The following is a 114,065-nucleotide window of genomic DNA, read 5'->3' as shown; positions in this document are numbered from 1 at the left end:
CCCTTGTAGGTGGACATGATGCCTTGCGCGGCGTCTTCCACCACTGCCAGGCCGTGGCGTGCCGCAATGTCCAGAATTGCATCCATTTCGCATGAGACGCCGGCGTAGTGCACTACGCAGATGGCCTTGGTGCGAGGCGTGATTGCCGCTTCGATCAGGGTCTCGTCGATGTTCAGCGTGTCGGCGCGGATGTCCACGAACACCGGCACCGCGCCACGAAGCACGAATGCGTTGGAGGTGGAAACGAACGTGTAGGACGGCATGATCACTTCGTCGCCCGGAACCAGGTCCAGCAGCAGGGCCGCCATTTCCAGCGCAGCAGTGCACGAGTGCGTCAGCAGCGAAGCCTGCGCGCCGGTACGCTCGTTCAACCAGGCGTGGCACTGCTTGGTGAACGGGCCGTCGCCACTGAGATGACCATTGGCATGGGCGTGGGTGATGTTGACCAGCTCCTGGCCGGTCATGTACGGCTTGTTGAACGGAATCACTGCTGCTCCTGAACGTGACTGGGCCGCAGCTCAGCGCACGCATTCCATGATGTAGTGGGTGTAGGGTACGTAAAGCATATCGCCCCTGACCCGGCCCGATACCGCCGAGAATTCGGCTTCGGCCAAGGCCCGATAGGCGTCGGGGGTGCGGATGCTCTGCCCGCGGTCACGGGCGATCAACGCGTGCGCGATGGCTGATTGGCCTTCGACATAGGCACCGTCAAGGGAGATGAAGCGGCCGCCTGGCTTGAGCGCCGCGCGCGCGGTACGCATCAGCGCACGGGCGCGGTCGTCGTCGAGGTGGTGGAGGATGCCGATGGCCAGTACCAGATCGGCCTGCTGCTGCTCGCCCCCGGCCAGCTGGTAGTCGGCCACGTCCATGCACTCAAAGCGTGCACGTCCATCAAAGCGCCGGCGGGCTGCCTGGATGTAGGCTTCGGAGAGATCGAAGCCGACGTAGTGCAGGCCATCGGGCATCTGGCTGAAAAGCTCACCCGTGCCGCAGCCGATGTCCAGGATCCGGTCACCGGCACGGGGCCGTATGTGATCGCGGATCAGCCGGGCGCGGGAGCGGCGGGCCCCCAGCAGGTTCTGCAGCAGGTCGTAGACCGCTGGGTGTGATAGCACTGCGTGCAACCCATCGGTCTTCTGCGACATGGTTCAGGCTCCGGAGCGAGACAGGACGATGACGCCCAGGATGATCAAGGCGGTGCCGGCGATCTTATGCGAGTCGAAGGACTCGCGGAAGAGCCATACCGCAAGGGTTGCCACCAGTGGGAAACTCAATGCGGTGAAGGGATAGGCCTTGCTCAGCGGCATCCGGCCGATGGCCGCCATCCAGCACAGTGAAGCGCCGAAAGCCGCCGCGAAGGCGCTGATCACCCAGGGATTGAGCAGCAGGGTGATGACCGCGCGCGGGTTCAGGCCGTCGATGGTCGCCCCGGGATTGAGGCTGACCTGCCACTTCAGCATGAGCTGGCCGTAGACGGTCAGCAGGATGGTCAGGGCAATGAAAACGTAGCTCATCGGATCAGGTCGCAGGCAGGGTGATCTTGCGGGTAAGGACATCGAGCAGGTCGGTGCCGTCCCAGACCGGATGGAAGTCCAGGGCGCGGCCGAAGGGTACGACGCGGTCGATGGCACGATTGCGGAGGCCGCACAGGAAGCCGCGCAGGTCCGACGCCGTGAAGCCATGCTGGACAAGCGTCTGGTCGCGGTCGTCGAGCTGTGGCGCCAACGCATCCAGCGTAGGCAGCTCGATCTCCACCACCAGGCCGTGGCCAGACTGGATCTCGCGGATCCCGCCATCGGCACGCGAGGCCTCCAGGCGCAGCGGATACAGGCCGATGGCATCGGCGGAATGCACGCCATGCCCGGTGGCCGCCAGCAGGTTGGCATCGGTCACCCGGGCCATCAGCGCTGCGGGTTCGTCGTCCAGGCTGGCGGCCTGGGTGCGTACCGCCGGCCAGAAACGTGCCTTGGCCGCTGCGGTCTCTGCCTCGTCACCAACCCAGTACAGGGTGCGCGGCGAAGAGCAGGCCTGCTGGCCGAACCAGAGCACGTCGTTGCAGAAGCGATGGGCGAGTTCCTGCAGATCGGCATCGTTGGCTTCGACCAGCGTGCCTGCGCGCATGACCGCCACGCCGAACCGGTCCGGGAAGGCCAGCTCGAGAGCCAGTGGCGCGATCGGCAATGAACGGATCTTGGCGACCGTGGCGTCGCCGCCCCAGATGATGCGCGCATGGCAGTGACGGGAGATCGCCGTGGTGATCGCATCGTCATGCGGATACGTCAACAGTACCGCACGTTCCAGCACCTGCGGATGCAGGCCTTCATGCTGCATGTCATGCAGGATCGAGACCAGCGCATCGCGCTGGGTGCTCTGCTTCTGCGACAGGCGGGCCACATTGGTGTTGCCTGACAGCACCGACATCAGCCAGGCGTACGCGAACAGGACGTCCACGTTGGCCGGAGCAAGATGGAAGACCAGTCCGCGGGCCAGATCCAGCTCGGTCGGGCGCGTTCCGATGCGCTGCGAAAGCTGGTTGACCGCGGCGCCGCGGAACCAGTGGGCAAGGGTGGCCAGCTCGGGATGCTGGCGCAGCTGCGGCAGCGTGAATACGCGGCGGGAGAAATCTGCAACGAACTCGCGCAGTGGCGCGCTGAACGGCAGCAGCGGTGGCAGTGCCGACAGGCGCGCCAGTTCCGCATCCAGCGTGGCGTCCGGGTGGATCGAGAAGAGCAGTCTGGTCATGCGTTGGGTACCGTGCGGGTATCGCTGCAGCCGCGGATTTCCACGTTCTTGATGCGGCCCAGCACGGCGAAGTGCTTGCCGGGGCGGCCGCAGGCGCAGTCGTCCTCGCCATGAATCACGCCAAGATCTTCGGTCAGCAGGCTGTGGCCGGGGTAGCTTTCGGGCAGCAGGCTCAGTACCTGGATCGCACCGGTGGTGCCATGTGGCACCGGATGCAGGTCCTGCAGGTCGCGAACGATCACGTCGGCGTAGGCCGGCGCGTGCAGGTGTCCATGTTCACATTCGAAGAAGATCGAGCCGACCTGCTCGACCATGCCGTAGTAGTTGTGAACGCGTTCGATGCCAAAGGTCTGCGACAGTGCGGCCTTGTAGGCAATATTGTCGACCTTCTGCTCGTCCATTTTCTTCCAGCCGCCGCCGTGCACCAGCATGCTGCCGGCCGGGAAGCGGATCTGTCGGCCATCACGGCGTGCTGCCAGCAGGAACGACTGCCAGACGATGAAAGTGAAGCCGAACAGCAGCACCGGCTCATCTGGATGTGCCTGCAGCCATTGCTCCAGTGCAGTCCAGTCCGGTTGCAGGTCTTCGTCCAGCAGATACAGATGGTCACGGCCGAAATTGGAGAAGCCGAGGATGCCTGCGGCGCGCGCGTTGAAGCGGCTGCGATCACGCAGGAAGCTGGAGTCGTCGACCACCAGCATGCGCAGGCGCCTGCTGCCCGCGAAATGAGAGAAGATGCGGGTCAGTGCGCGGGTCTGCGCGCGCGCGGTGTCGGCATCGAGGAAGATGCGGGAAACCGCAGCGCCGGTGGTGCCACTGGACACCAGTGTGCGCGACACCTTGTCGTCGTCGATGCTCTTGAGGTCCAGCAGCTTGAACATGCGGACCGGTAACCACGGCACCTGCTCCAGACTGGCCGCATCGTCGGCCGGCCACAGGCCGTCGAGGATGCGTGCATACGGCGCGCACTGCGCTTGATGGTGGCGGGTCAGGCGATTGAGGCCTTCCAGCAGCCAGGAACGCTTCTGGCTGCGGTCCAGGCCGAAGACATCGACTTCCAGGGCAGCGGCCGCGTTGGCAGCCGGCGTGGCAGGCAGGGTCACCTTGCAGCTCCTTGTCCGGCCATCTGCCGGAGACTCTGGTAATCCACCTTGCCGCTGGCCATCAGGGGCAGCGCATCCAGATGGAGGGTACGGACGTGGCCACCGAACAGCTTGTAGCGTTCCTGCACCAGCTGGCGTACCTGCGCCTGCTCGGCGACCTGGGCACCGTGGCTGAAGGCCACCAGATCGTCATCGCTGCCCGAGCAGACGATCTGCTGGCTCAGCACTGCCGACAGCATGGCCTCGACTTCGTCGAGGTTGACCCGGTTGCCGGAGATCTTCAGGAAGCGCTTGGCGCGTCCGGTGATGTAATGGAAACCGTCCTCGTCGACGCGGGCCAGGTCACCGGTGTGCAGCACTCCCTTCAGCTCGTCACCCTTGGCCAGGTCGGCACGCGTGGTGGCATAGCCCATCATCACGTTGGGGCCGGAATAGACCAGTTCGCCGCTCGCTGCATCCACTTCCATGCGGCCTCCAGGAACCGGTACACCGATGCTGCCGACCTTGTCGATGATGCGTGCAGCCGGAACATAGCTGATGCGCGGAGAGGCCTCTGTCTGTCCGTACATCACGAAGAACTCCAGGCCATGGGCCTGGCTGGATTCGGCGAAATGGGCGACCAGTTCATCGCGCAGGCGGCCGCCGGCCTGGGTCAGCATGCGCAGGCTGGGCAGCTGCAGGCGAGCCAGACCCATGCGCCGCAGGATCTCGAAGGTGGCCGGAACGCCGGACAACGAAGTGATGCCGTGGCGACGGGCGCTGTCCCAGAACTCCCGGGTCATCAGGCTGTCCTCGCTCAGCACCACCGAGCCGCCAGCGGCGAGGTGGCTGTTGAGGATGGACATGCCGAAAGAATAAGCCAGTGGTAGCGTAGTGATCGCACGATCATCGGCACGCAGGCCCAGGTACTGGACAATGGCGTTGGCATTGGTGTCCAGACCCGCCGCGGACAATCGCACCAGCTTTGACGAGCCGGTACTGCCGGACGTACTCAGCAGTAGCGCCAGATCGGCGTGTGGTACTTCGTTGACCGGGCCCGCGCCGCGCAGATGCAAGGCCAGCGCCTGGCCCTGATGCACGGTCTGGTAGCCATCCGGCGCAGGACCCGTGGCGGCGACCCAGTCAGGCTGGTAATGCACCACCAGCGCTGCCAGCAGTTCCGGATCGGTGTCGGGTTGCAGTAGTAATGGAACCTGGCGCCCGCTGCGCAGAGCGCCCAGGTAAAGCGCCACGGCCTCGGTATGGCTGGGCATGCACAGCAGGCCCATGCCGCGTCCTTCGGGCAGCCGCGCGGCGTACTGGTCGGAAAGGTGGGCCAGCGACGCGAAGTCCAGCGTCTGCCCGCCATCGATCAGCGCGATCTGCGACCCGTGTTGTTCAAGGTTCCAGAACGGCATTCAGACCACCATTTGTCCGTCGATGCCAATTACCTGCCCGGTGACATAGGCGGAGGCATCACTGAGCAGGAAGCCGACCAGTTCGGCCACCTCTGCAGGGGTGCCGGCGCGTCCCATCGCAATCGACGCGACACGCTTGGCGTGCGCGGCCTCCGGCATGCCGCGCGTCATGTCGGTATCGATGAAGCCCGGCGAGACCGCGTTGACGCGGATGCCACGTGGGGCCAGTTCCTTGGAGGCCGAGCGGGTGGCGCCGACCAGTGCGGCCTTGCTGGCGGCGTACAGGCTGAGCCCGGCGGCACCGTTGACGCCCATGATCGAGACCAGATTGACGATGCTGCCCTTGCCGGCACGCGCCATCAGCCGCGAGGCGTACTGCATTGCCATCAGCGGTGCTTTGACGTTGACAGCCAGGACCTGGTCGATGTCCTCGGCACGGATCATGCCGAGCAGGCCTTCGTGCAGCACACCTGCATTGTTGACCAGCCCATCCAGCCGGCCGAAGCGGGCGAAGATCTGCTTGAACAGCCCCGCGATGGCATCGGCATCGGTCAGGTCGAGCGCGGCACAGAGCGCAGCCGGCGCACCCAGCGCCTGGATCTGTGCATCCAGCCCGGCCAGTGCCTCTCCATCGCGGGCCACCAGTACCAGCTGCGCCTGCCGCGAGGCCTGCTGCAAGGCGATCTCGCGACCGATGCCGCGCGATGATCCGGTGACCAGGATGACGGGTGCGGCGCCGGCCATGCTCAAACGGCTGCGCCGTGCTTGCGCAGGATTTCGCGCGCTTTGCCCACCGAGCTCATGTCGATCACTTCATCCATGTCGATCATCACGCCAAAGGCTTCTTCCAGTGCGGCGACCACCGACATATGGGCGATCGAATCCCACTGCGGGATGGTGTTGTAACGCAGATCGTCGCTCACGCTGTCGGCGGCGATGCCCAGCACGCGGGCGAATACGGCAACGACCTGATCTTCGGTAACGGTATCGTTCATAGGAATTTCCTGAACCCAAACAGGGTGCTGTTGAAGTGGAAGCCAAGCCGGGCATACAGATTGATGATGCCCGTATTCGCGGCGGAAACGAGGGTCGTGCAGTGCGGGATGCCACGCGCGCCCAACGACTCGAGCGCGGTGATCCACAACGGGAGGGCCAGCATGGCGTAAGGGCCTGAAGCGCCGGTCAACAGCAGTTCGCAGTTGCTGCGGTCTGCAGCAACCCGTTCGGCATGGAAGCCGATGACGCGGCCGCGCGATTCGGCCACGTAGGCCAGGCCCCCGGTAACCATGTCTTCGATCCAGTTGGCGGTGCGTAACGCGGCCCGCTGAGGATCGATGGCGGGATCTTCCAGGAAGCGGCCGTGCGCGAAGTCGCTGGCGGCAATCTGCCGCAGCTCGGTCACATCGCCAGCGGTCGCGGGACGCAGCGTCGGCAGCATGCCGCGCGGAACCTGAGGCAGGTTGGCGAAGCCGCTGCGCGAAACGGTCAATGAGGTCTCAACGAAGGCGAATCCGTGCTGGAGCAGGACCGCCTTGGCCACCGGTTGTGTGGCATCGATGCGGCCGAACAGGTAGTGCACCGAGTGGGTGGCGCACCAACGCTCGAGTTCGACCAGCAATGGCGCTGCATGTGCCGCGGTGACGACGTCCAGTGCGGTCACCTCTGCGGTGACGAAGCCCAGGGCGCGCTCGTCCCAGGGGGTCAGGCGCGCGGTGATCCGTCCTTCGCCGTTGTCGATGTGCAGGTTCATCGGGCTTCCTGTGCATCGTTCACCGCGTCGGCGACGATGTAGTACGGGCGCTTCTGCACATTGCGGAACACCTGGCCGACATACAGGCCGACGACGCCCAGGCAGAACATCACCAGGCCGCCGATCAGCCACACCGAGCCGATGATGGATGTGTAACCGGCCACTTCGATATCACCGTCCCACCAGCGCAGTAGGCTCAGCGCCACCAGCACGAAGGCGACCAGCGAACAGGCAATCCCGGTGCCGGCCACCATGCGCAGCGGCTTTTCCGAGTAGCCCAGCGCAATGTTGGTCGACAGGGTGAGCAGCTTGCGCAGGGTGTACGAGGTTTCGCCCACGGTACGGGCCTGGTGCTGGACCGGCAGCTTGCCGGTACGGAAGCCGGCCCACTTGACCATCAACGGGAACGAACGGTCGCGTTCGGGCATCCTGCATACCGCATTGATGACCTTGCGATGGTAGATGCCGAAGTTGGCCGTGCTGGGGTCCTGCGGTACGCCGGTGAGCCAACCCAGCAGACCGAAAAAGGCCCACGAAGACAACCGCTTGAGCGCTTTGTCCTGACGTTCCAGGCGTTGTGCGAACACAACATCGAGTTGTTCTTCGTTGGCCTTGCGGTACAACGCGGGAATTTCGCGGGGAACGTCCTGCAGGTCGCAGTCCATCACTACCGTCCAACGACCACGTGTGTGTTCTATGCCGGCCGAAATGGCCGAATGCTGGCCAAAGTTGCGCGACAGGCGCAGGCCGCGCAGCCAGGGCCGGGTAGCGGCCAGTTCGGCGATCCGGGCCCAGGCGCCGTCGGGGCTGGCGTCGTCGACCAGGATCATTTCAAAGCTGACGCCCAGTGCTGCGATCGCGGCCTCGACCTGGTCCACGAGATCTTCCAGGCATCCCTGGCAGCCATAGACAGGCGCCACGACCGAGATTTCCAGTGGGAGTTCTCCACCACACGGCGGAGAGGGCGTCGCTTCTGTCATGGCGTAGAGGGATCCTTGGGCGCCCTGCCTCGGCACGTGAATGTCCCCATCTCGGCCGCTGACGCGATGCACGGGCATTGGCGTGCCCCGGCATCCGCCCGCGCGACGATCAGTGGCGGCAGTCGCCGATTATAGCTTTACCGGCTGTCCCACACCGTTGACGCCTCATCTTTGCCCGACAGGCGCCGGGGCCGCGCGTTCAGGTACCGCACAGCTGTGTCAGTGGTTGGCCTCAAGCTGGATGGTGCCCAGTTTCACGGCGGTCTGCCCCGGGCAGGCGATCGATACCTGCAATGCGGCTGGCTTGGCGAACAGCGCGGGATCGCTGAAGGCCGCAGTGACCAGCAGATTCCCATACGCGCTGGCACCGGTGGCGGTGCCGATACGCACCTGCGGCTGACCCTGCAGCTGCTTCATGGTGATCCACACACCGCTGCTGCCGTCGGGCTGCAGATTGAAGCCCTGTGCTGCGGTGCCCGTACGCGGGCCCCATTGGTCAACGCTGAAGCTGCACGCGTCGGCGGCCGTAGGCGGAGCCGGTTGCGGGCCGGGGGAAACGTCGAACATGCCCACCTGCACCGGCGGCTGGCCGGGGCAGGTCAGGGTGACCGGCGTCGGGCCGGCAAGGCCGGCGATGGCGGCGGGGGCGAAGGCGGCTGTCAGCAGCTGTTCGCCCGCGTTGGCCTCACCGACGACAGTGCCCAGTTTCACCTGGGGCGTGCCGCGCAGATGCTTCATCGCAAACCACATGGCGCTGGAGCCGTCGGGCTGCAGGTTGAATCCCTGTCCCGGCATGGCCTGCTGCGGGCCCCACTGTTCGACCTCGAACTCACAGTCGGCATGCCGTGCTTCCAGCGCCATCGGAACCAGGCGGGGTACGCTCAACGCCTCGGCATGCTGCGCGCGCAGGTAGTGGCCATTACCGAGGACGATGTCCTGGCGCAGGGCGCGCAACTGGTCGAACTGCTTCCAGGCGGCATTGCAGGTAGGGGTGCGCGGTGCACTGTCGCGGCCGGCGCAGTCGGTCCAGCTGCCGTCGTTGCCGGCAAGCAGGTGCCCACGGAACGGGCGCAGTGTCATCGGGCCACGCTGGGCCGACTGTGGCAGCAGGGCCGCGTTGCCCAGCAGCTGGCCGATCAGGCCGGGCAGTTCGTACATCGGTATGTCAGTGCCCGTGCGCAGGGCACCGCGGCTGCCGTCGAGGATCAACAGCGGTGTGCGGCTGATGCCGACCCGGCGCCGGGTTGCCGGGTTGTCGAAGGCTGACTTGTCAGCACTGTTCACGGCGGTGTAGGGGTCCGGATCAACGTCGAGCGATGGCGAGTGATCGCCGAAGGCAATGATCAGCGCGTCCGGATCGCGGGCCAGGATGGCTTCGGCCCAGTCCATGAACGCCTTGGTGGTGTAGGCCACTGCATTGGCGTAGGCCTGCAGCACCGGCGCATCGGCCGGGCTGATCGTCACCAGATCGGGGCGGCGTTCGGTATTGCGCACAAACCCCCAGTGCGAGGACAGAGACACCAGGTAATTGAACAGCGGGCCCTCGGCCCGATTCTCATCCAGATACTGCAGGTTCTGCCGGAAGAACGAACCATCGGCCAGCAGCCCACCTTCCAGATCATCCAGTTCGAAAGCGCTGATCGGTCGATACAGATCGAAGCCGGCATTGTCGTAGGCGCGTACCCGGTTCCAGTTGCTGGCGAGGTTGGCGTGGCTGGCCACCGTGCGGTAACCCAAGCGCGCCAGCATTGCAGGCAGGCACGGCGAGGGATTGCGCATCAGATTGACGAACGCGACCGAGTTGCGCGGGGCGGGCAGGCCACACAGCGCTTCGAATTCGGCGTTGGCGGTCGCGCCGCCCATTTCCGGGGACAGCACGTACGGCCGCCCGGCGCTTTCCCACAATTCCAGGAAGCGTGGGTCGAGCGGGCTGCGGGAGCTGCGGTAGCGGTCCAGGAGGGTGATGTCCCAGACGCTTTCGAGCAGCACGACGTGTACGTTGCGATGCACGTCGATACTGCCCGGGCGCCATGCCTGCAGCGCCAGCGCATCGATCTCGGCGGCGCTGGGAACCTTGCGGATGTCCTCGCGCATCACCCGCCAGTCTTCAAGCAGGTACAGCAGCGGCCCGCGTATCTGCAGCAGACTGATCTGATCTTCGCGGCCCGGCAGTTCCACGATCTCGCCATTGGGCATCTTCAGTTCTTCGATTCCCACCGGCAGCAGGGTCTGGGAAATCGGGCGCAGCAGGTCGGCCGTGGTGGCCAGCAGGGCGACAAAGGCGGTTGTCGCGGCCAGCGTCAGCAGGCTGCGCCAGCGCGGACGGAGGCTGGCCAGCGGCAGCAGGACAGCCACGGCAATGAGGACCGTCGCCAGCAGCAGGGGGCGACCAGACAGGGTGGCAAGCAGGGTTGGTAGCGCCTGGGCATCTGCAATGGACAGCGGGACGTGCAGCATTGCCACCTTGGCGGCGTTGCCGACCAGCAGCAGGCTGGCCAGCCCGGCCGCCAGCGCCGCACCCCACCAGCGGTTGCGCAGGCCAGGGCCCAGCAACCACAGCGCACACCCCAGAAGCAGCCCGGTGGCAGTGATCGCTCTGGCGCCGTAGGTGAATCCGAAGCCGATCCACGCCACCGCGGCCATTATCCCACAGGCCAACAGCGCAATCGGCAGGTACGTCCACGAGGCCGCCAGGTCCTTGGCAAACAAACGGGCAGCCGCCCCTGCTCCTGATTTCATCAAATATGACAAGCGCGTGAAAACGCACACATTCTGGTCAGCAACGCAGCGCTGGGTAACCCCACGCGCGTACCGCTATGTACCAAACCTTGTCGCGCGCGGTGCGGCACAGGCACAACAACGCCGCCGGCGCGAGTGCAACGCCGGCCAGGGAATGCATGGAATACCTGCAGGCCTTGCAACCTGCAGGTATCAGGCGCGGATCAGCCCAGCGCGGCTTCCAGTTCCGGCAGGATCGCAAACAGATCCCCCACCAGGCCGATATCCGCAATTTCGAAGATCGGCGCATCGCCGTCCTTGTTGATTGCGACAATCGTGCCGGCATCCTTGATGCCGGTCAGATGCTGGATGGCACCACTGATGCCAACGGCCACATACAGCTCCGGCGCGATGATCTTGCCCGTCTGGCCGACCTGCAGGTCGCTGGGCACGTAACCGGCATCGACCGCCGCACGCGAGGCACCGACGGCGGCACCCAGCTTGTCGGCCAGCTGGAAGATGACCTTGAAGTTCTCTTCCGAACCGACACCACGGCCACCGGAGACCACGCGCTTGGCGCTCTGCAGGTCCGGGCGGTCGCTGGCACCTGCGGCCAGGCCGACGAAGCGGGTGTGGGTCGGCAGGGCAGCGTCAACGCTGGCTGCTTCAACGGCGGCATTGCCATCCTGGGCGGCTTCCGGCCACGAGGCGGCACGCACGGTGGCGACCACGATCTGGTCGGCCGGGGCTTCCACGGTGATGATCGCGTTGCCGGCGTAGATCGGGCGCTTGAAGGTGTGGCTGCCTTCAACGCTCATCAGGTCGGAGACCTGGTTGACGCCGAGCAGGGCGGCCACGCACGGCATCAGGTCCTTGCCGAAGGTGGTCGACGGGCCGAACACGTGGGTGTAGCCCGTGGCCAGCTGCGCGATCTGCGGCGCCAGCACCTGGGCGATGGCCTGCGCGTTGGCAGCGTTGGCGACGGTCAGGACCTTGGCGACGCCAGCGATCTTCGCGGCCTCAGCGGCAACGGCGGCCGGATCGGCGGCCAGCACCACCACGTCGATGCTGGCACCGCTGATGGCGGCAGCGGCACTGACGGTCTTGGCGGTGGCGGCGTTGAGCTTGCCGTCGTGGTGCTCGGCGATGACGAGAATCTTGCTCATTACAGCAGCCCCTTCTGCTTGAGTGCGGCAACCAGTTCGGCCGCGTCCTTGACCATCACACCCTTGCTGCGCTTGGACGGCGCGGCGTACTGGGTGGTCTTGAAGGTGTCGGCAGCTTCAACGCCGAGGTCGGCCAGCTGCAGGGTCTCCAGCGGCTTGGCCTTGGCCTTCATGATGTCCGGCAGCTTGATGAAGCGCGGCTCGTTCAGGCGCAGGTCGGTGGTGACCACCGCCGGCAGGTCCACTTCCAGCGTTTCCAGGCCGGCGTCGACCTCGCGGGTCACTGTGGCCTTGCCATCGGCAATCTCGAGCTTGCTGGCGAAGGTGGCCTGCGGGCGGCCCCAGATCGTGGCCAGCATCTGGCCGGTCTGGTTGGCGTCGTCGTCAATGGCCTGCTTGCCGAGGATCACCAGGTCCGGCTGTTCCTTCTCGATCAGCTTGAGCAGGGTGCGCGACGCGGTCAGCGGCTGGATGGCCTGGTCGGTTACGACATGGATGGCGCGGTTGGCGCCCATGGCCAGGCCGTTACGCAGGTGCGCCTGGGCGTCGGCCGGGGCGATGGTGGCAACCACGACTTCGCTGGCGATGCCCTTGTCGCGCAGGCGCAGGGCTTCTTCCAGGGCGATTTCATCGAAGGGGTTGGGGGACAGCTTGACGCCGTCGGTGACCACGCCGGAACCGTCCGGCTTGACCTGAATGCGGACGTTGTAGTCCACCACGCGCTTGTACGCGACGAGGATTTTCATCTGGTACGGGGTCCTTCAGTAACAGGGAGAACGTCCGGTCCTGGAACAGCAACCGGTTCGGGGGTGGGACCCCGATTCTAGCTGGCTTGATGGGACCATGCGAATGCGTATGGTCCTTCGCATCACCTGCTGCGCCGCAGCAATCCAGTCGAGCGGGGTTCACCTGCGTGATCGCCCGATGCGGGAAGCCCGTTGTATCCTTCAACGTTGCATTGTCGCGGCCATGAAGGCCCGACCCACGAATCACCATCAGGAGAACAGGTAGTGCCCACATGGCTTGTCACCGGCGGCGCCGGATTCATTGGCGGTAACTTCGTTCTTGAAGCCGTCGCCCGCGGCATCAAGGTCGTCAACCTCGACGTGCTGACCTACGCCGGCAACCTGAAGACCCTGTCCAGCCTGGACGGCAACCCGGATCACGTATTCGTGCAGGGCGACATCGGCGACCGTGATCTGGTCACCCGCCTGCTGGCCGAGCATCAGCCTGACGCTGTGCTGAATTTCGCCGCCGAGAGCCACGTGGACCGCTCCATCGACGGCCCGGGCGCTTTCATCCAGACCAACGTGGTGGGCACTCTGGGCCTGCTGGAAGCGGTCCGTGACTACTGGAAGGCGCTGCCGGCAGAACAGGGCGCGGCCTTCCGCTTCCTGCACGTGTCCACCGACGAGGTGTACGGCACCCTGGGCGAGACCGGCAAGTTCAGCGAAACCACTCCGTATGCGCCCAATTCGCCGTACTCGGCGTCGAAGGCCGCGTCGGACCATCTGGTGCGTGCGTTCCACCACACCTACGGGTTGCCGGTGCTGACCACCAACTGCTCCAACAACTACGGCCCGTACCACTTCCCCGAGAAGCTGATCCCGCTGGTGATCGCCAAGGCGCTGGCCGGCGAGCCGCTGCCGGTGTATGGCGACGGCAAGCAGGTGCGCGACTGGCTGTTCGTGTCCGATCACTGCGAGGCGATCCGCACCGTGCTGGCCAAGGGCCAAGTGGGCGAGACCTACAACGTGGGCGGCAACTCGGAAAAGCAGAACATCGAAGTGGTGCAGGCGATCTGTGCACTGCTGGACCAGCGCCGCCCACGTGCGGATGGCCAGCCGCGCAGCAGTCAGATCACCTACGTCACCGATCGCCCCGGCCACGACCGCCGCTACGCGATCGATGCCTCCAAGCTGAAGAACGACCTGGGCTGGGAGCCGGCCTACACCTTTGAGCAGGGCATCACCTTCACCGTCGACTGGTACCTGGACAACCAGGAGTGGGTCAATGGCGTGCTCGACGGCAGCTACCGCCTGCAGCGCATCGGCACTGCCGCCTGAAGCCGGGAGAGAACATGACGCAACGTAAGGGCATCATCCTCGCCGGCGGTTCCGGCACCCGCCTGTATCCGATCACCAAGGGCGTCAGCAAGCAGCTGCTGCCGGTGTACGACAAGCCGATGATCTACTACCCGCTCAGCGTGCTGATGCTGGCGGGCATCCGTGAAGTGCTGATCATCAACACCCCGCACGAGCAGGCGCTGTTCCAGCAGTTGCTGGGCGACGGTTCGCAGTGGGGCATGGACATCCAGTATGCGGTGCAGCCGAGCCCGGATGGGCTGGCCCAGGCCTACCTGATCGGCCGCGACTTCGTGGCCGGCAAGCCGAGCTGCCTGGTGCTGGGTGACAACATCTTCCATGGCCATGGCCTGCGCGAGGTGCTCAAGCGCGCGGACGAGCGCGTGGACGGCGCCACTGTGTTCGGTTATTGGGTGAATGACCCGGAGCGTTACGGCGTGGCCGAGTTCGACAAGACCGGCAAGGTGATCGACCTGGTCGAGAAGCCGGAGAAACCGCGTTCCAACTACGCGGTGACCGGCCTGTATTTCTACGACGGCAAGGCCAGCGATTACGCGGCCGAGCTGAAGCCGTCGCCGCGCGGCGAGCTGGAGATCACCGATCTCAACAAGCGCTACCTGGCCGAGGGCAACCTGCACCTGGAAGCGCTCGGCCGCGGCTATGCCTGGCTCGATACCGGTACCCACCAGTCGCTGCTGGAAGCGTCCAACTTCATCGAGACCATCCAGACCCGGCAGGGGCTGCAGGTTTGCTGCCCGGAGGAAATCGCCTTCGGCAAGGGCTGGATCAACGCCGAGCAGCTGGAAGCGCTGGCCGCACCGCTGATCAAGAATGGCTACGGCCAGTACCTGCACACGCTCGCACTGCGTGGAGTCGTTCCGTGAAAGTGATTGAAACCAAGTTGCCCGGCTGCGTGGTGATCGAGCCGGCCGTGTTCGGCGATGCCCGCGGTTACTTCTTTGAAACCTGGAATGCTGAGCGCTTCGCCGCGCTGGGCCTGCCGGACCGTTTCGTGCAGAGCAACGTATCGACGTCGGCGCAGGGCGTGCTGCGCGGCCTGCATTACCAGTGGCCGCGCCCGCAGGGCAAGCTGGTCAGCGTGCTGGAAGGTGAGGTGTACGACGTTGCGGTCGACATCCGCCGTGGCTCGCCGACCTTCGGCCAGTGGGAGGCGGTGGTGCTGAGCGCTGAAAACCGGAAGCAGTTCTGGATTCCGGAAGGCTTCGCCCATGGCTTTGCCGTACTCTCCGAGCGCGCGTTGTTCAGTTATCTGTGCACGGATGTCTACGTCAAGGAAGCCGATGCAGGTATCCGCTGGAACGATGCCGACATCGCCGTGGATTGGCCGATCAGCGCGCCGATGCTGTCGTCCAAGGACGAGAACGCTCCCTTCCTGAAGGACATTGCTGAAGACCGCCTGCCGGTCTACGTGCCATGACCGTTCTGGTGTTCGGCGGCAACGGCCAGGTCGGCCAGGAGCTGCTGCGCGCGCTGGCGCCGCTGGGCAAGGTGGTCGCGACCACCCGCAGCGGGCAACTGCCCGACGGAAGTGCCTGCGAGGTGGCTGATTTCGGCCAACCCGACGGCCTGCCGGCATTGCTGGATCGCCTGCAGCCATCGGTGGTGGTGAACGCCGCTGCGTACACGGCAGTCGATCGCGCCGAGCAGGATGCCGATGCGGCCTTCGCCGCCAATGCGCAGGCGCCGGGCGTGATCGCGCGCTGGTGCGCGGCCCATGGCGTGCCGTTCGTGCATTACTCCACCGACTACGTGTTCGATGGCCAGGGCAGTGCGCCCTACCGCGAGGACGAGCCGACCGCGCCGCTGGGTGTGTACGGCACCAGCAAGCGTGATGGCGAAGAGGCCGTGCGCGCTGCCGGCGGTCGTCATCTGATCTTCCGGACGGCGTGGGTGTACGCCTCGCATGGCGCCAATTTCCTGCGCACGATGCTGCGGGTGGGCGCCGAGCGCGACCAGTTGCGTGTGGTAGCCGATCAGGTCGGCACGCCGACACCGGCCGCGTTGATCGCGGATGTCACCGCGCAGGTGCTGCAGCATCCGGGCCACTTGTCTGGAACGTGGCATCTGACGGCCAGTGGCCAGACCAGCTGGCATGGGTTTGCCGAGGCGATCTTCGCCGAAGCGCTGGCTACCGGGGTGTTGGCGAAGGCGCCGGCCGTCGAGGCGATTCCCAGTTCCGAGTATCCGACGCCGGCCAAGCGCCCGGCCTGGTCGGTGCTGGACAACCGCAGGCTGCAGCAGGATTTCAACATCGTCCTGCCGGCATGGCAGGACGGGTTGAAGCGGGTGATGGCGGAGTTTGCCTGACCCGGTAGGCGACGTGCCGACCAACGGTCGGCACCCACCCCGACCAACGGTCGGCACCCACCCCGACCACCGGTCGGCATCCGCCGCAGGGCGTCGGATCAACTACGCCCGTACGTGTCCTCGAACCGCACGATGTCATCCTCGCCGAGGTAGCTGCCGGACTGCACTTCGATCAGTTCCAGCGGCAGCTTCCCCGGGTTGCGCAGGCGGTGGGTCACGCCCAGCGGAATGTAGGTGCTCTGGTTCTCGCTGAGCAGGATCACTTCGTCGCCGCGGGTCACCTCGGCGGTGCCGCTGACCACGATCCAGTGCTCGGCGCGATGGTGATGCATCTGCAGGCTGAGCGTGCCGCCGGGCTTGACCGTGATGCGCTTGACCTGGAAACGCTCGCCGTTGTCGATCGAATCGTACGCGCCCCACGGGCGGTAGACCTTGCGATGCCAGGTGGCCTCGCTGCGGCCTTCGGCTTTCAGCTGCGCCACCACGGTCTTGACCTCCTGCATGCGGTCGGCCTTGCCGACCAGCACGGCATCGTCCGTCTCGACCACGATCACATCGTCCAGGCCGACCAGTGCCACCAGGCGCTGTGCATAGGCATAGGTGTTGCGGCAGTCGATGGCAATCACATCACCCTGGTGGGCGTTGCCGTCGCCGTCCTGCTGCGAGACATCGCGCAGCGCTGTCCACGAGCCGACATCGTTCCAGCCCGCGTCCAGCGGAATCACCACGGCGTCCGCGGTCTTTTCCATCACCGCGTAGTCGATGGAGTCGGAAGGAACCGCTGCGAAGGCGTCCTTGTCCAGACGGGTAAAATCCGAATCGCGACGGGCCTGCTGCCAGGCCTGGCGGCTGCCGGCCAGCATGTCGGGCTGGAAGCGCTCCAGCTCCTGCAGGTAGCGCGAGGCCTTGAACAGGAACATGCCGCTGTTCCAGTAGTACTGGCCGCTGCTGACGTAACCGCTGGCCGTCTCCAGGTCGGGCTTTTCGACAAAGCGCTCGACCGCACGCAGGCCCTGCCCATTGGCGGCCTTGATATAGCCGTAGCCGGTTTCCGGTCCGGTCGGCACGATGCCGAAGGTCACCAGCTTGCCGGCTTCGGCAGCACTGGCCGCAGCCTGCACGGCCGCGCGGAAGGCCGCCTCATCGGTGATCACATGGTCTGAGGGCAGCACCAGCAGCAGCGCATCGGCGCCCGCGCGGGTGGCTTCCAGTGCTGCAACCGCGATGGCCGGAGCGGTGTTCCGACCGACTGGTTCCAGGATGATCGCTGCCGCCGCTGCACCGACCTGCTGCAGCTGTTCGGCGGCCACGAACCGGTGCTCTTCATTGGCGATCACCAGTGGGCCGTGCGCGGCAATAGGGGCGACACGCTGCCAGGTGGCCTGCAGCATCGTCAGGTCCCCGGCCAGCGGCAGGAACTGTTTTGGATACGCCTCGCGCGACAGTGGCCACAGGCGGGTGCCGGAACCACCGGAGAGGATGACGGGCTGGATGTTGCTCATGGTCGTCCTCGCTTACTGCTGCAGAAGAGTGGAGATTTCGTCGGTGCGCGCCTGCATCAGCGATGCATCGCCGCGGGCTTCGACGTTCAGTCGCAGCAGCGGCTCGGTGTTGGAGCTGCGCAGGTTGAAGCGCCAGTCGCCGAAGTCGGCGCTGATGCCATCGGTATGGTCCAGCGCCGGCGACTGCGCGGCGAAGTGCTCCATCACGCGTGCTACCGCAGCCTTGGCATCGGCCACCTTGAAGTTGATCTCGCCACTGCATGGATAGGCCGCCATGCGGTCTTCGACCCAGTCGGCCAGCGAGCGGCCACTCTCGGAGATCAGCTGCGCGATCAGCAGCCACGGAATCATGCCGGAGTCGGCATAGGCGAATTCGCGGAAGTAGTGGTGGGCGCTCATCTCGCCGCCATACACCGCATCCTCGGCGCGCATCTTTTCCTTGATGAAGGCATGGCCGCTCTTGCACAGCACCGGTACGCCGCCCGCCTGCTCCACCATCTCCACGGTGTTCCAGACCAGGCGCGGGTCATGCACGACCTTGCCGCCGGGATTGCGTGCCAGGATGGCCTTGGCCAGCAGGCCGACCAGGTAATAGCCCTCGATAAAACGGCCGGTATGGTCGAAGAAGAAGCAGCGATCGAAGTCACCGTCCCAGGCAATGCCGAAGTCCGCACCGTGCTCGCGGACGGCGTCGGCGGTAGCCGCGCGGTTCTCCGGCAGCAGCGGATTGGGGATGCCGTTGGGGAAGTTGCCATCGGGTTCGTGGCAGATGCGGATGAACTCGAACGGCAGGTGCGGTGCCAGCAGGTCGACGATGGCGCCCGCACCGCCGTTGCCGGCATTCACCACCAGCTTCAGCGGTGTGAGCTTGCTGGCATCGACATAGCTGAGCAGGTGCTGGATGTAGGCGCTCTTGTCATGCTGGGCGGTCTGCCCGGCGCGTGGCGGCTGGGCCTCGGACGTATCGACGGCGACGGCGTCGGAGATTGCGAACAGGCCGGTATCGGAACTGATCGGTCGAGCATTCTCCTTGACCAGCTTCATCCCGTTGTAGTCCATCGGGTTGTGGCTGGCGGTCACCATCACGCCGCCGGCTGCGCCGAGGTGATCGGTCTGGAAGTAGACCTCTTCGGTACCGCACAGGCCGATGTCGATCACCTCGCGGCCGGTGCCACGCAGGCCTGCGGCCAGCGCATCCTGCAGCGCCGGGCTGGTCAGGCGCACATCGTGGCCGAGGACCACCGGACCGGGAGCGAGCTGCGCGGCCAGGGCGACGCCGATGCGACGGGCCAGGTCTTCGTTCAGTTCTTCCGGCACGCGGCCGCGGATATCGTAGGCCTTGAAGGCGGGCAGGGGCATCGATCAGATCCTTTGTGAGCTCAGCCCTCAATTGTAGTCCCAGTCCCGTATGGGAATCGTTTCCATCGGGGAACGCCACCTGACTGGCGTTCGCGGGTCAGGTTCGCGTCGACCGTTTGCCCGCTTTACGGGAACGTTTGCCGGGCAGGCCCGGCAACGGCGCCAGCAGCGCCTGCACGTCCTCCTCGCTGAAACGTGGCCCCGTAGCGCCGCCCCCTCCCAGAATCGAGTCGGCCAGCGTGGCCTTGCGTTCCTGCAGCTCGGCGATCCGTTCTTCGATGCTGCCTGCGGCGATCAGCCGGTAGACGAACACCGGCTGCTGCTGGCCGATGCGATGGGCACGGTCACTGGCCTGGTTTTCGGCCGCCGGGTTCCACCAGGGGTCGAAGTGGATGACGGTGTCGGCGGCGGTCAGGTTCAACCCGACGCCACCTGCCTTCAGGCTGATCAGGAACACCGGTACCTCGCCCTGCATGAAGCGCTGCACCGGCGTGACCCGGTCCTGGGTGTCGCCGGTCAGGGTCACATAGGCCAGCCCCAGGTCCTCAAGCGCCTGCGCGATCAGTGCCAGCATGCCGGTGAACTGCGAGAACACCAGGATCCGCCGGCCTTCCTCGACCATTGACGGCAGCATGTCGCGCAGCAGCTCCAGCTTGGCCGAGCCGGCATTGCGTGCCGGGGCGTCGCCCGGCAGCAGGCGCGGATCACAGCAGACCTGGCGCAGCTTCAGCAAGGCATCCAGCACCACGATATGGCTGCGCGCCAGCCCGCTGCCGCTGATCGCCTCGCGCACCTGCTTTTCCATCGCTGCACGCACGGCTTCATAGAGATCACGCTGCCCGCCCTCCATTTCCACCGCGCGGGTAATGAGGGTCTTGGGCGGAAGCTCTGACGCGACCTGGTCCTTGCGACGGCGCAGGATGAAGGGACGCAGACGCTGCGCCAGCAACGTGGCGCGACGGTGGTCGCTGCCACGTTCGATCGGATGGCGCCAATGCTGGTTGAACTGCTTCTCGCTGCCGAGCAGGCCGGGCAGCAGGAAATCGAATTGCGTCCACAGCTCGCCCAGATGGTTTTCCAGCGGCGTACCGGTCAGGCACAGGCGATGGCGGGCCTGCAGCGTGCGCAGGGTGATGGCCGCGCGAGACTTCGGATTCTTCACCTGCTGGGCTTCATCCAGAATCAGCAGATGGTAGGCATGTGCCTGCAGCGCCTGCTCGTCGCGCCACAGCAGTGGGTACGTGGTCAGCACAAGATCGTGCTCGGGGATGGCCTCGAACAGTGCTTCGCGCGCCGGTCCGTGCAGGATCAGCACGCGCAGGCCCGGAGCGAAGCGTGCGGCTTCGCTCTGCCAGTTGTGCAGCAGCGAGGTCGGCACCACCAGCAGCGCCGGCCGGTCCAGGCGGTCACTTTCCTTCTCGAGCAGCAGATGCGCCAGTGTCTGCAGGGTCTTGCCCAGCCCCATGTCATCGGCCAGCACCCCGCCCAGACCCTGCTGGCGCAGGTACTGCAGCCATGACAGGCCTTCACGCTGATAGGGACGCAGTGTCGCCACCAGCCCCGCCGGTGGCGGCACTTCGCCCAGTGCGGGTGCCTGCATCAGGCGCTGCACCAGCGCCTGGGTATCCTTGCGCCCCCGGAACTGCAGGCGCGCCGTGTCCCGCAGCGCCTGCAGGCGGCCACGGTCAAGCGCTGACAAGCGCAGCGGCGCGCCGCGCTGGGCGAACAGGTCCGCCAGCAGGGCCATGATCGGCTTCAGTCGTGCGGCCCGCAGTGCCAGGCGGGTGTTGTCGCCTGCCATCAACAGGATGTTCTCGTCATCGCCGATGGCGTCCAGCTGGCCACGCATCCAGCGGGGATCGGACTGCAGCACCTGCTGCAGCAGCGGAACCATCGACACGTTGCGGCCTTCCACCTGGATGTCCAGGCCCAGGTTGAACCAGCCCGCATCCGCCGGGTCGGCCTGGATGTCCAGGCCAATCTCATCCACCCGGGTGATGCGATGGCGGAAATCGTCGTCCGTCTCCACCTTCCAGCCCAGGGCTTCCAGGCGCGGCACGTCATCCAGCAGGAACCGTGTCCAGTCATGGGTACGCAGCTGGAACTGCGGGCCAGCGCCGTCCAATGGCGCCCGCGGGTCAGTGTCGCGATGCAGTCCCACCGTGCGCAGCTCGGCCTCACGTCGTGATTCCTCACCCAGGTCACGGGGCAGCAGGGCGAGCTGGCCCTCCGGATCGTGGGCGAACAGGCTCGGATCATCCAGGAACCGCACGTGCTCGTCGTATTCGAAGGCCACGGTCGCGATATCGGCCCATTGCGAAGGGTCGCGGGGGCCGAGCCACGGCGGACGGAACTCGACCGTGTGCAGGCGCAGGACGGGCGTCATCGAACGGATCTGCAGCGTTGGCAGCGTGCTGCTGTCGTCGGGCATGGGGGGCGTATGGTCGATCTGCTGCAGCATCTGCGCCAGCACGGCCGCCACGTGCATGCAGTCGTGGCCGAGCGGGCAGGAACACCGGTTCCGCAGCAGGCTGTGCGGAGGGCGGAGGCTGGCGGCCAGGTCGATCTCCACCCGGTAGGAGTACTTGGCCGAGATCTTTACCTCAGCGACCAGCATGTCACCGAACAGACGCATGCTGTGGACTTCCGACAGGCAATGATCGCTCATTTCCAGCGTCCGGCCGTCCATCCAGCGGAGCAGGTCTTCTTCGGTGTAGGTATGGGCCATCAACGAGGGTGGACCGGGCACGGGGCCGGCCATTGGCAGGGGAACCGGGCATTCTACGGAACCTCGTGCGATGCCCGTGCAATGCTGCGGCGCATCCAGGCCCTTCGCCGCCCTCCAGCTAGAATGCGGTCATCCTCAACGTGCAGGGTAGTACAGCAATGCAGCAATCGACTTCCACCGGCAAGCGCAGCAAGCGCTTCGCCAGTGCGGCGGAGGCCCTGCAAGGGGTGGTCGCCGATGGCCAGACGCTGGCCGTGGGCGGCTTCGGCCTGTGTGGCATTCCCGAGGCATTGATCGCCGCGTTGCGCGACAGTGGTGCCAAGGGCCTGACCGTGATCTCCAACAATGCCGGCGTTGATGGTTTCGGCCTGGGCCAGCTGCTGGAAACCCGGCAGATCAAGAAGATGATTTCGTCCTACGTGGGCGAGAACAAGGAGTTCGAGCGGCAGTTCCTGGCCGGCGAGCTCGAGCTGGAATTCAACCCGCAGGGCACCCTGGCCGAGCGCCTGCGTGCCGGCGGCGCGGGCATCCCGGCGTTCTTCACTGCCACCGGCTACGGCACTGTGGTGGCCGAGGGCAAGGAAACCCGCGAGTTCGATGGCAAGCACTACGTGATGGAGACCGCGCTGCGCGCCGACGTGGCGCTGGTCAAGGCGTGGAAGGCCGACGAAGCGGGCAACCTGGTGTTCCGCAAGACCGCGCGCAACTTCAATCCGGCCTGCGCGATGGCCGGCAAGGTCTGCATCGTGGAAGTGGAGGAGGTGGTGCCGGTCGGCGCGATTGATCCGGACCAGGTGCACCTGCCGGGCATCTACGTGCACCGCATCGTGCACAACGCGCATCCTGAAAAGCGCATCGAACAGCGCACCATCCGCGCGGAGGGCAACTGACATGGCGTGGACCCGCGATGAGATGGCGGCACGTGCCGCTCAGGAACTGACCGATGGCGCCTATGTGAACCTGGGCATCGGCCTGCCGACCCTGGTCGCCAACCATATCCCCGAGGGCGTGGACGTGTGGCTGCAGTCGGAAAATGGCCTGCTCGGCATCGGCCCGTTCCCGACCGAAGCCGAAGTCGATGCCGACCTGATCAATGCCGGCAAGCAGACCGTCACCGCGCGTGCCGGTGCCAGCTACTTCGGCAGCCACGACAGCTTCGCGATGATCCGCGGCGGCCATGTGAACCTGGCCATCCTCGGCGCCATGCAGGTCACCGACAAGGGCGACCTGGCCAACTGGATGGTGCCCGGCAAGATGGTCAAGGGCATGGGCGGCGCGATGGATCTGGTCGCCGGCGTGCAGCGTGTGGTGGTGTTGATGGAGCACACCGCCAAGAACGGCGAGCACAAGATCCTGGCCGAATGCACGCTGCCGCTGACCGGCGTGGGCGTGGTCGATCGCATCATCACCGACCTCGCTGTGTTCGACGTCACCGATGCCGGTCTGCAGCTGGTGGAGGCGGCGCCGGGTGTCAGTGATGAAGAGCTGAAGGAAAAGACCGGCGTGGTGTTCGTTCGCGGTTGAAGGCCCGGGGCGGCCCGGCTCAGGGACGCCCCATTTTCAGGGAGCACCATGCTTTTCCCCCACGATCTGCCCGACGCCGATGTCCAGCAGGTGCCGGGCTGGTTGCCGGCGGGCGCCGCGGATGCATTGCTGCTGACCTTGCAGGCCGAAGTCCCCTGGGAGGTCCATCGCATCCGCATGTTCGGCAACTGGGTGGATTCGCCGCGACTGAGCTGCTGGATCGGCGATCCGCAGGCGCGCTACCGCTATTCCGGGGCTGAATTCGTGCCGCACCCCTGGCCACCCGCGTTGCAGGCCATGCGTGAGCGCCAGCAGGCGGAGGGCCTCGGCCGCTTCAACAGCGTGCTGCTGAACCGCTATCGCGGCGGCGGTGATTACATGGGCTGGCACAGCGATGACGAGCCGGAGCTGGGGGCGGCCCCGGTGATTGCTTCGCTGAGCCTGGGCGCGGCGCGCCGCTTCCTGCTGCGCCGGCGCGATGACCCGGCGCGGAAGGCCGAATACCTGCTCGGCCATGGCGATCTGCTGGTGATGGCGGGGCAGACGCAGCAGTTCTATCAGCACGCGCTGCCAAAGATGGCGCGGGTGCAGGACGAACGGATCAACCTGACGTTCCGCTGGATTACACCGCGCTGATCGGTCAGCGCGCGATGGTCGGCTGGTCGGCCTGCCCGCTTGCCAGCGTCCAGCCCACCATCTCCTGTGCCAGCTGCTGCAGGCCACGTTCGAAGGCGGCGGTCACCGCCGGCACGTCGGTACTGCCGACCGGCTGCGCCTGGCGGAACGTGCGGTCGGCCACCACGCGCTGGTCGGCGACATGGATCAGCTTGGCGTTGACCTCGATCACCACCGTTGGCGTGGCCTGGCCCTGGTAGTCCGATTCGAAGCGGCGCACGTCGGTGGACAGCTTGTAGTCAGCGCGGATGCCAGCGGTGCTGCGGGCCACGCCGCGGATGCGGCCGGAATCCTCGAAGCCGCGCAGCAGGGTGTCCTCGATCATGTCGGTGGCCGGCTGTGCCCAGCTGGCCCCCTTGTAGATCTCCAGCTGCGACGGCGTCGGCCGCACGTTGATGCGCGGGCTGTCGACCATGCGCGCGGCGCTGGGCTTGGCCAGTACCAGCTGCCAGCTGGCCTGCGGCCACGCCGGGTCGGCCTTCACCTGCACCGAGGGCGAGTACAGCGTCACTGCGGTTTTCTCGCTGCTGCCAAGGATGGAGCAGCCGCCCAGCAGGGTGACCATCGAAGCGGCCAGCAGCAGGCGCGGAAGGGTGGTCGGGCTCATTTGGGTTCGAACTCCTTCGGTGCGTCGCGGCCCAGCAGGTAGCGCGCGGGGTTGTTCTCGAGGCGGTCGCTGACCCGGCGCAGGTCGCGGATCAGGCCGCGCAGCTCGGTCAGCGTCGGGCCCAGCTGGCCAAGGCCATCGTTGGCGAAGCTGTTGATCGCGGCACGGTTCTCGCCAAGGATCGAATCGGCGTTGCCGGCGGCCGAATCCAGCTTGGCCAGGGTGCCGTCGAGCTTGTCGATGATGCCCGGCAGCTGCTGCACCAGATTCTTGTCCAGGCGCTCGATGGTGCCGTTGGTGGTCTTCAGCGTGGTGTCCAGGCTGCGGGCGGCATCGCGTGCGCTGAGCAGCAGCGCCTGGGTACCCTGGTCACGGTCGGCCAGGCCGCCGCTGATGGTCTCCAGGTTGGCCAGTGTCGCGTTGATCGAGGCCACGTTGCGGTCGCTGAGGATCTGATCCATGCGCTCGACGATGCGGTTGGCGACGTCGGTGATGTTCTGCAGCGCCGACGGCGTGGTCGGAATGATCGGCGCCGGGTCCTTGTTGACCGTGGTCAGTGCCGGCGACTGCGGCGTGCCGCCGCTGAGCTGGATGATCGACGGGCCGGTCAGGCTGGTGATCGCCAGCTTGGCACGGGTATCGGTCTTGACCGGGGTGGTCGAGTTCAGGCGGATGCGTGCGACCACCTGGCGCGGGTCGTCCGGCACCAGGTTCAGTTCGATGATCGAACCCACCGCGATGCCGTTGTACTGCACCGGGCTGCCCACCGACAGGCCGGTCACCGCCTCGCGGAACACCACGCGGTATTCCTGCCAGGTGCGGTCGGAGGAATACTTGGCCGCCCACAGGCCGAAGGCCAGCAGGGCCAGGCCGGTGATCAGGGTGAACGCGCCGATCAGCACGTAGTTGGCTTTGGTTTCCATGGCTCAGGCACTCTCGATCTGTTCGCCGCGCGCGGCTCGCGCACGCGGTCCGTGGAAGTATTCCTGGATCCACGGATGATCCAGTTTCTCGATGTCCGGCAGCGGCGCGTTGGCCACCACTTTGCGGTCGGCGATCACCGCGACCCGGTCGCAGATGGCGTACAGCGTGTCCAGGTCGTGGGTGATCAGGAACACGGTCAGGCCCAGCGCTTCCTGCAGGGTCTTGATCAGGCGGTCGAACGCGGCCGCGCCGATCGGGTCGAGGCCAGCGGTCGGTTCGTCCAGGAACAGCAGCGGCGGGTCCAGCGCCAGCGCGCGGGCCAGGCCGGCACGCTTGCGCATGCCGCCGGACAGCTGCGAGGGCAGTTTGTTGATCGCATCGGCGGGCAGGCCGGCCAGCTTCACCTTCAGCAGTGCCAGTTCGTAATGCCAGCGCTCGGGCAGTTCGCGGTGGTGCTCCTTCAGTGGCACCTGCACGTTTTCGCCCACGGTCAGCGACGAAAACAGCGCGCCGTCCTGGAACAGCACGCCGGTGTTGCGCTCGATGTGCAGGCGGCTCTCGGTGTCATCGGCACGCGCGTCGCGGCCCAGCACCTCGATCTGGCCTTCGTCGGGTGTGCGCAGGCCGAGGATGGAGCGCATCAGCACCGATTTGCCGGTACCCGAACCACCGACCACGCCGAGGATTTCGCCCCGGCGCACGTCCAGGTCCAGGTCTTCGTGCACGGTCTGGCTGCCGAAGCGGTTGACCAGCCCGCGAACGCGGATGGCCAGGTCATGGCCGTCGTCGTCCTGCATGGGAATGTCTTCGGGGGTCGGATGCGTGCTCATGTCACCAGTCCATGTGCATGAACCACAACGCCGCGAAGGCGTCGATGATGATCACCAGCGAGATCGTCTGCACCACGCTGGAGGTGGTGCGTTCGCCCACCGACTGCGCCGTGCCTTCCACCTTCAGCCCTTCCAGGCAGCCGATCAGGCCGATCACCAGCGCGAACACCGGCGCCTTCGACAGGCCGACCAGCATGTGCCGCACTTCCATCGTCTCGTGCATGCGCGCGATGTACATCTGCGGCGGGATGTCGAGGTCGAACGCACCGACGGTGATGCCGCCGGCCAGGCCGGCGACCATTGCAATGAAGGTCAGCAGCGGCAGAGTGACCAGCAGGGCCATCAACCGTGGCAGCACCAGCAGGTCGATCGGATCCAGGCCCAGGGTGCGCATCGCATCGATTTCCTCGCGCGCCTTCATCGCACCGATCTGCGCTGTGAAGGCGCTGGCGGTGCGGCCGGCCAGCACGATCGCGGTCAGTAGCACCGCAAACTCACGCAGGAAGGCGATGTTGACCAGCTCGACCACGTAGATCTCGGCGCCGAAGTCGCGCAGGATGGTCGAGCCGAGGAAGGCGATCACTGCGCCAACCAGGTAGGACAACAGCGCTACCAGTGGTACCGCGTCCAGCCCGACCTGCTCCATCTGGTGCACGGTGGCCGTCATCCGGAAGCGGCGGGGTTCCTTGACCAGGCGCGCCGCCTTGACCAGGTTCTCGCCGAGGAAACTGCACAGCGCCTTGATGTTGTGGCCGGTGGCATGGACGCTGACACCCAGCCGTTCCAGGGCCGCCAGCACGCCGAAGTCGCGCTTGGGCTTGGGCCGGTCGTCGGCCACTTCCTCGATGGTGCACACCAGCGCCTGGTGATCCGGGCGGAACTTCAGTGCGTCCTCGCCGAGGTTGGCGCGATGGGCCACGCGCAGCACCTGCAGCACGCCGGCCGAATCCATCTTCTCGATGGCGGTGGCATCGATGCCGGTCAGCGTGTCGGGAACGCCGCGCAGGACTTCGGCCGCGGCCAGCGCGGTCTTCAAGGTCCAGGTGCCGGACAGGCGGATCACGCCCGGGTCATGGGCATCCTGTTCGAGCTGGGGGGCGTGGTTCGGGGTCACTTGGGCCATTCGGGTCGCAGCATAACCGTTCTGTATTGGGCTTCGCGTCGAACTCGGATGAATTTCTCCGGTAAGGCCCAGCCTAGGTAATACTACGGCGCATGTCCGCAGACGCTCACACGATCCCCACGCCCCAGGCCACCTACGCGCAGCGCGTGGCCTTCGTTTCCGAGATCGCCGGACGCCTGCACAGCTATGGCACAACGGCCCAGCGCCTGGAAACGGCGGTGGTGGCACTGGCCCGCCAGCTCGATCTGGATTGTGAACCGTGGTCGAATCCCACCGGTATCATCCTCAGCTTCAGCGACCCGGCGCAGGCGATCGGCTCCAGTGACATCACCCGGGTGATCCGCCTGGCCCCCGGCGAGAACGATCTGCACAAGCTCAGCGTGGCCGACCATATCGCCGAGGAAGTGGCCAACGGGCGGATGAGCATCGCCCAGGGCCACACCGCGCTGCGCCAGCTGGACAAGGATCCGGGCCGGCGCGGCAAGCTGCGCACCATTCTCTCGTTCACCCTCGGCGCGGCCGGCGTGGCCGGCATGTGGAAGCTGCCGTGGCTGGACATCGCGACTGCCGGTGTCATCGGCCTGATGATCGGCCTGCTCGGCATGGTCACCGACCGTCGCCCGGCCACCCGCGAAGCCGCCGAGGCGCTGGCCGCACTGCTGGCCGGCCTGGTCGCCACGCTGGTCGCATCCTTCATCGGCGCGCTCAACCTCAACACGGTGATCATCGCCTCGCTGGTGGTGCTGCTGCCCGGCATGTCGCTGACCAATGCGGTCAATGAACTGGCCAGCCAGCACTGGGTATCGGGTACCGCGCGCTTCGCCGGCGCGCTGACCACCATCATGAAGCTCAGCGTCGGCGCGATGATCGCGGTGACCCTGGCCGATGTGCTCGGCCTCGATCCGGTGATCCGCGCCACGCGGCCGCAGGGGCCGTGGGTGGAGTGGGGTTCGCTGCTGACCGCGGCGTTCGCCTTCGCGATGCTGTTCAAGGCCAACCGCCGCGATTATCCGTGGGTGATTGCGGCCTCGGTGGCTGGTTATGCGATCTCCAAGTTCGGTGGCCACGCCTGGGGCGCGCCGGCCGGCATTTTCCTGTCGGCGATGCTGCTGACCGCCGGTGGCAATCTGTTCGGCCGCCTCGTCGGCCGCCCGGGCGCAATCATCCGCCTGCCCGGCATCATCATGATGGTGCCCGGCAGCACCAGCCTGCGCGGCGTGCTGACCCTGGTCCAGCAGCAGGATGTGGGTGCTGGCCAGAGCGTGTTCCTCACCGTGCTCAACGTGGTGATGGCGCTGGTGGCCGGCCTGCTGTTCGGCAACCTGCTGATGCCCGCTCGCAAAACCCTGTGATGATGTCGGTGGGTGTGGACCGTTGGTCCACACGCCGGAGAATGAAAAACGCCGGCTTTCGCCGGCGTTTTTCATTGCATTCCAATTCGGCCTCAGGCTTTCTTGATCAGGAAATCTTCCGGCTTCTTGTTGCCCTTGGCGGTCAGCTCGGCCATCCAGCGCGGCTGCTTGCCACGACCGGTCCAGGTTTCCTTGGGGTTGGCCGGGTTGCGGTACTTCGGTGCAACCTTGCCCAGCTTGCGGCCAGCGGTCTTCGACGGTGCCTTGGCGACCTTGGCCACCTTGCGCGCGCGCGGGGCCGGGGCGTCGCCGAACAGTTCCTCGATGGTGTAACCCTCGGTCTTGGCCAGCTTGGTCAGCTGTGCCCGGACCTTGGTGATCGGCCGGCGCTTGGCGACGATGGTCTGCTGTTTCTTGGCGGTACGGATCAGGGCGCCCAGCTCGCGTGCCGACAGGCCGGTCAGGTCAATGCTCATTTACGGTTACTCCGGAAACTAATAAGTGGACGGGACGAGCCAGTCCATGGCGTCGCGGGACAGAATAAAGATGAATTAATCCCAGCACAAATGCAGACGGGTCATGGCCTGGCAGCATCCCGGCTGCATTGCGTCGATTTTGACCGGATTATGTCCGCTGCAATATTGCTCAAATGGGCGTCAGGTAAAAAAAGACCGGGGCATGCCCCGGTCTTTTCCTGATCAGTCCTGCAGGCGCTGCAGCAGGGTGGCCTTGTCCAGGCTTTCCGCTTCGCTGGCGCGGCGCGAGCGGTACTCGTAGGTACCGGCGGCCAGGCCGCGTTCGCTGACCACCACGCGGTGCGGAATGCCGATCAGTTCCATGTCAGCGAACATCGCGCCCGGGCGCAGGCCACGGTCGTCGAGTGCCGCGTCCAGGCCCGCATCGCGCAGCTCCTGCAGCAGGTTGGCTGCGGCGTCGGCCACAGCGGCGTCGCCCTTCGGGTTGATCACGCACACCACCACCTGCCACGGCGCCATCGCGTCCGGCCAGATGATGCCGGCATCGTCATGGTTCTGTTCGATCGCGGCAGCCACCACGCGCGAGATGCCGATGCCATAGCAGCCCATCGCCATCACCGCCGCCTTGCCGTTCTCGTCCAGCACGGTGGCATCCAGCGCTTCGGCGTACTTGCGGCCCAGCTGGAACACGTGGCCGACTTCGATGCCACGGGCGATCTTCAGTTCGCCACCGTCCAGCGCGCGGTCACCGGCACGCACGTTGCGGATGTCGGCCACTTCCGGTTCCGGCAGGTCGCGGCCCCAGTTGACGCCGGCCAGATGGAAACTGGCTTCGTTGGCGCCGACGACGAAGTCGGACATCGCAGCCACTTCGCGATCAGCCACCACGCGGATGGCCTTGGCCGGTGCGACCGGGCCGAGGAAGCCCGGCACGCTGCCCAGGTGCTCGGCGATTTCCGCCTCGCTGGCGAAGCGCTGTTCGTCCAGGCCGGCAACCTTGGCCAGCTTGATCTCGTTGACCTCATGGTCGCCGCGCACCAGCACCAGCACGAACTGTTGTGCCTTGCCTTCGCCCGCGATCAGCGCCACCGACTTCACCGTGCGCTGCAGGTCGATGCCGAGCAGCGCCGCGACATCCTCGCAGGTCTTCTGGGTGGGGGTGTCGACCTTGCGCATGGCTTCGCTGGCGGTCGCGCGCGGTGCCGGATCGGCGGCGATCGCCGCTTCCATGTTGGCCGCGTAGTCCGAGCCGGTGGAGAACACCAGCGCGTCTTCGCCGGAATCGGCGATCACGTGGAATTCCTGCGAGGCATCGCCGCCGATCGCGCCGGAGTCGGCCTGCACCATGCGGAAGTCCAGGCCGAGGCGGGTGAAGATGCGGCTGTAGGCCGACTTCATGTTCTCGTACTCGCGCACCAGGCACTCATCGTGCAGGTGGAACGAATAGGCGTCCTTCATCAGGAACTCGCGCGAACGCATCACGCCGAAGCGCGGACGGATCTCGTCGCGGAACTTGGTCTGCACCTGGTAGAAGTTCACCGGCAGCTGCTTGTAGCTGGACAGCTCGCTGCGCGCGAAGTCGCAGGCGGCTTCTTCGGCGGTCGGGCTGTAGCAGAACACCTGGTCCTTGCGGTCCTTGATCTTCAGCAGCTGCGGGCCGAACTTCTGCCAGCGCCCGGTCTGCTCCCACAGTTCCTTCGGCTGGATGGTCGGGATCTGGAATTCCACGGCACCGGCGCGGTCCATTTCCTCGCGCACGATGCGTTCAACCTTGCGCAGCACGCGCAGGCCCAGCGGCGACCAGGTGTACAGGCCCGATGCCAGCTTGCGGATCATGCCCGCGCGCAGCATCAGCCGGTGGCTGGTGAGCTCGGCGTCGCTGGGGGTTTCCTTGGTGGTGTGCAGGTGGAACTGGGAGAGGCGCATCGTCGGCTTCGGATAACGGCAGAGACGCCTATTCTGCCAGCCCGGCCGGGGGGAGGGGTATCGGCAGGGCTGCGCCCTGCACCCGCCTCAAGCAACGTCAGCTGCAACAGCAACAGCAACAGCGGGCTTCCCGTGGGATGGCGGGGTGGGTCCGGTTGCGGGAGACGCCGTAAACCCATCCCTGGGGGCTTGGCCGCGGCATCCATGCCGCGGACACTCCCGCAACCGGACCCACCCCGCCTTCGACAGATTTCCGCGATCTGTCAGGACGACTTATGGGGTCAGATCCGTTCTCCGCAGGAAAACGGATCTGACCCCGGATTCAATTCGAGATCTGACAGATTTCATCCACGCATGGCGTGGATCTACTGGCCACCGGCCTACTGTCGAAGGCGGGGTACTGTGGGTTTGCGGGGTGTGAGCGGCATGGATGCCGCGACCAAGCCCCCATGGACGGGTTCACGGCGGCCCCGCAAACCCACAGTGCCCTGCCATCCCCCAGGAAGCCGCTTTGGCATTTGACGTTGCCGTTGCTTGAAGCAGGTGCAGGGCTGCAAGCCCTGCCGATAACCCTCACTCTGCCGGGCAGTAGGCCTTGATGGCGGCTTCAGCCAACCCCTTCTGCGCGGTGTGCTGCTCCGGGGTCAACGGGGTATCGGCCTTGCCATCACCATCGGTGTCCTGCATTACCTGGCCGCCACCGTCCAGCAGGGCCAGGTTGGCGCGGGCCGTGCTGCACTGCTCGGGCACCGGCGCTGCCGGGGTCTCGGCGCTGGCCGCCGCCTGTGGGCTGCGCGCCTGCTCGCGGGTCTCGAACTTCCTGCCCGCCGGCGGGGTCTCCGAATACTGGGTCACGCCATTGGCGTCCTTCCATTTATAGACCGGGCCGGCCACGGCGTTGGCACTGGCCAACAGCAGCAGGCATCCAAGGCAGGACAGGGCACGCATGGCAAACTCCGCGGAATGGGCGTAGAACGCCGATTGCAGCATTGGCGCCGAGCACTGGCAAGTCGATTAAACTGGATTCCATGGACCCGATCACACCGCCGCCGCGTTCGCGCACGATTTACCTGCTGCCCAACCTGTTCACCACCGCCGGCCTGTTTGCCGGCTTCTACGCGATCATCGCCGCGGCCAACGGGGACTTCGTCAACGCCAGCATCGCCGTGTTCGTGGCAGCGGTGATGGATGGCCTGGATGGCCGCGTGGCGCGGCTGACCGGTACCAGCAGCGAATTCGGCGTGCAGTACGACTCCCTGGCCGACCTGGTCAGCTTCGGCATGGCCCCGGCACTGGTGATGTATCACTGGTCGCTGTCATGGCTGAAGTTCGATGACCCGCTGCTCGGCCGCGTCGGCTGGGCCGTGGCCTTCTTGTATGCCGCCTGCGCGGCGCTGCGCCTGGCCCGCTTCAACACCCAGGTGGCAGTGGTCGACAAGCGCTGGTTCGTGGGCCTGGCCAGCCCGGCCGCGGCCGGCCTGATGATGTCCTTCGTCTGGGCGTTCGCCGATGGCAACCTGGGCTGGGACGGCAACCAGCTGCGCTACGTGGCGCTGGCGGTGACGATCATCGCGGCGCTGCTGATGGTCAGCCGCATCCGCTTCTGGAGCTTCAAGGGGGGCGGTGCCAAGGGCACCCGTTCCGACCGCGTGCCGTTCCTGGTACTGGCCCTGGTGCCGGTGGCCATCGCCATCGCGGTGATCGACCTGCCGCGCGTGCTGTTCGCGGTGGGCATCCTGTACGCCCTGTCCGGCCCGGTGATGTGGGCCGTGCAGCGCCTGCGCAAGAAGCCCGAGGCCGCGTGAGCGGGGATCTGCCCGTGCTGTGGTCTCCGGCCCAGCAGGCCTGGCTGCAGGCCATGGGCTACACCGTCTATCACGACGGCCAGCTGGCTGCCGAGCTGGATGCCGCGCTGCAGCTGAGCGTGGCCGAAGCCGAGGCGGCTGCCGTGCCAGCGGCGGAGCAGGTGCGGGCACCAATCGCACCCGCGCGCGAGCCTCCGGCTGAAGCCACACCGGGTTCCCGCCAGGAACGCCCGGCGCCGCCGCGTCGCGAGACCCCGGTCAGCGCACCGGACACCGCGCCCGCCGCTGCCCGCCCGCTGCCGGGTGGCAATGCCCGGCAACCGGTGGTGCGCCTGCCGGATCGCCTGCAGATCGCCTTGCTGCGCGCGTCCGGCTGCAATCCCAATGATCCGGCCACGCAGGCGCTGATGGACAGCTGGCCGCTGGACCAGCTGCGTCGGGACCCGGCCGCCAAGCGCGCGCTGTGGCCGCGGCTGCGCGCCCTGCGCAAGCGGGGCGCGCCATGAGTGCGGTCAGCCAGCCCGGTCCGGTCAGCCTGCGCGCGCTGCGCGAGAGCGACCTCAACGCGGTGATGGCGATTGAAGTACGCGGCTATCCGTTTCCCTGGACCCGCGGCATCTTCGTCGACTGCCTGCGTGCGGGCTATCCGGGCCTGGCCATGGAGCGCGATGGCCAGCTGATCGGCTATGGCGTGCTCAGCATCGCCGCCGACGAGGCCCATGTGCTGAACGTCTGCATCGACCCGCTGACGCAGTCGCGTGGGCTCGGTCGCCAGTTGCTACGCGCGCTGGTACAGCTGGCCGGCGACCGCGGGGCGCAGCGTGTGTTCCTGGAAGTGCGTCCGTCCAACACGCCGGCGCTGGCGCTGTACCACAGCGAAGGCTTCAACGAGATTGGCCGCCGCCCGCGTTATTACCCGGCCGCACAGGGCCGCGAAGACGCGGTGGTGATGGCGATCGAACTGGTCGACGGCGACCTGCAGGCGATGCCGCCGTTGTAACGGGGAGGGTTGCCGGCCAGCGGCCGGCACTACCGATGCGCCGCTCACGCCAGGCGCAACGCCAGCACGCCACCGACGATGAGCGACGCCGCCAGCCAGCGCGCGCGCGGAATCCGTTCGCGCAACACGAACACCGAGATCAGCAACGCGAACAGGATCGACGATTCGCGCAGCGCCGAGACCATCGCTACGGGTGCCTGGGTCATCGCCCACAAGGCCATTGCATAGGAGGCCGTGGTGCCGACACCACCGGCGAGGCCCAGTGGCCAATGCTGGCGTGCATAGACCAGCACCGCACCACGCCGGGTGTACAACGCCCACAGTGGCAGCGGAATGCCCGATAGCAGGAACAGCCACAGCGTGTAACTGAGTGCGCTGCCGGACTGGCGCGCGCCCTGCGCATCGACCAGGGTGTAGGTGGCGATCATCGCCGCAGTCAGCAGCGGCAGCCGCAGCTGGCCGCCACGTGCACCCAGTGCCATGCACAGGATGCCGGTGCTGACCAGTACCACGCCCAGCCACGCCGCCGGAGGCAGCTGCTCGCCCAGCAGGGTGCCCGCCAGCGCGACCAGGATCGGCGCGCTGCCGCGCATCAGTGGATAGGCCAGGCTCATGTCGACCTGCTGGTAACAGCGTGCGACCAGCCCGTAATAGGTCACCTGCAGCAGCACCGAAGCGGCCAGCCATGGCCAGCTATGCGCGGCGGGGAAGGGCAGGAAGGGCAGGGCAGCGGCGGACAGCAACGCGGCGCTGCCGGTGACCAGCACGGTGCCGAGGAACTTGTCCGGCCCACGCTTGACGATCGCATTCCAGCTGGCATGCAGGGCCGCGGCCGCGAGGACCAGCAGGAAAATGGAAAGAGGCATCCAGCGATGATGCCATGCGGGAGAAATGGAAACGCCGGGCATCGCCCGGCGTTTCCGATTCCGCTTCGGTGGGTGCCAACCTCTCCCACCGTGGTAGGTGCCAACCTCTCCTGCCGTGGTAGGTGCCAACCTTGGTTGGCACGCACCAGAGCGCGGCGTTACAGCTTCGCGCGCTGCTCGCGCAGGCCGGCCAGCTGGGTGTTCCAGTCGACCAGGCGCACGCGCTCCTGCTCAACCACCGCCGGCGGCACCTTGTCGGTGAACTTGGCCAGCTTGGTCTCGCTCTTTTCCTTTTCGGCTTCGACGCGGGCGATCTCCTTGTCCAGGCGCACGCGCTCGGCGTCGAGATCGACCAGGCCTTCCAGCGGCACCAGCAGCTTCAGCTCGCCGACGATCGCGGCGGCAGCCGGCGGTGCGCTTTCGCCTTCGGCCAGCCACTGGATGCTGTCCAGCTTGAGCAGAAACGACAGCGAGGCGCTGAAACGTTCGATGCGCACGCGGTCCTGCTCCAGGCCGGCCTGCAGGCGCAGCGGCACCTGCTTGGACGGGGCGACGTTCAGTTCGCTGCGCACGCGACGCACCGCACTGATCACGGCCTTCAGCCATTCCACGTCGGCCTCGGCCTGGGCGAAATCACCTTCGAACTCGGCGGCGGTCGGGTACGGGCGCAGCGACAGCGTGGTTTCGGCCAGGCCCAGGCGCGGGGCCAGCTGCTGCCACAGCTGTTCGGTGATGAACGGCGTGAGCGGGTGCAGCAGGCGCAGCAGCGCTTCCAGCACGTACAGCAGGGTGTGACGGGTGCTCTCGGCATCCGCTGCGTCGGCACCGTTCAGTGCCGGCTTGCTCAGTTCCAGGAACCAGTCGCAGAACTCGTTCCAGGCGAACTCGTACAGGCACTGCGCCAGCAGGTCGAAGCGGTAGTTGGCGTAGTGGCCCTGCGCCTCGGCGGACACCGCAGCCAGGCGCGCCAGGATCCAGCGCTCGGCATCGGTGCGCGGCGTCGGCACGCCGGTGAACGCTGCACCCTCGGTGTTCATCAGGGTGAAGCGGCTGGCGTTCCACAGCTTGTTGCAGAAGTTCTTGTAGCCCTCGGCGCGGTTCATGTCGAACTTGATGTCGCGGCCGTGGGTGGCCAGCGCGGCGATGGTGAAGCGCAGCGCATCGGCACCGTGGGCAGCAATGCCGTCCGGGAATTCCTTGCGGGTGGCCTTCTCGATCTTCTCCACCATCTTCGGCTGCATCAGGCCGCCGGTGCGCTTGGCGACCAGGTCATCGATGGTGATGCCGTCGATGATGTCCAGCGGGTCGAGCACGTTGCCCTTGCTCTTGGACATCTTCTGGCCCTGGCCGTCGCGGATCAGGCCGGTGAAGTAGACGTCCTTGAATGGGATCTTCCCGACCAGGTTGTCGGTGGCCATGATCATGCGCGCCACCCAGAAGAAGATGATGTCGAAACCGGTGATCAGCACCGACGACGGCAGGTAGCGGTTGAAGCCACGCTCGGCCATGGCCTGTTCGTTCGGCCAGCCCAGGGTGGAGAACGGCCACAGCTGCGAGGAGAACCAGGTCTCCAGCACGTCGCTTTCCTGGTTCAGCACCACGTCGCTGCCCAGGTTGTGCTTTGCCCGCACTTCCTCTTCGCTGCGACCGACATAACAGGTGCCGGTGGCTTCGTCGAACCACGCCGGGATGCGGTGGCCCCACCACAGCTGACGGCTGATGCACCAATCCTGGATGTTGTTCATCCAATGGCGGTAGGTGTTGATCCAGTTCGGCGGCACGAAGGCGATGGTTCCGTCCTCAACCAGTTCCAGGCCACGCTTGGCCAGGTCGTCCATCTTCACGAACCACTGGTCGGTCAGGTACGGCTCGATCACCTGGCCGGTACGGTCACCGCGCGGCACCTGCAGCTTGTGCGCCTTGGTCTCGACCAGGATGCCCAGGTCTTCCAGCTCGGCCAGCACCGCCTTGCGCGCGGCGTAGCGGTCCAGGCCCTGGAAGCGTTCCGGCGCATTTTCATTCAGCGCCGCCACCGGGGTGAACAGGTTGATCATCGGCAGGCTGTGGCGCACGCCCACTTCGTAGTCGTTGAAGTCGTGCGCCGGGGTGACCTTGACCACGCCGGTGCCGAACGCGCGGTCCACGTAGTCGTCGGCGATCACCGGCACGCGACGGCCGGTCAGCGGCAGCACCACGCTCTTGCCGATCAGGTGCGCGTAACGCTCGTCTTCCGGGTGCACCATCACCGCGGTATCGCCCAGCAGGGTTTCCGGGCGGGTGGTGGCGACGACCAGGTAGTCGCGGGTTTCGCGCAGGGTTTCCACGCCGTCGGCATCGCGCTCGACGTGCTCGTAGCTCAGGCCTTCATCCAGCGTGTAGGCGATGGACCACAGGAAGCCGTCTTCCTCGGCGCTCTCCACTTCCAGGTCGGAAATGGCGGTCTTCAGCACCGGGTCCCAGTTGACCAGGCGCTGGCCACGGTAGATCAGGCCCTGTTCGTACCAGCGCACGAAGGCTTCGTTGACCGCCGCCGACGGCTGCGGGTCCATGGTGAAGGTGCTGCGCGACCAGTCGGCGGAGGTGCCGAGGCGGCGCATCTGGCGCTCAATGGTGTCGCCAGACTGCAGCTTCCACTCCCAGACCTTGCCGATGAAGCCTTCGCGGCCCAGCGAATCGCGGGTCTCGCCCTTGCCTTCCAGCGCCAGGTTGCGGCTGACCACCATTTCAGTGGCGATGCCGGCGTGGTCGGTACCGACCTGCCACAGCGTGTCGTAGCCGCGCATGCGGTGGTAGCGCACCAGCGCGTCCATCAGGGTCTGCTGGAAGGCGTGGCCCATGTGCAGGGTGCCGGTCACGTTCGGCGGCGGCAGCAGGATGGTGTACGGCTCGCCCGTGCCGGACGGCTTGAAGTGGCCGGCCTTCTCCCAGGCCTCGTAGAGGTCGGTCTCGAAGGACTTCGGGTCGTAACTGGAGGCGAGTTGGGTCATGCGGGGGAACCGGTAATCAAGGCGGAAGGGAGATCAGCGCGACCCGAGGGCGCGCCGGATCTTCTGGTCGGTGTGGTACTGGCTGACCGCGTAGGCGGCCCAGATGGCGGCGGGCAACCACCCGATCAGGGTGATCTGCAGGATCAGGCAGACGATCCCGGCCAGCGGCCGGCCGATGGTGAAAAAGGACAGCCAGGGAAGAATCAGGGCGATCAGCAGGCGCATCAAGGGGTCCTCGCTGGACTTACATGTCGTGCTTGTTCAGGTCGTAACCGGCGGCCTTGTACTGGCGCCAGCGTTCGCGCAGCGGTTCGCGCGCTTCCGGGTCGGCCGGAACCACTTCCAGCACGCGCTCGCACTGGCCCAGCCAGGGTTCATCGCGCAGGTTGATCACCAGCGGACGCGCCGGTGCCTCGGTGCCGGGCACGGCGATCAGCACCAGGGCTTCTTCCTCGTCCATGTCCTCGCCGGCGATCTGGTGCGGGATGTAGGCATCGTTGTCGAACGCCCACAGCAGCTCGTCCAGCTCCTCGGCCTGGGCCTGGTCGCGGGCCAGTACCAGGGTGAACAGCCCGGCGTCGTTGGCCTTGCGCGCCAGCTCGCAGACCAGGCGCAGAGGCTCGGTCAGGAAGCGGGGCTTGGCGATCAGATAGAAATCAGCGCGGGGCATGGCAGGGTCCGGGTCGGGCAGGGGCCCGGCATGCCGGGCGGGGGCAGGCCGGAGGATGCCCCGGCCGACAGGCGCCGGCCAGGGGCAGGTACGGCATCAGGCGCGGGCGGCCTGGTCCAGCAGCCACTGGCTCAGCAGGCCGACCGGGCGGCCGGTGGCCATGCCACGCTTGCCTTCATCGCTGGCCACGCCGGCGATGTCCAGGTGGGCCCAGCGCTGGCCTTCGGCGAAGCGCGACAGGAAGCAGCCCGCGGTGATCGCGCCGGCCCAGCGGCCGCCGATGTTGTAGACGTCGGCGAAGGTCGAATCCAGCATCGGCTGGTACTCGTCCCACAGCGGCAGGCGCCAGGCGCGGTCGAACACGTGCTCGCCGGCGGCCAGCAGCTCGTTGGCCAGGTCGTCGTGCTTGCTCATCAGGCCGGCGGTCTGGTGGCCGAGGGCGACCATGCAGGCACCGGTCAGGGTGGCGACGTCGACCAGCGCGGCCGGCTCGAAGCGCTGCGCGTAGGTCAGCGCATCGCACAGGATCAGGCGGCCTTCGGCGTCGGTGTTGCCGACTTCGATGGTCTTGCCCGACATCGAGGTGATCACGTCGGACGGGCGGTAGGCGTTGCCGTCGATGGCGTTTTCCACCGCCGGCACCACCACCACCAGGTTCAGCGGCAGCTTGGCCTTGACCGCGGCGACGAAGGTGCCGATGACGTTGGCGCCACCGCACATGTCGTACTTCATCTCTTCGATGCCGCCCTGGGTCTTCAGGTTGACGCCACCGGTATCGAAGGTGATGCCCTTGCCGACCAGCACGTACGGCTTGGCGTCGCCGGCACCGGTCCACTTCAGCACGACCAGGCGCGGGCGGTTGGCCGAACCGCGGGCGACGGCCAGCAGCGAGCCCATGCCCAGCGCTTCCATCTGGTGCTCGTCGAGGATCTCGGCCTCGGCACCGTCGTGCTCGCCGGCGAACTTCACGCCCACTTCGGCCAGGTAGGCCGGGGTGCAGTAGTTCGGCGGCAGGTTGCCCAACTCGCGGGCGAACTCGACACCGGCGGCGATGGCCTGGCCCTGGGCCAGGGCCTGCGCGTCGTCACCGGCGATGGCCAGCTGGGCCAGGCCGGCGTCGTCGGCCTTCTTCTTGCCCAGGGTGGCGGTGTAGCGGTACGCGGCGTGATCGGCGGCGATCACCGCCTGGCGGATCGCCCAGGCCGCGTCGCGGTCCTTCACCGCCACTTCGGACAGTGTGAACAGTGCGCTGCGGGCAGCACCGGCCTTCAGCGCGCGCACGGCGTCGCCGACGGCCTTCAGGTACTGCGGCACGCCGAAACGGGCGACTTCGCCCAGGCCGACCACCAGCACGCGCGGGGCGGTCACGCCCGGCAGGTCATGCAGCAGGGTGGTGGCGCCGGTCTTGCCGGACAGGTCGCCGCGCTGGGCCAGGGCGGCCAGGCGGCCACCGCTGGCGGCGTCCAGGGCCTGTGCGGCCGGGGTCAGGGTATGGTCGGCATACGCGCCAACCACCAGGCAATCAACGGTGGCGGCGGCCGGAGCAACGTGGTTCAGGGTGAATTCGAGGGCCATTGAGCAGATTCCATTGGCGAGTCCGTACAATCGCAGGCCGTTTACGCCCAGACAGTAGACTGGGCGGCACCGCGAACGAACCCCAGAGTTTAAACCACCGCCCCATGCTGAAGCTCGACCGATACCTGCTGGGCGATTTCGTCCAGAGTTTCCTGGCTACCCTGATCGTCCTGCTGGTGGTCAGCGTGGGCGGCGTGCTGGTGGACATCCTCGGCAACATCGCCGACGGGCGCCTGCCGGCCAAGCTGCTGTTCTCGCAGCTGGGCCTGCAGTTCATCGCCTACCTGCCGCTGATCCTGCCGCTGGCACTGATGCTGGGCCTGCTGCTGGCCATCGCCCGCCTGTACCGCGACTCGGAAATGGCGGTGATCACCGCCATTGGTGTCGGCCCCAAGCGCCTGCTGCGGCCACTGCTGATGCTGGTGGTGCCGGTGGTGGCCCTGGTGGGCGCCTGTTCGCTGTGGCTGGGCCCGTGGGCCGGCCGGGTGGCCGAGCAGATGATCATCGAGGCCAACCGCAGCGTGCTGATGGCCGGCCTGGAGCCGGGCCGCTTCACCCCGCTGCCCAATGGCGGCGTGGTCTACCTGTCCTCGATCTCGCCCGATGGCACCCAGCTGGGCAAGGTGTTCCTGCAGCGCCAGAAGGATGACCGCCTGGAGGTGGTGTCGGCCAATGGTGGCCGCATGTTCTTCGAGGGCACCCGCCAGCGCTTCCTGGAGCTGGATGACGGCCACCAGGTGGAAGGGCCGGTGGCCGGTGGGCTGGACTACCGCCTGGCGACCTTCGCCCGCAATGACGTGGCCCTGCCCGATGGTGCGCAGACCCGCACCGAGGATGACCCGGAACTGATGCCGACCCTGCAGCTGATCGGCGATGAGCGTCCGCAGGCGCAGGCCCAGCTGCACCGCCGCCTGGCGCCGCCGCTGATCGCGTTGGCGTTCGCCCTGCTGACCGTGCCGCTGGGCCGCAGCTCGCCGCGCCAGCAGCGCTACGGCCGCATGATGCTGGCGCTGATGGCCTACATGGTCGGCACCAACCTGATGTTCATCGGCAGCGGCTGGATCGCCAACGGCAAGATCCCCCCTGCGCTCGGGCTGTGGTGGTTGACCCTGCCGTTGCTGGCGCTGGCAATCTGGATGTATGCACGTGATGGCCGCCTGGGCCGCCCGAAGGGAGCCCGCGCATGAGGCTGCGCCCGATGCGTTTCGACCTGTACCTGGGCCGGTCGGTATTCACCACGGTGCTGCTGACCTGGGCCGTACTGGTCGGCCTGGACGTGGTGATGGCGTTCTCCGGCGAGTTCAAGGACATCGGCAAGAACGGCTACACGCTGGGCCATGCCGCCGCATGGGTGCTGTACACGGTGCCACGCCGCGCTTACACCATGTTCCCCACCGCCGCGGTGATCGGTGCACTGATGGGCCTGGGCCAGCTGGCGGCGACCTCGGAGCTGACCGCACTGCGTGCGCTGGGCCTGTCGCGAAAGCGCCTGAGCGTGTCGGTGGCGATCGCGCTGTCGCTGCTGACCGCGGTGATGGTGTTCAGCGCGGAGACCCTGGGCCCCTGGGGCCAGGACCGAGCCGATGCGCTCAAATCCAGTGCCAAGTGGGGGCGGGATATCGCTACCAGTCGCTACTCGGGCCTGTGGGCACGCGAGGGCGATACCTTCCTCAACGCGCAGAGCGGCGAGGAGCAGCTGGTCGGCGACAAGGGCACGCGCCTGATCCTGCGCGACGTACGCCTGTACCGCATCGCCGAGAACGGGGGCATCGCCTCGTTGACCCATGCCGATACCGCCGAACACGACAAGGATGGCTGGGTGCTGACCGGGGTACGTCGCGATACCTTCGGCGAGCGCTCGGCGACCCGCCAGGAAATCGCGCGTGAACCGTGGAATTCGAAGCTGGATGCGGCCGCATTGGCGACCGGCATCGCCAAGCCGCGCAACCTCAGCGTGGCCGAGCTGAGCACCAGCATTGCCTACCGCCAGCGCAACGGGCTGGATGCGCGCGACTTCGAGGATGTGTACTGGAGCCGCTGGTTCTACCCGGTGAACGTGCTGGCGCTGTGCCTGGCGGCGGTGCCGTTCGCGTTCGGGTCGCTGCGCAGCGGTGGCATGGGCAAGCGCCTGTTCCTGGGCATCCTGTTCGCACTGGGCTTCTGGCTGCTGCAGCTGTTCTTCGGGCGCATGGCCGGCGCGTTGAAGTTCGATTACCGCATCGCCTACGCGTTGCCGCCGATCGTGATGCTGGCGGTGTCCGGACTGCTGTTCCGGCGCAAGTCGGGCTGACCCCCCATGGAGCCGGGCCTGGCCCGGCTGTTTCCGCACTGCGCCCGTGAGTCGAGCATGGCTCGACGCTACAGAGCGCGGATCACCGTTTCGGCATGCGCACCAGGCGGGTGCCGCTGGCGCGGTCGTGCCAGGTCAGGCGTTCGCGATCGACCCACGCCCACCAGAACCCCAGCCCACCCAGCAGCAGCGACAGCGTGCCCACGGCGAAACGCAGCCACAGCTGGCTGCGTCGCAGCGGCGCGCCATCCCCTGAGTGCAGTTTCAGCCGCCACGGCCGCATGCCCAGCGTCTGCCCGCCGCGGCGCCAGCTTGCCGTCGCGTACCACCCCGTGATCGCCCAGCACACCGCCCACAGCAGCCACTGCCAGGCACTGAACGGCGCGATGTTCTCGCGTTGCGCGTGGCCGCTGATGGTGTAGGCGAGGGTGAACAGCGTGCCGGCGAGCATCCACAGCGCCAGTACCGGCAACGCGTCGTAGAGCATTGCCAGCAGGCGCCACAACAGCAGTGCGCGCGGGCGGGGCATTTCGGTAGCGGCCGCAGGGGCCGTGTCGGTGGCAGGGCGGGACATGCGCCGAGCATACGCAAAGCTGGCCGTGCCCGCAGTGGCCCTCGTATCCTGCACGCATGGCCCTTGTTTCCACCCCCGCCGAACGCCGCCAGCTGGTCCAGCAACTGCCCGAACTGCGCGCCGACGACAGCGTGCGCATCCAGCGCTTCCTCGATGCGATCTGGGCCGAGAACGGTCTGGCCCGCGCCACCCTCGACAGCTACCGTCGCGATCTGGAAGGGCTGGCGCGCTGGATGGATGGGCGCGACGGTGGCCTGGCCGGCATCGAGCGCCCGGGGTTGTTCGATTACCTGGCCTGGCGCACCCGTCATGGCTGGTCTCCGCGCAGCAATGCGCGGTTGCTGTCGGCGCTGCGGGCGTTCTTTGCCGACGGCGTGCGCCGCGGCGAACGCAGCGAGGACCCCAGCGCGCTGCTGGATCCGCCCAAGCTGCCACGCTTGCTGCCCAAGGCGCTGGCCGAAAGCCAGATCGACGCGCTGCTGGCGGCACCGGATATCGACAGCCCGTTGGGCCTGCGCGACCGCGCCATGCTGGAGTTGATGTACGCGGCCGGTCTGCGAGTGAGCGAGCTGGTGCTGCTGCCGGCCACCGCGGTCAACCTGCGCCAGGGTGTGCTGCGGGTCACCGGCAAGGGCAGCAAGGAACGGCTGGTGCCGCTGGGTGAGGAGTCGCAGCACTGGCTGGAGCGCTATCTACAGGCATCGCGCCCGCTGCTGGTCGGCAAGGGCAAGGTGCATGCCCTGGCGGATGGGCAGACCCCATTGTTTGTCGAGCCGACGCTGCATGCGCTGACCCGGCAGGCGTTCTGGCACCTGGTCAAGCGCCACGCGCAGGTGGCCGGCATCGACCCGGTGCGGATCAGCCCGCATGGCCTGCGCCACAGCTTCGCCACGCATCTGCTCAACCGCGGCGCCGACCTGCGCGCGCTGCAGATGCTGCTCGGCCACAGCTCGCTGTCGACCACCCAGATCTACACCCTGGTGGCCCGCGAACACCTGCAGAAGCTGCACGCCCGCCATCATCCACGCGGCTGAGCGAGGGCCTGAACCCTGCCTTGCGCCGTGCGCGTCGTCGCGAACCGGTTGCAGTGGCTGTGTCAGAATCCGGGCTCTTCTTCTGCCGCGGAACGCTCCATGCTCCGATTTGCCATCGCCGCCGTGTTCGGTGCGCTCAGCCTGACCGCCTGCGCCCAGCCGGCTCCGCCGGCCGCCAAGGCGCCCGCCGCTGCTGCGGCCAAGGCCGGCCCGGCCGCCAACGCTTCGGCCGACCAGGCCGTGCGCGCCGCGCTGACCGCGCTCAATCCCGGCTTCCAGGTGGATTACATCGGTGCTGCACCGTTCCCCGGCTTCCGCGAGGTCGTCGTTTCCGGCCAGCTGCTGTACGTGTCCGATGACGGTCGCTACCTGTTCCAGTCGCAGCCGTACGACACGCGTGCCAAGGGTCCGGCCAACAGCGAAGGCCTGCTCGGCTACCGTCGCGATCTGCTGGCCAAGGCCAACCATGGCGACCGCATCGTGTTCGCCGCGCCGAATGCCAAGTACACCATCAGCGTGTTCACCGACATCGAGTGCGGCTACTGCCGCAAGCTGCACCAGGACATCGCCGAGCTCAACCGCAACGGCATCACCGTCGAGTATCTGGCGTTTCCGCGCATGGGGCTGGGCAGCAAGGACTACACCGACATGATCTCGGTCTGGTGTGCGGCGGATCGTCGCCAGGCCCTGACCAACGCCAAGCGCGGCGGCAATGTGCCGGCCAAGAACTGCACCAACCCGGTGGCGATGCAGTACGCGCTGGGCCAGCAGCTGGGCGTGAACGGCACGCCGGCGATCTTCGCGCCGGACGGCACCCAGCTGGGTGGTTACCTGCCGCCGGCGCAGCTGCGCGCGGCGCTGGACAAGCTGTCGGCCAAGCGCTGATCGCCGCCGACCTTTTCCTGTAGAGCCGAGCCCATGCTCGGTTGCCGAAACATCAGCCGAGCATGGGCTCGGCTCTACAGGTGGGAAGACGGGGATGCGTGTCGCATCCCCGGCTTTTTTCTTACTTCAGGCCATCACTGACCGCCTTGGTCAGCGTGCCCTGTGCATCGTCACCGCTGAACTCCCAGACGAACGCGCCGCCCAGGCCCTGGGTCTTCACGTAGCCCATCTTGCGGGTGATGTTGGCCGGGGTATCGAAGCTCCACAGCGTGCTGCCGTTGTAGATCCAGGTGGCACCGGCGGTGCTGTCGGTGTAGCCCGGCCACGCCAGGTTCTTCAGCACCTTCCAGTCTTCGATGCCGGCCTCGTAGGTACCCGGGGCGGCGCCGGTCGCGGTCTGGTACAGGCCGTTGTTGGCGTTGGCCACACCGGTCCAGCCACGCCCGTAGTAGCCGATGCCCAGGTTGAGCTTGGCGGCGGGCACGCCACGGCTGATGAAGGCCTCGATGGCGTCGTTGCTGTTGTACAGCTTCTGGTCGCCGGTGGACGGATCATTCGGCGAATCGAACAGCGCCGACTGGTGATTGGTCTTCGCATCCCACGCGCCGTGGAAGTCGTAGGTCATCACGTTGATGTAGTCCAGGTACGGGTGGTACGCGGCCGGATCGGTGACGCGGATCTTGTCGATGCCGGCACCCACCGCCACCGTCAGCAACAGGCCCGGACGCACCGCATCGAGCTGGCGGCGGAACTCGGCCATCAGCGCGGTGAAGTTGGCGTTGTCTTCCGGCTTGCCGCATTCGATGCCGCAGGCTACCGGATATTCCCAGTCGACGTCGATGCCGTCGAACACACCCAGCGCGGCACCGGCACCACCGGCACCGTCGGTTACAGGCAGGTTGCCCTTGATGTAGGCGTCGATGCACGAGGCGACGAAGGCCTGGCGGTTCTCCGGGCGCGCCGCGCTGGAGAAGCCGCGCGACCAGGTCCAGCCACCCAGCGAGATCAGCACCTTCATGCCCGGGTACTTGGCCTTGAGCTGCTTGAGCTGGTTCCAGTTGCCACGCAGCGGCTGGTCCCAGGTATCGGCGCTGCCGCTGACACTCTCGGCGGCACTGAAGGCCTTGGTGTAATCGGCGAAGGCATCGCCACCGGCACCGCTGTTCGGATCCGACGGCTGGGTGATGCCCACTTCGCAGCGATTGTTGCGCACGTTGCCGAAGGCGTAGTTGATGTGGGTCAGGCGTGCGGCCGAGCCGCTGCTGTCGATGTTCTTGACCCGGTAGTTGCGGCCGTAGATGCCCCACTGGGTGAAGTAACCGATGACCCGCTTGCCGGTGGTGCCGCCGTCGCCGGCCAGCGTGGTGGCGCTGATCTCGGTGCCCTGTGCCGACGCATTGCCGGCGTTGTCGCGGGCACGTACGCGGTAGCGGTAGGTGGTCGATGCGGTCAGCCCGCCATCGACGTAGCTGGCACTGGACGGCGAACCGACCAGGCTGCCATTGCGGTACACGTCGTAGCCGGCCAGGCCGCTGCCACCGGTGTTGTCGGTGGACGGGCTCCAGCTGAGCGCGATGCTGTTGGCGGTACGCGTGCCCACCGCCAGTCCACCGGGCACGCTCGGCGCGGTGGTATCGCCGCCGGCAGCGTTGACGGTGATGGTGATGGTCGGCGTGCTGGTGGTGGCGTTGTTGTTGTCGGTGGCCACCGCGCGCAGGGTGTGGCTGCCGGCGCTGGCATTGGCCCAACTGGCCGCATACGGCGCACTGGTGGCCACGCCGAGCGTGCTGCCATCGCGGAAGAATTCGACCTTGGCGACGCTGCCGTCCGGATCACTGGCGGTGGCGGTCACGTTGACCGTGCTGCCGGCACTGAAGGTGGCGCCGTTGGCCGGCGAGGTCAGGCTGACCACCGGCGGCTGGTTGGCGCCGCTGCCATCACAGGCGCCGAGGTTGGTGTAGTAGGGCGCACCGGCCGGATGGTCCGGCGGCGCGTTCCAGATGTCCTGGTTCGCCCGATAGAGGACGCCTCCTTTCTGCAGGGTATCGCCGGCCCGGTAGATCTTGGCCTGGTCCCACTGGGCCACGCCGGCACAGCTGGCGGCCTGCGCCAGGCCGGGCAGGGCGGCGGTACCGGCGGCCAGGGCAAGCAGCCAGGCCAGGCGGCGGGGACGACAGCTTCGGGTCGAACGTTCGGCACTGCGCACAATCGGGTCGTACATGGGTAAGTCTCCGATCAAAGGGCGCGCGGGCCCCGATGGCGCCGCGCGTGACGCAGGTCCGGGCGTCGCCGGGGAAGGCGACGGGTGGGGCCGGACGGAGGCACCTGGGAGGCCGGGGAGAGAGTCCGGCGCCAGGTGGGGACAACGTTGTCATCAATCGCGTGGTCAATCCGTGAGCAAGTGCATGGTTCCGGGATTCGGGCGGAGCGCGGCGCTGCGCGCGGTCGGCGGCCATCGGCGGAGCCCCCTCGTGGCTGGGCTTTCCGCGAACAGCGGATTTCTGTGGGGTTGGCCGGGCGGGTAGGCTGCGCAGGGGACGCTGCAAGTACGTCCATGTAAGCTCGGTCGCCGCATCCATGCGGCTCACGCCCCTGCGCAGCCCACCCGCCCGGCCACGGACAGGTTCCTGCGCGGCCAGCCACGGAAGACAGAACAAAAAATCAAAAGCAGAAGCCGGTCGCTGCGCTCTTCAATGCCTGATTCCTGAGATTTCCCTGGTTGCCGGCCAGCGGCCGGCACTACCGGGGAGCATCCACGCATGGTGTGGATCTACCGCAGATCGCGGAAATCTGTCGAAGGCGGGGTGGGTCCGGTTGCGGGGGTGTCCGCGGCATGGATGCCGCGGCCAAGCCCCCAAGGACGGGTTTACGGCGTCCCCCGCAACCGGACCCACCCCGCCATCCCACGGGAACCCCGCTTTCGCTTTGGCCGTTGCTTCGGCTCTGGCCTCGGCGGGTGCCGGGCGCCGCCCGGCCAAAGCCCATCCCCCGCTTCCGGTACAATGTCGGGCCCGTTTCCCAACTACGGTTCCCCGGACATGATGGTCCTCGAGGGCGCGCCCGCCCTGTCGCCGTTCCGCCGCGAACGTCTTGAATCCCGCCTGCAGTCCATCGCTCCCTCCCTGCGCATCAGCGGTGCCTGGCACGTCTACTTCGTGCAGCCCGAAGGCAGCGCCGCTCCCGACCTCGCCACCCTGTGCCGCATCCTCGAAGCTGCGCCGCAGGCCGAGGCCGTGGCCGAAGGCGCGGTCAGCCGCATCGTGGTGCCGCGCCTGGGCACGCTGTCGCCGTGGTCGAGCAAGGCCACCGAACTGGTCCGCGGTGCCGGGCAGCCGGTGAGCCGGGTCGAGCGTGGCCTGCGCATCGACGTGCAGGCCTGGCCGGCCGATGCCGCCGCCCAGCAGGCGCTGGTCAAGGCGCTGCACGACCCGATGACGCAGTCGGTGCTGGAAACCGTGGAACAGGGCCAGGCGCTGTTCTCGGCGCCGGCCCGTGGCGAACTGGAACGCGTGCCGGTGGACCAGCTGGAGGCCGCCAACCAGCGCCTCGGCCTGGCCATGGCCCAGGACGAGATCGACTACCTGCGCGAACGCTTCACCGCGCTGGGCCGCGCACCGTCCGACGTCGAGCTGATGATGTTCGCGCAGGCCAATTCCGAGCACTGCCGCCACAAGATCTTCAACGCCAGCTGGACCATCGACGGCCAGGAGCAGGACCGCTCGCTGTTCCGGATGATCAAGAACACCCACCAGCAGACCCCGCAGCACACGCTCAGCGCGTACAGCGACAATGCCGCGGTGATTGAAGGCCATCCGGCGTCGCGCTACCGCCCCGATCCGGCCAGTGGTGAATACCGCCGCGAGCCGCAGGTGCCCAGCGCCTTCCAGATCAAGGTGGAAACGCACAACCATCCGACCGCGATCGCGCCGTTCCCGGGCGCTTCGACCGGCAACGGTGGCGAGATCCGCGACGAGGGCGCGACCGGTCGTGGCGGCAAGCCGAAGGCCGGCCTGTCCGGTTTCTCGGTCTCGCACCTGCGCATTCCCGAACTGCCGCAGCCGTGGGAAGCGCCGCGCGCGCTGAACCCGCGCATGGCGCCGGCACTGGAAATCATGACCGACGGCCCGCTTGGCGGCGCTGCGTTCAACAACGAATTCGGTCGCCCGAACCTGCTCGGCTACTTCCGCAGCTTCGAGCTGCCGGAAGGCGCCGATCTGGTGCGTGCCTACGACAAGCCGATCATGCTGGCCGGTGGCCTTGGCGCGATCGACCGCGTGCAGGTCGACAAGATCCAGCTGCAGGCCGGTGATGTGGTCATCGTGCTGGGTGGCCCGGCAATGCTGATCGGCCTGGGCGGCGGCGCCGCCAGTTCGGTGGCCTCCGGCGAGAGCGCCGAGGACCTGGACTTTGCCAGCGTGCAGCGCGACAACCCGGAAATGGAACGCCGCTGCCAGGAGGTCATCGACCGCTGCGTGGCGATGGGCGCCAACAACCCGATCAAGTTCTTCCACGACGTCGGTGCCGGTGGCCTGTCCAATGCCATCCCCGAACTGCTGCACGACTCCAAGGTCGGCGGTGTCATCGACCTGGGCAAGGTGCCCACCGATGATCCGTCGCTGTCGCCGATGCAGCTGTGGTGCAACGAGTCGCAGGAACGCTACGTGCTGGGCGTGGCCCAGGAGCGCCTGGCCGAGTTCGCCGCGCTGTGTGCCCGCGAGCGCTGCCCGTTCGCCGCGGTTGGCGTGGCCACCGCCGAGGAACACCTGGTGGTGGCTTACGGCGCCGTGCCGGGCCACACCCCGGCCGACGCACCGATCGACCTGCCGATGGACGTGCTGTTCGGCAAGCCGCCGAAGATGCACCGCGACACCGCGCACCCGCCGGCCCCGCGCTGGCCGGCGCTGAAGACCGGTGGCCTGGACCTGCAGGAAGCCGGCCTGCGCGTGCTCGCGCACCCGACCGTCGCTTCGAAGAACTTTCTGGTCACCATCGGTGACCGCAGCGTCGGTGGCCTGACCGCACGCGAACAGATGGTTGGCCCGTGGCAGCTGCCGGTGGCCGACGTGGCGATCACCCTGGCCGACTTCGATGGCGTGGCCGGCGAAGCGATGTCGATCGGCGAGCGCACCCCGCTGGCCCTGCTCGACGCCGCTGCTTCTGCACGCATGGCGGTGGGCGAAGCGCTGACCAACCTGTGCGCGGCCCCTGTCGATGCGCTGGATGAGATCAAGCTGTCGGCGAACTGGATGGCCGCGGCCGGCCACCCGGGTGAAGACGCGCTGCTGTACGACGCGGTGAAGGCGGTGGGCATGGAACTGTGCCCGCAGCTGGACATCAGCATCCCGGTCGGCAAGGACTCGCTGTCGATGCAGGCGCAGTGGCACGACCAGGGTGAAGCGCACAAGAGCGTGTCGCCGGTGTCGCTGGTGATCTCGGCGTTCGCGCCGGTGGCCGACGTTCGCCAGCAGCTGACCCCGCTGCTCGACCGTGACGTGGACAGCGAGCTGTGGCTGATCGGCCTGGGTGCTGGCAAGCAGCGCCTGGGCGGTTCGATCCTGGCCCAGGTGCATGCCGACCATGGCGATCTGCCGGCCTTCGCCGGTGCCGCGCCGGACCTGGACGACCCGCAGCGCCTGCGTGGCTTCTTCGAATTGATCCGCGATGCGCGCCAGGCCGGCCTGCTGCTGGCCTACCACGACCGCAGCGATGGCGGTGCCTTCGCCGCACTCTGCGAAATGGCCTTCACTTCGCGCCTGGGCCTGGACATCACCCTTGATGCCTGGGGCGATGATCCGTTCCGCAGCCTGTTCAACGAAGAACTGGGCGCGGTGGTGCAGATCGCGCGAGAAGACCGTGCGGCCTTCGCCGATCTGGTCGAGCGCCATGCACTGACCGAGTGTGCGCAGCGCATCGCCAAGCCGACCACCGCACCGGTGGTGCGCGTGTCGCTGGCCGGCGAGAACCTGGCCGAATGGCGCTGGGAAGCGCTGTTCGACGCCTGGTGGTCCGTCACCCACGCGATGCAGAAGCGTCGTGACAACCCGGCCAATGCCGATGCCGAGCGTGAGATCGCCCGTGCCTTCACTGCGCCGGGACTGAAGCCCAAGCTCAGCTTCGACCTCAATGAAGATGTGGCCGCCCCGTTCATCAGCACCGGTGCGCGTCCGCGCGTGGCGGTGCTGCGCGAGCAGGGCGTCAACGGCCAGATCGAAATGGCCAACGCCTTCGAACGTGCCGGTTTCCGCGCCTTCGACGTGCATATGAGCGACCTGATCGAAGGCCGCGTGGCATTGCAGGACTTCACCGGCCTGGTCGCCTGCGGCGGCTTCAGCTATGGCGACGTGCTGGGTGCCGGCCGTGGCTGGGCCACCTCGATCCTGGAGCGCAGTACGCTGCGTGATGCCTTCGCCGCGTTCTTCGCGCGCGAGGACAGCTTCGCGCTGGGTGTGTGCAACGGCTGCCAGATGATGAGCCAGCTCAAGGGCATCATTCCGGGGGCCGAGCACTGGCCGCAGTTCCGTCGCAACGCCAGCGAGCAGTTCGAAGCCCGCACCGCGCTGCTGGAAGTGGTGGAATCGCCGTCGATCCTGCTGCGTGGCATGGCCGGTTCGCGCCTGCAGGTGGCGGTGGCGCATGGCGAAGGCCAGGCCGTGTTCGACAACGCCGTCGACCAGGCCGCTGCCCGCGTCTCGCTGCGCTACATCGATGGCAACGGCAACGTGGCCAGCCAGTACCCGCTGAATCCGAACGGTTCGCCGGACGGCATCACCGGCCTGACCAGCAGCGACGGCCGCGTCACCATCATGATGCCGCACCCGGAACGCACGCCGCGCGCGCTCAACCTGAGCTGGGCCCCGGCGGAGTGGCAGGGCGACTCGCCGTGGATGCGCATGTTCCGCAACGCGCGGGTGTGGTGCGGCTGATCGCATCGTTCTGCGCAGGCCGCAATGCCGCTGCGTACGGAAAAACCCGCCGTTGATCGGCGGGTTTTTCTTTGCGCGCGTGAAACTCCTGTCGCGACCGCTAGTTACATCGATTTTCATGCGGCGGAACTTCGTCACGCATGCCTAACAAAACACTTTCATAAACAGGTGAAATAGTGAACTGCTTCACGGCAATAGGATTTGTCGTGTCAAAGTCTTGACGATTTGGAAAGTTGCCGTTAACACTTGAACCCCGTTTCAGAATCATTCATTTCGCAGTAACCGGTTGGCGCACGCGCTCGGTTTTCTGTCGCTGCGCGCCGTTCGGCAATACCCCGCAGTAAATCACGCGAATAAACGCCCCCAGGGGACGTTGGGCCGGAAAGCCCAGCGGTGGCGTTGCTTTGCCCAAAACCAGTCCAATCAGGAGCCGTACCGATGAATCGGATTTATCGCAAGGTCTGGAACAAAGCATTGGGTCAGTTGGTGGTGGCCTCGGAACTGGCCTCCTCCGACAGCAGCAGTGGCGGGGTCGTCGACCAGCGCCGCGATGCGACACGGGCCACGCCCGCCCTGCTGGCGGTGGCACTGGGCCTGGTATTGGGGTTGGGCATGAGCGGCACCGCCGCAGCACAGTCGGTGCAGATCGGCGGCAGCGCCACCTGCGTGGCATTCAGCGGCAAGCTGCTCGAAAAGTGCCTGATTGAAGGCTCGGCCAGCGCCAAGGGCAGCAACGCGGTGGCGATCGGCAGCAACAGCAGCGCCACTGCCGCCAACAGCGTAGCGCTGGGCGCCGGCTCCAGGGCCACGCGGGCCAATACCGTGGCCGTGGGTGATGCCGGCAGGGAACGGCAGATCACCCACGTTGCTGCAGGCACCCAGGCCACCGATGCGGTGAACAAGTCACAGCTGGACGCGCAGGCACGCGCCACACAGGCTGCGCTGGCGGATGTCGCTGCAGATGGAAGCCGCTATTTCAAGGCCGACGGCGCAGGTGATGACAGCGACGCGGCGAAGATCGACGGCCAGGGCGCGGTTGCGGCGGGTGCGGGTGCACAGTCGCTGGCCAATGCCACCACTGCCATCGGTACCCAGGCCATTGCCGCGGGCCTGGGCGCAAGCGCGTTCGGCCAGGGCGCCCTGGCGATCGGCGATGCCAGCGTGGTGGTCGGGCAAAGCGCTGCGGCCTTCGGACTCGGCGACACCGCGGTTGGCGCAAGCGCGACCGCCGCCAGTGAAAACGGCGCGGCCACCGCACTGGGTGCCTTGTCCGAAGCCACTGCTGATGGCGCTACCGCTGTCGGCGGCGGTGCCGTGGCGATGGGCCCGGGCAGCACCGCGCTGGGTCGTGGCGCCACCGCCGCCAACGAAGCATCGATCGCAGTCGGTGCGTTCAGCACTGCTGTCGGTGAATACAGCACCGCGCTGGGTTCCAACTCCGCCGCGGTTGCCACCGGCAGCGTGGCGCTCGGCGCCGGCTCGTTGGCCGACCGTGTCGATACCGTGTCCGTCGGCGCTGCCGAGTACGGCCTGACCCGGCAGATCACCAGCGTCGCTGCGGGCACCGAAGACAACGATGCAGTCAATGTCGGTCAGCTGAAGGGCGTGGCCGCAGTGGCCGATGCCACCGCCAAGCGCTTCCAGGCCACCGGCAGCAGCAACAGCGATGCCGGTGCACTGGCTGAAGGTGATGACGCACTGGCGGCGGGTGAGGCCGCCAATGCCATCGGCAACGGCGCCACGGCCGTCGGTGCCGGCGCCACGGCCGTCGCGCAGAATGCGACCGCCGTGGGCAACAACGCACTGGCCTCGGGCCAGAACAGTGCCGCGTTCGGCAACAACGCGCAGGCCAACGGCCCAGGCAGCGTGGCCGTGGGCGGCGCTGCGGTGGATGCCGACGGCAACCCGCTGATCACCAGTGGCGGCGTACCGGTGGAAACCGGCGCCACCAGCGCAGGCGTCGGTGGCACCGCAGTCGGCGCCAGTGCCGAAGCCAGCGGATTTGCGGCGTCGTCCTATGGCGTGGGTGCCTATGCGGCTGGCGCGCAGGCATCCGCATTCGGTGCGGTGGCCAATGCCATCGGCGACTACTCCACCGCGCTGGGTACGCAGAGCAATGCGACCGGCACCAGCAGCGTTGCCATCGGTGGCCCGGCCGACCTGATTCCCGGCCTGGGCTTCTTCGTACAGACCCAGGCCAGTGGTGAAGCCGCGACGGCCGTCGGTGCCGGTGCCATCGCCAGTGGTGACCGTGCCGTTGCCAACGGCAGCCTGAGCGAAGCCTCCGGTGCTGAAGCCACCGCCGTCGGCTACTTCGCCTATGCACCGGGCGAGAACGCCAGTGCGTTGGGCGCGCAGACCTGGGCCAGTGGCGCGCAGAGCACTGCGGTGGGTTACTACGCCACCGCACGCGGCGCAAACAGTGTTGCGCTCGGCGCGAATTCCGAAGCCGTGCGTGCCAACAGCGTGGCCGTCGGCAGCGCTGGCAACGAGCGTCAGATCACCAGTGTCGCTGCGGGCAGCGAAGCCACCGATGCGGTGAACAAGGCCCAGCTCGATGCCGTAGCCAGCACCGCCGATACCACCGCTCGTTTCTTCCAGGCACAGCCGGAGGCGGGCAGCGATGCTGGCGCACTGGCTGATGGCGAAGGCTCCATCGCTGCGGGCTCGTCGAGCAATGCGATCGGCGCCGGTGCCATTGCGCAGGGTGCTGCCGCGTCGGCGATCGGCGATGACAGCGTGGCCGTGGGCCGCAACAGCGCGGCCACCGGTAATGGCGGTGTCGCCATCGGTGGCCTCGGCCAGGCCTACGACGAGTTCAACCAGCCGATCATCGGTGCCGATGGCACAGCGCAGCAGGTGGGCACCACTGCCGTTGCCGATGCCACTGCGGTGGGCAGTGGCGCGCAGGCCACCGGGGCTGCCAGCAGCGCCTTCGGCAACGCGGCCAAGGCCAGTGGTGACAACAGCTTCGCCGCAGGCGGCAAGTCGCGCGCCACCGGCAGCTATGCAGTCGCAGTCGGCGACAGCGCCTTCGCCAGCAGCGATGACAGCACCGCAGTAGGCGGTTACAGCTGGGCGACTGCCAGTGGCGCAGCAGCATTCGGTTCGGGGGCATGGGCCACCGCCACCAATGCCTCGGCGTTCGGCAATGCGGCGTGGGCCAGTGGCAGCGGCGCAACGTCCATCGGCTACAACAGCTGGGCCAACGGCGCCAGTTCCACCGCGGTCGGCCGCGGTGCCTTCGGCTATGGCGACAACAGCGTGGCACTGGGCTTCCAGGCGCTGGGCAACAGCATCAACAGCATCGCCATCGGCACCAATACGGTGGCCGGTGGGGAGAGCGCGATCGCGCTCGGTGCCGGCAGCAATGCCAGTGCCAGCAATACCGTCGCGCTCGGTGCCGGTTCGGTTGCCAACCGTGCGCGCACGGTGTCGGTGGGCAGCAGCGGCAACGAACGCCAGGTCACCAACGTCGCCGCCGGTACCCAGGCCACGGATGCGGTGAACAAGGCGCAGCTGGACGCGGTTGCGACCACCGCATCCAACACCAGTCGCTTCTTCCAGGCCAGCGGTAATGGTGATGACGTAGCCGGTGCAATGGTGGAGGGTGACAACGCATTGGCGGCCGGTGATGCTGCCAACGCCATCGGCAATGGCGCCACCGCAGTGGGCAGCGGCGCCAACGCGCTGGCCAGCAACGCACAGGCGCTGGGTTTCAACGCATTGGCAACCGCCGCCAACGCCAGCGCCGTCGGTGCCAACGCACAGGCCACGGGCGAGTACGCCACCGCGCAGGGTGCGGAAAGCGAAGCCAGCGGCGAGCAGAGCGCGGCGTTCGGTGCGGCCAGCATCGCCAGTGGTGCCGGTAGCACTGCCAATGGCGTGCTGTCCGAAGCGTCCGGCGAAGAAGCCGTGGCCGTGGGCTACTTCAGCAATGCCAGTGGCGACGCGGCCACCGCGGTCGGCAGCGAGAGCGTGGCCAGTGGTACGGCATCGGCGGCCTTTGGTATCGGTGCCGAAGCCACCGGCGGTTACAGCACCGCCATCGGTGGCTATGCACAGGCCTCGGCCTTCAATGCCACCGCGTTCGGCAACTTCGCCAATGCGTCCGGTTCCAACAGCGTGGCCGTGGGTGGTGACTCCGAAGCGTCCGGTGCCTACAGCACCGCCACCGGCCAGGGCAGCCTGGCTACCGGTACCAACAGTGTCGCCGTCGGCGGCTCGCTGTTCGGCGTGCTGGCCACCGAAGCGTCCGGCAATTACTCCACCGCCGTGGGTGGCGGCGCCTGGTCGGGCGGCATCAACAGTACCGCGCTGGGCAATGCCGCCGAATCGCGCGGTGCCAACAGCGTGGCACTGGGTGCCGATTCGATCGCGGATCGCGACAACACCGTGTCGGTGGGCGGCGGTGGTAACACCCGCCAGATCACCAACGTGGCCGATGGCACGCAGGGCAACGATGCGGTCAACAAGAACCAGCTCGACGCCGTAGCTGCGGCAGCGGAAAAGACCAGCCGGCAGTTCCAGGCCAGTGGCAACGCCGACGGTGAAACCGGCGCGCTGGTGGAGGGCGACAACGCGCTGGCGGCTGGTGACGCGGCCAACGCGATCGGCAACGGTGCCACCGCACTCGGCAGCGGTGCCAATGCGCTGGCCGCCAACGCCACCGCCGTGGGCATCGATGCGCTGGCCACCGGCAGCAACGCGGCTGCCCTGGGCAGCAACGCACAGGCCACCGGCGAGGACAGCCTGGCCCTGGGCACCGGTGCCGGCGCCAGCGAGGTCGGTGCAAGCGCGGTGGGTGCGCGTGCACAGGCCAGCGGCGCCTACAGCACGGCCACAGGTACAGAAGCCAATGCCAGCGGCGGGCAGGCGCTCGCCAGCGGTTTCCGCAGCGCGGCTTCGGCTGATGGCACCACCGCAGTGGGTGGCTACGCCGAAGCCAGTGGCCGCCTCGGCACCGCATTGGGCTACGGCTCGGCGGCGAGCGGTGCCAACACCACCGCAGTCGGCTTCGGTGCCGCTGCGGCCGGTACCGGTGCCGTTGCCGTCGGTCAGTCCAGCGAGGCCAGTGGCGAGGAGAGCGTGGCCATCGGCGGCAGCACCTTCTTCGGCCTGATCCCGTCGCGTGCCAGTGGCACCGGTGCGGCGGCGTTCGGCGCCGGTGCATGGGCCACCGAAGACTACGCGACCGCGATTGGCTGGAACTCGTGGGCGGCCGGCAGCAGCGCTACCGCACTGGGTGCCAACGCCACCGCCAATGGCAGCAACAGCGTCGCCCTCGGCGCCGGCTCCAAGGCTGACCGTGACAACACCGTGGCCGTCGGCAAGGCCGGCGGTGAGCGCCAGGTGACCCACGTCGCGGCCGGCAGCGAAGCCACCGATGCGGTGAACAAGGGCCAGCTGGATGCGGTCGCCAGCGTCGCCGACAAGACCAGCCGGCAGTTCCAGGCCAGCGGCAATGCCGATGGCGAGGCCGGCGCACTGGTCGACGGCGACAATGCACTGGCTGCCGGCAACGCGGCCAACGCCATCGGCAACGGCGCCACCGCGCTGGGCAGTGGTGCCAATGCCATGGCCGCCAATGCGACAGCGGTGGGCTTCGATGCGCTCGCCACCGGCAACAATGCGGCCGCACTCGGCAACGCGGCCCAGGCTGGTGGTGTCGACAGCGTGGCCGTGGGCAGCGGCGCCAGCGCCAGCGAACTCGGCGCCAGCGCTACCGGCGCCGGCGCCCAGGCCAAGGGCGCTTACAGCACGGCCAGCGGCGCGCAGGCCATCGCCAGCGGTACCCAGTCGCAGGCCAGTGGTTTCCGCGCCAATGCCTCGGCCGATGGCGCTTCGGCGCTGGGCAGCTATGCCGAAGCCAGCGGTCGCCTTGGTACCGCGGCCGGCTACGGCAGCAAGGCTACCGGCGCCAATGCCACGGCGGTGGGTGTGAGTGCCACCGCCAGTGCCGCAGGCAGTGTGGCGTTGGGCGCGGGCTCGGTCGCCGACCGTGCCAACACCGTGTCGGTCGGCAGTGCCAGCAGTGATCGCCAGATCACCCGTGTCGCTGCCGGTACCGAGCGCACCGATGCGGTCAATCGTGGCCAGCTCGATGCGGTCGCGGCGACCGCCGATGGTACGGCCCGCTACGTCAAGGCCACCGGCGCGGGTACCGCCAGTGCCAGCGGCAGCGATGCCGCCGCGATCGGTTCGGCAGCCACTGCCAGCGGCGCACGCAGCAATGCGCTGGGTGCCAATGCGATGGCCATCGGCAACGGTGCCCTTGCACTGGGCACCAGCGCCGGTGCATCCGGCGCGAACTCGGTGGCGCTGGGTGCCGGTTCGCGTGCGCTCGATGCCAACGTGGTGTCGGTCGGCGGTGGCAATGGCACCGATGGTCCGGCCACGCGCCGCATCGTCAACGTGGCAGATGGCCGCATTGCCGCCGGCAGCAGCGACGCCATCACCGGTTCGCAGCTCAACGTCACCAACCAGCGAGTGGGCGCGGTGGAAACCCGCGTGGGCGATTTTGATTCTCGTATCGCCACCGTTGAAACCACCGCGGCCAGCGCCGTCGGCTATGACGACGCCAGCCGTGACCGCCTGACCCTGTCCGGTTTCCAGGGCACCACCATCGACAACGTCGGCGCCGGCAGCATCGCTGCGGGCAGTCGCCAGGCGATCAACGGCGGTCAGCTGTTCCAGTCGCTCAGCGATGCCGCCAGCTTCCTCGGCGGTGGTGCCAGCGTTGGCATGCAGGGGGTGTTCGTGGCACCGAACTATGTGATCCAGGGCGCTACCTACAGCAACGTCGGCGATGCGCTCGGTGCGCTGGACCGCAAGGTCAGCGAGATCGACCGCCGCACCGCCGGTGGCTCGCGTGCCGGGACTGCCAGCCTGCGCGCAATGAGCACTCCGCTGGATGACGGCCCGCTGGCCAGCGCCGCTGATGCGCCTGCAACGGCCGATGCGGCACCGGCCAGCACCGCGCGTGTACAGGGCACGCCGACCGCTGCTGCTGCCGGTGCCGGGATTCCGGTCGGCACTCCGGCGACGGGCTTCAATGCCGTGGCCATGGGTGAAGGCGCCGTCGCCAGTGGTGCCTCGTCCACGGCCATCGGCCAGGGCGCCAATGCCACCGCTGCGAACGCGGTGGCGCTGGGCCAGGGCTCGGTTGCCGATCGTGCCAACACGGTCTCGGTGGGCAGTGAGGGCAATGAGCGCCAGGTCACCAACGTGGCGGCCGGTACCACGGCCACCGATGCGGTCAACAAGGGCCAGCTCGACCGTGGCATGGCCACGGCCAACAGCTACACCGACAGCCGCGTGCAGGCCGTCGCCGACAGCTTCGATGTGTTCAAGGGCGAAATCGACGGGCGCCTGCGCCACATGGATCGCCGCATCGACCGCCAGGGAGCGATGAGCGCGGCGATGCTCAACATGGCCACCAGTGCCGCCGGTATCCGCACCCAGAACCGGGTCGGCGTCGGTATTGGTTTCCAGGGCGGCGAATCGGCGCTGTCGCTGGGCTACCAGCGTGCGATCAGCGATCGCGCCACGGTGACCTTCGGCGGTGCCTTCAGCAGCGACGATAGCTCGGTTGGCGTCGGTGCCGGCTTCGGCTGGTAAGCCACTCCATCGCGCCGGCGGCCACCCACGCCGGCGCAGCACCTGCAGTGAGGGCCTGGGGGGAGGTCACGGCAATCCCGGCTGGGCCGGCCGGGAGTCGTCAAGGAATGATGGCCGCAGTGTTGGTTCGATCCATGACCCAGAAGAGGAATTCGACGTGATCAAGAAGCAGAACCTTCGCATCAATGTGCTTGCCGCCGCCGTGCTGTCGATGACGGCTGTCGGTGCCGTCCACGCCGCTGGACTGCCGACCCGTGAACCGGTGCGCCAGGCCAGCACCGCCCAGCCGGGAGCCGAACGCATCATCGTCAAGTACCGGGCCGGTGCTGCTGCCGCCACTGACCGCTCGGCGAAGCTGTCCACCGTGCAGTCCGCACTGACCCGTGCCAGCCTCTCCGGCGGCACCTCCCGCGCCAGCACGCTCGGCCCGCAGGTGGTCCGCAAGCTGTCTACCGGTGCGGATCTCATCCGTGTGCAGGGCCGCCTGGCCCCGGCCGAACTGCAGCGCGTTCTGAAGGAACTGCAGGCCGATCCGTCGGTGCAGTACGCCGAAGCCGACGTGAAGCTGCGCCGCACCGAGCTGCGTGCCGGCAACGTACAGCCGGCACTGGTGCCGAACGATCCCTTCTACCAGCAGAACCAGTGGCATCTGCACAATGCGGTCGGCGGCATCAACGCACCGGCGGCATGGGATGTCTCGCAGGGCGAGGGCATCGTGGTGGCGGTGATCGATACCGGCATCCTGCCGCAGCATCCGGACCTGGTCGGCAACCTGCTGGAGGGTTACGACTTCATCAGCGATGCGGAGACCTCGCGGCGCCCGACCAACGATCGCGTGCCGGGTGCGCAGGACTACGGTGATTGGGTCGAGAACGACAACGAGTGCTATGACGGCTCGCTGGCCGAGGACAGTTCCTGGCACGGCACCCACGTCGCCGGCACCGTGGCCGAACAGACCAACAACGGCGTCGGCATGGCCGGTGTCGCCTACAAGGCCAAGGTGCTGCCGGTGCGCGTGCTGGGCAAGTGCGGCGGCTACCTGTCCGACATCGCCGACGCGGTGGTCTGGGCATCGGGTGGCACGGTGGCGGGCATCCCGGCCAACACCAACCCGGCCGAGATCATCAACATGAGCCTGGGCGGCAGCGGTACCTGCGGCAGCACCTACCAGGACGCCATCAACGGTGCCATTTCGCGTGGTACCACGGTGGTGGTGGCGGCCGGCAACGAAACCGACAACGCGTCCAAGTACCGTCCGGCCAGCTGCGAAGGCGTGGTGACCGTGGGTGCCACCCGCATCACCGGTGGCATCACCTACTACTCCAACTACGGCACCCGTGTTGACCTGTCCGGTCCGGGTGGTGGCGGCAGTGTCGACGGCAACCCGGGTGGCTACATCTGGCAGACCGGCTCCAACGCGGCCACCACGCCGGAGTCGGGCACGCCGGGCTACATGGGCATGGGCGGTACCTCGATGGCCTCGCCGCATGTGGCCGCCGTTGCCGCACTGGTGCAGAGCGCGCTGATCGCCAAGGGCAAGGATCCGTTGACCCCGGCGGCGATGCGCACCCTGCTGAAGGAAACCGCACGTCCGTTCCCGGTCGCCATTCCGGCGGCGACGCCGATCGGTACCGGCATCCTCGACGCCAAGGCCGCGCTGGCCAAGGCACTGGAAGAACCGTGCACCGAGAACTGCGGGCCGGTGGCCACGCCGCTGACCAACAAGGCTGCCGTCGGTGGCCTGAACGGTGCTGCGGCCAGCAGCCGCCTGTACAGCTTCGAGGCTGCCGCCGGCAAGCAGCTCAGCGTGATCACCTACGGTGGCACCGGCAATGTCTCGGTCTACATCGCGCAGGGGCGTGAACCGAGCGCCAGCGACAACGATGCCAAGTCGACCCGTCCCGGCACATCCGAGACGGTGCGGGTGAACAAGCCGGTGGCCGGTACCTACTACATCAAGGTCGTGGGCGAAGCGGCCTACAACGGCGTGAGCATCCTGGCGACGCAGTAAGCACGCACGGGTGTAGTTGAATGGCCGGAGCCCGTCACTGCGTGTGACGGGCTTCGTCTTTTTACGAAAGGTGGTGGAGGGGCGGCGGAAATCATGGCTTAACTGTTAAAGTCGAGCCGATTGACAGGAGAGTCATGTGAACGCGCTTGCTGCTACCGCCGCTGCCGACAACGCTGAAGGCCGCATCCTGGATGCGCTGCTGGCGCGCGGCCGGCTGAAGGAAGGCGATCTGGCACGTGCGCGGCCGCTGCACGCAGAGGCCGGCGGCAGTCTGCTGGGCCTGCTGGTGCGGCTGGGGCTGGTGTCCGAGCGTGACCAGGCACAGGCCAGCGCCGAAGTGCTGGGCCTGCCGCTGCTGGAAGGCAAGCAGCTGCCGGAAGCACCGCCACAAGGGCTGGCGGAAGGCCTGCCATTGTCGCTGCGCTTCCTCAAGCAGTTCCACGTCTGCCCGCTGGCCCTGGATGAACAGGGCGTACGGCTGTGGCTGGCCGATGCCCACGATCCCTACCCGCAGCAGGCGGTGCAGCTGGCACTGGGAGTGCCGGTGACGCCGGTGCTGGGCATGCGTGCGGAGATCGACGACCTGGTCGAGCGCTGGTTCGGCCAGGGCCGCAGCGCGATGGGCGCGATCGTCGAAACCGCCGATGGCGAGGGCGGTGCGGTCGATGACATCGAGCATCTGCGCGACCTCGCCTCGGAAGCGCCGGTGATCCGCCTGGTCAACCTGGTGATCCAGCGGGCGGTGGAGCTGCGCGCCTCGGACATCCATGTCGAACCGTTCGAGAGCCGGCTGAAAGTGCGCTACCGCGTCGACGGTGTGCTGGTGGAGGGTGAAAGCCCGCCGGCCAACCTCACCGCGGCGGTGATCAGCCGCATCAAGATCATGGCCCGGCTCAACATCGCCGAGCGCCGCCTGCCGCAGGACGGCCGCATCATGCTGCGCGTGCAGGGCAAGGAGCTGGACCTGCGCGTGAGCACGGTACCGACCGCGCACGGCGAAAGCGTGGTGATGCGATTGCTGGACCGCGAAACGGTGGTGTTCGATTTCCACCGCCTCGGCTTCACCGACGCCTTCCTGCCGCAGTTCCGCAAGGTGCTGGAACAGCCGCACGGCATCCTGCTGGTGACCGGTCCCACCGGCTCGGGCAAGACCACCACGCTGTACACCGCGCTGAGCCAGCTCAACACCGCCGACGTCAAGATCATCACAGTCGAAGACCCGGTGGAATACCAGATCGAAGGCATCAACCAGATCCAGGCCAAGCCGCAGATCGGCCTGGACTTCGCCAACGCCCTGCGCAGCATCGTGCGCCAGGACCCGGACATCATCATGATCGGCGAAATGCGCGATCTGGAAACCGCGCGCATCGCGATCCAGTCGGCGCTGACCGGCCACCTGGTGCTGTCCACCCTGCATACGAACAACGCAGCCGGCGGCATCACCCGCCTGCTCGACATGGGCGTGGAAGACTACCTGCTCACCTCCACCATCAACGGCATTCTCGCCCAGCGCCTGGTGCGCCGGCTGGAACCGACCCACGCCGAGCGCTATGAGGCCTCGCCGGAGGAAATCGAACGATTCGAGCTGCGCCGCCTGCAGCCGCAGGGGCCGATCCACCTGTATCGCCCGAAGCCCTCCGCGCTGGCGCCGACCGGTTATCTCGGCCGCACCACCATCATGGAATTCCTGGTGATGAACGATGCGCTGCGGCGCGCGGTGATGCGCCGCGATGGCATGGGCGAGATCGAACGCATTGCCCGCGAAGCCGGCATGCGCACGATGTACGAAGATGGCCTGTCCAAGGCCCTCAGTGGTCAGACGACCATCGAGGAAGTCCTGCGCGTCACCGAGGAAAGCTGATGCGCGCAGGACGCCGGGGCTGACATGCCGACCTACCGTTACAAGGCACTGAATCCGCACGGCGAGATCTTCGACGGGCAGATGGAAGCGGCCAGCGAGGCCGAGCTGGTCGCGCGCCTGCAGGACCAGGGCCATCTGCCGATGGAGACCCAGCTGGCGGACGGCGGTGCGATCGGTGGCAGTACCTGGCGCAACCTGTTCCGCCAACGGCCGCTGCAGGGCGCGGCATTGCTGCAGTTCACCCAGCAGCTGGCGACGCTGCTCGGTGCAGGCCAGCCGCTGGATCGCGCGCTGTCGATCCTGCTCGGGTTGCCCGAAGACGAACGCTCGCGCCGCGCGATCACCGACATCCGCGATGTGGTGCGCGGTGGCGCGCCGCTGTCGACCGCACTGGAGCGCCAGCATGGGTTGTTCTCGCGCCTGTACGTGAACATGGTGCGTGCCGGTGAGGCCGGCGGCAGCCTGCACGAAACCCTGCAGCGCCTGGCCGACTACCTCGAACGCAGCCGGGCCCTGCAGGGCAAGGTGATCAACGCGCTGGTGTATCCGGCCATCCTGCTGGTGGTGGTGGGCGGCGCGCTGCTGTTCCTGCTCGGCTACGTGGTGCCGCAGTTCGCGCAGATGTACGAGAGCCTGGATGTGGCGCTGCCGTGGTTCACCAACGCGGTGCTGCAGCTGGGCCTGTTCGTGCGCGACTGGTGGGTGCTGCTGCTGGTGGTGCCGGCGGTGCTGGCGCTGTTCTTCGAACGCAAGGCACGGCAACCGGCCTTCCGGCTGGCGCTGGATGGCTGGCTGCTGCAGCGTCGCGGCATCGGCCGCCTGCTGGGCGAATTGGAAACCGCGCGCCTGGCGCGCACGCTGGGCACGCTGCTGCGCAATGGCGTGCCGCTGCTGGGTGCCCTGGGCATCGCCCGTAATGTGCTGGGCAACCGCGCGCTGGCCGCCGATGTGGAAGCCGCCGCGGATGAAGTGAAAAACGGTACCGGCCTGTCGCTGGCGCTGTCGCGCGGCAAGCGTTTCCCGCGCCTGGCGCTGCAGATGATCCAGGTCGGCGAGGAATCCGGTGCACTCGATACCATGCTGCTGAAAGCGGCCGATACCTTCGAACAGGATAGCGCCCGGCGCATCGACCGCCTGCTGGCGGCGATGGTGCCGGCGATCACCCTGGTGCTGGCCTCGGTGGTCGGTGCGGTGATCGTCGCCGTGCTGGTGCCGCTGTATGACCTGACCAATGCCATCGGTTGACGATGGATCCCTACGCAACCCCGACACTCCGCAACTGAAAGGACCGACCATGATTGCTTCCCGTCGACCGATCCGCCTTTCCTTCACCGCCGCGCGCAACCAGTCGGGCATGAGCCTGCTGGAGATCATCATCGTCATCGTGCTGATCGGCGCGGTGCTGACCCTGGTCGCCAGCCGCGTGCTGGGTGGCGCCGACCGCGGCAAGGCCAACATCGCCAAGGCGCAGGTGCAGACCGTCGCATCCAAGGTCGACAACTACCAGATCGATACCGGCAAGCTGCCCGGCTCGCTCAACGACCTGGTGACTGCACCGGCTGGCGTCGGTGGCTGGTTGGGCCCGTATGCCAAGCCGGCCGATCTGAACGATCCGTGGGGCCATGCGCTGGAATACCGTACGCCGGGCGAAGGCCAGCCGTATGAGCTGATCAGCCTGGGCAAGGACGGCAAGGCCGGCGGCAGCAGCGTCGACGCCGATATCCGCTACCAGCCGTAACCGGGCATGTCGCATTTCCTGCCGCGCCGGTTGCCACGCCCGCGCCTGCCCGGCAGGCGCGCAGCGGGCCTGTCGCTGCTGGAAATGCTGCTGGTGATCGCGCTGATCGCCGCGATCGGCCTGATTACCGCCGCCGGCCTGTCGCGCGGATTTTCCGGCATGCAGCTGCGCAGTGCCGGCAAGGACATCGCCAACCAGTTGCGCATGGTGCGCGCGCAGGCGATCGCCCGCGGCGAGCCGCAGCGCTTTGTCATCGAGCCGGCAAAGCGGCGCTGGGAAGGCGCCAACCAGCGCCACGGTGACGTGCCGGCACAGCTGCAGGTGCAGTTCGAAGGCGCCGCGCAGCTGGCCACCGCGCCAGGACAGGGCGTGATCGAGTTCCATCCCGACGGCGGCTCCAGCGGCGGCCGCATCCGGCTGCAGCGTGATGATGCCGAATGGCGTATCGACGTGGGCTGGCTGACCGGTGAGGTCCGCTCCGGCCCCTGGCGGGCGCAATGAAGCGGCGCGCCCGCGGCTTCACCCTGCTGGAAGTGATCATCGCCTTTGCCCTGCTCGGGCTGGCGCTGACCCTGCTGCTGGGCAGCCTGTCAGGCGGCGCCAGGCAGGTGCGTGAGGCCGAACTGCGCACGCGCGCGATACTGCATGCGCAGTCGTTGCTGGCCGAAACCGGCGTCGCCACGCCGCTGCAGGTGGGTAGCCAGCAGGGCGACTGGGAACAGGGACGCTACCACTGGGAACTGCAGGTGCAGCCGTGGGTGGAGCCACGTGCAGGCAGCGTGGTGCAGCCACAGTCGGCCGGTGGCCCCTGGCTGGCCGAACTGCAGCTGCAGGTGCGCTGGGGTGACAGCGAACGCGAACAGCTGCGATGGCGCAGCCTGCGCCTGCTGCCGCCGGACCTGGAGCGTGCGCGATGAAGCGCCGTGCTGCAGGTTTCACGCTGGTTGAAGTGATGCTGGCCACGGTGCTGCTGGCCGGTGGCCTGGCGCTGGCGTTCGCCAGCGTGCGCTCGGCGATGGCGGTCAGCCAGCGTGGCGAGCAGATTGCGGCCGAGAGTGAGCGCATGCGCGCGGTGCAGGCGCTGTTGCGGCGGCAGCTGGCCGGTGCGCTGCGCACGCCGCTGGAAGTACCCGATCCCACCCGCGAACCGATCTTCTTCCAGGGCGAAGAGCAGGGCATGTTGTTCGCCGCCGATCTGCCGGGCTACCTCGGCCGTGGCGGAGCCTACCTGCACGCGCTGCAGGTGGACGGCCGCGATGGCCAGCAGCGCCTGCTGCTGGACCTGGTGCTGCTGCAGGAAGGCGAGCGCATCGCCGAGAACCCGCCGCGCCCGCCGGAAGTGCTGGTGGAGAACCTGAAGGCGGTACAGCTGCGCTATCGCGGCATCGATGCCAGTACCGGCCAGATGAGCGACTGGATGCCGCGCTGGGACGATACCCGTCGCCTGCCGATGCTGGTGGAGATCAAGATCGTCCCGGCCAGGGGTGCACCCTGGCCCACCCTGGTGGTGGCGCCGCGTACCGGTGGCAGCGGAGGCGCGCGATGAACCGGCAACACGGTGCGGCACTGGTACTGGTGCTGTGGTTGATCGCATTGATGACCGCGCTGGTCGGTGCGTTCGCGCTGAGCGCACGGGTCGAGCATCTGCAGCAGCGGGTGCTGGATGATGACGCACGTGGGCAGGAACGGGCGCGCGCCGGCCTGGAGTACGCGCTGCTGCGCCTGTCAGCCGATCCGCTGCGGGCGCCCTGGCGTGCCGATGGCCGCACCTACCGCTGGCAGTTCGATGACGCCAGCATCGAGATCAAGGTGCTGGACGAGAACGGCAAGATCAACGTGAACCTGGCCGACGTGTCCCTGCTGACGGCGTTCCTCAAGGCGCTCGGCGAAGACGAAGGGGCAGCCCGGCAGATGGCCGGCGCCATTGTCGACTGGCGTGATGAAGACAGCCTGCTGCAGCCGGGGGGCGGTGCCGAAGCGCCCGACTATGCGGCGGCCGGGTTGCCGTATGGCCCGCGCAACAAGCGTTTCGAGACGCTCGGCGAACTGCAGCGGGTACTGGGCATGCGCGGCCCGCTGTACAAGGCCATGCTGCCACACCTGACCCTGTACAGCCGCCAGGCGCGCCCGGATCCCCAGTTCGCCAGCGCGCCGGTGCTGACCGCACTGGGCCTGGATGCGGATACCGTGCTGGCGCAGCGCGCACAGCAGGAGCGTGACGCAGATACCGCTGGCGGTGCGACAACGCTTGCCAGCAGCAGCGGCACCTATAGTATCGAGTCTCGTGCCACCGACGGCAGTGGACGCCGGTCGGTGTTGCAGGCAGTGGTACGCAATGGCTCGGGCGGGGTTCCCGGGCGGTCCTACACAGTGCTTCGCTGGGAGCAGGGAATGACAGCAAGATGACGGCATGGCAGGACAGTGTGCGGCAGGTGCAGGGCCGGATCGGCCCTGGCGCCGGCCGTTTCCTGCGCTGGTGGCGGCAATCGCTGCTGGCCTGGGTGCCGGCACGTTGGCAGTGGGTACTGGGCTGGGCACAGGCGCGCCTGCTGCTGCAGCGCCAGGGTGACCAGCTGCAGGTCTGGCGAGAGGCCGGTGAGTGCCGCGAAGCGGTGGCCAGTGTGCCATGGCCGCTGTCGCCGGCCGAACTGGACCGCGTGCTGGAACCGCGACTGCGCAGCCTGCCGCGGGTGTGGCTGCTGCCGGCCAGCGAGGTACTGCGTCGTCATCTGCGCCTGCCTGCGGCTGCGGCTGACCGCCTGCGCGCTGTGGTCGGTTTCGAGATCGACCGCCAGACGCCGTTCGAATCCAGCCAGGTCAGCTATGACGTGCGTGAACTCGGGGGCGCCGCAGAGGGCCAGCTGCAGGTCGAGCTGATCGCCTGGCCACTGCGCCAGCTTGAAGCGTGGCGGGCCAGCGTGGGCCAGTGGGCCGATGCACTGGCCGGTGTCGATGCCATCGACGCCGAGGGTGACCCCCTGCAGGTGAATCTGCTGCCACCGGGGCAGCGCCAGCTACGGGTGGATCCGACGCGGCGCTGGAATGTGCTGCTGGCCGTGGCCGCGCTGGTGATGCTGGTGCTGGCAGCCCTGCAGCTGCTCGACAACCGCCGTGCCGCCGCCGATGAGCTGCGTGCGCAGGTTGAACGCAGTGCGCGCAGTGCGCGTGGTGTCGCCAGCGAACGCGCGCAGCTGCAGGCGCTGATCGATGGTGCTGCGTTCCTGGAAAAGCAGCGTAGCCAGCGCGCTGGAACGGTGGAAATCTGGAATGAACTGACCCGGCGCCTGCCGGAGGGCACCTACCTGGAAAAGCTCGCCATCGAGAACAACAACCTGCAGCTGATCGGCCTGAGCCGCGAGGCCTCGCAGCTGGTGCAGCTGCTGCAGGATGCGCCGCAGTGGCGCAAGGTCAATCTGACCGGCGTACTGCAGGCCGATGGCGCCGCCAGTGGCCGTGACCGCTTCACCATGACCGCCGAACTGCAACCGTTGCCGGCTGCGGCCCCGACCCGGGAGGCGGCCGATGCCGATGCCAAGCGCACGCCGTGACCGCTGGCTGGCACTGGCGCTGCTGCTGGCAGTGCTGGGCCTGGCCTACCTGCTGCTGGTGCACCCCTGGTTCACCCAGCCGCTGCGCGAAATCGATGCCGACGTAGCCGCGCTGCGCGAGCGCGAGCAACGCGTGCAGGCGCAGCTGCAGCAGCAGCCGCAGATCGAACAGCGCCTGCGCGCCACCCGCGAGGCACTGCAGCAGCGGCCGGGCTTCCTGCGTGAGGCCACCGCCGAAGCTGCGGCCGCTGCGCTTGGCGCGAAGCTGCAGGATGCGGTGGCGATGGCCAGCCCGGGCAATCGCAGCTGCACCATCAGCAACCGCACGCCCCTGACCGACAACCGCCGGGACGCCGAATTCGTGCGTGTGGCCATGCAGGTGCGCCTGCGTTGCGGTGTGGCCGAACTGGCCACGGTGCTGCACAGCCTGGAGACCGGCAGCCCGCGCCTGTTCGTCGACAACCTCAACCTGATCGCGCAGCGCTTCCAGCAGTCGCCGAATGAATCCGGGCTCGGCCTGGACGTGTCGTTCGAACTGGCCGGTTACCTGCTGCCCGGTGCCGCTGCCGATGGCGCTGCGCCGGCACCTGCAGCCGAGCCGGGCGCGGCGCCGCAACCGCCTTCGGCTGCACCGGCACCCGCAGCCGCACCGGCTGCGCCGGAAGAAGGGCAGGAGGTGGCCGATGAAGCTTGAGCAGATCAGCCTGCGCACCGGTTTCCTGCTGGCACTGGCCGGCTGGGCGGCAGCGGTCTGGCTGGCTACCGGCTTCGGTCTGGGCAGCCAGCTGCCCGGTGCGGATGGCGATGCCGATGCGGTTCCTTTGCTGCCGGTGCTGCCGCCGTTGGCCGCAGAGCGCATGGCCAGCGCCGACAGCTACAGCGCGATCGGCGAGCGACCGCTGTTCGCCGAGGACCGCAGGCCGAAGCCCTACCTGCTCGGTGGCAGCGAGCCCGCTGCCAGCGCCGCGCTGCGCCTGACCGGCGTGCTGCTGACCGGCGACTTCGGCATGGCCACCTTCACCACCGAGCAGAACCGCTCGTTGCGCCTGCGCCTCAATGGTGAAGCCGTCGACGGCTGGCAGCTGGTGGCACTGCAACCGCGGCAAGCCACCGTGATCGGCCCCGGTGGCAACCAGGTGCTGGAACTGGCGGTATTCAACGGCCAGGGCGGTGAGCCGCCGACCGTGCTGCGCGGCGCCAATGGTGCGCCGCCGGCTGGTGCGATCGTTGTGCCGCCCCCGGCAGGCGCTCCGCCTGCACCGCCGCCGGCTGCGGCACCCCCATCGCCGTCGCCTGCTGGCAGTGCGCCAGCGCCTTCGGCTGCGGCGGCCGCCACACCGCCTGCCACCAACAACGGCCCCAGCGAAGCGCAGATGCAGGCCATCCGCGAACGCATCCAGGCCCGTCGCCGCCAGCTGCAGCAACTACAACAGCAGCAACAACCGTCGCCGCCCCCGGGCGATGGCACCAACCGATAGAGTGAATGCATGAGCCTGCGTTTCCTTCCCTGGTCCTTTGCCCTCGCGCTGCTGGTCGGCTGCAGCACCGTGTCCGCGCCGCATGTGCAGCGCAAGGGCAATCTGTCGCCCACTGCCGAGGCCGGCCAGGCGGCTGATGTCGCCGCAGATGCTGCCCGTGACGCCCAGGGCGCTCCGCAGGCGGTGATCCGCCGTGGCACCGGCACCATGATCAACCGCGAAGCCGCGCGCGCAGCGGCACCGGCACTGCATGGCGCCAGCACCGGTGAAGCCACCTTCAATTTCGAAGGCGAATCGGTGCACGCGGTGGTCAAGGCCATCCTCGGTGACATGCTGGGCCAGAACTACGTGATCGCACCGGGGGTGCAGGGCACGGTCACCCTGGCCACGCCCAAGCCGGTGTCGCCGGCACAGGCGTTGAACCTGCTGGAGATGGTGCTGGGCTGGAACAATGCACGCATGGTCTACAGCGGCGGTCGCTACAACATCGTCGCCGCCGACCAGGCGCTGGCCGGTACGGTCGCGCCGAGCACGGCGCCGGCTGCCAGTGCGCGTGGCTTCGAGGTACGGGTCATCCCGCTGCAGTTCATTTCCGCCACCGAAATGAAGAAGGTACTGGAGCCGTATGCGCGGCCCAATGCCATCGTCAACGTCGACAGCGGCCGCAACGTGATCACCCTGGGCGGTACCCGCGCCGAGCTGGAAAACTACATGCGCACCGTCGAGATCTTCGACGTCGACTGGCTGTCGGGTATGTCGGTGGGCGTGTTCCCGATCCAGTCGGGCAAGGCCGAGCAGGTGGCTGCCGACCTGGAGAAAGTGTTCGGCGAGGAGAGCAAGACGCCCAGCGCCGGCATGTTCCGCTTCCTGCCGCTGGAAAACGCCAACGCCGTGCTGGTGATCACCCCGCAGGTGCGTTACCTGGACCAGATCCAGCAGTGGCTGGACCGCATCGATACCGCCGGTGGCAGTGCCCGCCTGTTCTCCTACGAGCTGCGCTACATCAAGGCACGCGACCTGGCCGAACGGCTCAGTGAAGCCTTCGCCAGCAGCGGCAACCGCGGTGGTTCCAGCCCGGCCTCGCTGGCCCCGGGTGCGATGCCATCGCAGCTGGGCAGCGACGGTGATCGTGGCATGGACAGCAACAACAGCAGCAGTTTCGGTTCGACCCCGGGCAGCGGTTCCGGCGGTACCGGCAACGGCAGCATGAACCTGCCGCAGCGCCAGTCCGGCAACGTCAGCGTCAGCCTGGAAGTGGAAGGCGATCGCGTGGGCGTGTCGGCGGTGGAGGAGACCAATACCCTGCTGGTGCGCTCGACCCCGCAGGCCTGGCGCTCGATCCGCGAGGTGATCGAGAAGCTGGACGTGATGCCGCTGCAGGTGCACATCGAAGCCCAGGTGGCCGAAGTCTCGCTGGATGGCGACCTGAAGTACGGCGTGAACTGGTTCTTCGACAACGCGGTGCTCGGGCAGAAGCTGACCGGCGCACTGGGTGGCGTGACGCTGCCGGCCGCCGCTGGCGGCTCCTGGAGCAGCTTCGCCGGTGCCGCGACCGGTGGCGAAGGCCTGGGCTGGGCGTTCACCGGCCACAATGGTGCGGCGGTGGTGAGCGCGCTGGACAAGGTCACCGATGTACGCCTGCTGCAGACCCCCTCGGTGTTCGTGCGCAACAACGCCGAGGCCACGCTCAACGTGGGCGACAAGGTGCCGATCAACACGACTACGGTGAACACCGGCATCGGCACCAGCAGCTACAGCTCGGTGCAGTACATCGACACCGGCGTGATCCTGAAGGTGCGCCCGCGCGTGACCCGCGATGGCACGGTGTTCCTCGACATCGTGCAGGAAGTGAGCAGCGCCTCGAACGTGCCGGAGAACTGCAACCCGACCGAGCGCAACTGCAACCCGCGGATTTCCACCAAGAAGCTGTCGACCGAAGCGGCGGTGCAGAGCGGCGACACCATCATGCTGGCCGGCCTGATCACTGATTCGGCCACCGATGGCAGCAGCGGCATTCCCGGCCTGAGCCGGATTCCGGTGGTCGGCGCGCTGTTCGGGCAGAAGAGCCGCACCAGCCGTCGTTCCGAAGTGATCGTGCTGCTGACCCCGAGCATCGTGCGCAACAGCCAGGAAGCGCGCAATCTGACCGACGAGTACAGCCAGCGCTTCCGGGCGATGGAGCCGCTGAACCAGCCGCGCGCAAAGAAGTAAGGGGTTTACGGCCGGGCTGCGCCCGGCACCCGCCGAAGCCGGAGCTGGAGCAACAGCAACAGCAACAGCGGGTTTACTGAGGGAGGGCGGGGCACTGTGGGTTTGCGGGGACGCCGTGAACCCGTCCCTGGGGGCTTGGTCGCCGCATCCATGCGGCTCACACCCCGCAAACCCACAGTGCCCCGCCTTCGACAGTTGCCTGCTGCTGTTGGTAGGTGTCGACCTTGGTCGACACGATCCACGCCATGCGTGGATGACTCTCCATCGAAATCGAATATTTCGAGATCCGAAACATCTGAGCCGAGCATGGCTCGGCTCTACAGAAGGCAATGCCCGACAGATCGCAGAAATCTGTCGAAGGCGGGGTGGGTCCGGTTGCGGGGGTGTCCGCGGCATGGATGCCGCGGCCAAGCCCCCAGGGATGGGTTTACGGCGTCCCCCGCAACCGGACCCACCCCGCCATCCCACGGATAGCCGGCTTCTGCTGTTGCTTCTGCTGTTGCTTCGGCTCTGGCTCTGGCCTCTGCCGGTGCCGGTGCCGGGTGCAACCCGGCCGATACCCTCCCAGTGCTAGGCTGTGGCTACCGACAACCACGGAGGCGGGATGGGGGCGATCGTGTTGTTGCCGCTGTGCGTGGACGATGCCGCGCTCGACCGCTGCCTGGCCGCACTGGATGCGGGCACCGCGCCGGGCACCGCGGTCTGGCTGGCCGACGATGCACAGACCGGGCCACGTGCGCAGGCGGTGGTGAAACACTGGTTGGCACATACGCCATTGCAGGCTGAGTACACCCGGCGCGCACGGCCGCTGGGCGAAGTCGCCCACCTGGACGAGATGCTGCGCGCCTGTGATGGCATGGACGTAGCGGTGCTGGCACCGGACAGCGTGCCAGCGCCGGGCTGGCTGCAGCAGCTGCAGGACGCCTTCGCCCGCGATGCCGCCATCGCGACTGCAACCCCGTGGTGCAATGCCGGCGAAACCGCTGCGTGGCCACGGCTGGGCGAAATCAATCCCGAACCCCATGATCCGGCCCTGCTGGCGCATACCTGCGCCACGTTGCCGACGCTGCACCCGGAGCTGCCATCGGCGGTCACCCACGCGGTGCTGGTGCGGGGCAACGCGCGCCGACGTGCCGGCGGCCTGGACGTGGACAGCTACGGCGGTTGGAACGCGGCTCTGGTGGACCTGAGCCTGCGCATGGCTGGCCTGGGATGGCGCAACGTGTTGTGCGAGACCGCCTTCGTCAGCCGGGCAGGGGAGGCGATCAGCCGTGATGGCGATCTCGAGGCCCTGGCCGCGCGCTGGCCGGGCTGGGTGCCTAGGCTGGCCGACTTCCTCATGCACGATCCGCTGCATGGCCTGCGTGCCGACCTGCAGGAGCGCATGCGGCAGGCGATAATGCCGAAGGAACAGGGTGACCTGTTCGTCCCGTCTTCCGCGCCGGAGCCTCCTGCTTGAATGTTGCCATTGCCGCCATCGTCGTCACCTACCAGAGCGGCAGCACCATCGATGCCTGTCTCTCGCGTCTGCGCCAGGCGCAGGATGTGGCCGAGATTCGGGTGATCGACAACGGCTCGATGGATGGCACGCTGGATATCGTGCAGCGCCATGCCAGCCATGATCCGCGCGTGCGTTTCGTCGGCAATCCGGACAACCCCGGCTTTGCCGCCGCCAACAACCAGGGCGTGGCCGATTCGCACAGCCCCTGGCTGGCCTTCATCAACCCGGATCTGATGGTCGAACCGGAAACACTGGCCGCACTGCGCAGCCGCGCGGAAGCACTGGGCGATTGCCTGCTCGGTGTCGAGCAGGTGGACGAGCAGGGCCATGCCGACGAAGCCGTGCGTCGCCGCGACCCGGATTTCCTGATGATGCTGCGCTCGCCGGGCAAGGGCTCGAAGCTGGCGGTGCCGCGTGACCCGCAGCAGGTGCTGCAGCGGGTGCCGGCGCTGTCCGGTGCGCTGCTGATGATGCCGCGTGCATTGTTCAATTGCATCGGAGGCTGGGACGCCGGCTATCGCCTGCACGCCGAGGACCTGGATCTGTGCCGGCGTGCACGCGAAGCCGGGGCGGTGGTGGCGATCGCCAATGACCTGCAGGTCACCCACGTTCGTGGCGTCTCCAGCCGCTCGCGGCCGTTCTTCGTCGAATGGCACAAGCACAAGGGCCTGTGGCGCTATTTCCAGAAGTTCGAGGCCAGGCAGCGTTCGCTGCCGGTACGGGTGGCGGTGTGGGGCGCGATCTGGGCGCACGCCCTGATGCTGGTGCCGCGCCTGCTGCGCAGGTCGTTGTAGAGCCGAAAGGGCGTCCACGCATGGCGTGGATCTACCATCGCTGTTCCGCGGAGAGCAGAGCGTGGCCGCAGCCACCCCGGTTCACCCTGCCGGGCGCATAATCCGCCCCATGCCTATCATCCAGTCCCTGCTCGACACCGACCTGTACAAGTTCACCATGATGCAGGCGGTGCTCCACCAGCACCCCGGTGCCCAGGTGCAGTACCGGTTCAAGTGCCGCACGCCCGGCATCGACCTGGCCCGTTACATCGACCAGATCGACGAAGAGATCGACCACCTGTGCAGCCTGCGTTTCAGCGACGCAGAGCTGGATTACATGCGTGGCCTGCGCTTTGTGAAGCCGGACTTCGCCGATTTCCTCGGCCTGTTCCACCTCGACCGCAAGTACATCCAGCTGCGCGCGTCGAAGACCGTGCCCGGCGAGATCGAACTGGACATCACCGGCCCCTGGCTGCACACCATCCTGTTCGAAGTGCCGCTGCTGGCGATCATCAACGAAGTCTGGTTCCGCAACACCACCACTGCCGACTTCGCCGAGGGCGAGCGTCGCCTGCAGGCCAAGGCCGCGCTGCTGCGTGATACCCCGGGGTTCGAGCAGTGCCGCATCGCCGACTACGGCAGCCGCCGCCGCTACTCGCGCGACTGGCACGCCCGTCTGCTGCCGCTGCTGCGCGATGCGCTCGGCCCGCAGCTGGTCGGCACCAGCAACGTGCACTTCGCCCGCCTGTACGGCATGACCCCGCACGGCACCATGGCCCATGAGTATCTGCAGGCCTTCCAGGCGCTGGGTCCACGCCTGCGTGATTCGCAGGTGGCGGCACTGGAATCGTGGGCACGCGAGTATCGCGGCGACCTCGGCATCGCACTGTCCGACGTGGTCGGCCTGGATGCGTTCCTGCGCGACTTCGATATGTACTTCTGCAAGCTGTTCGACGGTGTCCGCCACGACTCGGGCGATCCGTTCGACTGGGGCGACCGCATGCTGGCGCACTTCCAGCAGCGCCGGGTGGATGCACGCAGCAAGGTGCTGGTGTTCAGCGATGGGCTCGACATCGCCAAGGTGATGCGCCTGTACGACTACTTCCGTGGTCGCTGCCAGGTCGCCTTCGGCGTCGGCACCCACCTGACCAATGATCTGGGGCCAACGCCGCTCAACATCGTCATCAAGATGGTTCGTTGCAACGGCCAGCCGGTGGCCAAGCTCAGCGATTCGCCGGGCAAGAGCATGTGCGACGACCCGGGCTACCTGGCCTATCTGCGCCAGGTCTTCGAGCTGCCGCCGGCGTAAACACGTCGGCTTACAGGTAGTCGACCACCACCAGGTAGGCGCCCTGCAGCGGCTGCTGCTTCGACGCCTGCACGCTGTAGCGCTCGGAGAAGGCGATATCGCCGGCGCGCATCGCGCTGGCAGACACCGACAGCTTCTGGCCCTGGCGCTTGCCGTCGCGCAGCGTCGCGGCCTGGCCATCGGCAAGAGCCGTCACGGCCACCGTCGAGCCCTTGGCCGAGGGCGGGCAGGCGGCCAGGCTCAGCTCACCCTGGGACAGGGCCGTCGTGCAGCCCGGCTCGGCGATGCGGCCGCTGAAACGGATGCTGCCGCTGCTGGCCTGGGCCAGTGCGCTGACGGACATCAGGGCCACGCACAGCAGAATGGAGTTCCTCATGACACGTTCTCTGGTTCGGTGTGTCCTAGTTAGCGACAGGTTCGATCCGCCTTTAATAGGACGATTTCGAATCTGCTAGGGCCGTCACCAACAAAGAGTGATGCGCATCAAATAAGGTGATTTCCACCTTAAAAAGGCCTGTTCCCGCGCATGCCGAACGCGCCACCAGGTGCGTCATGCAGGGTCGTTTGTGGCCTGATCCGGCCACCGTCAAATCCCTTGCGCTCCCCGGACCTCGATTTCGCCTAACACGTCACATTCGAGGCGTCAATAAATTGTCGTTCAGAAAAATAATGAGACTTTCATCACAGTTGTGCCTATACTTGCGTCACGGATTCAGGGGAAGGTATGTCCGAGTCCGGCCACAGGTGAGACGCAAGGATGGGTCTTGATAGCCCGGCAGTGCTCCTTGCTTCCTCCTCTACTTCTCATCTCTTCAGTAGGGTTAGGTAAAAGCGAATGCACAAGATCAATATCATCGCCGCTCTGATGCTGGCCGCCGCTCCGCTGGCCGCCAACGCCGCCGACGGCACCATCACCTTCAACGGCAAGGTGACCGACAAGACCTGCACCATCTCGACCCCGGGCGGCAAGGACTTCTCCGTCAACCTGCCGACCGTGTCCAAGAACACCCTGGCCGCCGCCGGTAACGTTGCCGGTCGTACCCCGTTCGCCATCAACCTGACCAAGTGCAGCGCCGGCAACGTCGCGACCTACTTCGAGCCGGGTTCGACCGTTGACTTCAACACCGGCCGCCTGCTGAACCAGGCTTCGGCCAACGCTGCCACCAACGTGCAGCTGCAGCTGCTGGGTTCGAACAACCAGGTCCTGCCGATCAAGGCTGCAGGCGCTGGCCAGGCCCAGACCAACTCGCAGTGGGTCACCGTCGGCACCGACGGCTCGGCCGACCTGAACTACTACGCTGAGTACTACGCCACTGCCGCCGCCACCCCGGGCGACGTCACCAGCAGCGTCAAGTACACGATCATCTACAACTGATCGTAGTCGTACCCGCACTGGCCGGCGTACGCGCCGGCCAGTGCATCGCGGCCCCTGGCCACATACCTCGAGCGTAGTACTTCCGATGAAAGCATTCTTTCCCCGGGCGCTGCTGCTGGCAGCGTTCACGCTGCCCTTCTGCCAGAACGCTCTGGCCGGCGTGGTGGTCAATGGCACGCGAGTGATCTATCCGGCGCAGGCGCGCGAAGTCACCGTGCAGGTCGACAACGTGGGCGATTCGCCGGCGCTGGTGCAGGCCTGGATCGACAGCGGCGACGCCAACCAGACCGCCGATACCAGCGATGCCCCGTTCGTGCTGACGCCGCCGATCGCGCGTGTCGAGCCGGGCCGCAGCCAGGCGCTGCGACTGATCTTCTCCGGCGCGCAGCTGCCGACCGACCGTGAGTCGGTGTTCTGGCTCAACGTGCTGGATGTTCCGCCGTCCCCGGACAACGCCGACAGCGGCGAACAGAATTACCTGCAGGTCGCGTTTCGTTCGCGCCTGAAGCTTTTCTACCGGCCGCAGGGCCTGAAGGGCGTCGCCAACGACGCGCCGGCAGCGCTGCGCTGGACCCGCACGGGCGACCGTCTGCGGGTGGAAAACCCGAGCCCCTTCCACGTCACTCTGGCCGAAGTACATGCCGTGACCGGCAGCAGTGAAAAGGCCGTCGAGGACAAGGGCGCGATGGTCGCGCCGAAGCAGAGCCTGGAGTTCGCCGCACCGGCGGGCACCGACCAGGTCCGCTTCATCACCATCAACGACTACGGCGGCCGGGTGGAACACACCATCCGCCTCGGCAGCACCGGGGGCTGAACGCGCCGCGCTGGCCCCTGGCCTGCGCATCCCGCCACCGCCGCTGTGCGGCGAATTGAAGGAATGTCAGTGTGATCGGAAACAGATTGACATTGTCGATCCATCAGGCGCTTTGCCTGTTGGTTGCTGGCGTGGCCTGCCCAGGATGGGCGCTGGCTGCCCCGGCCAATCTCGGCGAACAGGCGCTGATGGCGCAGAGTGGTGCGGCCAATGCGCGTGCACCGGAATCGGCCCAGTTCAACTCCAGCTTCCTGTCCGGCCAGGCCAAGCAGGTGGACCTGGCGGCCTTCAGCAATGGCAACCCGATGGTGGCCGGCAACTATCGTGTCGACGTCTACGTCAACGGTGCCTGGCAGGGCCGTCGCGATCTGCAGTTCAAGGCCGATACGCAGGGCCGTGTCGACGCCTGCCTGCCGCTGCCGATGCTGGAAGAAATGGGCGTGGACAGCGAGGCCGTGCTGCTGCAGCAGGATCCGTCCGTGCCCACCGACAAGACCAGCTGCGTGCCGGTCCAGCAGCGCATGGCCAATGCCTATGGTGTCTATGACAGCGGCAACCTGCGCTACGACCTGAGCATCCCGCAGGTGTTCCTGCGCCGTGAGGCACGCGGCTACGTCAACCCGGCGCTGTGGGACCGTGGCATCAATGCCGGTTTCGTCGGCTACAGCTTCAATGCCATCGACAGCGACAGCCGCGTCGAAGGTGGCCAGCGCAACCGCAGTGCCTACCTCGGCCTCAACGCGGGCATGAACCTGGGTGGCTGGCAGTTCCGCCACGATTCGAACCTGACCTGGTCCGAGGGCGACGGCCGCCATTGGCAGAGCATCGCCACCTATGCGCAGCGCGGCATCCCGCAGGTGCGCGGCATGCTCACCATCGGTGAGGCCTACACCACCGGTGAACTGTTCGATTCGATCGGTTACCGCGGTGCCAGCCTGGCCAGCGACGACCGCATGCTGCCCGATTCGCTGCGCGGTTACGCGCCGGTCGTGCGCGGCATCGCCGAGACCAATGCACGCATCGAAGTGCGCCAGAACGAGCAGCTGATCTACTCCTCCACCGTGTCGCCGGGCAGCTTCGTCATCGACGACCTGTACCCGACCGGCTACGGCGGCGATCTGGAAGTGAGCGTGATCGAGGCCGATGGTCGCCGCCGCGAATTCAAGGTGCCGTTCGGTTCGGTGCCGCAGATGCTGCGCGAAGGCGTGTCGCGTTACTCGCTGACGGCCGGCCAGGTGCGCAACAAGCTGCTGGCCGATGAGCCGTGGCTGGTGCAGGGCACCTACCAGCGCGGCATCGGCAACCAGCTGACCCTGTACGGTGGCAGTGCACTGAGCGATGGCTACCTGTCGCTGCTGTACGGCGTCGGCCTGTCCACGCCGGTCGGCGCGTTCGCCGCCGACGTCACCCACGCCCGTACGACGTTCGACCACTACGGCAACCACACCGGTGCCAGCGTGCGCTTGAGCTACAGCAACATGATCGGCGAGACCGGGACCAACCTGACCCTGGCCGCCTACCGCTATTCGACCGAAGGCTTCTACAGCCTGCAGGATGCGCTGTACGGCCGTGATTCGGACAAGCGCGGCATCGATCCGACCACCCGTGGCCGCCAGCGCAGCCAGTTCCAGGTAACGCTGAACCAGCCGCTGGGCCGTCGTGGCGGCGCGCTGTACGTGACCGGTTCGGTGCGTGACTTCTACGACCGCCCCGGCACCTCCAAGCAGTACCAGGTGGGCTACAACAACGCCTGGCGTTCGGTGAACTACGGCTTCTCGGCGCTGCGCACCGAAGAGGGCGTGCTGGGCCGTTCCGACACCCAGTACCTGTTGTCGATGAGCGTGCCGCTGGGCCGTGGTTCGCACCCGGTGTCGTTCAGCGCCGACCTCGGCGTGCGCGAGCGCGGTGGCTACGACAACAGCCGCGTCGGCATCACCGGTTCGACCGGCGTCGACAACAACTTCAGCTACGGCGTGGCGCTGTCCGACTCCCGCGAAGGTGGCACCACCGCAGTGGGCAGTGCGGAATACCGCAGCCGCTACAGCGCGTTGAATGCGACCTACAGCCACTCGCGGGACTTCCGCCAGGCTTCGGTCGGTGCCAACGGCAGCGTGGTCGTGCATCCAGGCGGCTTCACCTTCACCCCGCAGCGTGGCGACACCATGGTGCTGGTGGAAGCGCCGGGCGCACGCGATGCGATCGTCAGCAACGCCCCGGGCCTGCGCGTCGATGGCCGCGGCTACGCGGTGGTCCCGTACGTGTCGCCGTACCGCCTCAACACCGTCACCCTCGACCCGCAGGGCATGGCCCACGACGTCGAGCTGGAAAGCACCAGCCAGTCGATCGCGCCGTTCGCCGGTGCCATCAGCTACCTGCGCTTCGATACCCGCAAGGGCAACGCGCTGCTGATCCAGGTGCGCAACACCGATGGCCGCACCATGCCGTTCGGTGCGCAGGTCAAGGATGAGCAGGGCCAGCCGGTGGGCATGGTCAGCCAGGGTGGCCGCCTGTACGTGCGCAGTGAAAAGAACCAGGGCAGCCTGCTGGTGGAGTGGGGCGCCGGCGCCGACCAGCGCTGCACCGTCGATTACCAGGTTCCGGCGGGCGCCGATGCGTCCAAGACCGGCTTCATCCCGCTGGAGGCAGCATGCCGATGATCTCTTCCCGTGGCCGCAAGGCGCTGAGTGCCCTTGCATTGCTGGGCGGCGTGATGCTGGCTCAGCAGGCCAGCGCCGCGTGCCGTATCCAGATCAATGGATTTGTTGCGCAGGACGTGCAGATGGACATGGGTCAGATCGTCATTCTGCCCAGCACACCGGTAGGCGGCGTGATCAAGGAAATCAGCGTGCCGATCAACCAGCAGAACAGCGTTGCGCGCTGTGACTACTGGTACGGCGGCTACTCGACAGGCGAGTATGTCAACGCGCCGCAGAAGCGGCCGGTGGCCGGCTTCTCCAATGTCTACGAGACCGGTGTTGCGGGTGTGGGTATCCGTCTGTTCCGCGACTCCGGTGCGATCCAGACTTATTACCCGCACTCCATCAACTTCGGTGCCAACTCCACCATCTCGCTGATCGGTGGCCAGTTCCGCATCCAGCTGATCAAGACCGCCGCGCAGACCGGTTCGGGCGTGATCGCACCGAACGGTCGATTCACCACCTATTACTTTGATGGTGACGGTCCCAGCCGTCCGGTGCTGACCTCGACCTTCAGGGGCTCGGGCACCACCGTGGTCAGCCCGACCTGCGAAGTGCAGGCCGGCAGCCGCAACATTGCGGTCGATTTCGGCAGTGTGCCCAACACCACCTTTACCGGTGTCGGTTCCAAGGCCGTCGATCGCGATTTCGAGATCCGCCTGAACTGCCAGGGCAGCAATGTCGCGCAGTATCAGAGCAAGATCGGCATCCGCCTCGATGCCGACCAGGACAGCTCGAACATGCCGGGCGTGCTGAAGCTCAGCGCGGCCACCAACAGCGCCACCCGCATCGGCATCCAGATGGTCCAGCGCGATGGCAGCACCGAGCGCGAAGTGCGCTTCGGCCAGACCGTCAACGTCGGTACCACCACCCCCGGCACCAGCACGATGACCTTGCCGCTGCGCGCCCGTTACGTGCAGACCCAGGCCGGCACGGTGGGTGCGGGTGTCGCGAACGGCCAGGCCACCTTCACCATCCAGTACGAGTAAATCGGCCCCAGGCTGCGGCCATTGCTGCGTTCCACCGCAACGTCGCCCGTTCCACGGGCGGCGTTGACTGCGTCTTGATCTTCCAACGATGAAGATCAATGCCACGACGCGCGTACCATCATTCGAATGTGATGTACGTCGCGATTTTGGAGTTTCCTCATGAGGTGACCGTCCCCTGCCTGCGGGTGTTGGACGGGAACGCCGAAAGGATCCAGACGTGGCTACAACTGCTTGCATCCCGCCGCGCCAGCCGTCCGGAGCGCGGCGATGAAGGTCCTGTCGGTGTTCGGCACGCGACCGGAAGCAATCAAGATGGGGCCGCTGGTGCGGGCCCTGGCCGAGGCTGCGGACATCGAATCGGTGGTCTGCATCACCGGCCAGCACCGGGCGATGCTGGACCAGGTGATGTCGCTGTTCGAGATCACCGCCGACCATGACCTCGATGTCATGGTGCCCAACCAGACCCTCAATGGCCTGTGTTCCAAGCTGTTCGAACGGCTTGACGCGCTGTACACGCAGGTCCGTCCCGACCGGGTGCTGGTGCACGGTGATACCACCACGGCGATGACCGCCGCGCTGGCCGCGTTCCACCACCGGATTCCGATCGGTCATGTCGAGGCCGGACTGCGCACCGGTGACATCAACCGGCCGTGGCCGGAGGAAATGAACCGGCGGGTGATCGATGTGGTCGGCCACCAGCTGTACGCGCCCACGCCCAGCTCGCGCGCCAACCTGGCCGGTGAACACCTGGGCGGGCAGATCCTGGTCACCGGCAACACCGTCATCGATGCCCTGCAGCAGACCGTGGAGCGCCTGGATGCCGACCCGGCGCTGCGTGCGCGGGCTGACGAACCCTTCCACATGCTTGACCCCGATCGTCGCCTGCTGCTGGTCACCGGCCACCGCCGTGAGAGCTTCGGCCAGGGCTTCGAGGACATCTGCCGTGCGCTGGCCGAGCTGGCACGGCGGCCGGACCTGCAGGTGCTGTACCCGGTGCATCTCAACCCGAACGTGCAGGGCCCGGTCAACGCCCACCTCGGTCATCTCGACAACGTGCACCTGGTGCCGCCGCAGGACTACCTGCGCTTCGTGCGGCTGATGCAGCGCGCCGACGTCATCCTCACCGACTCCGGTGGCGTGCAGGAAGAGGCACCGGCGCTGGCCAAGCCGGTACTGGTCATGCGCGACGTCACCGAACGCCCGGAGGCGGTCGAGGCCGGTGTGGTGACGCTGGTCGGCACCACGCCCTCGCGCATTGTTGAGGCGGTCAACGCGGCACTGGCACAACCACCGCACCCGACCCGCTTCGATCCCGACGCCAGCCCCTACGGCGATGGCCGCGCCAGCGCGCGCATCGTCGCCGCGCTGCGTGGTACGCCGCTTCCCGAATTCTCGCCCGGCCTCCGCAGCAGCGGCGCCTTCCACCCCCATCCACGCGAAGTGACGCCATGACCCAGAACGGCCGCTCTCCCCTGTTTGCATCCGCTGCCGCGTTCGTCCTGTCGGGCGTGGTTGGCAGTGCCCATGCCGCCGACAGCGTCGCCGGCCAGTTCGCCGAGTGGAGCGGCGACGGCACGGTCAGCCGGCAGATGACCCTGCGCGAACTCGGTTTCCGCCAACCGCTGGTGCTCAGCGGGCAGGAGAGCCAGCGCGAGATCTACCTGCCGGTGCCGGCCGGTGTCGCCACCCGCGATGCGCAGCTGCAGCTGGACGGGCGCTATGTGCGCGGCCACGCCGGGCGCACTTCCGGCCTGTGGTCAGTCGATGGCGATCCAATCGCCGCACGCTCGATCACCGATGCACAGGGTGACGCCAGCCAGCTGCTGGCCATCGATGGCGAACCCCGCCAGAACGGCTTCGTGCGGGTTGGCGTCGGCTGGTGGTCGATCGTGTCCGACTACCAGTGTGCCGATCAGAGCGCGCCGGCCAACGTGCTGCGGCTGTCGTCGGACTCGCGCTTCAGCTACCGCTTCGACGGCCGCGCCGTGGACACCGTGGCCAAGGCCTGGGGCGCGCTGCCCCCGCAGGTGCGCCTGCTGGTGGACGGCAAGGTGCTGCAGGCCCCCATCTATGACGCAGCCTGGCGCATTGGCACGGCCCTGCAGGCCGGTGGCAAGCAGGTGCAGGTGGTGGCACTGCCCAAGGTCGGTGACAGCGTCGACCTGACCGGCATCAGCATCCCGGCCAGCCTGCAGGGCGTGCCGGCCTATGCCGCGCTGGCCGCGGGCGAGCGCGCATATGCGATCAAGGATCTGGCCGAAGTCGGTGCGCTGCTGTCGCTGCGTGACAGTGGGCCGTTGGCCGCCGATGTGATGATCGGCAGCGATGCGCTGCGGGCCGGCGTGCGCGCGGCACTGGATGCGCTGGCCGCACAGGTTGCTACCGCTGGCGCCGATGCGGGCACGGCGTTCGCCGCGTGGCGCGGTACCGACATGGGCGGCCTGGAAAAGCCCGCCGCCACCGCCTCGGTCAGCGTGGTGGCCGTTGCCGGCCGTCCGACGCTGGTGGTCGACCCGGCTGCGGCGGGCAAGGTTGCCGGACTCTTCGCCGAACAGTGGCGCAGCTACGCGCTGGGCCGCAGCCTGCAGGTCAGCGCAGCGGGCACGCCGAAGCTGGACGGTGACCAGGTGCTGCTGAGCCGGCTCGGCAACATCGCCGGCACGATGGATGTCGTCACCCGCGCCGACCGCAGCGCCAGCTTTGACCTCGGCGCGTTGTCGGCCGATGGGCGCCTGCCCGAGGAGGTGGTGATCGACGTCTCGGCGGCCCCGAATGCGGCCGGGCAGGGCGCGGTGGCCACGATCCATTTCAACGATTACCTGCTGGGCGGCAAGGTGCTGTCGGCCAACGGCCAGCCGCAGCGGCTGGTGGCCAAGGTGCCGGCCTATGCGCTGTCGGCGCGCAACGAGATCCGGGTCAGCTTCCTGCGCCAGCCGGCACGCCCCTATTGCCACGATCCGGCCACCGCCTATCCGGTCTCGATCCTGCCCAGCAGCCACCTGACCCTGGCCAAGCGTTCGCTGGGCAGTGATTTCGTCGGTGCCAGCAGCCAGCTGTCACGCGGCAACCAGGTGTTCGTGCCCGCCACATGGCTGCAGGACGCGCCGGCATCGCTGCGCAAGGTGATCGCGGTGGCCAGTGCTGTGGGTGCCTCGCCGGAGGCGTCGGAGCTGAAGGTGGTCGATGCCGGTGCGGCGGTCAGCCCGGGTGCGCCGTGGCTGGCCTTCGATGTGACGCCGTCGGGAGTCGATGTGGCCGGCCTGAAGGACGGCCACCTGCTGATCGGCGGGAAGCCGCAGCCGCTGCTGGATGTCAGCGGCCTGGACCGCGCCGCAGTGGTGCAGGTCGGCACCTCCGGCGGCCAGCTCGGCGTGCTGTACAGCGGCCTTGGCGCACAGGCACCGTCATTCGGCGCACCGTTCCGGCTGCTGCGCGGTGATCTCGCCGTGCTCGACGGCAGTGATGCCGTGCGCGAGTTCGATCGCCAGGATCCTTACGGGAGCCGCGTTGCCCAGGATGGCAATCCGCAATCGAAGTGGGAACGGCACATGGTCTGGTTGCTGCTGCTGGTCGGCGTGATCGTGTTCGCGCTGCTGGCTGCCCGCGTCACCCAGGTGCGCCGCCGCAAGTCCGCCAACACAGGGCACTGATCCACCGTGGACGGTCTGTTCTGGAACATCCAGCTGGCCAACTATTACGCCGCCCTGGAAACCACGGCGGCGGCGGTGGCCGTGCTGATCCTGATCTCCAGCCTCGATGACCTGTTCATCGATGTCTGGTACTGGGTGCGCGAGAGCTGGCGCGCGCTGACCATCAAGCGTCGCGAAGCGTACCGGCCACTGACCCAGGAAGACCTGATGCAGCGGCCGCAACAGCCGCTGGCGATCATGGTGCCGGCGTGGATGGAATACGACGTCATCGCGCAGATGGTGGAGAACATGATCAACGTGCTCGACTACCGCGAGTACGTCGTGTTCGTCGGCACCTATCCCAACGACCAGCAGACCATCGATGAAGTGGAGCGCATGCGCCGCCGCTACAAGCGCCTGCGCCGCGTGGAGGTGCCGCATGACGGGCCGACCAGCAAGGCCGACTGCCTGAACTGGTTGATCCTGGCCATCTTCGATTACGAGAAGCGCCACGACATCGAGTTCGCCGGGGTGATCCTGCACGACAGCGAGGACGTGCTGCACCCGATGGAACTGCGCTTCTACAACTACCTGCTGCCGCGCAAGGACATGATCCAGCTGCCGGTCACCTCACTGGACCGGGAGTGGTACGAACTGGTGGCCGGCGTCTACATGGACGAGTTCGCCGAATGGCACGCCAAGGACCTGGTGGTACGCGAGAGCGTGTCCGGCATGGTGCCCTCCGCAGGCGTCGGTACCTGCTTCTCGCGGCGCGCGCTGCTGGCGCTGAGCGCGCAGACCGACAACCAGCCCTTCAACACCGACAGTCTCACCGAGGATTACGACGTCGGTGCGCGGCTGGCAGCGATGGGCATGCAGTCGATCTTCGCCCGCTTCCCGGTGCAGTTCCGCGTGCGTCGACCGTCCTGGTTCGGCTGGGGACCGGTGCGCGAGCGCACCCAGCAGATGGCGCTGTGCGTGCGCGAGTACTTCCCCGACAACTTCCGCGCCTCGTACCGGCAGAAGGCGCGCTGGGTGCTGGGCATCGGGTTGCAGAGCTGGGAATCGCTGGGCTGGCGTGGCTCACTGGCCACCAAGTACCTGCTGGCGCGCGACCGCAAGGGCATCATCACCTCGTTCGTCAGCATCATCGCCTACATCATCTTCCTGCAGCTGCTGCTGTTCTGGCTGCTGAAGATGACTGGGCTGTGGACGATGCAGTTTCCCAGCGTGTTCCAGGCCGGTACCTGGCAGATGAATGTCGCGCTGCTGACCACCGCAGCGCTGGCGACCCGGGTCGTGCAACGCTTCTACTTCGTCAACCGGTTGTACGGCTGGGAGCATGCGCTGATGTCGATCCCGCGCATGGTGGTCGGCAACATGATCAATTTCATGGCCACCGCCCGTGCATGGAAGGTGTTCCTGGCCTACCTGCTGTTCGGCAAGCGCATGGTCTGGGACAAGACCATGCACGACTTCCCGGATGCAGCGCAGCTGGTGCAGACCCGCAAGCAACTCGGTGAACTGCTGACCACCTGGCAGGCGGTGGAACCCGAACGCCTGCAGCAGGCGCTGGACCAGCAGCAGGCAGGCCGTCAGCAACCGCTGGGCCGCATCCTGCTCACCCAGGGTTGGCTGGATGACGAGACCCTGGCCGAGGCCATCGCCTTCCAGGGCGACCTGCCACGCGCGGTGATCGACGTGGACTACCTGCGCGCCTGCCAGTTCCCGGTCAGTGCCGATGCCTGCGTGCAATGGCGCATGCTGCCGCTGCCGCCGCGCCAGGAAGGCATCCTGCGGCTGGCCGTGGCCAGTCCGCTGCCCGAGGACGCCGTGGCGCTGCTGAAGCAGGAAACGCGCAGCGAGCACATCGAACAGAGCATCGCCCGCGAAAGCGAGATCAACGCGGGCCTGCGCCTGATCGGTGGCGAACGGCAGTGGCACCTGGACAACGTGCCCCTGCTGGGTGACCTGCTGGTGGAAATGCGCCTGATCGATCACGCACGCTTCGAGATCGCACTGGATGACTACATGCCGCAGCGCGACGGCCGCATCGGCGACTATCTGGTCAAGCAGGGCATCACCACCGAAGAGGCCGTGGCCCAGGCCATGCAGGAGCAGCGCCGGCGTGCGGCCACGCTGCAGTCGCCGCCTCCCGGAGCCTTGCCGGCATGAAGACCACCCTGCTGTCCACCGTCATTGCCGTGGCACTGGCCACGGCCGCCGCGCCGGTGCCGGCGCAGGCCGATGCGGCACTGCCGCTGTCCGGTGCCGCCTACCGCATCGCCGAGCAGGCGTTTGCCGCCTATGAACGTGGCGATTACCCTGCGGCCTACCGGCAGTCCAGTGAAGCGATCCGGCTGCGCCCGGACGTGGTGCGGCTGCGCCTGCTGCAGATCTATGCGCTGCAGAAGCTCGGGCGGGACGCAGAAGCGCAGCAGCAGGCGCGCCGTGCGCTGGAAGCGGGGTTGAAGGATCCGGCCTTGCCGGCGCTGGCCGCCGCTGCGCCCAGGACGAGCACAGGTGCGGGGCGTACCGCATCGGTACCGCATGCACCCGCAACGGTGACCGATCGCAACAAACGGCAGGCCTACATGCTGGCAACCGAAGCCTATGCGGCCTACGACGCCGGGCAGATGGGCGTCGCCGCCAGCAAGGCCGAGCAGGCGTTCAGGCAGCAGCCGAAACAGGGCGCATGGGCCCTGCTGTGGGTGACGGCGCTGGAGGCTCAGCAGCAGCCCGGACAGGCCGAAGCCGCGATCAGCACCGCGCTGCAGTTGGGCGCACCGAATGTCGAAGAACTGCGCGCGCGACGCGTGACACTGGACCGCCAACGCGCGCTACTGCTGGCCCAGCAGGCCTATCAATCGCTGTCCGCAGGCGAGGATGCCGCCGCCATTGAGCAGGCACACGCCGCCGTGGAGCTGGCTCCCGACGTTGCTTCATACCGGTTGCTGCTGATCACCGCGCAGCTGCAGGGCGATCAGCTCGCCAACGCTGAGCACAGTGCTGATGCGGCATTGCAGGTGGATGCCAACGACCTCAATGCACGGGTGATGCGTGGCTACCTGCGCCAGCGCCAGGGCAGTGTGGCGCTGGCCAATGAGGATTTCGACGCCGCGCTTGCCTCGCCGGGCTCAACAACGCAGCAGCGCAACGTGCGCCTGCTGGCGGTGGATGCGGCGCTGGCCGCAGGTGATCGGGTACGCGCCGCGGCGCTGCTGGCACCGTTGCAGGCGGCATTGTCAACGGATGCGGGCGATGCACGCGCGCAGCAGCTGCTGCAGCAGGGCATCGCGCAACGCAGCCGGGCGATCCGCTCCAGTCGCGAGCTTCCCCGCATCAGCGCCGAAGCCTACCCGGCACCGGTCCAGCACTGTCAGTCCGGTGACAGCGGCAACGTCTGCGAGCTGATGCCGGCCGACCTGCAGGGGGATGGCGGTGCCGCACAGCGCGCCTATGCGGCCTACGCGCGCCAGGATTACGCCGATGCCATCGGTGAGGCACGGCAGGCCGTGCAGCTCGCACCGGACGACGCGAGCCTGCAAGGCCTGCTGACCACCACGCTGGCGTCGGGCAACCGTGCCCAACAGGACGAAGCGCGGCAGCGCCTGGATGCGGCATTGGCGCAGCGTCCTGATGACGCGGGGGCGCTGATGCAACGCGGCTACCTCAACCAGAAGGCCCACGAACCGGCACGCGCACTGGCCGACTTCCGTGCCGCCGAGGCCACCGGCAAGGCACCGAAAAGCGTAGTGCTCGACCAGGCCTACGCCAGTGCCGCCAACGGCGACCATCCACAGGCGGTGACGCTGCTGCGTAGCGCCATCGATCGCGCCGATGCTGGCGAGCTGCCATTGGATGAGCGCCAGCGCTACAACGTGCGCAATGCCATCGCCAATTACTCGCGCGAGTGGGGCGTGATCGCTTCGGCGGGTTTCCGTGGTGCGCGCCAGGCGGCGACCAATGTCGGCGGTGCGGCGATCAGTACGCCCGGCGATTCGGTGTTCAGCACGCTGGAAGCGTTCTGGCGGCCCCCGGCCTTCAACGACCAGCATGGCACGCTCGAACTCTACGCACGCCTGCTCAACACGCTGTACGACGAGGGCGGTACCTACGAGTCGATCCGCGCGGTGGATCCGTGCACCGGCGAATCAACGCCGGATGCGCGTGCACGCGCCGAGCGCCTCAGCCACCCGCGTTCCACTACCGGCTGGCCGTCCACCATCGCCTCGTTCGGCCTGCGCTACGCCTTTGGCCAGACCGGTTTGAGCGCCGGCGTCGAGCGCCGCCAGTTTCTCGGCAGCGCTACCCGCCAGGGCGAGGTCTACCCCGAGTCGGCAGCAGTGCAGTGCCGCCTGCAGCTGGCGCTGAACCGGCCACTGGAAGCCAGCACGCTGGCACGCTACCGGCTGGCCAGTGGTTCCGGTGGCTGGATGTCCTACCTGACCTACGGCTATTACCACGGCACCGACCTGCGCACCGATGTGAACCAGTGGTGGATGGTCAGTGGCTACGCGCAGGGGGGATATACCTGGGACGACAACGGTGCCACCTTCACCCTCGACGCGCTCGATGCCAACGGCACGCCGGTGCGGCGGGTCGGCGAGGCCAATGGCCGCCTGCATCGCGAACAGTGGTTCGCTGCCGGTGAACTACGCGCCGGGCGCAGCTTCCGTTTCGGCGCAGGGCAGACGCACTGGGTGGTCACACCCTATGTCGTGGTCGGTGCCGATTGGCTGGACCAGCGCTCGCGCGTGCGCGACGTCCGTTACCCGCTGTTCCCGGCGCAGTCGTTTGTGCTCAACGATACGCAGCGCAGCTGGTCACTGGGCGCAGGGCCAGGCGTGGGCGTGCGTTACTGGTTCCGCGAAGACCACTACAACACGCCGCGTTCCTACCTGGACCTGACCGTGCAATACCGCTTCGCGATCGGCGGTGGTGATACGCAGCGTGCCAAGGGCCTGTTCGCCACCGCCATCCTCTATTACTGAGGCAGGCCCCAGCGTCGCCGAAGCGCTGCGGCCTGCGGTGTGTCCTGGGTCAGCCATGGCTCCAGTGCATAGACCAGCACGTGCTGTGCGCCGCTGTCGCGTGCCCATGCCAACTGCCGCTGGATGCGTGCGGCATCGGCCGTTTCGCCCTTGAATCCGCTGCCGTCGGCAGAGCCGCCGGGCAGTTCGCGGAACAACTCAACGATCGCATCGAAACCGATGCCGTGTGCGTGGAAATGATCGAGCAGCGGTTGCAGCTGCTGCACGTTGCCGGCACCGGCCACCCCCACGCCATCCTGCACCATGGGCCGTACGGCCGCGTGCGCAAGTACCGCCTGCCACAGCGTGACCAGGTTGCCATCGGTCTGCAGGCGGCTGAAGTAACAGGAGATCGCACAGTCACCGCCGCGCGCGCTGGCGGCCTGCACCAGCCCGTGCAGCCACTGCGCCAGCCATTGCTGGCGGGCCGGAACGGCCCAGTGGTACTGCTCCAGTTCGTAGGGCAGGTACCAGCCCCCGAAGGCCGGCTGCTGCGCCCAGGGCGCCTGTGCCAACCAGCTGCGTGCGTGCGCCAGGCTGTCGGCCAGGAATGCCTGCAGCGTGGCGTCGTCGGCGCCGATCGCCTGCCACCAGCGTTGCTGGAAGGGCAGGCCGACGCGGATGCGGATGTCGTTCCCGCTGGCTGCGGTAAACAGCTGCTGCAGGCTGCCGTCGGGTAGCGACCAGTCGCCGTCGCTGCCACCGACGATGCCGGTCCACTGCAGAACCAGCTGCCGGCAGCCCAGCGTATGCGCAAGCTTCAAGGATCGCTGCCAGTCGGCCAGGCCCCACTGCAGGTGGCTGCGCCACGGCTGCAGGAAGGTGCCATCCACCTGCACCGGCAGCGAGCAGCCGGGCAGGGTAGCGAGCGTACCGGCCAATGGCGCCAGCACCGCCGCGCGCAGCAGCCGGCGGCGCAACGGCGAAGACGGATCCGCGGGAAGGTCGGGCCGAACCATGCCCGCATCATCCCAGAGCGCCGTGCGTGGCGGGTGAACCCCGCACCTGGGAGCGCCGGCCGCTTTCCGTAGCGTGCTCTGGTAGTGCCGGCCGCTGGCCGGCATCGCCTACCGCTTATTCCAACGCATAGCGCAGGGTGAACAGCACCGCCACCAGCCACACGGCCGGATGCACTTGGCGCCAGCGCCCGGTACCGGCCTTCAGCGCGGCATAGGCGATGAAGCCGAACGCCAGACCATTGGCAATCGAGTAGGTGAACGGCATCGCCAGCGCACACAGCGCGGCGGGCACCGATTCGGTCAGGTCGCTCCAGTCCACTTCCACCAGTTCGCGCAGCATCAGGCCGGCCACGAACAGCAGCGCGGGTGCGGTGGCATAGCTGGGCACCATCGCCGCCAGCGGCGAGAACAGCAGCGCGGCCAGGAACAGCGCCGACACCACCAGTGCGGTCAGGCCGGTGCGGCCGCCTACCTGCACGCCCGAGGCGCTTTCGGCAAAGGCCGTGGTGCTGCTGGTGCCGAGCATCGAACCGGCCACGATCGCGGTGCTGTCGGCCAGCAGCGCGCGGCCGAAACGCTTCTGCGCACCCGGCAGCTTCAGCAGGCCGGCGCGACCGACCACGCCGTACAGCGTGCCGGTGGCATCGAACACTTCCACCAGCACGAACACCAGCACCACCTGCAGCAGCACTGCGATCGGCGCACCGCCGTCATGGTGCAGCAGGCCCGGCAGATCCAGCTGCAGGAAGGTCGGCGCCAGGCTCGGCGGCAGCGAGACCAGGCCCTGGTACTGCACATCGCCCAATGCCCAGCCAGCGCCGGTCACGGCCAGGATGCCGATCAGGATCGCACCGCGGATGCGGCGCGCTTCCAGAATCGCGATCAGCAGGAAGCCGGCCAGTGCCAGCAGCGGCGGCGCCGTGTTCAACGGGCCCAGCGCCACCAGCGTGTCTTCATTGCCGACGATCACGCCGGACTTCTGCAGCGCGATGATCGCCAGGAACAGGCCGATGCCGGCCACGATGGCCGAGCGCAGCGACGACGGAATGCCCGACACCAGCCACGCGCGTACACCGGTCAGCGACAGCACCAGGAACACCAGGCCGGAGATGAACACCGCACCCAGTGCCTGCTGCCATGGCAGTCCGGCAGCGCCGACCACGGTGAAGGCGAAGAATGCGTTCAGGCCCATGCCCGGCGCCATGCCGACCGGGAAGTTGGCGGCCAGCGCCATCACCGCCGAACCCAGCGCAGCGGCCAGGCAGGTGGCCACGAACACCGCACCCGCATCCATGCCGGTGGTGCCGAGGATCTCGGGGTTCACGAAGACGATGTAGGACATCGTCAGGAAGGTGGTGACACCGGCCAGCAGCTCGGTACGCACGGTGGTGCCGTGCTGCTGCAGCTGGAACAGGCGTTCGAGCAGGGACATCGCAGATCTCTCGTGCCTGCGCGCCCTGCCGCCCCGGGGGACCTGCGGGTGCGTCGCCAGGCGGTTAGAAGTGGTAGTTCAACTTCAGCGTAACGCTGCTGTAGTCGGTATGGAAGCTGCGACGGGCCGCAGCAGGGTAGTTGGGGTCTTCCAGGGTCACCGGGCTGGAACCCAGGTGGGTGTAGCGGTACTCGGCACCGGCCGAGAGGCGGTCATTGAAGCGGTACAGCACGCCTGCGGTGGCATGGGCGCCGGTGGACAGGTGCGAGGCGCGGGTCTCGAATTCGGCCACGCGGCAGCCGTTGGTGGCTTCCACCAGCGACTTGTCGCAGCCCAGGGTGAATTCCTGCTGGGCCACGGTCACGCCCGCGCCGACGTAGGGCAGCCAGCGCCCCATCGCACGGCCCAGCGTCACATCGAAGGTGCCCGAACGGGTCACCGTGTCCTTGCCGTAGTACGGGCTGTACCGGTGCTGCTCACGATCCTTCCAGTCACGGCTGACGTTGCCGAACGACAGCGCGCCTTCAACGCCGACCACGATGTTGTTGTCGAACTGCCAGCGACGGCCACCCTGCACGCCGCCGGTGAAGCCGCGCACGCTCTTTTCCGAGGCGTTGGCATTGCTGCGGTCCTTGCTGTGCCCCTCGCCATGCGAGGCCTGGGCACCCAGGTAGAAGCCGTCCCAGTCGGTGGTCGCGGCCGTGGCGGTGCCCGACAGCAGCAGGGCTGCCGTGGTGATGATCAGTGCTTTCATTGCGGTTTCCTACGTTGGGGGATGAAGCGGGAACGTAGGAAAACCGATGCAGGCGAGTGAAAACATACAACGAATTGCAAAGTCCGATTACGACAAGGATTCAAGCCCGCTTGAGGCGTCTGCGTTCATCAACGATTGAATCCCGGCCGGCGAAAACACCCGGAAAGCGGGCATCCATGGCGACAGGAACGCCTGAAAGACGAAAGGCCGCGCGAGCGCGGCCTTTCGTTTTCTGCGGTATGGCTTACTTCAGCGCCTTGAAGCGCAGGCGCTTCGGCGCAGCGTCGTCGCCCATGCGGCGGCGCTTGTCTTCTTCGTACTCGCGGTAGTTGCCCTGGAAGAACTCCACGTGCGAGTCGCCTTCGAACGCCAGGATGTGGGTCGCGATGCGGTCCAGGAACCAGCGGTCATGCGAAATGACGAAGGTGTTGCCCGGGAACTCCAGCAGCGCATCTTCCAGCGCACGCAGGGTTTCGATGTCCAGGTCGTTGGACGGTTCGTCGAGCAGCAGCACGTTGCCACCCTGCAGCAGGGTCTTGGCCATGTGCAGGCGGCCACGCTCACCACCGGACAGCGAACCAACCATCTTCTGCTGGTCCTGGCCCTTGAAGTTGAAGCGGCCGATGTAGGCGCGCGACTGGATCTCGATGCCGTTGATGTTGAGGATGTCCAGGCCGCCAGCGATTTCCTGGAAGACGTTGTGGTTGCCTTCCAGCGCGTCGCGGCTCTGGTCCACGTAGGACAGCTTCACGGTCGGGCCGACCACGATCTCGCCGGTATCCGGCTTTTCCTGCCCGGTGATCATCTTGAACAGGGTCGACTTACCGGCACCGTTCGGGCCGATGATGCCGACGATGGCACCGGCCGGCACCAGGAAGCTCAGGTTGTCGAACAGCAGGCGGTCGCCGAACTTCTTGGAGACGTTCTTGAATTCCATCACCGCATTGCCCAGGCGCTCGCCCGGCGGGATGAAGATTTCGTTGGTCTCGTTGCGCTTCTGGTAATCGACCGACTGCAGCTCTTCCAGGCGGGCCAGACGGGCCTTGCCCTTGGTGCGGCCGCCCTTGGCGTTCTGGCGCGACCACTCCAGTTCCTTCTGGATCGCCTTCTGGCGGGCCTTTTCCTGGTTGTCTTCCTGCTTCAGGCGCTCATCCTTCTGGGTCAGCCAGTCGGTGTAGTTGCCCTTCCACGGAATGCCGCGGCCGCGGTCAAGTTCCAGGATCCACTCGGCGGCGTTGTCCAGGAAGTAGCGATCGTGGGTGACCGCCACCACGGTGCCGGTGTAGCGCGCCAGGAACTGTTCCAGCCATTCCACCGACTCGGCGTCGAGGTGGTTGGTCGGTTCGTCGAGCAGCAGCATGTCCGGCTTCTGCAGCAGCAGGCGGCACAGGGCCACGCGGCGCTTTTCACCACCGGACAGCTTGCCGACCACGGCATCCCACGGCGGCAGGCGCAGCGCATCGGCGGCCACGTCCAGCTGGTTTTCCAGGGTGTGCGCGTCGCCCGCGGCCAGGATCGCCTCCAGGCGCTCCTGTTCCTTGGCCAGCGCGTCGAAGTCGGCGCCTTCCTCGGCGTAGGCGAGGTACACCGCGTCCAGCGCGGCCTGTGCCTGCAGCACTTCGCCCACGCCTTCCTCGACCGCTTCACGCACGGTCTTGGTCGGGTCCAGTTCCGGTTCCTGCGCCAGGTAGCCGACCTTGATGCCCGGCTGCGGGCGGGCTTCGCCCTCGAAATCGGTGTCCACGCCGGCCATGATCTTCAGCACGGTGGACTTGCCGGCGCCGTTCAGGCCCAGCAGGCCGATCTTCGCGCCCGGGAAGAAGGACAGCGAGATGTCCTTGATGATCTGCCGCTTGGGCGGGACCACCTTGGACACGCGGTTCATGGTGTAGATGTATTGCGAGGACATGCGGTCTCCGTAGGCGCGGCCCTGCGCCCGACCCGTCACGGGAACATCCCGTTGCGGCAGCGGGCACAGACTGAAATGGAATACCGCCAATTATAGCCGGAACCGGTTCCGGGCCGCGCCCGGGCAGGGGCGCCGGGCTGGCCGCGGCCTGAATACCCGGTCACAGTCCTGCAGCGGGAAGCGTTTCCAGCCGGAAACGGTTCAGATCGGGTGCGCAATATGGGTTCACCACCCACCCGAGCAGAGGTCTGACATGCGCATCAATCGAGTAATGGCCGGCGCCGTGGCCTCTGTGCTGGCACTCGGCGCCGTGGCCCCGGCTTTCGCCGACAACGACCATCGCCGCGACCACGACCGCCGTGAGTGGCGGGAGGATCGCCGCGAGTGGCGCCAGGATCGCCGTGACTGGGAGCGCGACCGCCGCGAGGCCCGGCGCGACTACCGCCACGACCGCCGTGAATGGCACCGCGACCATGACCGCTACTACCGCCCGGCGCCGCCGCGGGTGGTGTATCGCCCGGCCTATGGCCCGGGCTATGGCTGGAAGGTCGGCCACCGCTATCGCGACTACTACCGCGGCCCGATCTATGTAGTGAACGACTACCCGCGCTATCACCTGCGTCGCCCGCCGTATGGCCACCACTGGATCCGCGATGACCGCGGCAACATGCTGCTGGTGGCCATCGCCACCGGTGTGATTGCCCAGTACGTGCTCAGCAACCGCTGAGGATCGTGGCCGGGGTCGGATCCCTTTCCAACGGAAAGGGCTCTGACCCCACATCAATCGAAACCATACGGGGCCGGATTCCTTCGGGGATGCCGACCCCGTCCGTTTCGGCCCCAGCAGGCCGGTGCGGGGCTACAATCGGGGGCTGAGTCGTACCCCTTTTCCCTGCCTGCTGGAGTACCCGATGTTCCCGCGTGACGTCCGCATCGAATCCTACGATCCCGAACTGGCCAAGGCCATCGCCGCTGAAACCCAGCGCCAGGAAGACCACGTCGAGCTGATCGCCAGCGAGAACTACACCAGCCCGGCGGTGATGGAAGCCCAGGGCAGCCAGCTGACCAACAAGTACGCCGAAGGCTACCCGGGCAAGCGCTACTACGGTGGCTGCGAATACGTGGACATCGCCGAGCAACTGGCGATCGACCGCCTGAAGCAGCTGTTCGGCGCCGACTACGCCAACGTGCAGCCGCACAGCGGTTCGCAGGCCAACCAGGCCGTGTACTTCGCCCTGCTGCAGCCGGGTGACACCATCCTCGGCATGAGCCTGGCCCACGGCGGCCACCTCACCCACGGCGCCAAGGTCAACGCCTCGGGCAAGCTGTTCAACGCCGTGCAGTACGGTGTGAACGATCAAGGCCTGATCGATTACGACGAAGTCGAGCGCCTGGCCCTGGAGCACAAGCCGAAGATGGTCGTGGCCGGCTTCTCGGCCTATTCGCAGGTGATCGACTGGGCGCGCTTCCGCGCCATCGCCGACAAGGTCGGTGCCTACCTGTTCGTCGACATGGCCCACGTCGCTGGCCTGGTCGCCGCAGGCGTCTACCCGAGCCCGCTGGAACACGCCCACGTGGTCACCTCGACCACCCACAAGACCCTGCGCGGCCCGCGCGGCGGCATCATCGTCGCCAAGGGCGCCGACGAAGACCTGGTCAAGAAGCTGCAGTCGATCGTGTTCCCGGGCATCCAGGGCGGTCCGCTGATGCACGTCATCGCCGGCAAGGCCGTGGCCTTCAAGGAAGCACTGGAGCCGGGCTTCAAGGCTTACCAGCAGCAGGTGGTGAAGAACGCCCAGGCGATGGCCAACACGCTGATCGCGCGTGGCTACAAGATCGTTTCCGGCGGCACCCAGAACCACCTGATGCTGGTCGACATGATCGGCAAGGACGTATCCGGCAAGGATGCGGAAGCCGCGCTCGGCAAGGCCCACATCACCGTCAACAAGAACTCGGTGCCGAACGACCCGCGTTCGCCGTTCGTGACCTCGGGCCTGCGCCTGGGCACCCCGGCGGTGACCACCCGTGGTTACGTCGAACAGGACTGCGTGGACCTGGCCAACTGGATCGCCGATGTGCTCGACGCGCCGAGCGATGACGCCGTCATCGCCCGCGTGCGCGACGCCGTCAGCGCGCAGTGCCGCAAGTACCCGGTCTACGGCTGATCGCGTAGTGGGGTCGGATCCCTTCCCGCAGGGAAGGGCTCTGACCCCGGCATTGGAGTAACCGCGCATGGATGAGCGCCACCTCAAGTACCTGTACACCGCGCTGGCGGTGCTGTTTGGCCTGCCCAGCCTGGCGATGGGCGGCGCGGCGGCGGCGATGCTGCTGCTGATGGGGCTGGGCCAGTTCGGTCATGGCACGCTGGCCTCGGTGACGGTGATGCCGCTGTGGGGCCTGGCCGGCATTGCCGGCTGCCTGGCCTGGTTGTGGCTCAGCGCGGGTTTTCTGCTGCAGGGGCGTGCCGGGCTGCACGTGCACCGCCTCTGGTGGTGGATGCTGCTGGCGGGCGGTCTCGCCGCCTTGCCCCCGCTGGGGCTGGCGCTGTGGTGGGGCATCGCCGTGAACGGCGAAGGCATCGGTTTGTTGCTGTTGGGCCCGTCGATGATGGTGCCGGCTGCGTTGCTGGTGTGGATCAAACGCCGCGCATGACGTGGCCCATGGAAGGAGATCGAACGCATGGATGAGCGTCTGCACAAACGCTGGATGGCGATCGCCGGCCTGCTGGTGGGCCTGCCCACCGTGGCGGCAGGCGGCACGGGTGCCGTACTGGGGCTGATGGTCGTATGGGACGGCAAGTACCTGACGGGCGACGAGCACAGGCTGTTGCTGCTGTGGTCGTCGGCCGGAATCATCGGCCTGCTGTCGTGGTTGTGGCTGAGCGGCCTGTTCCTGTGGCGTGGTGTTACCGGCCTGCGCCACTCCCCGGTTGTTGCCTGGGTGGGGCTGGCGCTGGGGGGCCTGGCCGCGTCGGGCGTGGTTGCCGCCACGCTGTATTTCACCTTCAAGCGCGGGGAGATCTCAACATTGGCCTTCCTCGGCTTTGGCCCGCCACTGCTGGTGATGTCCGGGCACCTGGTGTGGTTGCGCTGGGCACGCGCGGCCTCGGCGCCGCCGGCACCCGGTTGAGCGCACAGCCCTGACCGCGCTGGAGGCTCTGTTCGGCCGAAATGCAGGCACTTCCGCGCAGACAGCATTTGCTGCGGGGCCCTTTCTCAGGTACCTTTGCGACGCTGCCATGACCGTGGCAATAGGTACTTTCCTGAGCCAGGCGTTCCATGCATTGCCCCTTCTGCCAACATGCCGATACCCGGGTCATCGACTCGCGCGTCTCTGAAGACGGCGCGACGATCCGTCGTCGGCGTGAATGCGAAGCCTGCGGCGAGCGTTTCAGCACCATGGAAACGGTCGAGCTGAAACTGCCGGCCATCGTCAAGAGCGATGGCACCCGCGAGGCGTTCGACCAGCGCAAGGTCCGTGCTGGCTTCGACCGCGCGCTGCAGAAGCGTGCGGTGGCCGAAGACAAGATCGAAGCGGCAGTACGCGCCGTGGTCCACCAGTTGCGCATCAGCGGCGAGCGCGAAGTGCCCTCGATCAAGGTCGGCGAGTTCGTCATGAACGAACTGCGCAAGCTCGACCATGTCGGCTATGTGCGCTTCGCTTCGGTCTACCGCAGCTTCGAGGACGTCGCCGATTTCCGCGAGGAGATCGAGAAGCTTGAACGCGACCTGCCGTCCAGTACCGAACAGCTGCAGCTGCTGGGCGATGTGATTGCCCTGAGCAAGAAGAAGAAGGGCTGACGGCCTCCATCCACGCATGGCGTGGATCTACTCTGCTCTGGTGGGTGCCAACCGTTGGTTGGCACAGTGGCGCTCATCCACGCATGGCGTGGATCTACTTTGCCCTGATGGGTGCCAACCTTGGTTGGCACTGATGGCGTGGATCCACACCGGCAGCGTTACCATGGCCGCATGACCACCCCGTTCTCCGTCCTCGACCACCTGCACATGGCCAACGCACTGCGTCTGGCCGAGCGTGCCGCCTACACCACCCGCCCCAACCCGATGGTCGGCTGCGTGATCGCCCACGGCGAACGCGTGGTCGGGCAGGGCTGGCACCAGCGTGCCGGTGGACCGCACGCCGAAGTGTTCGCGCTGCGCGAGGCAGGAAGCGAGGCGCGCGGTGCCACCGCCTACGTCACCCTGGAACCGTGCGCGCACTACGGGCGCACGCCGCCGTGTGCGCTGGCCTTGATCGACGCGGGCGTGTCGCGCGTGGTCGCAGCGATGCGCGATCCGTTCCCGAAGGTCGATGGCGGTGGCTTCGATCTGCTGCGTAATGCCGGCATCGAGGTTGCCGAAGGACTGATGGCGACGCAGGCACGCGAGCTCAACAAGGGCTTCCTGTCGCGTGTGGAGCGCAACCGGCCGTGGCTGCGGGTGAAGCTGGCGGCCAGCCTCGACGGTCGCACCGCGATGGCCGATGGTAGCTCCAAGTGGATCACCGGCCCGGCCGCGCGCGAAGACGTGCAGCACTGGCGCGCGCGCGCAGGTGCGATCCTGACCGGCGCCGATACCGTGCTGGCCGACGACCCGATGCTGACCGTGCGCCTGGCCGATACCGAGGTGATGCCGCCACTGCGCGTAGTGCTGGATTCGCGCCTGCGCTCGCTGGAGTGCAGCCGTGTGCGCGAGGGCGGGGCACCGACGCTGTACCTGCACGATGCAGCGGTGAGTGCGCCGGATGCGGCCGACGCAGAATTTGCCAGCGTGCCCAGTGTTGACGGCCGTCTCGATCTTGGCGCGGTGCTGGCACTGCTGGCCGAGCGCGGCATCAATGAAGTGCACACCGAAGCCGGCGCGACGCTGGCCGGTGCGCTGCTGCGCGGTGGCTGGGTGGACGAACTGCTGCTGTACCAGGCCCCCACGCTGCTGGGCGACAACGGACGCCCGCTGCTGGCCGGTCTCGGCATCGATGCCATGGACCAGCAGCGTCGCCTGCGTGTGGTTGACCAGCGCCAGGTCGGCGAGGACAACAGGCTGCTGCTGCGCCCATGAAGGATTAACGCAGAGCAAGGGCTACGCCCTCGGCGTCAGGTTGCTTCGTCGTCTTCTTCGCCGACAGGGCACTGGCCCTTCCACTGCTGCTTCCACAGCACATGCAGGTTGCGGCAGTACGCGCCCAGCGCCTCGCCCGGCAGTTGCCTCGCCTTCAACCGCAGCTGGTGCCGCGTGAAACCGTCGTCGTACTCATGGGGCAGTACCAGCACGGCACACTGATCGTGATACATCAGGAACGCGTGGCAGTCGTCGTCTTCGCTCATCCACGCATCCAGCTGCCTGTCGCTCAGCTGGGTCGACTCGAAGGCGACCGAGGGTTGGACGACGAAAATCTTGGTGGCTTTGAACCTGGACGCTTCGGCCTGCCAGCACACCATCAGCGCCAGCACCATGATCGCGATCGATGTCATACGGTGTTTCATGCGGTTGCCCCGGTGGAAGAGGGCAACAGCATTGACCATGCAGGCTGCGCAAGGCCATGCAACGGTTCTGAAAGTGCGATCACCTCTGTCGTCGTCGAAGATGGGCCGAGCACGGATGGCCTGCACGTTTCGCCCGCCATCCGGCCAGCGCCGTCACACTGGGAGGATGCTATGTGAGATCGCAGAGCTCATCCGGACCTGGCACTACCGGTTCTTCCAGCCAGACGTCGAAGGGCAGCAGCCGCCACAGAATGGCCTGGTACAACTGCTGCATGCGCTCGGCATGCGCGAACGCATGGCGTGCCTGGTATCCGCCGACTACCGGCGTGCAATGCGGTACGGGCGGCGCCTCGCGCAGTAGTGTGGCCCAACGCTGGAACAACGCATCGATACGCGCTTGGCGCTCGATTTCCGGCGCGGCGCGCATCGCCAGATAGGCCTGACGCAGCGGCTCTACGTCCGGATGCTGGCACACCAGCGTGTACATGCCGATCTCCGGCGAGCCCAATGGCACGAATTCCCGAGCAGCACAGTTGACCCTCGGCAGCCGCAACGCCAGTGCCTCGGCAAAGGCTGCAGTGACGTCGGGCGAGGGCGCTGCGAAGTCCTGGCGCGACAACCACGCCGGAACGTCTTCGATGATGGGGCGCCAGTCCATGGCTTCGCCAGGGTCGAGGTTCTCGCCCAGTGCCCGCAGCAACTGCCGCGCTTCGGCATCGTTCTGCAGCAGCACCCGCGCCTGCAGCGTGTACTCGGCCTGCGGCGGGAGATCGGCAGGCACGCCTTCGCCTTCGATGCGCTCGTCCCATGCCTGCATCGGCATCAACAGCCCGCGGATGTCGGCGTCGAAATACAGCATCTCAATGCTGTCCCACGGTCCGTCGCCGTTCCTGATGAAGCGCATGCTTCCTTCATGCAGCGCATCGGGTGCACTACGCAGCGCCGTCGCGTACGCCGTACGGAAGGACGCGTCATCCATCGGGTCGCCCTCTCTGTCCTTCATCCGCTCTCGGCTCCTACGATAGGCCTCGAAGTGCCCGGACATGTCTGGCAGCACGCACCGATAGGTCACGGTGCCAACGCTGAGTGTTCCAATCTCTTCAACATCGCTGCCGGTTGCCCGGCAGTGAATGGTCTTCCGGCGTACCTGCAGGGCGTCGGCAATCGCCTCGCCGTGTACCTCCGCCAGGTTCTGGAAGGCGCGGCCCTCTACCTTCAGTTCGATGTCGGCCGGCACCGGCGTGGCGGCGGTCTGCAGGCTGCGGCGAAGCCGGTCCTTGGCGCGCGTATCGTCCTGGAACCTGGCCTGAGCATATGCATCGAAGGTTGCTTCCAGCGAAAGCGCGGCAGGTTCAGCGGCTACCGCCCAGAGCGGCGAGCCCAGCAGCAGGGCCACCAGATGCCGGATCATGAAGGATCCCGACATCATTCGGTCTTCTCCCTGTTCCACAGCTCCCGGTTGCGCTCATGGAAGATCTGGCAGTCGCGCGTTGCATCCGCGTCGCTCATTCCCTCCACGCGCTTGAGCAGATTGCGTTGCAGTACGCCGTTGCTCAGGAAGGGGCTCTGGGAATGATGCAGGGCAAAGAACCTCAGCTGGGCGGCCATCATCAGGTCGCAGGTGGGTACGCCGGTAACCACAGGCACGGCTTCCGCTTCGATCCGCGTATTCCATGCGTCGAAGGGCAGTATCTGTTGCAGCAGCGCCGTACCGAGCAACGGCAGGTCGAGAGCCATCCACTGGCCGCTGCCTGCGGACTGCAGGAACACAGTGCTGCCCTCATGTGAATGATCCGGCGCGTCGCGCAGGGCATTGGCGAATGCCGCGAAGAGCGCCCTGGCGTGTTCGGGATCATCGCCGACGTCGGCGCGTCGCTTCTGCGCGTCCCGGTAGGTCGGAAAGAAGCCCGAGAGGTCGGGGAAAGCGCACCGATAGGCCACGGTCGCCTGTGGCGTTGAATGCACCGTCTCCCGGCTGATGTCGGTGATGGTGCAGGACATGGCCTTCTGCCGCATCTCCAGAGCACTGGCAACCGGTTCCATTGCTGTACCGTTGAAGGCGACCTTGGGCAGCTGAAGCGCATCGATGGCGTTGACGGTCACCTCAACGCTGTCGCTGTTCGCAAATGCACGCAGATGGTGGCGCAGCTTTTCCTTCGACGGCGTATCGCCGTGAACGATGACCTGCACATAGGTCTCGAAGGTCTCTTCCAGCGAGAGCGCTGCAGAGTGCGCGGCGGTAGCGGTGAGCGGCGCTCCCAGCAGCAGGATGGCGATGGATTTCAGCATGGCGGCACACGGGCGATCCGGGAGGGCCCTGAGGATCAGGGGCACCTCATGCAGGGGTCCATGCAACTTGTCTGAAAATGCATGGCGTTGGGGAAGGCGCGCGCCTGACCCGGTGGCATAGGCTCACGCGAATCTGTCGGTCCGCATCATCGGTGTCATGGCTCGCGGAACCGGACCGAGGAGGCCATGGCGTCAACCGCGTCTTCCACTTCTTTGGAACTGTCTGCCGGCAGGATGGCAACCAAACGGACGAAACGCTCATCCGGCCACAGGGCGAGATAGTGGCGGTAGTGGCGTCCGTCGGGTGTCACCCCATCAACCCGGTGCCCGGCGATACCGCCGAACGGCACGTTCTCCCTTGAGGTGATCGTTCCGCCCTGAATCCTGACGGTCCCTGCAATCAACTGATCGGACACCTTCTCTGGATCGTCAGAGGCAAAGGGGAGAGAAAGCTGCGACGCGACAATTACCAGGGGCTGCAGACCATCGGGATCAGTGTCCAGTTCACCGGCCGTAAGTGCCACGGCTGATCCGGACAGGGTGTCCAGCAGGCGGAAAGGGGACGCCGGCTCAACGCTGAAAGGCATCGCGGCGATCTTCTGCTCAAGCGTGGCCTGCGGACGCAATGTTACGGTCGCCAAGGCCTGCATCGCCTGCCTGTGCGTCAGTGCATGATCACGCGGGGCTTGAACCGTGATCATGACGGTGGGGGAGCCGCTGAAAAGCGCCATCCACTTCTCGAAGGTGTAACCGTGCGCGACCTGGCTGCCGATGACCACCGGGATCGTCCGCCCCTCGACGCTGAGCGACTCCAGGCGATCGACCTGTACGCCCTGGCTGGCGAAGCGGCTACGCGCAGCGGGCTCATCCACGAACAGTCCGCTGACTGTGCTGCTGGCCTCGGCGGGCAGCTCGGCGACCAGGATGCTGGCACGGCCATCATCACTGACAAACCCGGAGAAGTTGGGGGCGAGGGCGAACCCGGGAGGCGGCGACAGGCTGACGACGGAGCCGGGCACAGCCATTGACGGCTGTGACGCCTGTGAGCAACCTGCGAGCAGCAAGGCCTGCAGGAGAAGCAGAGCCGCGCGTACGAGACTGCGGAAGTGGGTGAGCATCTGGAATGCCTCTTATTCTGTCCGGACTTGATGAGTGTCTTTCTCTGCTTCAATGCGCTCGTCCCAAGCGGAAAACGGCATCAGCTCCTTCAGTAGATTCAAGCCGAGGAACAGCATGTCTGCACTGCTCCATGGACCATTGTTGCCAAGACGCGAGAACTCCGCCCTCGCTGTGTACGTGGTGTCAGGCGCGTCGCGCAGGGTTGCCGCATAGATGCCAAGGAACGTTCTGAAAGCATCGCCATCAGGGTCCCCGGCACGTGAGCGCGCCAGATTCTCCCGATAGGCGTCAAAGGCGCCAGATACATCGGGAAGCGCGCACTGGTAGTCCACAACGCCGCGATGGGAGGAGCTGTCCTCCTCGGTTCTGACCGCACGGCAGTGAATGGTCTTCCGGCGCGCGTTGATCGCACTGGCCGCGGGCTCTTCGAAACCAGTGGCAAGATTCTCGAATGCGTAGAGTGCGTCAACGACGTCTCCGATGTCGGGATAGTTGTCCGGGTCTGCAGTGCGCAGGCTGTTTCGCAGCGCAGTTCTGGCGTCCTCGTCATTCTGGGTGATGACGCGCGCATAGGCAGCGAAGGTGTCTTCCATTGAAAGCACTGCAGCATCTGCGGCCAGCGGTGCGCAGAGCAGCAGGACGAAAAGAAGTCTCAACATGGCGTGGATGGAAGCGGGGGAAGTCCCTGAGGATCAAGGGCGCTCCATGCATTGGTCCATGCAACTTGTCTGAAAGTTACGGATTGCTCTCGTGGCAACAACGTCGGGGAAATTTGAAACTTTCTTCATAGCCGCCTTCGTGACCCGAATGCACAGTGCTGGGTTTCCCAGTGCGGTGATAATCGTGGCGCAATCCTTCCGAACCCGTACGCTTCCAGCGCTCCTTGCGCTTGGAATGGTTGTTTCGCCTGGCGCGTTCGCAGATGGCGAGGATCCCGCTGCCGTGCGTACCATCACAAGCGCGCAGGCGTTGCAGGACCTGGCCGCCGTCATCGAGTGCCGGGCTCCCACCTCGGTACGCGAGCCGCTGTCGCGAAATGTGTGGGATGTCGTGCTGGGTGATGGCAAGCGTGCAAAGCCGCCATTCGATGCGTGGATCGTTGTCAAACAGCCCAATTCGTATCTGCATGAGGTCGAGCTGCCTAGTCCGATCACTGTATTCGGCTACCCGACCCAGCGCATCGCAGTGCTTTCGGAAGGGACGATGGCCATCCTTGATGATGTCTCCTTTGAGACGATATCCAAGCAGCTGGAAATGAAGCCGCTACATGCAACGGCCGCCCCTCACATCCATGTGCGGAACCTGTCCTTGCGCAATGTCAGCGAAATCGGCTTTTCGGTTCGTTCACTTACGGCGTCGCGGGTCTCTACCCACCCCGACTCTGTGCTGGTGGGGTGCGAGGAGCGCTACGACACGCGGATGGAGCAGTTGCGCAGGCGCGGCAAGGAACCTGACGTGGTGTTCGCGCCGGGTGTGGATATCGCCACTGAGCTCGATGACGTGCTGAGCTGCAAGGCAGACGCACTGCGCAATTACACGGCCGATTGGGCGGTGACCATGTCGGCGCACACCACTGATACGCGTTTCAAAGGCTGGAAGGATGGAGAGGATGAAGAGGGCAATCGCTGGTGGGTGCCGCCGGCACCGATCATGATCGCCGGCAGGCCCGTCTCGCGCTTGGTCAAGGTGGGTCAGACCTTGTACGCAGAGCTGGACGGGGATATCGCCGAAACGCTGGCCGAAGAATGGCTTCTGCCACCCTACGATGGCTGGAGCGACGCTGCTTTCGTAGGCTTCTACGATACCGACACGGCGGCCGACGGCTGGCTGGAAGATCGCGCGCGCATCGTGCGTGCGTGGGCGCCCGGCAAGACCCTGCACGGCTGCGAGTACCAGCAGAATCGTCCGGAGTTCGGCGAACATCCGGACGATGATGACGAAGGATGACGGCAGCGTGGTGTCGCCGGGCATGGCCCGGCGCTACCGCTTACCGGCTCACGCGCATTCGTCGGTCCACATCATCTCGGCGATCGGGCGCAGTGCCTTGCACTCCTGCGTCATCTCATCGGTCGACTTCACCTGCGCCTTGGCCTTCAGTTCTTCGGCCATCGCGTCCACGCCGCTGATCTGGTCGGGTGCGATCTTCGCCACGCAGCTGCGGTGCTGCTGCAGCAACAGGTCGCAGCCCGGAACGCCGGTTACCTTCGGCGCGTTGGCTGCCTGCGCGTCCTGCATCCAGTCCTCGAACGGTGCCAGTGCACCGGCTACGGTGCCCACCAGGTCATCGAAGTTGCCGCTGTACCAGTAGCCGTTGTCCTTGGCCGGGTACAGGGTGAAGGTGCTGCTGACCGGCACGCGCGCGCCACTCTGCAGTGCCTGGGTATAGGCATCGGTGAACTGCTTGCGCAAGGCCGGGCTGGCATTGTCGGCCAGGCTGGCAGCGAACAGCGGGCGGACCTTGCCCAGGTCGGGCAGCTGGCAGCTGTAGGTGATCCGCGCCAGCTTCTGGTCTTCAACGTATTCGTTGTCTTCGATCACGCTCTTGGTCGCGCGGCACTTCGAATCACGCAGCGCCTTGGCATACAGCGCTTCGGTGCCCGCAGCGTCGACCTTGGCGCCGGTGCTGGCCAGTACGGTCTGCCAGGGTTCGGCCAATGCCTTGGCCAGCGCACCCGGGTTGGGGGTCACGGCATCCTGGCCCTCGAACGCCGGCTTCAGTGCGTCGTTGAGCGTGCGCGTGGCGGCCGCATCGTCTTCCAGCAGCACGCGTGCATACAGGTCGAAGGCCTGCTCGGGCGTCAGTTGGGCCGGTGCCGCGCTGGCAATCAGCGGGGCGCACAGCAGCACGCTGGCCAGAAGGGTACGGGTGGTACGGGTGGGGGTCTTCATGACGGTGTTTTCCTGTTCCAGAGGCGCGCAAGCCTAGCGCATCTGCCCACACTTTCGATGGCGCGATGCAGCCAGGTGACGGTGTGCAGCGGACAAAAAACGGGCCCCTTGCGGGGCCCGTTCGATCGCACGACGAGAAGCGATCGTTGGATCAGAAGCTGGCGCGGACGCCGGCCGAGTACTGGGTGACGTCGCGGTAGCCGGAGATCTCGCCCACCAGACCCCAGGTCTTGGTGAAGTTGATCTGGCCGCCGACGGTGCCGACCCAGGTGCCCTTGAAGTTGTTGCCGCCGTCCATGTAACCGGCCTTGACCCAACCTTCGGTCATGCGCGACGGCTTGCCACGGATGCCCATGGTGACGCGGCCCAGGTTGGTGTGATCCTTCTGGCTGAAACGCAGGCCGTCGTAGCGGACGGTGGCTTCGGCGTTCTGGCGCACCCACGCGGCATCGGCGGTGAAGTCCAGGCGGTCGGTCCACGGCATGTGGTAGCCGATGCCGAGCTCCGGCTGGTTCAGTTCCAGCTTCAGCGAATCATTGCCGTAGTGATTGGTCTTGCTGGTACGCGACCAGCCACCGAACACGTAGACCTGTTCGGCGATGGCTACCGAGCCACGCAGGTAGCCGCCGTCGACCTTCGGGTCGTCCAGTGCGTTGTCGTCAACCTTGACCTGCGTCCAGCCGCCTTCAACGTAGGTGTAGCTCAGGGCGTCGGCCGAAGCCGAGAACGGGGCGGCGGCCAGCAGGGCGGCCACGATCAGGATCTTGCGCATGGGAATTCCTGTGAATTTCAGTCCATTGGCGGGCCTGCCCTGCGGGCTGCCCGTGGCGACCTCATGTCGTCCGGGGCAGAATTTTAATGAAAGTTTTACAAATTGCGAGCGACGGCCGTCACAGCTGTCGCATCCGACCCCGTTCAGCCCGGGCTGGTACACTGGCCATGCCGGTTCGCCGGTACATAAACGTCTTCAGGGCGGGGTGCAATTCCCCACCGGCGGTAGGTGCGCAAGCACGAGCCCGCGAGCGCTCCGGCCCACGGCCGGGGGTCAGCAGATCCGGTCCAATGCCGGAGCCGACGGTCATAGTCCGGATGAAAGAAGACGGTGCCACAGGGCTCTTGCCCTGCGTGCGCCTGTTTGCCTTGCGGCGTTTTTCGCTCACTTTTCGCGGAGAACGTTACGTGTTTACTGGAATCATCGAAGGCGTCGGCCGTCTGGCCGCACGCGAATCCATCGGCGGCGATGTCCGCTTCACGTTCAATGTCGGGAATCTGCCGTTCGACAACGTGCAGATGGGCGAGAGCATTGCCATCAACGGCGTCTGCCTCACCGTCATCGCATTCGACGCCAGCAGCTTCCAGGCCGATGCCTCCACCGAGACCCTGGGCCTGACCACGCTGGGCCAGCTGGGCGAAGGGGCGGTCATCAACCTGGAGCGCGCCATGCGCCCGACCGACCGCCTTGGCGGCCATCTGGTCAGCGGCCACGTCGACGGCTTGGGCCAGGTGCTGTCCATCCACGAAGACGCGCGTGCCCAGCGCTGGCGTTTCGCCGCGCCGGCCTCGCTGCGACGCTACATCGCCAAGAAGGGCTCGATCTGCGTGGACGGCGTCAGCCTCACCGTCAACGAAGTGGACGGCGAAGGCTTTGAAGTCGCCCTGATCCCGCACACCGTGGCCAACACCGCCTTCTCCGCCGCAGGCGTGGGCAGCGCGGTCAATCTTGAAATCGATCTGGTCGCCCGTTACGTGGAGCGGCTGATCAGTGTGCCGACCAACGGTCAGCACCCACAGGGAGATGTCGCATGAATTTCGCCCCGATTCCGGACATCCTGGAAGACATCCGCCTGGGCCGCATGGTCGTCATCGTCGATGACGAAGACCGCGAGAACGAAGGTGATCTGATCATGGCCGCCGAGCTGGTCAAGGCCAGCGACATCAACTTCATGGTCACCCATGGCCGTGGCCTGGTGTGCCTGCCGCTGAACCGTATCCGCGCCGCCGATCTCGGCCTGGCGCCGATGGTGCAGGCCAATACCGCCCAGTTCCAGACCAATTTCACGGTCAGCATCGAGGCCGCCGAGGGCGTCACCACCGGCATTTCGGCGCATGACCGCGCCCACACCATCCGCACCGCGGTGAAGCCCAACGCCAAGCCGTCGGACCTGCACCAGCCGGGCCACATCTTCCCGCTGATCGCCCAGCCGGGTGGCGTGCTGACCCGCGCCGGCCACACCGAAGCGGCCGTGGACATGGCCATGCTGGCCGGGCTGGAACCGGCCGGCGTGCTGGTGGAGATCCTGAACCCGGATGGCAGCATGGCGCGCCGCCCGGAGCTGGAAGTGTTCGCCCGCGAGCACGGCCTGAAGATGGGCTCCATCGCCGACCTGATCGCCTACCGCCTGGCCACCGAAAAGACCGTCGAGCGCGTGGATGAGCGCGAGATTGACACCGAGTTCGGCCCGTTCAAGCTGGTGACCTACCGCGACCGCATCGCCCACGACCTGCATTTCGCCCTGGTCCGTGGCACGCCGGATGCGGACACCCCGACCCTGGTGCGCGTTCAGGTGGAAAACCCGCTGGCCGACCTGCTGCACTGGCGCCGCGATGACTTCGGCGTGGCCGCCACCGATGCCCTGCGCGCGATCGATGCCGAAGGCGCCGGCGTGATGGTGGTGCTGCAGGCCCCGCGCGACGGTGAAGCCCTGCTGGCCCGCCTGCGCCAGCAGCCGGCGCCGGTGGTACCGGGCAAGGACAAGGACGTGAGCCAGTGGCGCCGCAACGGTGCCGGTGCGCAGATCCTGTCCGACCTGGGCCTGGGCAAGCTGCGCGTACTGGGCACCCCGCGCCGCCAGATCGGCCTGGCCGGTTACGGCCTGGAAGTGGTGGAGACGGTCACCCTGTAATGGGTAGTGCCGGCCGCTGGCCGGCAACTGCTTCCCCTGGATTGCCGGCCAGCGGCCGGCACTACCGGTGGGTGCCGACCCCATGCCACCGGTGGGTGCCGACCGTTGGTCGGCACGCCCTTGCGCCCCCGCCAACCACGACCGGGGCCCATCCACGCTAGAATTACCCCCTTATCGAGTCCCCCAAGCCGCATATGAGCCACTTCGAAGGCGATCTTCGCACTCCCGAATCGGCGCGCTTCGCCATCCTGGCCAGCCGCTGGAATGCCCGCATCACCGACACGCTGGTCGCTGGCGCCCGCCAGAGCCTGGCCGGCAACGGCATCACCGAAGCCAACATCGACGTGATCCGCGTGCCGGGTGCCTGGGAACTGCCGCTGGTGGCCGCGCGCCTGGCCGCCGCCCACGAACACGCCGCCATCCTCACCCTGGGCTGCGTGATCCGTGGCGATACCCGTCACTACGAACACGTGGCCGACCGCTGCGCCGAGGGCCTGATGCGCGTGCAGCTGGATTTCGGCGTGCCGGTGCTGAACGGCGTGCTGGCGGTGGAACGCGTTGAAGACGCCGAGGCCCGCGCAGGCGGCAGCCACGGCAACAAGGGCGAGGAAGTCGCACTCGCCGCATTGGAAATGGTCAATCTTCTGGAGCAGCTGCCATGAACAAGAACACCCAGGGCAAGCCCTCCGGTAAACCCGTCCGCCGCGATGGCGTCGATCCGGTGCTGCGCTCGCGCGCCCGCCGTCGTGCCGTGCAGGCCATCTATGCCTGGCAGATCTCCGGCGGCAACGCACAGTCGCTGATCGCCCAGTTCGCCCACGAGCAGGCCCGCGAAATCGCCGACCTGGCGTACTTCGAAGCGCTGCTGCACGGTGTGCTCGACAACCGCCGCGACATCGACGAAGCCCTCGGCCCGTACCTGGACCGTGGCATCGAAGAAGTGGACGCGATCGAACGCGCGGTGCTGCGCCTGGCCGCCTACGAGCTGCGCTACCGCCTGGACGTGCCGTACCGCGTGGTGATCAACGAAGCCATCGAATCGGCCAAGCGCTTCGGTTCCGAGCACGGCCACACCTACGTCAACGGCGTGCTGGATCGTGCCGCCGTGGAATGGCGCAAGGTCGAATCGGGTCACTGACCCGCCTCCTGTGGTAGTGCCGGCCGCTGGCCGGCAGCTGCAGGGATCCTGAGGTTGCCGGCCAGCGGCCGGCACTACCGCCCACCGCGCCTTGCGCGGCACGTACAACAGCGGGAACACCCCATGTCCCTGGCCGAATTCGCCCTCATCGACCGCATCCGCGCCCGCACCCTCGAGCGCGACGACATCCTGCTCGGCATCGGTGACGACGCCGCGCTGCTGCAGCCGCGCGCCAACGAACAGCTGGTGGTCACCGCCGACACGCTCAACAGTGGCGTGCACTTCCCGATGGAAACCCCGGCCTTCGACATCGGCTGGAAAACCCTGGCGGTCAACCTGTCGGACCTGGCCGCGATGGGCGCGCGTCCGGCGTGGTGCACGCTGGCGCTGTCGTTGCCGGAAGCGTCTGAAGACTGGATCGACGCCTTCGCCGATGGTTTCTTCGCACTGGCCGACCAGCATGACATCGCGCTGATCGGTGGCGACACCACGCGTGGCCCGCTGTCGCTGTCGGTGACCGCAATGGGCCAGGTCGGGCGTGGCCAGGCACTGCGCCGCGACCGCGCACAGGTGGGCGACGACCTCTGGGTCAGCGGCACACTTGGCGATGCCGCCGGTGCGCTGCGCCTGTGGCAGCAGGGGGCGCTGAGCGTAACCACCGCCACCTTGCTGGCCGACTACGAGAGCCTGCGCCTGCGCCTGCTGCGGCCGACGCCACGCGTGACCCTGGGCCTGCGCCTGCGTGCCTTCGCGCATGCGGCGGTGGATGTGTCCGATGGCCTGCTGGCCGATCTGGGCCATATCGCCACACGCAGCAACGTGGCCGCGCATGTGGATGCCGATTCGCTGCCGATCTCGCACGCGCTGCGTGAGCTGCTCGGCCGCGACGGTGCACGCGACTGCGCACTGCGCGGTGGCGACGACTACGAGTTGTGCTTCACCGCCGCCGCCGACCAGCGCGACGCGCTGCACTACCTGGCCGAATCGTTGGACGTGCCGCTCACCCGTATTGGTCGTATTGCTGAGGGGCAGGGCGTACACGTGGATGGCGAAACCGCCGACGGCGGATACCAGCACTTCGCGTAGCCGCAGCGGTACTGCTCTGGTGGGTGCCAACTTGCTTGGCAAGGATGTGTCGACCAAGGTCGACACCTACCCAGACGGAGACACCTCGGCATTGCTCTGGTAGGTGCCAACCTTGGTTGGCACGAACGTATCAGCCGCCCGTGCCCACACGGCCGCGGAGGCACATTGGCATTGCTCTGGTAGGTGCCAACCTTGGTTGGCACGAACGTATCAGCTGCCCGTGCACACACGGCCGTGGAGGCACCTCGGCATTGCTCTGGTAGGTGCCAACCTTGGTTGGCACGAACGTGCCAGCTGCCCGTGGCAACACCGTGTCGACCAAGGCCGACACCTACCCAAGCGGGGAGGTTACACGTGCGGAACTGGCGCGCCGAAGCGGTTGTCGCCCGGCGTGCTGGGCAGCAGCATGAACACCAGCACGGCCAGGCCGGCAATCGGCACGAGCCCCAGCAACAACCACCAGCCCGAACGATCGGTATCGTGCAGCCGGCGAATGGTCACCGCGATCAGCGGTAGCGCCAGTGCCAGCCATACCACCAGCATCAGCCCGGACGAAACCAGCGCCAGCGATGTGGAGTTGATGTACCCGGCGATGAAGCCCAGCACGTTCAACGGAATAGTGAATATCATCATGAACAACTGGAACCACCAGTACTCACTGCGGCTGGCGCGCCCACTGAACTGCGTATAGCGCTTCAGCGGAACCATCATCTTGTGCATCGGTACACTCCCTGAAAAGAAGTGCGAACTATCCGTGCCAGCGTGACGGTGGGCCATCAGATTTGTTGTAATCGCGAGCCGCGCAGTTTGGAACTGAGCGCTCTTCCGCAGTTCAGAATGCGCGCTGCTCAAGTCGCGTGCAACTGCACATCCACATACTCGGCCAGCCCACGGCAGGCCAGCAGCAGCCCTTCGCGCACGTCGTCGCCTACCTGCTGATCATCATCTCCATCTACGCGCACGCGTTCGGTGGCATGCAGCAGTTCCAGCAGCAACGTCAGGCCGGCATTGGCCCGGTCCGCACGTGCCATCGCCATGCATTGTCCTGATGTACGACCCTTGTCTGCCCACGGCTGGCCGTCAGCGGCCTCCACATGACGGATGCGCTGCAGGCACGCCAGCAAGGTGTTGTGGGTTGGCACAGTGCTGCCGTGCGTGGCACTGAGCGTGGTTTCCAGTGCGCGGGCGATGGTCTCGGGCAGCTGGTTGGCAGCTTCACCGAGGGTGGCGAACAGGTAGGGGTAGTGCGAGGCAGTCATGGCGGCATCCTTGTGCAGGAAACAAGGGGCCACCCCGCTTAACAGCGAGGGTGGCGGACGGTGCATGGTTCCAATACCGGAGGTCGATGTAGAAGCGCCGGCGGGCACGAGGCCCCCACGCACCGCCCGCCATGTAGGCATAGACGGAATGCCTGCCGACGCCACCCAACAAGGAAAGAGCGACGCCGGCAGGCAAGCGTAACCAACACATCAACCTAACGGGATTGGAAGCCCGTGCCACCCGTTGTCGGTGGCGCTACATGATTTGCATGGAGCGCCCTTGCTGCCAATGAGAATTGTTGGAAAGTTCGAAAACGTTTCAATTTCCTGGCTGGCAGGCAGCAGATGGCAATGCCT

At 66.9% G+C, this 114,065-nt stretch carries 96 protein-coding genes and 1 riboswitch (1 of these 97 running past the window's edge); of the genes, 52 read left to right on the top strand and 44 right to left on the bottom strand.

The features are described 5' to 3' along the window. From rffA to AC13GF_RS04675, 13 genes are all read right to left on the bottom strand, one after another. Positions 1 to 488, bottom strand: the start of a protein-coding gene (gene rffA, locus AC13GF_RS04735; protein WP_483003497.1) for a dTDP-4-amino-4,6-dideoxygalactose transaminase. It extends 646 nt beyond the left edge of the window; only the first 488 of its 1,134 coding nucleotides appear in the window; it begins with the start codon at positions 486 to 488; the stop codon falls past the left edge of the window. A gap of 30 nt (positions 489 to 518) precedes the next feature. Continuing rightward, the gene (locus AC13GF_RS04730) at positions 519 to 1,145 is read right to left on the bottom strand and encodes a class I SAM-dependent methyltransferase (RefSeq protein ID WP_171953801.1); all 627 of its coding nucleotides are present in this window, start codon (positions 1,143 to 1,145) and stop codon (positions 519 to 521) included. A gap of 3 nt (positions 1,146 to 1,148) precedes the next feature. Beyond that, positions 1,149 to 1,514, bottom strand: coding sequence for an EamA family transporter (locus tag AC13GF_RS04725; protein ID WP_010480655.1), 366 nt, complete (start codon positions 1,512 to 1,514; stop codon positions 1,149 to 1,151). A 4-nt stretch (positions 1,515 to 1,518) separates the two neighbouring features. Beyond that, a complete protein-coding gene (locus AC13GF_RS04720; RefSeq protein ID WP_171953802.1) occupies positions 1,519 to 2,742 on the bottom strand; it encodes an acyl-CoA reductase in 1,224 nt (407 codons plus the stop codon). Further along, positions 2,739 to 3,845: a LuxE/PaaK family acyltransferase gene (locus tag AC13GF_RS04715; RefSeq protein ID WP_483003494.1), complete on the bottom strand. Its 1,107-nt coding sequence runs from the start codon at positions 3,843 to 3,845 to the stop codon at positions 2,739 to 2,741. The genes AC13GF_RS04720 and AC13GF_RS04715 overlap by 4 nt, the downstream gene beginning before the upstream one ends. Next, positions 3,842 to 5,242, bottom strand: a complete 1,401-nt coding sequence (locus AC13GF_RS04710; protein ID WP_171953804.1) for an AMP-binding protein — start codon at positions 5,240 to 5,242, stop codon at positions 3,842 to 3,844. The genes AC13GF_RS04715 and AC13GF_RS04710 overlap by 4 nt, the downstream gene beginning before the upstream one ends. Continuing rightward, the gene (locus tag AC13GF_RS04705) at positions 5,243 to 5,986 is read right to left on the bottom strand and encodes an SDR family NAD(P)-dependent oxidoreductase (RefSeq protein WP_171953805.1); all 744 of its coding nucleotides are present in this window, start codon (positions 5,984 to 5,986) and stop codon (positions 5,243 to 5,245) included. It abuts the gene before it with no gap. Positions 5,987 to 5,988: 2 nt separating this feature from the next. Further along, complete coding sequence (locus AC13GF_RS04700) at positions 5,989 to 6,237, bottom strand: acyl carrier protein (protein WP_010480664.1); 249 nt, start codon at positions 6,235 to 6,237, stop codon at positions 5,989 to 5,991. After that, positions 6,234 to 6,992 (bottom strand): GNAT family N-acetyltransferase, encoded by a 759-nt coding sequence (locus AC13GF_RS04695; protein WP_483003491.1) that lies wholly within the window; start codon positions 6,990 to 6,992, stop codon positions 6,234 to 6,236. Before AC13GF_RS04695 ends, AC13GF_RS04700 begins: the two co-directional genes overlap by 4 nt. Then, positions 6,989 to 7,972 carry a glycosyltransferase family 2 protein gene (locus AC13GF_RS04690; RefSeq protein WP_483003489.1) on the bottom strand — a complete coding sequence of 328 codons (984 nt, stop codon included), beginning with the start codon at positions 7,970 to 7,972 and terminating at the stop codon, positions 6,989 to 6,991. Before AC13GF_RS04690 ends, AC13GF_RS04695 begins: the two co-directional genes overlap by 4 nt. Positions 7,973 to 8,191: 219 nt before the next feature. Beyond that, complete coding sequence (locus AC13GF_RS04685; protein WP_483003487.1) at positions 8,192 to 10,711, bottom strand: LTA synthase family protein; 2,520 nt, start codon at positions 10,709 to 10,711, stop codon at positions 8,192 to 8,194. A 203-nt stretch (positions 10,712 to 10,914) separates the two neighbouring features. Then, complete coding sequence (locus AC13GF_RS04680) at positions 10,915 to 11,856, bottom strand: electron transfer flavoprotein subunit alpha/FixB family protein (protein WP_483003485.1); 942 nt, start codon at positions 11,854 to 11,856, stop codon at positions 10,915 to 10,917. Further along, positions 11,856 to 12,602, bottom strand: a complete 747-nt coding sequence (locus tag AC13GF_RS04675; protein WP_171953810.1) for an electron transfer flavoprotein subunit beta/FixA family protein — start codon at positions 12,600 to 12,602, stop codon at positions 11,856 to 11,858. The genes AC13GF_RS04680 and AC13GF_RS04675 overlap by 1 nt, the downstream gene beginning before the upstream one ends. A 264-nt stretch (positions 12,603 to 12,866) precedes the next feature. Here AC13GF_RS04675 and rfbB point away from each other — a divergent pair, with 264 nt between their 5' ends. From rfbB to rfbD, 4 genes are read left to right on the top strand one after another with little or no spacing between them, the layout of a single operon-like run. After that, positions 12,867 to 13,922, top strand: coding sequence for a dTDP-glucose 4,6-dehydratase (gene rfbB / locus AC13GF_RS04670; protein ID WP_180865377.1), 1,056 nt, complete (start codon positions 12,867 to 12,869; stop codon positions 13,920 to 13,922). A gap of 14 nt (positions 13,923 to 13,936) precedes the next feature. Continuing rightward, entirely contained in the window at positions 13,937 to 14,824 is an 888-nt protein-coding gene (gene rfbA, locus AC13GF_RS04665; protein ID WP_180865376.1) for a glucose-1-phosphate thymidylyltransferase RfbA, read from the top strand. Then, on the top strand, positions 14,821 to 15,378 hold the full coding sequence (gene rfbC, locus AC13GF_RS04660) for a dTDP-4-dehydrorhamnose 3,5-epimerase (protein WP_483003482.1): 558 nt from the start codon (positions 14,821 to 14,823) through the stop codon (positions 15,376 to 15,378). The genes rfbA and rfbC overlap by 4 nt, the downstream gene beginning before the upstream one ends. Further along, the gene (rfbD, locus tag AC13GF_RS04655; RefSeq protein WP_483003480.1) at positions 15,375 to 16,268 is read left to right on the top strand and encodes a dTDP-4-dehydrorhamnose reductase; all 894 of its coding nucleotides are present in this window, start codon (positions 15,375 to 15,377) and stop codon (positions 16,266 to 16,268) included. The genes rfbC and rfbD overlap by 4 nt, the downstream gene beginning before the upstream one ends. 98 nt (positions 16,269 to 16,366) lie before the next feature. Here rfbD and AC13GF_RS04650 read toward each other — a convergent pair whose 3' ends face one another. The 3 genes from AC13GF_RS04650 to AC13GF_RS04640 all read right to left on the bottom strand — a co-directional run bounded on the left by AC13GF_RS04650 (position 16,367) and on the right by AC13GF_RS04640 (position 21,857). Further along, entirely contained in the window at positions 16,367 to 17,770 is a 1,404-nt protein-coding gene (locus AC13GF_RS04650; protein ID WP_483003478.1) for a mannose-1-phosphate guanylyltransferase/mannose-6-phosphate isomerase, read from the bottom strand. Between the two features lie 12 nt (positions 17,771 to 17,782). Further along, complete coding sequence (locus AC13GF_RS04645) at positions 17,783 to 19,129, bottom strand: phosphohexomutase domain-containing protein (RefSeq protein WP_483003476.1); 1,347 nt, start codon at positions 19,127 to 19,129, stop codon at positions 17,783 to 17,785. 97 nt (positions 19,130 to 19,226) lie between these two features. Then, positions 19,227 to 21,857, bottom strand: a complete 2,631-nt coding sequence (locus AC13GF_RS04640; protein WP_483003474.1) for a DEAD/DEAH box helicase — start codon at positions 21,855 to 21,857, stop codon at positions 19,227 to 19,229. Positions 21,858 to 22,015: 158 nt separating this feature from the next. On the opposite strand from AC13GF_RS04640, the gene AC13GF_RS04635 reads away from it, so the two are divergent. Genes AC13GF_RS04635 through AC13GF_RS04625 form a run of 3 tightly spaced genes read left to right on the top strand, consistent with a single transcriptional unit; the run spans position 22,016 to position 24,017 of the window. Then, on the top strand, positions 22,016 to 22,747 hold the full coding sequence (locus AC13GF_RS04635) for a CoA transferase subunit A (RefSeq protein ID WP_019660976.1): 732 nt from the start codon (positions 22,016 to 22,018) through the stop codon (positions 22,745 to 22,747). A gap of 1 nt (position 22,748) precedes the next feature. Beyond that, positions 22,749 to 23,381: a CoA transferase subunit B gene (locus AC13GF_RS04630; RefSeq protein WP_483003472.1), complete on the top strand. Its 633-nt coding sequence runs from the start codon at positions 22,749 to 22,751 to the stop codon at positions 23,379 to 23,381. Positions 23,382 to 23,429: 48 nt separating this feature from the next. Further along, on the top strand, positions 23,430 to 24,017 hold the full coding sequence (locus tag AC13GF_RS04625) for an alpha-ketoglutarate-dependent dioxygenase AlkB family protein (RefSeq protein WP_483003470.1): 588 nt from the start codon (positions 23,430 to 23,432) through the stop codon (positions 24,015 to 24,017). Between the two features lie 4 nt (positions 24,018 to 24,021). On the opposite strand, the gene AC13GF_RS04620 is transcribed toward AC13GF_RS04625, so the two are convergent. Genes AC13GF_RS04620 through AC13GF_RS04605 form a run of 4 tightly spaced genes read right to left on the bottom strand, consistent with a single transcriptional unit; the run spans position 24,022 to position 27,540 of the window. After that, positions 24,022 to 24,663 (bottom strand): ABC-type transport auxiliary lipoprotein family protein, encoded by a 642-nt coding sequence (locus AC13GF_RS04620; RefSeq protein ID WP_483003468.1) that lies wholly within the window; start codon positions 24,661 to 24,663, stop codon positions 24,022 to 24,024. Then, complete coding sequence (locus tag AC13GF_RS04615; RefSeq protein ID WP_033835489.1) at positions 24,660 to 25,586, bottom strand: MlaD family protein; 927 nt, start codon at positions 25,584 to 25,586, stop codon at positions 24,660 to 24,662. The genes AC13GF_RS04620 and AC13GF_RS04615 overlap by 4 nt, the downstream gene beginning before the upstream one ends. A 3-nt stretch (positions 25,587 to 25,589) precedes the next feature. Continuing rightward, positions 25,590 to 26,417, bottom strand: a complete 828-nt coding sequence (locus AC13GF_RS04610) for an ABC transporter ATP-binding protein (protein ID WP_483003466.1) — start codon at positions 26,415 to 26,417, stop codon at positions 25,590 to 25,592. A 1-nt stretch (position 26,418) separates the two neighbouring features. Then, a complete protein-coding gene (locus tag AC13GF_RS04605) occupies positions 26,419 to 27,540 on the bottom strand; it encodes an ABC transporter permease (RefSeq protein ID WP_483003464.1) in 1,122 nt (373 codons plus the stop codon). Positions 27,541 to 27,632: 92 nt separating this feature from the next. On the opposite strand from AC13GF_RS04605, the gene AC13GF_RS04600 reads away from it, so the two are divergent. Then, on the top strand, positions 27,633 to 28,892 hold the full coding sequence (locus AC13GF_RS04600; protein ID WP_049398420.1) for a threonine/serine exporter family protein: 1,260 nt from the start codon (positions 27,633 to 27,635) through the stop codon (positions 28,890 to 28,892). A gap of 92 nt (positions 28,893 to 28,984) precedes the next feature. On the opposite strand, the gene AC13GF_RS04595 is transcribed toward AC13GF_RS04600, so the two are convergent. The 3 genes from AC13GF_RS04595 to AC13GF_RS04585 form a co-directional block, all read right to left on the bottom strand. Then, positions 28,985 to 29,368, bottom strand: coding sequence for an H-NS histone family protein (locus tag AC13GF_RS04595; RefSeq protein ID WP_005415203.1), 384 nt, complete (start codon positions 29,366 to 29,368; stop codon positions 28,985 to 28,987). A gap of 222 nt (positions 29,369 to 29,590) precedes the next feature. Continuing rightward, positions 29,591 to 31,294 (bottom strand): proline--tRNA ligase, encoded by a 1,704-nt coding sequence (locus tag AC13GF_RS04590; protein ID WP_483003462.1) that lies wholly within the window; start codon positions 31,292 to 31,294, stop codon positions 29,591 to 29,593. A gap of 573 nt (positions 31,295 to 31,867) precedes the next feature. Further along, on the bottom strand, positions 31,868 to 32,242 hold the full coding sequence (locus tag AC13GF_RS04585) for a DUF4124 domain-containing protein (RefSeq protein WP_483003460.1): 375 nt from the start codon (positions 32,240 to 32,242) through the stop codon (positions 31,868 to 31,870). Positions 32,243 to 32,322: 80 nt separating this feature from the next. On the opposite strand from AC13GF_RS04585, the gene pssA reads away from it, so the two are divergent. The 3 genes from pssA to rimI are packed head-to-tail and all read left to right on the top strand — an operon-like array spanning position 32,323 to position 34,099. Then, positions 32,323 to 33,099, top strand: coding sequence for a CDP-diacylglycerol--serine O-phosphatidyltransferase (gene pssA / locus AC13GF_RS04580; protein ID WP_019660986.1), 777 nt, complete (start codon positions 32,323 to 32,325; stop codon positions 33,097 to 33,099). Beyond that, positions 33,096 to 33,605 carry a hypothetical protein gene (locus AC13GF_RS04575; RefSeq protein WP_483003458.1) on the top strand — a complete coding sequence of 170 codons (510 nt, stop codon included), beginning with the start codon at positions 33,096 to 33,098 and terminating at the stop codon, positions 33,603 to 33,605. The genes pssA and AC13GF_RS04575 overlap by 4 nt, the downstream gene beginning before the upstream one ends. Further along, entirely contained in the window at positions 33,602 to 34,099 is a 498-nt protein-coding gene (gene rimI / locus AC13GF_RS04570) for a ribosomal protein S18-alanine N-acetyltransferase (RefSeq protein ID WP_032128003.1), read from the top strand. The genes AC13GF_RS04575 and rimI overlap by 4 nt, the downstream gene beginning before the upstream one ends. Before the next feature lie 44 nt (positions 34,100 to 34,143). On the opposite strand, the gene AC13GF_RS04565 is transcribed toward rimI, so the two are convergent. The 5 genes from AC13GF_RS04565 to AC13GF_RS04545 all read right to left on the bottom strand — a co-directional run bounded on the left by AC13GF_RS04565 (position 34,144) and on the right by AC13GF_RS04545 (position 40,197). Further along, positions 34,144 to 34,965 carry an EamA family transporter gene (locus AC13GF_RS04565; RefSeq protein WP_483003456.1) on the bottom strand — a complete coding sequence of 274 codons (822 nt, stop codon included), beginning with the start codon at positions 34,963 to 34,965 and terminating at the stop codon, positions 34,144 to 34,146. A 158-nt stretch (positions 34,966 to 35,123) separates the two neighbouring features. Beyond that, positions 35,124 to 37,952, bottom strand: coding sequence for a valine--tRNA ligase (locus tag AC13GF_RS04560; protein WP_483003454.1), 2,829 nt, complete (start codon positions 37,950 to 37,952; stop codon positions 35,124 to 35,126). A gap of 33 nt (positions 37,953 to 37,985) precedes the next feature. Next, complete coding sequence (locus AC13GF_RS04555; protein WP_014035920.1) at positions 37,986 to 38,177, bottom strand: YqaE/Pmp3 family membrane protein; 192 nt, start codon at positions 38,175 to 38,177, stop codon at positions 37,986 to 37,988. Positions 38,178 to 38,196: 19 nt separating this feature from the next. Beyond that, positions 38,197 to 38,622 (bottom strand): DNA polymerase III subunit chi, encoded by a 426-nt coding sequence (locus tag AC13GF_RS04550; protein ID WP_005415211.1) that lies wholly within the window; start codon positions 38,620 to 38,622, stop codon positions 38,197 to 38,199. Between the two features lie 96 nt (positions 38,623 to 38,718). Continuing rightward, positions 38,719 to 40,197, bottom strand: a complete 1,479-nt coding sequence (locus AC13GF_RS04545; protein WP_483003452.1) for a leucyl aminopeptidase — start codon at positions 40,195 to 40,197, stop codon at positions 38,719 to 38,721. Between the two features lie 104 nt (positions 40,198 to 40,301). Here AC13GF_RS04545 and lptF point away from each other — a divergent pair, with 104 nt between their 5' ends. Both lptF and lptG read left to right on the top strand, forming a co-directional pair. Then, the gene (lptF, locus tag AC13GF_RS04540; protein ID WP_032128008.1) at positions 40,302 to 41,384 is read left to right on the top strand and encodes an LPS export ABC transporter permease LptF; all 1,083 of its coding nucleotides are present in this window, start codon (positions 40,302 to 40,304) and stop codon (positions 41,382 to 41,384) included. Then, positions 41,381 to 42,487 carry an LPS export ABC transporter permease LptG gene (lptG, locus tag AC13GF_RS04535; RefSeq protein ID WP_483003450.1) on the top strand — a complete coding sequence of 369 codons (1,107 nt, stop codon included), beginning with the start codon at positions 41,381 to 41,383 and terminating at the stop codon, positions 42,485 to 42,487. Before lptF ends, lptG begins: the two co-directional genes overlap by 4 nt. 82 nt (positions 42,488 to 42,569) lie before the next feature. Here lptG and AC13GF_RS04530 read toward each other — a convergent pair whose 3' ends face one another. After that, a complete protein-coding gene (locus AC13GF_RS04530) occupies positions 42,570 to 43,061 on the bottom strand; it encodes an RDD family protein (RefSeq protein ID WP_483003448.1) in 492 nt (163 codons plus the stop codon). A gap of 56 nt (positions 43,062 to 43,117) precedes the next feature. Here AC13GF_RS04530 and xerD point away from each other — a divergent pair, with 56 nt between their 5' ends. Together xerD and AC13GF_RS04520 are read left to right on the top strand one after the other, a co-directional pair. Then, complete coding sequence (gene xerD / locus AC13GF_RS04525; protein ID WP_483003446.1) at positions 43,118 to 44,095, top strand: site-specific tyrosine recombinase XerD; 978 nt, start codon at positions 43,118 to 43,120, stop codon at positions 44,093 to 44,095. A 99-nt stretch (positions 44,096 to 44,194) separates the two neighbouring features. Then, the gene (locus AC13GF_RS04520) at positions 44,195 to 44,980 is read left to right on the top strand and encodes a thioredoxin fold domain-containing protein (RefSeq protein WP_483003445.1); all 786 of its coding nucleotides are present in this window, start codon (positions 44,195 to 44,197) and stop codon (positions 44,978 to 44,980) included. Between the two features lie 121 nt (positions 44,981 to 45,101). Here AC13GF_RS04520 and AC13GF_RS04515 read toward each other — a convergent pair whose 3' ends face one another. Continuing rightward, positions 45,102 to 47,201 (bottom strand): glycosyl hydrolase family 18 protein, encoded by a 2,100-nt coding sequence (locus tag AC13GF_RS04515; RefSeq protein WP_483003443.1) that lies wholly within the window; start codon positions 47,199 to 47,201, stop codon positions 45,102 to 45,104. Between the two features lie 817 nt (positions 47,202 to 48,018). Between AC13GF_RS04515 and purL the strand changes: the two genes are divergently transcribed. From purL to pncB, 17 genes are all read left to right on the top strand, one after another. Further along, positions 48,019 to 51,903: a phosphoribosylformylglycinamidine synthase gene (gene purL / locus AC13GF_RS04510; RefSeq protein WP_483003442.1), complete on the top strand. Its 3,885-nt coding sequence runs from the start codon at positions 48,019 to 48,021 to the stop codon at positions 51,901 to 51,903. A gap of 438 nt (positions 51,904 to 52,341) precedes the next feature. Next, positions 52,342 to 59,523 (top strand): ESPR-type extended signal peptide-containing protein, encoded by a 7,182-nt coding sequence (locus tag AC13GF_RS04505; RefSeq protein WP_483003441.1) that lies wholly within the window; start codon positions 52,342 to 52,344, stop codon positions 59,521 to 59,523. A 157-nt stretch (positions 59,524 to 59,680) separates the two neighbouring features. Continuing rightward, a complete protein-coding gene (locus AC13GF_RS04500; RefSeq protein WP_483003440.1) occupies positions 59,681 to 61,534 on the top strand; it encodes a S8 family peptidase in 1,854 nt (617 codons plus the stop codon). 136 nt (positions 61,535 to 61,670) lie between these two features. Then, entirely contained in the window at positions 61,671 to 63,395 is a 1,725-nt protein-coding gene (gspE, locus tag AC13GF_RS04495) for a type II secretion system ATPase GspE (RefSeq protein ID WP_483003439.1), read from the top strand. Between the two features lie 24 nt (positions 63,396 to 63,419). Beyond that, on the top strand, positions 63,420 to 64,640 hold the full coding sequence (gene xpsF, locus AC13GF_RS04490; RefSeq protein WP_088024137.1) for a type II secretion system protein XpsF: 1,221 nt from the start codon (positions 63,420 to 63,422) through the stop codon (positions 64,638 to 64,640). Positions 64,641 to 64,689: 49 nt separating this feature from the next. Beyond that, entirely contained in the window at positions 64,690 to 65,133 is a 444-nt protein-coding gene (gene gspG / locus AC13GF_RS04485) for a type II secretion system major pseudopilin GspG (protein WP_010482031.1), read from the top strand. A 6-nt stretch (positions 65,134 to 65,139) separates the two neighbouring features. Beyond that, complete coding sequence (gene xpsH / locus AC13GF_RS04480; RefSeq protein WP_126930191.1) at positions 65,140 to 65,634, top strand: type II secretion system protein XpsH; 495 nt, start codon at positions 65,140 to 65,142, stop codon at positions 65,632 to 65,634. Next, positions 65,631 to 66,050 carry a type II secretion system protein XpsI gene (gene xpsI, locus AC13GF_RS04475; protein ID WP_126930192.1) on the top strand — a complete coding sequence of 140 codons (420 nt, stop codon included), beginning with the start codon at positions 65,631 to 65,633 and terminating at the stop codon, positions 66,048 to 66,050. Before xpsH ends, xpsI begins: the two co-directional genes overlap by 4 nt. Next, on the top strand, positions 66,047 to 66,679 hold the full coding sequence (locus AC13GF_RS04470) for a type II secretion system protein J (RefSeq protein WP_483003437.1): 633 nt from the start codon (positions 66,047 to 66,049) through the stop codon (positions 66,677 to 66,679). The genes xpsI and AC13GF_RS04470 overlap by 4 nt, the downstream gene beginning before the upstream one ends. After that, positions 66,676 to 67,539 (top strand): type II secretion system minor pseudopilin, encoded by an 864-nt coding sequence (locus tag AC13GF_RS04465; protein WP_483003435.1) that lies wholly within the window; start codon positions 66,676 to 66,678, stop codon positions 67,537 to 67,539. The genes AC13GF_RS04470 and AC13GF_RS04465 overlap by 4 nt, the downstream gene beginning before the upstream one ends. Then, on the top strand, positions 67,536 to 68,681 hold the full coding sequence (locus AC13GF_RS04460; RefSeq protein ID WP_483003434.1) for a PilN domain-containing protein: 1,146 nt from the start codon (positions 67,536 to 67,538) through the stop codon (positions 68,679 to 68,681). The genes AC13GF_RS04465 and AC13GF_RS04460 overlap by 4 nt, the downstream gene beginning before the upstream one ends. Continuing rightward, positions 68,656 to 69,375 (top strand): type II secretion system protein GspM, encoded by a 720-nt coding sequence (gene gspM / locus AC13GF_RS04455; protein ID WP_483003432.1) that lies wholly within the window; start codon positions 68,656 to 68,658, stop codon positions 69,373 to 69,375. Before AC13GF_RS04460 ends, gspM begins: the two co-directional genes overlap by 26 nt. Further along, positions 69,365 to 70,159 (top strand): hypothetical protein, encoded by a 795-nt coding sequence (locus AC13GF_RS04450; protein WP_483003431.1) that lies wholly within the window; start codon positions 69,365 to 69,367, stop codon positions 70,157 to 70,159. The genes gspM and AC13GF_RS04450 overlap by 11 nt, the downstream gene beginning before the upstream one ends. Positions 70,160 to 70,168: 9 nt before the next feature. Beyond that, entirely contained in the window at positions 70,169 to 72,370 is a 2,202-nt protein-coding gene (gene gspD, locus AC13GF_RS04445; protein ID WP_483003429.1) for a type II secretion system secretin GspD, read from the top strand. A 604-nt stretch (positions 72,371 to 72,974) separates the two neighbouring features. Continuing rightward, a complete protein-coding gene (locus tag AC13GF_RS04440) occupies positions 72,975 to 73,829 on the top strand; it encodes a glycosyltransferase family 2 protein (protein ID WP_483003428.1) in 855 nt (284 codons plus the stop codon). Beyond that, positions 73,826 to 74,665: a glycosyltransferase family 2 protein gene (locus AC13GF_RS04435; protein WP_483003426.1), complete on the top strand. Its 840-nt coding sequence runs from the start codon at positions 73,826 to 73,828 to the stop codon at positions 74,663 to 74,665. Before AC13GF_RS04440 ends, AC13GF_RS04435 begins: the two co-directional genes overlap by 4 nt. Before the next feature lie 109 nt (positions 74,666 to 74,774). Further along, complete coding sequence (gene pncB, locus AC13GF_RS04430) at positions 74,775 to 75,953, top strand: nicotinate phosphoribosyltransferase (RefSeq protein WP_149908772.1); 1,179 nt, start codon at positions 74,775 to 74,777, stop codon at positions 75,951 to 75,953. A gap of 10 nt (positions 75,954 to 75,963) precedes the next feature. Here the strand turns inward: pncB and AC13GF_RS04425 are convergent, their stop codons facing one another. Then, complete coding sequence (locus tag AC13GF_RS04425) at positions 75,964 to 76,329, bottom strand: hypothetical protein (protein ID WP_010482007.1); 366 nt, start codon at positions 76,327 to 76,329, stop codon at positions 75,964 to 75,966. A gap of 459 nt (positions 76,330 to 76,788) precedes the next feature. On the opposite strand from AC13GF_RS04425, the gene AC13GF_RS04420 reads away from it, so the two are divergent. The 8 genes from AC13GF_RS04420 (at position 76,789) to AC13GF_RS04385 (ending at position 90,450) form a co-directional block, all read left to right on the top strand. Beyond that, complete coding sequence (locus tag AC13GF_RS04420; protein ID WP_032128057.1) at positions 76,789 to 77,328, top strand: fimbrial protein; 540 nt, start codon at positions 76,789 to 76,791, stop codon at positions 77,326 to 77,328. Between the two features lie 85 nt (positions 77,329 to 77,413). Further along, the gene (locus tag AC13GF_RS04415) at positions 77,414 to 78,142 is read left to right on the top strand and encodes a fimbrial biogenesis chaperone (RefSeq protein WP_032128056.1); all 729 of its coding nucleotides are present in this window, start codon (positions 77,414 to 77,416) and stop codon (positions 78,140 to 78,142) included. A gap of 92 nt (positions 78,143 to 78,234) precedes the next feature. Next, complete coding sequence (locus AC13GF_RS04410; protein ID WP_483003709.1) at positions 78,235 to 80,799, top strand: fimbria/pilus outer membrane usher protein; 2,565 nt, start codon at positions 78,235 to 78,237, stop codon at positions 80,797 to 80,799. Next, positions 80,790 to 81,827, top strand: a complete 1,038-nt coding sequence (locus AC13GF_RS04405; protein WP_483003425.1) for a fimbrial protein — start codon at positions 80,790 to 80,792, stop codon at positions 81,825 to 81,827. The genes AC13GF_RS04410 and AC13GF_RS04405 overlap by 10 nt, the downstream gene beginning before the upstream one ends. 267 nt (positions 81,828 to 82,094) lie before the next feature. Then, positions 82,095 to 83,279, top strand: coding sequence for a non-hydrolyzing UDP-N-acetylglucosamine 2-epimerase (wecB, locus tag AC13GF_RS04400; RefSeq protein ID WP_483003424.1), 1,185 nt, complete (start codon positions 82,095 to 82,097; stop codon positions 83,277 to 83,279). After that, on the top strand, positions 83,276 to 85,477 hold the full coding sequence (locus AC13GF_RS04395; protein WP_483003422.1) for a hypothetical protein: 2,202 nt from the start codon (positions 83,276 to 83,278) through the stop codon (positions 85,475 to 85,477). The genes wecB and AC13GF_RS04395 overlap by 4 nt, the downstream gene beginning before the upstream one ends. A 6-nt stretch (positions 85,478 to 85,483) precedes the next feature. Continuing rightward, positions 85,484 to 87,631 (top strand): glycosyl transferase family protein, encoded by a 2,148-nt coding sequence (locus AC13GF_RS04390; RefSeq protein ID WP_414614883.1) that lies wholly within the window; start codon positions 85,484 to 85,486, stop codon positions 87,629 to 87,631. Then, complete coding sequence (locus tag AC13GF_RS04385) at positions 87,628 to 90,450, top strand: NfrA family protein (RefSeq protein ID WP_483003420.1); 2,823 nt, start codon at positions 87,628 to 87,630, stop codon at positions 90,448 to 90,450. The genes AC13GF_RS04390 and AC13GF_RS04385 overlap by 4 nt, the downstream gene beginning before the upstream one ends. On the opposite strand, the gene AC13GF_RS04380 is transcribed toward AC13GF_RS04385, so the two are convergent. From AC13GF_RS04380 to ettA, 4 genes are all read right to left on the bottom strand, one after another. Then, positions 90,444 to 91,448 carry a DUF4434 domain-containing protein gene (locus AC13GF_RS04380; RefSeq protein ID WP_483003419.1) on the bottom strand — a complete coding sequence of 335 codons (1,005 nt, stop codon included), beginning with the start codon at positions 91,446 to 91,448 and terminating at the stop codon, positions 90,444 to 90,446. The genes AC13GF_RS04385 and AC13GF_RS04380 overlap by 7 nt on opposite strands. A 115-nt stretch (positions 91,449 to 91,563) precedes the next feature. Continuing rightward, a complete protein-coding gene (locus AC13GF_RS04375; protein ID WP_483003418.1) occupies positions 91,564 to 92,880 on the bottom strand; it encodes an NCS2 family permease in 1,317 nt (438 codons plus the stop codon). 64 nt (positions 92,881 to 92,944) lie between these two features. Further along, complete coding sequence (locus AC13GF_RS04370) at positions 92,945 to 93,634, bottom strand: outer membrane protein (RefSeq protein WP_483003417.1); 690 nt, start codon at positions 93,632 to 93,634, stop codon at positions 92,945 to 92,947. Positions 93,635 to 93,878: 244 nt separating this feature from the next. Continuing rightward, complete coding sequence (ettA, locus tag AC13GF_RS04365) at positions 93,879 to 95,543, bottom strand: energy-dependent translational throttle protein EttA (RefSeq protein WP_005412220.1); 1,665 nt, start codon at positions 95,541 to 95,543, stop codon at positions 93,879 to 93,881. A gap of 253 nt (positions 95,544 to 95,796) precedes the next feature. Here ettA and AC13GF_RS04360 point away from each other — a divergent pair, with 253 nt between their 5' ends. The 6 genes from AC13GF_RS04360 to ribD all read left to right on the top strand — a co-directional run bounded on the left by AC13GF_RS04360 (position 95,797) and on the right by ribD (position 100,600). Continuing rightward, complete coding sequence (locus AC13GF_RS04360; RefSeq protein ID WP_480980990.1) at positions 95,797 to 96,270, top strand: RcnB family protein; 474 nt, start codon at positions 95,797 to 95,799, stop codon at positions 96,268 to 96,270. Positions 96,271 to 96,454: 184 nt separating this feature from the next. Then, complete coding sequence (gene glyA / locus AC13GF_RS04355) at positions 96,455 to 97,708, top strand: serine hydroxymethyltransferase (RefSeq protein ID WP_099588522.1); 1,254 nt, start codon at positions 96,455 to 96,457, stop codon at positions 97,706 to 97,708. A 67-nt stretch (positions 97,709 to 97,775) separates the two neighbouring features. Further along, complete coding sequence (locus AC13GF_RS04350; RefSeq protein WP_483003415.1) at positions 97,776 to 98,195, top strand: hypothetical protein; 420 nt, start codon at positions 97,776 to 97,778, stop codon at positions 98,193 to 98,195. A 27-nt stretch (positions 98,196 to 98,222) separates the two neighbouring features. Then, on the top strand, positions 98,223 to 98,672 hold the full coding sequence (locus AC13GF_RS04345; RefSeq protein ID WP_483003413.1) for a hypothetical protein: 450 nt from the start codon (positions 98,223 to 98,225) through the stop codon (positions 98,670 to 98,672). A 149-nt stretch (positions 98,673 to 98,821) separates the two neighbouring features. Beyond that, the gene (gene nrdR, locus AC13GF_RS04340) at positions 98,822 to 99,343 is read left to right on the top strand and encodes a transcriptional regulator NrdR (RefSeq protein WP_135272284.1); all 522 of its coding nucleotides are present in this window, start codon (positions 98,822 to 98,824) and stop codon (positions 99,341 to 99,343) included. Between the two features lie 171 nt (positions 99,344 to 99,514). Continuing rightward, positions 99,515 to 100,600 carry a bifunctional diaminohydroxyphosphoribosylaminopyrimidine deaminase/5-amino-6-(5-phosphoribosylamino)uracil reductase RibD gene (gene ribD, locus AC13GF_RS04335; RefSeq protein ID WP_483003411.1) on the top strand — a complete coding sequence of 362 codons (1,086 nt, stop codon included), beginning with the start codon at positions 99,515 to 99,517 and terminating at the stop codon, positions 100,598 to 100,600. Positions 100,601 to 100,635: 35 nt separating this feature from the next. Here ribD and AC13GF_RS04330 read toward each other — a convergent pair whose 3' ends face one another. The 5 genes from AC13GF_RS04330 to AC13GF_RS04310 form a co-directional block, all read right to left on the bottom strand. Beyond that, positions 100,636 to 101,064 carry a hypothetical protein gene (locus AC13GF_RS04330; RefSeq protein WP_164221765.1) on the bottom strand — a complete coding sequence of 143 codons (429 nt, stop codon included), beginning with the start codon at positions 101,062 to 101,064 and terminating at the stop codon, positions 100,636 to 100,638. Between the two features lie 130 nt (positions 101,065 to 101,194). After that, positions 101,195 to 102,436, bottom strand: a complete 1,242-nt coding sequence (locus tag AC13GF_RS04325) for a hypothetical protein (protein WP_483003409.1) — start codon at positions 102,434 to 102,436, stop codon at positions 101,195 to 101,197. A 14-nt stretch (positions 102,437 to 102,450) separates the two neighbouring features. Then, on the bottom strand, positions 102,451 to 103,314 hold the full coding sequence (locus AC13GF_RS04320) for a hypothetical protein (protein WP_483003407.1): 864 nt from the start codon (positions 103,312 to 103,314) through the stop codon (positions 102,451 to 102,453). A gap of 155 nt (positions 103,315 to 103,469) precedes the next feature. Further along, positions 103,470 to 104,432: a hypothetical protein gene (locus AC13GF_RS04315; RefSeq protein WP_483003406.1), complete on the bottom strand. Its 963-nt coding sequence runs from the start codon at positions 104,430 to 104,432 to the stop codon at positions 103,470 to 103,472. 12 nt (positions 104,433 to 104,444) lie between these two features. Then, on the bottom strand, positions 104,445 to 105,092 hold the full coding sequence (locus AC13GF_RS04310; RefSeq protein WP_483003405.1) for a hypothetical protein: 648 nt from the start codon (positions 105,090 to 105,092) through the stop codon (positions 104,445 to 104,447). 283 nt (positions 105,093 to 105,375) lie between these two features. Between AC13GF_RS04310 and AC13GF_RS04305 the strand changes: the two genes are divergently transcribed. Next, positions 105,376 to 106,380 carry a hypothetical protein gene (locus AC13GF_RS04305; RefSeq protein ID WP_483003404.1) on the top strand — a complete coding sequence of 335 codons (1,005 nt, stop codon included), beginning with the start codon at positions 105,376 to 105,378 and terminating at the stop codon, positions 106,378 to 106,380. A gap of 48 nt (positions 106,381 to 106,428) precedes the next feature. Here AC13GF_RS04305 and AC13GF_RS04300 read toward each other — a convergent pair whose 3' ends face one another. Next, a complete protein-coding gene (locus AC13GF_RS04300; protein WP_483003402.1) occupies positions 106,429 to 107,322 on the bottom strand; it encodes a hypothetical protein in 894 nt (297 codons plus the stop codon). 151 nt (positions 107,323 to 107,473) lie between these two features. After that, complete coding sequence (locus tag AC13GF_RS04295) at positions 107,474 to 108,094, bottom strand: hypothetical protein (protein WP_049451395.1); 621 nt, start codon at positions 108,092 to 108,094, stop codon at positions 107,474 to 107,476. 187 nt (positions 108,095 to 108,281) lie between these two features. Then, a riboswitch (FMN riboswitch) is annotated at positions 108,282 to 108,427 on the top strand. Between the two features lie 74 nt (positions 108,428 to 108,501). Between AC13GF_RS04295 and AC13GF_RS04290 the strand changes: the two genes are divergently transcribed. The 5 genes from AC13GF_RS04290 to thiL all read left to right on the top strand — a co-directional run bounded on the left by AC13GF_RS04290 (position 108,502) and on the right by thiL (position 112,449). Further along, a complete protein-coding gene (locus AC13GF_RS04290; RefSeq protein WP_049451396.1) occupies positions 108,502 to 109,128 on the top strand; it encodes a riboflavin synthase in 627 nt (208 codons plus the stop codon). After that, positions 109,125 to 110,225: a 3,4-dihydroxy-2-butanone-4-phosphate synthase gene (gene ribB, locus AC13GF_RS04285; protein ID WP_483003400.1), complete on the top strand. Its 1,101-nt coding sequence runs from the start codon at positions 109,125 to 109,127 to the stop codon at positions 110,223 to 110,225. The genes AC13GF_RS04290 and ribB overlap by 4 nt, the downstream gene beginning before the upstream one ends. A 194-nt stretch (positions 110,226 to 110,419) precedes the next feature. Further along, on the top strand, positions 110,420 to 110,887 hold the full coding sequence (ribH, locus tag AC13GF_RS04280; RefSeq protein WP_005408061.1) for a 6,7-dimethyl-8-ribityllumazine synthase: 468 nt from the start codon (positions 110,420 to 110,422) through the stop codon (positions 110,885 to 110,887). Further along, positions 110,884 to 111,363: a transcription antitermination factor NusB gene (gene nusB, locus AC13GF_RS04275; protein WP_005408062.1), complete on the top strand. Its 480-nt coding sequence runs from the start codon at positions 110,884 to 110,886 to the stop codon at positions 111,361 to 111,363. Before ribH ends, nusB begins: the two co-directional genes overlap by 4 nt. Before the next feature lie 123 nt (positions 111,364 to 111,486). Beyond that, positions 111,487 to 112,449, top strand: coding sequence for a thiamine-phosphate kinase (thiL, locus tag AC13GF_RS04270; protein ID WP_483003398.1), 963 nt, complete (start codon positions 111,487 to 111,489; stop codon positions 112,447 to 112,449). A 348-nt stretch (positions 112,450 to 112,797) separates the two neighbouring features. Here thiL and AC13GF_RS04265 read toward each other — a convergent pair whose 3' ends face one another. Further along, on the bottom strand, positions 112,798 to 113,169 hold the full coding sequence (locus tag AC13GF_RS04265) for a DUF805 domain-containing protein (protein ID WP_088436084.1): 372 nt from the start codon (positions 113,167 to 113,169) through the stop codon (positions 112,798 to 112,800). A gap of 128 nt (positions 113,170 to 113,297) precedes the next feature. Then, complete coding sequence (locus AC13GF_RS04260; RefSeq protein WP_483003397.1) at positions 113,298 to 113,708, bottom strand: hypothetical protein; 411 nt, start codon at positions 113,706 to 113,708, stop codon at positions 113,298 to 113,300. Positions 113,709 to 114,065 lie beyond the last annotated feature (357 nt).

This window comes from Stenotrophomonas sp. 22LJNL06-5-1, assembly GCF_056861455.1.
This window is presented reverse-complemented; position numbering and strand designations above follow the sequence as displayed.

What these genes read in the sequence shown, in the direction of transcription:
- nrdR (WP_135272284.1), top strand. Translation starts at nt 98,822, where the DNA reads ATGCATTGCCCCTTCTGCCAACATGCCGATACCCGGGTCATCGACTCG.
- AC13GF_RS04620 (WP_483003468.1), bottom strand. Translation starts at nt 24,663, where the DNA reads ATGAGCCCGACCACCCTTCCGCGCCTGCTGCTGGCCGCTTCGATGGTC.
- AC13GF_RS04440 (WP_483003428.1), top strand. Translation starts at nt 72,975, where the DNA reads ATGGGGGCGATCGTGTTGTTGCCGCTGTGCGTGGACGATGCCGCGCTC.
- AC13GF_RS04630 (WP_483003472.1), top strand. Translation starts at nt 22,749, where the DNA reads ATGGCGTGGACCCGCGATGAGATGGCGGCACGTGCCGCTCAGGAACTG.
- xerD (WP_483003446.1), top strand. Translation starts at nt 43,118, where the DNA reads ATGGCCCTTGTTTCCACCCCCGCCGAACGCCGCCAGCTGGTCCAGCAA.
- AC13GF_RS04470 (WP_483003437.1), top strand. Translation starts at nt 66,047, where the DNA reads ATGAAGCGCCGTGCTGCAGGTTTCACGCTGGTTGAAGTGATGCTGGCC.
- AC13GF_RS04690 (WP_483003489.1), bottom strand. Translation starts at nt 7,972, where the DNA reads ATGACAGAAGCGACGCCCTCTCCGCCGTGTGGTGGAGAACTCCCACTG.
- AC13GF_RS04300 (WP_483003402.1), bottom strand. Translation starts at nt 107,322, where the DNA reads ATGAAGACCCCCACCCGTACCACCCGTACCCTTCTGGCCAGCGTGCTG.
- AC13GF_RS04425 (WP_010482007.1), bottom strand. Translation starts at nt 76,329, where the DNA reads ATGAGGAACTCCATTCTGCTGTGCGTGGCCCTGATGTCCGTCAGCGCA.
- ribB (WP_483003400.1), top strand. Translation starts at nt 109,125, where the DNA reads ATGAATTTCGCCCCGATTCCGGACATCCTGGAAGACATCCGCCTGGGC.
- AC13GF_RS04385 (WP_483003420.1), top strand. Translation starts at nt 87,628, where the DNA reads ATGAAGACCACCCTGCTGTCCACCGTCATTGCCGTGGCACTGGCCACG.
- AC13GF_RS04555 (WP_014035920.1), bottom strand. Translation starts at nt 38,177, where the DNA reads ATGCGCCTGCTGATCGCCCTGATTCTTCCCTGGCTGTCCTTTTTCACC.
- AC13GF_RS04465 (WP_483003435.1), top strand. Translation starts at nt 66,676, where the DNA reads ATGAACCGGCAACACGGTGCGGCACTGGTACTGGTGCTGTGGTTGATC.
- AC13GF_RS04700 (WP_010480664.1), bottom strand. Translation starts at nt 6,237, where the DNA reads ATGAACGATACCGTTACCGAAGATCAGGTCGTTGCCGTATTCGCCCGC.
- AC13GF_RS04520 (WP_483003445.1), top strand. Translation starts at nt 44,195, where the DNA reads ATGCTCCGATTTGCCATCGCCGCCGTGTTCGGTGCGCTCAGCCTGACC.
- AC13GF_RS04415 (WP_032128056.1), top strand. Translation starts at nt 77,414, where the DNA reads ATGAAAGCATTCTTTCCCCGGGCGCTGCTGCTGGCAGCGTTCACGCTG.
- AC13GF_RS04675 (WP_171953810.1), bottom strand. Translation starts at nt 12,602, where the DNA reads ATGAAAATCCTCGTCGCGTACAAGCGCGTGGTGGACTACAACGTCCGC.
- rimI (WP_032128003.1), top strand. Translation starts at nt 33,602, where the DNA reads ATGAGTGCGGTCAGCCAGCCCGGTCCGGTCAGCCTGCGCGCGCTGCGC.
- AC13GF_RS04585 (WP_483003460.1), bottom strand. Translation starts at nt 32,242, where the DNA reads ATGCGTGCCCTGTCCTGCCTTGGATGCCTGCTGCTGTTGGCCAGTGCC.
- AC13GF_RS04725 (WP_010480655.1), bottom strand. Translation starts at nt 1,514, where the DNA reads ATGAGCTACGTTTTCATTGCCCTGACCATCCTGCTGACCGTCTACGGC.
- AC13GF_RS04320 (WP_483003407.1), bottom strand. Translation starts at nt 103,314, where the DNA reads ATGCTGAAATCCATCGCCATCCTGCTGCTGGGAGCGCCGCTCACCGCT.
- AC13GF_RS04645 (WP_483003476.1), bottom strand. Translation starts at nt 19,129, where the DNA reads ATGCCCCTGCCCGCCTTCAAGGCCTACGATATCCGCGGCCGCGTGCCG.
- AC13GF_RS04590 (WP_483003462.1), bottom strand. Translation starts at nt 31,294, where the DNA reads ATGCGCCTCTCCCAGTTCCACCTGCACACCACCAAGGAAACCCCCAGC.
- thiL (WP_483003398.1), top strand. Translation starts at nt 111,487, where the DNA reads ATGTCCCTGGCCGAATTCGCCCTCATCGACCGCATCCGCGCCCGCACC.
- AC13GF_RS04515 (WP_483003443.1), bottom strand. Translation starts at nt 47,201, where the DNA reads ATGTACGACCCGATTGTGCGCAGTGCCGAACGTTCGACCCGAAGCTGT.
- AC13GF_RS04640 (WP_483003474.1), bottom strand. Translation starts at nt 21,857, where the DNA reads ATGGCCCATACCTACACCGAAGAAGACCTGCTCCGCTGGATGGACGGC.
- AC13GF_RS04450 (WP_483003431.1), top strand. Translation starts at nt 69,365, where the DNA reads ATGAAGCTTGAGCAGATCAGCCTGCGCACCGGTTTCCTGCTGGCACTG.
- AC13GF_RS04605 (WP_483003464.1), bottom strand. Translation starts at nt 27,540, where the DNA reads ATGGCCCAAGTGACCCCGAACCACGCCCCCCAGCTCGAACAGGATGCC.
- AC13GF_RS04710 (WP_171953804.1), bottom strand. Translation starts at nt 5,242, where the DNA reads ATGCCGTTCTGGAACCTTGAACAACACGGGTCGCAGATCGCGCTGATC.
- pncB (WP_149908772.1), top strand. Translation starts at nt 74,775, where the DNA reads ATGCCTATCATCCAGTCCCTGCTCGACACCGACCTGTACAAGTTCACC.
- AC13GF_RS04615 (WP_033835489.1), bottom strand. Translation starts at nt 25,586, where the DNA reads ATGGAAACCAAAGCCAACTACGTGCTGATCGGCGCGTTCACCCTGATC.
- AC13GF_RS04685 (WP_483003487.1), bottom strand. Translation starts at nt 10,711, where the DNA reads ATGAAATCAGGAGCAGGGGCGGCTGCCCGTTTGTTTGCCAAGGACCTG.
- ribH (WP_005408061.1), top strand. Translation starts at nt 110,420, where the DNA reads ATGAGCCACTTCGAAGGCGATCTTCGCACTCCCGAATCGGCGCGCTTC.
- AC13GF_RS04370 (WP_483003417.1), bottom strand. Translation starts at nt 93,634, where the DNA reads ATGAAAGCACTGATCATCACCACGGCAGCCCTGCTGCTGTCGGGCACC.
- xpsF (WP_088024137.1), top strand. Translation starts at nt 63,420, where the DNA reads ATGCCGACCTACCGTTACAAGGCACTGAATCCGCACGGCGAGATCTTC.
- ribD (WP_483003411.1), top strand. Translation starts at nt 99,515, where the DNA reads ATGACCACCCCGTTCTCCGTCCTCGACCACCTGCACATGGCCAACGCA.
- wecB (WP_483003424.1), top strand. Translation starts at nt 82,095, where the DNA reads ATGAAGGTCCTGTCGGTGTTCGGCACGCGACCGGAAGCAATCAAGATG.
- AC13GF_RS04420 (WP_032128057.1), top strand. Translation starts at nt 76,789, where the DNA reads ATGCACAAGATCAATATCATCGCCGCTCTGATGCTGGCCGCCGCTCCG.
- AC13GF_RS04565 (WP_483003456.1), bottom strand. Translation starts at nt 34,965, where the DNA reads ATGCCTCTTTCCATTTTCCTGCTGGTCCTCGCGGCCGCGGCCCTGCAT.
- AC13GF_RS04310 (WP_483003405.1), bottom strand. Translation starts at nt 105,092, where the DNA reads ATGTTGAGACTTCTTTTCGTCCTGCTGCTCTGCGCACCGCTGGCCGCA.
- gspM (WP_483003432.1), top strand. Translation starts at nt 68,656, where the DNA reads ATGCCGATGCCAAGCGCACGCCGTGACCGCTGGCTGGCACTGGCGCTG.
- AC13GF_RS04595 (WP_005415203.1), bottom strand. Translation starts at nt 29,368, where the DNA reads ATGAGCATTGACCTGACCGGCCTGTCGGCACGCGAGCTGGGCGCCCTG.
- AC13GF_RS04705 (WP_171953805.1), bottom strand. Translation starts at nt 5,986, where the DNA reads ATGGCCGGCGCCGCACCCGTCATCCTGGTCACCGGATCATCGCGCGGC.
- gspD (WP_483003429.1), top strand. Translation starts at nt 70,169, where the DNA reads ATGAGCCTGCGTTTCCTTCCCTGGTCCTTTGCCCTCGCGCTGCTGGTC.
- gspG (WP_010482031.1), top strand. Translation starts at nt 64,690, where the DNA reads ATGATTGCTTCCCGTCGACCGATCCGCCTTTCCTTCACCGCCGCGCGC.
- AC13GF_RS04345 (WP_483003413.1), top strand. Translation starts at nt 98,223, where the DNA reads ATGGATGAGCGTCTGCACAAACGCTGGATGGCGATCGCCGGCCTGCTG.
- AC13GF_RS04625 (WP_483003470.1), top strand. Translation starts at nt 23,430, where the DNA reads ATGCTTTTCCCCCACGATCTGCCCGACGCCGATGTCCAGCAGGTGCCG.
- AC13GF_RS04460 (WP_483003434.1), top strand. Translation starts at nt 67,536, where the DNA reads ATGACGGCATGGCAGGACAGTGTGCGGCAGGTGCAGGGCCGGATCGGC.
- glyA (WP_099588522.1), top strand. Translation starts at nt 96,455, where the DNA reads ATGTTCCCGCGTGACGTCCGCATCGAATCCTACGATCCCGAACTGGCC.
- rfbA (WP_180865376.1), top strand. Translation starts at nt 13,937, where the DNA reads ATGACGCAACGTAAGGGCATCATCCTCGCCGGCGGTTCCGGCACCCGC.
- AC13GF_RS04505 (WP_483003441.1), top strand. Translation starts at nt 52,342, where the DNA reads ATGAATCGGATTTATCGCAAGGTCTGGAACAAAGCATTGGGTCAGTTG.
- AC13GF_RS04610 (WP_483003466.1), bottom strand. Translation starts at nt 26,417, where the DNA reads ATGAGCACGCATCCGACCCCCGAAGACATTCCCATGCAGGACGACGAC.
- AC13GF_RS04560 (WP_483003454.1), bottom strand. Translation starts at nt 37,952, where the DNA reads ATGACCCAACTCGCCTCCAGTTACGACCCGAAGTCCTTCGAGACCGAC.
- AC13GF_RS04635 (WP_019660976.1), top strand. Translation starts at nt 22,016, where the DNA reads ATGCAGCAATCGACTTCCACCGGCAAGCGCAGCAAGCGCTTCGCCAGT.
- AC13GF_RS04720 (WP_171953802.1), bottom strand. Translation starts at nt 2,742, where the DNA reads ATGACCAGACTGCTCTTCTCGATCCACCCGGACGCCACGCTGGATGCG.
- AC13GF_RS04350 (WP_483003415.1), top strand. Translation starts at nt 97,776, where the DNA reads ATGGATGAGCGCCACCTCAAGTACCTGTACACCGCGCTGGCGGTGCTG.
- nusB (WP_005408062.1), top strand. Translation starts at nt 110,884, where the DNA reads ATGAACAAGAACACCCAGGGCAAGCCCTCCGGTAAACCCGTCCGCCGC.
- AC13GF_RS04650 (WP_483003478.1), bottom strand. Translation starts at nt 17,770, where the DNA reads ATGAGCAACATCCAGCCCGTCATCCTCTCCGGTGGTTCCGGCACCCGC.
- AC13GF_RS04330 (WP_164221765.1), bottom strand. Translation starts at nt 101,064, where the DNA reads ATGGTCAATGCTGTTGCCCTCTTCCACCGGGGCAACCGCATGAAACAC.
- AC13GF_RS04695 (WP_483003491.1), bottom strand. Translation starts at nt 6,992, where the DNA reads ATGAACCTGCACATCGACAACGGCGAAGGACGGATCACCGCGCGCCTG.
- AC13GF_RS04395 (WP_483003422.1), top strand. Translation starts at nt 83,276, where the DNA reads ATGACCCAGAACGGCCGCTCTCCCCTGTTTGCATCCGCTGCCGCGTTC.
- AC13GF_RS04380 (WP_483003419.1), bottom strand. Translation starts at nt 91,448, where the DNA reads ATGGTTCGGCCCGACCTTCCCGCGGATCCGTCTTCGCCGTTGCGCCGC.
- lptF (WP_032128008.1), top strand. Translation starts at nt 40,302, where the DNA reads ATGCTGAAGCTCGACCGATACCTGCTGGGCGATTTCGTCCAGAGTTTC.
- AC13GF_RS04405 (WP_483003425.1), top strand. Translation starts at nt 80,790, where the DNA reads ATGCCGATGATCTCTTCCCGTGGCCGCAAGGCGCTGAGTGCCCTTGCA.
- AC13GF_RS04680 (WP_483003485.1), bottom strand. Translation starts at nt 11,856, where the DNA reads ATGAGCAAGATTCTCGTCATCGCCGAGCACCACGACGGCAAGCTCAAC.
- xpsI (WP_126930192.1), top strand. Translation starts at nt 65,631, where the DNA reads ATGAAGCGGCGCGCCCGCGGCTTCACCCTGCTGGAAGTGATCATCGCC.
- AC13GF_RS04600 (WP_049398420.1), top strand. Translation starts at nt 27,633, where the DNA reads ATGTCCGCAGACGCTCACACGATCCCCACGCCCCAGGCCACCTACGCG.
- lptG (WP_483003450.1), top strand. Translation starts at nt 41,381, where the DNA reads ATGAGGCTGCGCCCGATGCGTTTCGACCTGTACCTGGGCCGGTCGGTA.
- pssA (WP_019660986.1), top strand. Translation starts at nt 32,323, where the DNA reads ATGGACCCGATCACACCGCCGCCGCGTTCGCGCACGATTTACCTGCTG.
- AC13GF_RS04360 (WP_480980990.1), top strand. Translation starts at nt 95,797, where the DNA reads ATGCGCATCAATCGAGTAATGGCCGGCGCCGTGGCCTCTGTGCTGGCA.
- xpsH (WP_126930191.1), top strand. Translation starts at nt 65,140, where the DNA reads ATGTCGCATTTCCTGCCGCGCCGGTTGCCACGCCCGCGCCTGCCCGGC.
- AC13GF_RS04730 (WP_171953801.1), bottom strand. Translation starts at nt 1,145, where the DNA reads ATGTCGCAGAAGACCGATGGGTTGCACGCAGTGCTATCACACCCAGCG.
- AC13GF_RS04530 (WP_483003448.1), bottom strand. Translation starts at nt 43,061, where the DNA reads ATGTCCCGCCCTGCCACCGACACGGCCCCTGCGGCCGCTACCGAAATG.
- purL (WP_483003442.1), top strand. Translation starts at nt 48,019, where the DNA reads ATGATGGTCCTCGAGGGCGCGCCCGCCCTGTCGCCGTTCCGCCGCGAA.
- AC13GF_RS04315 (WP_483003406.1), bottom strand. Translation starts at nt 104,432, where the DNA reads ATGCTCACCCACTTCCGCAGTCTCGTACGCGCGGCTCTGCTTCTCCTG.
- AC13GF_RS04260 (WP_483003397.1), bottom strand. Translation starts at nt 113,708, where the DNA reads ATGACTGCCTCGCACTACCCCTACCTGTTCGCCACCCTCGGTGAAGCT.
- AC13GF_RS04375 (WP_483003418.1), bottom strand. Translation starts at nt 92,880, where the DNA reads ATGTCCCTGCTCGAACGCCTGTTCCAGCTGCAGCAGCACGGCACCACC.
- AC13GF_RS04550 (WP_005415211.1), bottom strand. Translation starts at nt 38,622, where the DNA reads ATGCCCCGCGCTGATTTCTATCTGATCGCCAAGCCCCGCTTCCTGACC.
- AC13GF_RS04265 (WP_088436084.1), bottom strand. Translation starts at nt 113,169, where the DNA reads ATGCACAAGATGATGGTTCCGCTGAAGCGCTATACGCAGTTCAGTGGG.
- rfbD (WP_483003480.1), top strand. Translation starts at nt 15,375, where the DNA reads ATGACCGTTCTGGTGTTCGGCGGCAACGGCCAGGTCGGCCAGGAGCTG.
- ettA (WP_005412220.1), bottom strand. Translation starts at nt 95,543, where the DNA reads ATGTCCTCGCAATACATCTACACCATGAACCGCGTGTCCAAGGTGGTC.
- AC13GF_RS04295 (WP_049451395.1), bottom strand. Translation starts at nt 108,094, where the DNA reads ATGCGCAAGATCCTGATCGTGGCCGCCCTGCTGGCCGCCGCCCCGTTC.
- AC13GF_RS04545 (WP_483003452.1), bottom strand. Translation starts at nt 40,197, where the DNA reads ATGGCCCTCGAATTCACCCTGAACCACGTTGCTCCGGCCGCCGCCACC.
- AC13GF_RS04325 (WP_483003409.1), bottom strand. Translation starts at nt 102,436, where the DNA reads ATGATCCGGCATCTGGTGGCCCTGCTGCTGGGCTCGCCGCTCTGGGCG.